Origin of the sequence: Acinetobacter sp. AS5, assembly GCF_048957595.1 — a bacterium.
In the GTDB taxonomy this organism is placed as follows: Bacteria; Pseudomonadota; Gammaproteobacteria; order Pseudomonadales; family Moraxellaceae; genus Acinetobacter.
Genome location: NZ_JARDAL010000003.1, coordinates 1 through 115,343, shown reverse-complemented (window position 1 = coordinate 115,343; position 115,343 = coordinate 1). Strand labels below are relative to the sequence as shown.

General features: G+C 43.9%; 90 protein-coding genes and 3 pseudogenes. 67 read left to right on the top strand and 26 right to left on the bottom strand.

Translation table 11 applies throughout. From position 1 onward, the window contains the following. Window positions 1-89: 89 nt before the first annotated feature. On the bottom strand, window positions 90-1,106 hold the full coding sequence (locus PV763_RS02405) for a CmpA/NrtA family ABC transporter substrate-binding protein (RefSeq protein ID WP_420937308.1): 1,017 nt from the start codon (window positions 1,104-1,106) through the stop codon (window positions 90-92). A gap of 10 nt (window positions 1,107-1,116) precedes the next feature. Next, window positions 1,117-1,695: an ANTAR domain-containing response regulator gene (locus PV763_RS02400; protein ID WP_004280362.1), complete on the bottom strand. Its 579-nt coding sequence runs from the start codon at window positions 1,693-1,695 to the stop codon at window positions 1,117-1,119. A 503-nt stretch (window positions 1,696-2,198) separates the two neighbouring features. Between PV763_RS02400 and nirB the strand changes: the two genes are divergently transcribed. From nirB to PV763_RS02335, 13 genes are all read left to right on the top strand, one after another. Continuing rightward, on the top strand, window positions 2,199-4,745 hold the full coding sequence (gene nirB, locus PV763_RS02395; protein ID WP_420937307.1) for a nitrite reductase large subunit NirB: 2,547 nt from the start codon (window positions 2,199-2,201) through the stop codon (window positions 4,743-4,745). Between the two features lie 24 nt (window positions 4,746-4,769). Further along, a complete protein-coding gene (gene nirD / locus PV763_RS02390; RefSeq protein WP_253145069.1) occupies window positions 4,770-6,380 on the top strand; it encodes a nitrite reductase small subunit NirD in 1,611 nt (536 codons plus the stop codon). A 182-nt stretch (window positions 6,381-6,562) separates the two neighbouring features. Further along, window positions 6,563-9,340 carry a nitrate reductase gene (locus tag PV763_RS02385; RefSeq protein WP_253145070.1) on the top strand — a complete coding sequence of 926 codons (2,778 nt, stop codon included), beginning with the start codon at window positions 6,563-6,565 and terminating at the stop codon, window positions 9,338-9,340. Then, complete coding sequence (gene mobA, locus PV763_RS02380) at window positions 9,337-9,963, top strand: molybdenum cofactor guanylyltransferase (protein WP_121979917.1); 627 nt, start codon at window positions 9,337-9,339, stop codon at window positions 9,961-9,963. The genes PV763_RS02385 and mobA overlap by 4 nt, the downstream gene beginning before the upstream one ends. A 230-nt stretch (window positions 9,964-10,193) precedes the next feature. Then, entirely contained in the window at window positions 10,194-11,219 is a 1,026-nt protein-coding gene (gene moaA, locus PV763_RS02375) for a GTP 3',8-cyclase MoaA (RefSeq protein ID WP_121979916.1), read from the top strand. Between the two features lie 2 nt (window positions 11,220-11,221). Further along, window positions 11,222-11,488, top strand: coding sequence for a MoaD/ThiS family protein (locus PV763_RS02370; RefSeq protein ID WP_121979915.1), 267 nt, complete (start codon window positions 11,222-11,224; stop codon window positions 11,486-11,488). A gap of 1 nt (window position 11,489) precedes the next feature. Further along, complete coding sequence (locus PV763_RS02365) at window positions 11,490-12,032, top strand: molybdenum cofactor biosynthesis protein MoaE (protein WP_121979914.1); 543 nt, start codon at window positions 11,490-11,492, stop codon at window positions 12,030-12,032. A gap of 68 nt (window positions 12,033-12,100) precedes the next feature. Beyond that, entirely contained in the window at window positions 12,101-13,024 is a 924-nt protein-coding gene (moaCB, locus tag PV763_RS02360) for a bifunctional molybdenum cofactor biosynthesis protein MoaC/MoaB (RefSeq protein WP_121979913.1), read from the top strand. Further along, window positions 13,021-14,262: a molybdopterin molybdotransferase MoeA gene (locus PV763_RS02355; protein WP_121979912.1), complete on the top strand. Its 1,242-nt coding sequence runs from the start codon at window positions 13,021-13,023 to the stop codon at window positions 14,260-14,262. The genes moaCB and PV763_RS02355 overlap by 4 nt, the downstream gene beginning before the upstream one ends. 47 nt (window positions 14,263-14,309) lie before the next feature. Then, window positions 14,310-15,074: a molybdate ABC transporter substrate-binding protein gene (gene modA, locus PV763_RS02350; protein ID WP_121979911.1), complete on the top strand. Its 765-nt coding sequence runs from the start codon at window positions 14,310-14,312 to the stop codon at window positions 15,072-15,074. A 6-nt stretch (window positions 15,075-15,080) separates the two neighbouring features. Next, a complete protein-coding gene (gene modB / locus PV763_RS02345) occupies window positions 15,081-15,764 on the top strand; it encodes a molybdate ABC transporter permease subunit (RefSeq protein WP_005100280.1) in 684 nt (227 codons plus the stop codon). A gap of 1 nt (window position 15,765) precedes the next feature. Beyond that, the gene (locus PV763_RS02340; RefSeq protein ID WP_121979910.1) at window positions 15,766-16,407 is read left to right on the top strand and encodes an ATP-binding cassette domain-containing protein; all 642 of its coding nucleotides are present in this window, start codon (window positions 15,766-15,768) and stop codon (window positions 16,405-16,407) included. A 330-nt stretch (window positions 16,408-16,737) separates the two neighbouring features. Beyond that, on the top strand, window positions 16,738-18,087 hold the full coding sequence (locus PV763_RS02335; RefSeq protein ID WP_121979909.1) for an MFS transporter: 1,350 nt from the start codon (window positions 16,738-16,740) through the stop codon (window positions 18,085-18,087). A 299-nt stretch (window positions 18,088-18,386) separates the two neighbouring features. Here PV763_RS02335 and cynS read toward each other — a convergent pair whose 3' ends face one another. Continuing rightward, window positions 18,387-18,836 carry a cyanase gene (gene cynS / locus PV763_RS02330; RefSeq protein WP_004280338.1) on the bottom strand — a complete coding sequence of 150 codons (450 nt, stop codon included), beginning with the start codon at window positions 18,834-18,836 and terminating at the stop codon, window positions 18,387-18,389. Window positions 18,837-19,122: 286 nt separating this feature from the next. On the opposite strand from cynS, the gene PV763_RS02325 reads away from it, so the two are divergent. The 3 genes from PV763_RS02325 to PV763_RS02315 all read left to right on the top strand — a co-directional run bounded on the left by PV763_RS02325 (window position 19,123) and on the right by PV763_RS02315 (window position 22,181). Continuing rightward, entirely contained in the window at window positions 19,123-19,932 is an 810-nt protein-coding gene (locus tag PV763_RS02325; RefSeq protein ID WP_004280337.1) for a formate/nitrite transporter family protein, read from the top strand. A gap of 66 nt (window positions 19,933-19,998) precedes the next feature. Beyond that, the gene (locus tag PV763_RS02320) at window positions 19,999-21,729 is read left to right on the top strand and encodes a protein kinase domain-containing protein (RefSeq protein ID WP_420937306.1); all 1,731 of its coding nucleotides are present in this window, start codon (window positions 19,999-20,001) and stop codon (window positions 21,727-21,729) included. A gap of 254 nt (window positions 21,730-21,983) precedes the next feature. Next, complete coding sequence (locus PV763_RS02315; RefSeq protein WP_005100292.1) at window positions 21,984-22,181, top strand: hypothetical protein; 198 nt, start codon at window positions 21,984-21,986, stop codon at window positions 22,179-22,181. Window positions 22,182-22,341: 160 nt separating this feature from the next. Here the strand turns inward: PV763_RS02315 and PV763_RS02310 are convergent, their stop codons facing one another. Beyond that, window positions 22,342-22,509 carry a hypothetical protein gene (locus PV763_RS02310; protein WP_005100295.1) on the bottom strand — a complete coding sequence of 56 codons (168 nt, stop codon included), beginning with the start codon at window positions 22,507-22,509 and terminating at the stop codon, window positions 22,342-22,344. A gap of 330 nt (window positions 22,510-22,839) precedes the next feature. On the opposite strand from PV763_RS02310, the gene PV763_RS02305 reads away from it, so the two are divergent. Both PV763_RS02305 and PV763_RS02300 read left to right on the top strand, forming a co-directional pair. Beyond that, window positions 22,840-23,757: a LysR family transcriptional regulator gene (locus PV763_RS02305; protein WP_420937305.1), complete on the top strand. Its 918-nt coding sequence runs from the start codon at window positions 22,840-22,842 to the stop codon at window positions 23,755-23,757. Window positions 23,758-24,257: 500 nt separating this feature from the next. Beyond that, on the top strand, window positions 24,258-26,423 hold the full coding sequence (locus PV763_RS02300) for a TonB-dependent receptor family protein (protein ID WP_420937304.1): 2,166 nt from the start codon (window positions 24,258-24,260) through the stop codon (window positions 26,421-26,423). 64 nt (window positions 26,424-26,487) lie between these two features. On the opposite strand, the gene PV763_RS02295 is transcribed toward PV763_RS02300, so the two are convergent. Together PV763_RS02295 and PV763_RS02290 are read right to left on the bottom strand one after the other, a co-directional pair. Further along, window positions 26,488-27,096 carry a MarC family protein gene (locus PV763_RS02295; RefSeq protein ID WP_004646981.1) on the bottom strand — a complete coding sequence of 203 codons (609 nt, stop codon included), beginning with the start codon at window positions 27,094-27,096 and terminating at the stop codon, window positions 26,488-26,490. Between the two features lie 28 nt (window positions 27,097-27,124). Then, window positions 27,125-29,161 (bottom strand): choline transporter, encoded by a 2,037-nt coding sequence (locus PV763_RS02290; RefSeq protein WP_262737487.1) that lies wholly within the window; start codon window positions 29,159-29,161, stop codon window positions 27,125-27,127. Between the two features lie 271 nt (window positions 29,162-29,432). Here PV763_RS02290 and betI point away from each other — a divergent pair, with 271 nt between their 5' ends. The 5 genes from betI to PV763_RS02265 all read left to right on the top strand — a co-directional run bounded on the left by betI (window position 29,433) and on the right by PV763_RS02265 (window position 36,611). After that, window positions 29,433-30,011, top strand: coding sequence for a transcriptional regulator BetI (gene betI / locus PV763_RS02285; RefSeq protein ID WP_005266375.1), 579 nt, complete (start codon window positions 29,433-29,435; stop codon window positions 30,009-30,011). A gap of 21 nt (window positions 30,012-30,032) precedes the next feature. Then, window positions 30,033-31,508, top strand: a complete 1,476-nt coding sequence (gene betB / locus PV763_RS02280; protein WP_420937303.1) for a betaine-aldehyde dehydrogenase — start codon at window positions 30,033-30,035, stop codon at window positions 31,506-31,508. An 11-nt stretch (window positions 31,509-31,519) separates the two neighbouring features. Beyond that, window positions 31,520-33,175, top strand: coding sequence for a choline dehydrogenase (gene betA / locus PV763_RS02275; RefSeq protein ID WP_420937302.1), 1,656 nt, complete (start codon window positions 31,520-31,522; stop codon window positions 33,173-33,175). A 129-nt stretch (window positions 33,176-33,304) separates the two neighbouring features. Next, a complete protein-coding gene (locus PV763_RS02270; RefSeq protein ID WP_004646976.1) occupies window positions 33,305-34,075 on the top strand; it encodes a hypothetical protein in 771 nt (256 codons plus the stop codon). Between the two features lie 334 nt (window positions 34,076-34,409). Further along, window positions 34,410-36,611 (top strand): OsmC domain/YcaO domain-containing protein, encoded by a 2,202-nt coding sequence (locus tag PV763_RS02265; protein WP_420937301.1) that lies wholly within the window; start codon window positions 34,410-34,412, stop codon window positions 36,609-36,611. Window positions 36,612-36,927: 316 nt separating this feature from the next. On the opposite strand, the gene PV763_RS02260 is transcribed toward PV763_RS02265, so the two are convergent. Together PV763_RS02260 and PV763_RS02255 are read right to left on the bottom strand one after the other, a co-directional pair. Next, window positions 36,928-38,640, bottom strand: a complete 1,713-nt coding sequence (locus tag PV763_RS02260; RefSeq protein ID WP_420937300.1) for a 4Fe-4S dicluster domain-containing protein — start codon at window positions 38,638-38,640, stop codon at window positions 36,928-36,930. A gap of 223 nt (window positions 38,641-38,863) precedes the next feature. Continuing rightward, window positions 38,864-39,700, bottom strand: a complete 837-nt coding sequence (locus PV763_RS02255; RefSeq protein WP_004280319.1) for an IclR family transcriptional regulator — start codon at window positions 39,698-39,700, stop codon at window positions 38,864-38,866. 503 nt (window positions 39,701-40,203) lie between these two features. On the opposite strand from PV763_RS02255, the gene PV763_RS02250 reads away from it, so the two are divergent. The 6 genes from PV763_RS02250 (at window position 40,204) to PV763_RS02225 (ending at window position 48,313) form a co-directional block, all read left to right on the top strand. Further along, on the top strand, window positions 40,204-41,358 hold the full coding sequence (locus PV763_RS02250) for an acyl-CoA dehydrogenase family protein (RefSeq protein ID WP_005100320.1): 1,155 nt from the start codon (window positions 40,204-40,206) through the stop codon (window positions 41,356-41,358). Window positions 41,359-41,389: 31 nt separating this feature from the next. After that, window positions 41,390-42,589 carry an acyl-CoA dehydrogenase gene (locus PV763_RS02245; protein ID WP_004646973.1) on the top strand — a complete coding sequence of 400 codons (1,200 nt, stop codon included), beginning with the start codon at window positions 41,390-41,392 and terminating at the stop codon, window positions 42,587-42,589. Between the two features lie 254 nt (window positions 42,590-42,843). Next, entirely contained in the window at window positions 42,844-44,124 is a 1,281-nt protein-coding gene (locus PV763_RS02240; protein ID WP_004646972.1) for an MFS transporter, read from the top strand. A 40-nt stretch (window positions 44,125-44,164) separates the two neighbouring features. After that, window positions 44,165-44,836, top strand: coding sequence for a 3-oxoacid CoA-transferase subunit A (locus PV763_RS02235; RefSeq protein WP_004730985.1), 672 nt, complete (start codon window positions 44,165-44,167; stop codon window positions 44,834-44,836). After that, on the top strand, window positions 44,836-45,495 hold the full coding sequence (locus tag PV763_RS02230; RefSeq protein ID WP_086044822.1) for a 3-oxoacid CoA-transferase subunit B: 660 nt from the start codon (window positions 44,836-44,838) through the stop codon (window positions 45,493-45,495). The genes PV763_RS02235 and PV763_RS02230 overlap by 1 nt, the downstream gene beginning before the upstream one ends. 238 nt (window positions 45,496-45,733) lie before the next feature. Next, window positions 45,734-48,313: an EAL domain-containing protein gene (locus tag PV763_RS02225; RefSeq protein WP_420937299.1), complete on the top strand. Its 2,580-nt coding sequence runs from the start codon at window positions 45,734-45,736 to the stop codon at window positions 48,311-48,313. Between the two features lie 175 nt (window positions 48,314-48,488). Here the strand turns inward: PV763_RS02225 and PV763_RS02220 are convergent, their stop codons facing one another. From PV763_RS02220 to PV763_RS02210, 3 genes are all read right to left on the bottom strand, one after another. Then, window positions 48,489-49,688 (bottom strand): MFS transporter, encoded by a 1,200-nt coding sequence (locus tag PV763_RS02220; RefSeq protein ID WP_224215830.1) that lies wholly within the window; start codon window positions 49,686-49,688, stop codon window positions 48,489-48,491. Between the two features lie 17 nt (window positions 49,689-49,705). Next, complete coding sequence (locus PV763_RS02215; protein ID WP_420937298.1) at window positions 49,706-50,971, bottom strand: DcaP family trimeric outer membrane transporter; 1,266 nt, start codon at window positions 50,969-50,971, stop codon at window positions 49,706-49,708. Between the two features lie 117 nt (window positions 50,972-51,088). Further along, entirely contained in the window at window positions 51,089-52,387 is a 1,299-nt protein-coding gene (locus PV763_RS02210) for an MFS transporter (protein WP_004280309.1), read from the bottom strand. Window positions 52,388-52,842: 455 nt separating this feature from the next. Between PV763_RS02210 and PV763_RS02205 the strand changes: the two genes are divergently transcribed. From PV763_RS02205 to PV763_RS02195, 3 genes are read left to right on the top strand one after another with little or no spacing between them, the layout of a single operon-like run. Beyond that, entirely contained in the window at window positions 52,843-53,616 is a 774-nt protein-coding gene (locus PV763_RS02205) for an enoyl-CoA hydratase (RefSeq protein WP_004280307.1), read from the top strand. 2 nt (window positions 53,617-53,618) lie between these two features. Beyond that, a complete protein-coding gene (locus tag PV763_RS02200) occupies window positions 53,619-55,139 on the top strand; it encodes a 3-hydroxyacyl-CoA dehydrogenase (RefSeq protein ID WP_005096904.1) in 1,521 nt (506 codons plus the stop codon). Between the two features lie 25 nt (window positions 55,140-55,164). Next, on the top strand, window positions 55,165-56,376 hold the full coding sequence (locus PV763_RS02195; protein ID WP_004646962.1) for a 3-oxoadipyl-CoA thiolase: 1,212 nt from the start codon (window positions 55,165-55,167) through the stop codon (window positions 56,374-56,376). 120 nt (window positions 56,377-56,496) lie between these two features. Here the strand turns inward: PV763_RS02195 and PV763_RS02190 are convergent, their stop codons facing one another. Next, a complete protein-coding gene (locus PV763_RS02190) occupies window positions 56,497-56,934 on the bottom strand; it encodes a PaaI family thioesterase (protein WP_103800035.1) in 438 nt (145 codons plus the stop codon). 110 nt (window positions 56,935-57,044) lie between these two features. Between PV763_RS02190 and PV763_RS02185 the strand changes: the two genes are divergently transcribed. The 8 genes from PV763_RS02185 to PV763_RS02150 all read left to right on the top strand — a co-directional run bounded on the left by PV763_RS02185 (window position 57,045) and on the right by PV763_RS02150 (window position 66,787). Continuing rightward, on the top strand, window positions 57,045-57,800 hold the full coding sequence (locus PV763_RS02185; protein ID WP_148334787.1) for a class II aldolase/adducin family protein: 756 nt from the start codon (window positions 57,045-57,047) through the stop codon (window positions 57,798-57,800). Beyond that, window positions 57,797-58,720 carry a 2-hydroxyacid dehydrogenase gene (locus tag PV763_RS02180; RefSeq protein WP_420937297.1) on the top strand — a complete coding sequence of 308 codons (924 nt, stop codon included), beginning with the start codon at window positions 57,797-57,799 and terminating at the stop codon, window positions 58,718-58,720. The genes PV763_RS02185 and PV763_RS02180 overlap by 4 nt, the downstream gene beginning before the upstream one ends. Before the next feature lie 37 nt (window positions 58,721-58,757). Further along, the gene (locus PV763_RS02175; protein ID WP_420937296.1) at window positions 58,758-59,546 is read left to right on the top strand and encodes an enoyl-CoA hydratase-related protein; all 789 of its coding nucleotides are present in this window, start codon (window positions 58,758-58,760) and stop codon (window positions 59,544-59,546) included. Between the two features lie 11 nt (window positions 59,547-59,557). Further along, window positions 59,558-60,538: an NAD(P)H-dependent flavin oxidoreductase gene (locus tag PV763_RS02170; protein ID WP_420937295.1), complete on the top strand. Its 981-nt coding sequence runs from the start codon at window positions 59,558-59,560 to the stop codon at window positions 60,536-60,538. Between the two features lie 210 nt (window positions 60,539-60,748). After that, complete coding sequence (locus PV763_RS02165) at window positions 60,749-62,551, top strand: acyl-CoA dehydrogenase C-terminal domain-containing protein (protein ID WP_420937294.1); 1,803 nt, start codon at window positions 60,749-60,751, stop codon at window positions 62,549-62,551. A gap of 128 nt (window positions 62,552-62,679) precedes the next feature. Next, window positions 62,680-63,519 (top strand): alpha/beta fold hydrolase, encoded by an 840-nt coding sequence (locus PV763_RS02160; RefSeq protein WP_420937293.1) that lies wholly within the window; start codon window positions 62,680-62,682, stop codon window positions 63,517-63,519. A gap of 12 nt (window positions 63,520-63,531) precedes the next feature. After that, window positions 63,532-65,028 carry a flavin-containing monooxygenase gene (locus tag PV763_RS02155; protein ID WP_420937292.1) on the top strand — a complete coding sequence of 499 codons (1,497 nt, stop codon included), beginning with the start codon at window positions 63,532-63,534 and terminating at the stop codon, window positions 65,026-65,028. A gap of 76 nt (window positions 65,029-65,104) precedes the next feature. Continuing rightward, window positions 65,105-66,787 (top strand): AMP-binding protein, encoded by a 1,683-nt coding sequence (locus tag PV763_RS02150; RefSeq protein ID WP_420937291.1) that lies wholly within the window; start codon window positions 65,105-65,107, stop codon window positions 66,785-66,787. Between the two features lie 70 nt (window positions 66,788-66,857). Here the strand turns inward: PV763_RS02150 and PV763_RS02145 are convergent, their stop codons facing one another. After that, window positions 66,858-68,081, bottom strand: coding sequence for a CaiB/BaiF CoA transferase family protein (locus tag PV763_RS02145; RefSeq protein WP_005251783.1), 1,224 nt, complete (start codon window positions 68,079-68,081; stop codon window positions 66,858-66,860). A 348-nt stretch (window positions 68,082-68,429) separates the two neighbouring features. On the opposite strand from PV763_RS02145, the gene PV763_RS02140 reads away from it, so the two are divergent. After that, window positions 68,430-69,719, top strand: coding sequence for an MFS transporter (locus tag PV763_RS02140; RefSeq protein ID WP_312158269.1), 1,290 nt, complete (start codon window positions 68,430-68,432; stop codon window positions 69,717-69,719). Window positions 69,720-69,806: 87 nt separating this feature from the next. On the opposite strand, the gene PV763_RS02135 is transcribed toward PV763_RS02140, so the two are convergent. Beyond that, window positions 69,807-70,295 carry a MarR family winged helix-turn-helix transcriptional regulator gene (locus PV763_RS02135; RefSeq protein WP_034706362.1) on the bottom strand — a complete coding sequence of 163 codons (489 nt, stop codon included), beginning with the start codon at window positions 70,293-70,295 and terminating at the stop codon, window positions 69,807-69,809. A gap of 503 nt (window positions 70,296-70,798) precedes the next feature. Here PV763_RS02135 and PV763_RS02130 point away from each other — a divergent pair. The 4 genes and pseudogenes from PV763_RS02130 to aliA all read left to right on the top strand — a co-directional run bounded on the left by PV763_RS02130 (window position 70,799) and on the right by aliA (window position 75,307). Beyond that, complete coding sequence (locus PV763_RS02130; protein WP_420937290.1) at window positions 70,799-71,563, top strand: glucose 1-dehydrogenase; 765 nt, start codon at window positions 70,799-70,801, stop codon at window positions 71,561-71,563. 75 nt (window positions 71,564-71,638) lie between these two features. Beyond that, the gene (gene badI, locus PV763_RS02125; RefSeq protein WP_101162355.1) at window positions 71,639-72,421 is read left to right on the top strand and encodes a 2-ketocyclohexanecarboxyl-CoA hydrolase; all 783 of its coding nucleotides are present in this window, start codon (window positions 71,639-71,641) and stop codon (window positions 72,419-72,421) included. A 12-nt stretch (window positions 72,422-72,433) separates the two neighbouring features. Continuing rightward, complete coding sequence (gene aliB / locus PV763_RS02120) at window positions 72,434-73,591, top strand: cyclohexanecarboxyl-CoA dehydrogenase (protein WP_420937289.1); 1,158 nt, start codon at window positions 72,434-72,436, stop codon at window positions 73,589-73,591. 48 nt (window positions 73,592-73,639) lie between these two features. Further along, window positions 73,640-75,307: pseudogene (gene aliA, locus PV763_RS02115) on the top strand (cyclohexanecarboxylate-CoA ligase). A 108-nt stretch (window positions 75,308-75,415) separates the two neighbouring features. Here aliA and PV763_RS02110 read toward each other — a convergent pair. Both PV763_RS02110 and PV763_RS02105 read right to left on the bottom strand, forming a co-directional pair. Then, window positions 75,416-76,093 (bottom strand): type 1 glutamine amidotransferase domain-containing protein, encoded by a 678-nt coding sequence (locus PV763_RS02110; protein WP_420937288.1) that lies wholly within the window; start codon window positions 76,091-76,093, stop codon window positions 75,416-75,418. Window positions 76,094-76,262: 169 nt separating this feature from the next. Then, the gene (locus tag PV763_RS02105; protein WP_420937287.1) at window positions 76,263-77,147 is read right to left on the bottom strand and encodes a LysR family transcriptional regulator; all 885 of its coding nucleotides are present in this window, start codon (window positions 77,145-77,147) and stop codon (window positions 76,263-76,265) included. A gap of 177 nt (window positions 77,148-77,324) precedes the next feature. Here PV763_RS02105 and PV763_RS02100 point away from each other — a divergent pair, with 177 nt between their 5' ends. The 6 genes from PV763_RS02100 to PV763_RS02075 all read left to right on the top strand — a co-directional run bounded on the left by PV763_RS02100 (window position 77,325) and on the right by PV763_RS02075 (window position 84,562). Further along, on the top strand, window positions 77,325-78,854 hold the full coding sequence (locus tag PV763_RS02100; protein ID WP_005106965.1) for a CoA-acylating methylmalonate-semialdehyde dehydrogenase: 1,530 nt from the start codon (window positions 77,325-77,327) through the stop codon (window positions 78,852-78,854). An 11-nt stretch (window positions 78,855-78,865) separates the two neighbouring features. Then, window positions 78,866-79,756: a 3-hydroxyisobutyrate dehydrogenase gene (mmsB, locus tag PV763_RS02095; RefSeq protein WP_086044838.1), complete on the top strand. Its 891-nt coding sequence runs from the start codon at window positions 78,866-78,868 to the stop codon at window positions 79,754-79,756. Window positions 79,757-79,842: 86 nt separating this feature from the next. Further along, entirely contained in the window at window positions 79,843-81,492 is a 1,650-nt protein-coding gene (locus PV763_RS02090; protein WP_420937286.1) for an AMP-binding protein, read from the top strand. A 59-nt stretch (window positions 81,493-81,551) separates the two neighbouring features. Continuing rightward, window positions 81,552-82,679, top strand: a complete 1,128-nt coding sequence (locus tag PV763_RS02085) for an acyl-CoA dehydrogenase family protein (protein ID WP_253145652.1) — start codon at window positions 81,552-81,554, stop codon at window positions 82,677-82,679. 22 nt (window positions 82,680-82,701) lie between these two features. Continuing rightward, window positions 82,702-83,475, top strand: a complete 774-nt coding sequence (locus PV763_RS02080; protein ID WP_004280280.1) for an enoyl-CoA hydratase — start codon at window positions 82,702-82,704, stop codon at window positions 83,473-83,475. 25 nt (window positions 83,476-83,500) lie between these two features. Then, complete coding sequence (locus tag PV763_RS02075; RefSeq protein WP_005262951.1) at window positions 83,501-84,562, top strand: enoyl-CoA hydratase/isomerase family protein; 1,062 nt, start codon at window positions 83,501-83,503, stop codon at window positions 84,560-84,562. Between the two features lie 82 nt (window positions 84,563-84,644). Here the strand turns inward: PV763_RS02075 and PV763_RS02070 are convergent, their stop codons facing one another. From PV763_RS02070 to PV763_RS02055, 4 genes are all read right to left on the bottom strand, one after another. Then, entirely contained in the window at window positions 84,645-84,815 is a 171-nt protein-coding gene (locus PV763_RS02070; protein ID WP_180077894.1) for a hypothetical protein, read from the bottom strand. Between the two features lie 172 nt (window positions 84,816-84,987). Beyond that, window positions 84,988-85,857 carry an SDR family oxidoreductase gene (locus tag PV763_RS02065; RefSeq protein ID WP_004280275.1) on the bottom strand — a complete coding sequence of 290 codons (870 nt, stop codon included), beginning with the start codon at window positions 85,855-85,857 and terminating at the stop codon, window positions 84,988-84,990. A gap of 371 nt (window positions 85,858-86,228) precedes the next feature. After that, window positions 86,229-87,683 (bottom strand): amino acid permease, encoded by a 1,455-nt coding sequence (locus tag PV763_RS02060; protein WP_253145647.1) that lies wholly within the window; start codon window positions 87,681-87,683, stop codon window positions 86,229-86,231. Window positions 87,684-88,100: 417 nt separating this feature from the next. Beyond that, window positions 88,101-89,603 carry a PLP-dependent aminotransferase family protein gene (locus PV763_RS02055; protein ID WP_114541714.1) on the bottom strand — a complete coding sequence of 501 codons (1,503 nt, stop codon included), beginning with the start codon at window positions 89,601-89,603 and terminating at the stop codon, window positions 88,101-88,103. Between the two features lie 328 nt (window positions 89,604-89,931). Between PV763_RS02055 and PV763_RS02050 the strand changes: the two are divergent. The 3 genes and pseudogenes from PV763_RS02050 to PV763_RS02040 all read left to right on the top strand — a co-directional run bounded on the left by PV763_RS02050 (window position 89,932) and on the right by PV763_RS02040 (window position 94,278). After that, window positions 89,932-91,203 (top strand): annotated as a pseudogene (locus tag PV763_RS02050) (Glu/Leu/Phe/Val family dehydrogenase). A gap of 347 nt (window positions 91,204-91,550) precedes the next feature. Next, entirely contained in the window at window positions 91,551-92,813 is a 1,263-nt protein-coding gene (gene gabT, locus PV763_RS02045; protein WP_420937285.1) for a 4-aminobutyrate--2-oxoglutarate transaminase, read from the top strand. Between the two features lie 16 nt (window positions 92,814-92,829). Beyond that, window positions 92,830-94,278 carry an NAD-dependent succinate-semialdehyde dehydrogenase gene (locus tag PV763_RS02040; RefSeq protein WP_180087051.1) on the top strand — a complete coding sequence of 483 codons (1,449 nt, stop codon included), beginning with the start codon at window positions 92,830-92,832 and terminating at the stop codon, window positions 94,276-94,278. Window positions 94,279-94,482: 204 nt separating this feature from the next. Here PV763_RS02040 and PV763_RS02035 read toward each other — a convergent pair whose 3' ends face one another. From PV763_RS02035 to PV763_RS02025, 3 genes are all read right to left on the bottom strand, one after another. Next, window positions 94,483-94,764, bottom strand: a complete 282-nt coding sequence (locus tag PV763_RS02035) for a helix-turn-helix domain-containing protein (protein WP_004280265.1) — start codon at window positions 94,762-94,764, stop codon at window positions 94,483-94,485. After that, a complete protein-coding gene (locus PV763_RS02030) occupies window positions 94,757-96,061 on the bottom strand; it encodes a type II toxin-antitoxin system HipA family toxin (RefSeq protein ID WP_005246381.1) in 1,305 nt (434 codons plus the stop codon). The genes PV763_RS02035 and PV763_RS02030 overlap by 8 nt, the downstream gene beginning before the upstream one ends. A 314-nt stretch (window positions 96,062-96,375) precedes the next feature. Further along, complete coding sequence (locus PV763_RS02025; protein WP_420937284.1) at window positions 96,376-97,425, bottom strand: Rieske 2Fe-2S domain-containing protein; 1,050 nt, start codon at window positions 97,423-97,425, stop codon at window positions 96,376-96,378. Window positions 97,426-97,735: 310 nt separating this feature from the next. Here PV763_RS02025 and puuE point away from each other — a divergent pair, with 310 nt between their 5' ends. The 5 genes from puuE (at window position 97,736) to PV763_RS02000 (ending at window position 101,892) form a co-directional block, all read left to right on the top strand. Then, entirely contained in the window at window positions 97,736-98,698 is a 963-nt protein-coding gene (gene puuE, locus PV763_RS02020; RefSeq protein WP_420937283.1) for an allantoinase PuuE, read from the top strand. Window positions 98,699-98,840: 142 nt separating this feature from the next. After that, complete coding sequence (uraD, locus tag PV763_RS02015) at window positions 98,841-99,344, top strand: 2-oxo-4-hydroxy-4-carboxy-5-ureidoimidazoline decarboxylase (protein ID WP_409654072.1); 504 nt, start codon at window positions 98,841-98,843, stop codon at window positions 99,342-99,344. After that, window positions 99,341-99,661: a hydroxyisourate hydrolase gene (gene uraH, locus PV763_RS02010; RefSeq protein ID WP_004646924.1), complete on the top strand. Its 321-nt coding sequence runs from the start codon at window positions 99,341-99,343 to the stop codon at window positions 99,659-99,661. Before uraD ends, uraH begins: the two co-directional genes overlap by 4 nt. Before the next feature lie 30 nt (window positions 99,662-99,691). Beyond that, on the top strand, window positions 99,692-101,050 hold the full coding sequence (locus PV763_RS02005; protein ID WP_420937282.1) for a nucleobase:cation symporter-2 family protein: 1,359 nt from the start codon (window positions 99,692-99,694) through the stop codon (window positions 101,048-101,050). Window positions 101,051-101,178: 128 nt separating this feature from the next. Continuing rightward, the gene (locus PV763_RS02000) at window positions 101,179-101,892 is read left to right on the top strand and encodes an outer membrane protein OmpK (protein WP_005262971.1); all 714 of its coding nucleotides are present in this window, start codon (window positions 101,179-101,181) and stop codon (window positions 101,890-101,892) included. Between the two features lie 57 nt (window positions 101,893-101,949). Here PV763_RS02000 and PV763_RS01995 read toward each other — a convergent pair whose 3' ends face one another. Further along, complete coding sequence (locus tag PV763_RS01995) at window positions 101,950-102,447, bottom strand: ureidoglycolate lyase (RefSeq protein WP_004646920.1); 498 nt, start codon at window positions 102,445-102,447, stop codon at window positions 101,950-101,952. A 12-nt stretch (window positions 102,448-102,459) separates the two neighbouring features. Further along, the gene (gene alc, locus PV763_RS01990; RefSeq protein WP_409666371.1) at window positions 102,460-103,464 is read right to left on the bottom strand and encodes an allantoicase; all 1,005 of its coding nucleotides are present in this window, start codon (window positions 103,462-103,464) and stop codon (window positions 102,460-102,462) included. Window positions 103,465-103,674: 210 nt separating this feature from the next. On the opposite strand from alc, the gene hpxO reads away from it, so the two are divergent. Beyond that, window positions 103,675-104,832: an FAD-dependent urate hydroxylase HpxO gene (gene hpxO, locus PV763_RS01985; RefSeq protein ID WP_004646918.1), complete on the top strand. Its 1,158-nt coding sequence runs from the start codon at window positions 103,675-103,677 to the stop codon at window positions 104,830-104,832. An 81-nt stretch (window positions 104,833-104,913) separates the two neighbouring features. On the opposite strand, the gene PV763_RS01980 is transcribed toward hpxO, so the two are convergent. After that, window positions 104,914-105,837, bottom strand: a complete 924-nt coding sequence (locus PV763_RS01980) for a LysR family transcriptional regulator (RefSeq protein ID WP_004646917.1) — start codon at window positions 105,835-105,837, stop codon at window positions 104,914-104,916. A gap of 279 nt (window positions 105,838-106,116) precedes the next feature. Here PV763_RS01980 and PV763_RS01975 point away from each other — a divergent pair, with 279 nt between their 5' ends. The 7 genes and pseudogenes from PV763_RS01975 to PV763_RS01945 form a co-directional block, all read left to right on the top strand. Further along, a complete protein-coding gene (locus tag PV763_RS01975) occupies window positions 106,117-107,172 on the top strand; it encodes a Rieske 2Fe-2S domain-containing protein (protein WP_420937281.1) in 1,056 nt (351 codons plus the stop codon). A 720-nt stretch (window positions 107,173-107,892) separates the two neighbouring features. Next, a complete protein-coding gene (locus PV763_RS01970) occupies window positions 107,893-108,993 on the top strand; it encodes a BMP family ABC transporter substrate-binding protein (RefSeq protein WP_253114744.1) in 1,101 nt (366 codons plus the stop codon). Window positions 108,994-109,112: 119 nt separating this feature from the next. Beyond that, window positions 109,113-110,714, top strand: a complete 1,602-nt coding sequence (locus PV763_RS01965; RefSeq protein ID WP_420937280.1) for an ABC transporter ATP-binding protein — start codon at window positions 109,113-109,115, stop codon at window positions 110,712-110,714. A 40-nt stretch (window positions 110,715-110,754) separates the two neighbouring features. Beyond that, complete coding sequence (locus PV763_RS01960; protein WP_420937279.1) at window positions 110,755-111,852, top strand: ABC transporter permease; 1,098 nt, start codon at window positions 110,755-110,757, stop codon at window positions 111,850-111,852. Between the two features lie 33 nt (window positions 111,853-111,885). Beyond that, window positions 111,886-112,806 (top strand): ABC transporter permease, encoded by a 921-nt coding sequence (locus tag PV763_RS01955; RefSeq protein WP_004280246.1) that lies wholly within the window; start codon window positions 111,886-111,888, stop codon window positions 112,804-112,806. Between the two features lie 43 nt (window positions 112,807-112,849). Next, window positions 112,850-114,223 (top strand): amidohydrolase family protein, encoded by a 1,374-nt coding sequence (locus PV763_RS01950; protein ID WP_420937278.1) that lies wholly within the window; start codon window positions 112,850-112,852, stop codon window positions 114,221-114,223. A gap of 449 nt (window positions 114,224-114,672) precedes the next feature. Then, window positions 114,673-115,278, top strand: a pseudogene (locus PV763_RS01945) (putative oxygenase MesX); the annotation flags it as partial. Window positions 115,279-115,343: the final 65 nt, after the last annotated feature.

The following is a 115,343-nucleotide window of genomic DNA, read 5'->3' as shown; positions in this document are numbered from 1 at the left end:
AGAATGCAGAGATTTTTTAATCATTTTCTGGAAAATAGACTCAATGAAAAAGACCTGAAAAATCAGGCCTCTTTTTTCAGTAACATCATTTAGCCAATAATGTCTGCATGCTGGCTTTGCAAACTATAGATGCACTGTTCTGCAATCTGTTTTTTCTCGGCTACGGTCATTTCAATATCTTCCCATTTCTGCATCTGCTGCAGAAGCCAGATAAAATCATCGACTTTCGGTTGGGCACTTTTCCCAACAAAATTCCGGATAATATTCTTGATCTTGTAAAAGTCATAGACATGCCGCTGGGCGGAACATTCAAACTGAATAATCTGATAATCGACTAACATATCCCAGACTTCGGAAAGATCAGGGCGCTGCTTTAAATCATCCTGCGCTTTTTGTACTGCCTTGACCACTGCCTCTACGGTAAATGGATGCTGTTCTGCCCATTCCTGGGTCATGGCCAAGACTTTATCGGCAACTTTTGGAATGACATTCTGGCTCGCCGCGACGATAAAACTATAGCCTTCAAGTTTGGCCTGAATATTCCAGGGTTCTCCCACGCAAAAGCCATCGAATACCTGTTCCGCGATTCCTTTTACCATGGAAGGCGGTGGAGAGGTCATCAGCTGGATATTCTTGGCCAGTTGTGGATCAGTCAGCGCCAGCCATTCTTTTAAACAGTAATGGTGAATCGAATATTTATACACATAGGCCAGATTGATGGAATGATTCTGTTGTAAAGCCTGTACCAGTTTCTTTGAGGTAATCTGTTCATCATCCTCAGGCTGGATACCGAGTTCATAACACAGATCTTGGCGCAGACTAATAAAAGCCTGATTCACACTCAGTACTAGAGGGGTTTGTAAAGCCACCTGTAACTGGTCTGTGCCCAGGGCAGCAGCGGGCAACATGGCAGACAAGGAATGTGCAGCATCCAGAAAGCCATAGGCCAGACGGTCACGCAAACTTGACCAGGAGGCTTCGCGGATTAAATTGATGGTTAATCCTTGCTCGGAAAAATACCCCTGTTTTTCGGCCCAGAGAATGGCGACACAATCAAGTAAAGGAATATAGCCAATATTGAGTTCAGTTTTTTCTAATGTGGACATATGCTTTTCCTTATTGGCCCAGTAACAGCTTCTGTGCATCCAGTAAGCGTCTGGCCATTTCACCAATGGTAATCCGGTGACTCATGGCATTTTTACGCAATAAAGCAAAGGCTTGTTCTTCCGTTAAGGCATGCAGCTGGATGAGCAGGGCTTTGGCTTTATCGATATCTTTACGGTCAATCAGCTTGTCCTGGGTTTCTTTTAAATCGTTCAGCAGCTTTTTATGTTTGCGGAATTGTTCAATTGAAATTTCCAGAATGCTTTCTAGTTTGGTGGGATCAATACCATCGACAATATAAGCCGTGATTCCGGCATCAATCGCACTTTTGATGGTGTCTTTATTGGAGTTCTGGGTAAACAGCACGGTCGGAAGTTCATATTGGCTGACACAGCTTTCAATAATATCCCGATGCGGATGATCCATATTCAGCAGGATCACATCTGCATGAATACCCTTAACATGTACCATATTCAGGTCATTCAGGATTAAACAGGCCACCACCTGAAAATCATGTGAAAGTAAGGATTCCTGGATGAATTGGGCGCGCTCCAGATCATCATCAATAAGAGCAATTCGTAATTTGGACATGGAATATTTTCAAGTAAGGCCTAAGGAATATTCAAGCAGGAGTAAAGCAAAAAACATGCCATTAAATTGGTGCATAAAATTCTATTTTTCTGTTCAATTTAGTGCATAGCTTTAGGGATTTCAGCTGATGGCTGATCAAAATGAAGCGTTTAGGTAGATCATCTGCCTGAAACAAGGCATTTTTCTATTAAAAAAGTTGGCACGGTTTCTGCATTTATTAAATCGTCAAAGATGACTTTCAATACTAACAACGGCCAACGATGTCCGTTCTGATCGTAATTGCATTTTCAAAAAATGTGATTGGTATTTCGTTCAGCACAGGATAAATGACATGGTCAGTTGTTCAGCAATACAAAACGCACAAGCGTTTCAACCCTTCCTCCAGCATTACAAAGTGCTGGGTTGCGGTATTTACAACATATTCAATCAGCAGACATATCAATGCCTAGACGTGATATGCGGCTTTTTATCATCTTTAAAAAAACAATAGTTGGAGTGCAGATATGAAAATTCTCATGATTGGGCATGGCATGGTGGGGCATAAATTCATCGAATCTGTACTGGAACAGGCCGGTGATGACATTGAGCTGACCATTTTGGCAGAAGAGCCACATTTAGCTTATGACCGGGTACATTTGACCGAATATTTCAGCGGCAAGTCGGTCAAGGATCTGAGTCTGTGTCGTAGTGATTTTGCCGATGCTTATGGCATTGATTTGCGACTTAATACTAAAGCGGTTGAAATTGATCAGCTCCATAAAACCGTCACCACCAGCCAGGGTGATGTGCTGAGTTTTGACAAGTTGATTCTCGCTACCGGTTCTTATGCCTTTGTGCCACCAATCCCGGGCAATGACCGTCAGAATTGCTTTGTTTATCGTACCATTGAAGATCTGGATGCCATTCGTGCAGCCAGTCTGAATGCCAAAACTGGCGTAGTGATTGGCGGCGGCTTGCTAGGGCTGGAAGCAGCGAAAGCCCTGCGAGATCTGAATCTGGAAACCCATGTCGTAGAATTTGCTCCGCGTCTGATGGCGGTGCAGATTGATGATCTGGGCGGCCGGGTACTGCGCTCTAAAATTGAAGACCTTGGTGTCAAGGTACATACTCAAAAGGCCACGTCAAGTATTGAAGATGGTGACAGCACTCAGCATGTAATGAAGTTCGGAGATGGTTCGGTGCTTGAAACCGATATCATCCTGTTCTCGGCCGGCATTCGTCCGCGTGATGAACTGGCGCGCCAAAGTGGTTTACTGATTGGTGAGCGTGGCGGCATTATCATTAATGATTATTGCCAGACCTCACATCCGGACATTTATGCCATTGGTGAATGTGCACTTTGGGACAATAAAATTTATGGTCTGGTTGCACCAGGCTATGACATGGCGCGGATCGCGGCAAAACATGTCCTAGGCCAAGAAAGTCATGCATTCGCTGGTGCGGACATGAGTACCAAGCTCAAACTGATGGGCGTGGATGTTGCTTCTATTGGTGATGCACATGCCATGTCCCCAGGTGCTTTGAGCTATTTCTATGCTGATGAAGCCGCGCAGGTTTATAAAAAAATCGTGGTGTCAGCAGATAAGACCAGGCTGCTGGGCGCGGTGCTGGTGGGCTGTGCCAAAGAATATAGTGATCTCCTGCAAATGATGCTGAATGGTCTGGCTGTACCGGAGCAACCGGAAAGCCTGATCATACCGGGCTTTGATCAGTCAACCTCCAAATCAGGTGGTAGTGGTGTCGATTTATTGCCTGACAGTGCGACCATCTGTTCATGTAATAACGTTTCTAAAGCTGATATCTGTTCAGCCATTGATGGCGGTGCAACTTCATTGGGTGCATTGAAAAAATGCACGCAGGCTGCAACAGCGTGCGGTGGCTGTGCGCCACTGGTAACGCAGGTTCTCAAATCTGAATTACAGCGTCAGGGTGTCACGGTGAACAATCACCTGTGTGAACACTTTGCCTATTCACGTCAGGAACTGTATCACCTGGTTCGTGTGCATGAAATCAAGACTTTCTCTGACCTGATCCAGCAACATGGTCATGGGATGGGCTGTGATATCTGCAAACCGACTGTAGCCAATATTCTGGCATCCTGCTGGAATGACTTTGTCCTAAAACCTAGCCATGCCGGTTTGCAGGATAGCAACGACTACTACCTCGGCAATATCCAGAAAGATGGTTCCTATTCGATTGTGCCACGTGTGGCAGGCGGCGAGATTACTCCGGATGGCCTGATTACCATCGGTCAGATCGCCAAAGATTATGGTCTATATACCAAAATCACGGGCGGACAACGAATTGACATGTTTGGCGCGCAGGTACATCAACTGCCTGAAATCTGGGAAAAACTGATCAATGCCGGTTTCGAGTCCGGACATGCCTACGGCAAATCCCTACGTACGGTGAAATCTTGCGTGGGCAGTACCTGGTGCCGTTTTGGAGTCGATGATTCTGTCGGCTTGGCGATTTTTCTGGAGAACCGTTATAAAGGCCTGCGTTCACCACATAAAACCAAAATGGCAGTATCCGGCTGTACCCGTGAATGTGCAGAAGCACAGAGCAAGGATGTCGGTGTCATTGCCACCGAAAAAGGCTGGAATCTATATGTATGCGGCAATGGCGGCATGAAACCGCGCCATGCTGAACTGCTCGCTTCGGATCTGGATACTTCCACACTGATCAAATATATCGACCGCTTCTTTATGTTCTATATCCAGACGGCGGACCGTCTGCAGCGCACCAGCGTATGGCGTGACAATATGGAAGGCGGTCTGGACTATCTGAAAGATGTCATTGTGCATGATTCACTAGGCATTGCTGCTGAACTGGAAAACCGTATGCAGCATGTGATTGGCACTTATCAGGATGAATGGCGCACCGCGATTGAAGATCCTGAAGTACGCAAACGCTTTAAGACTTTTATTAATGCCAAAGCAGCCGAGCAGAATGACCCGCATATTCAGTTTGCGCCTGTACGTGGCCAGATTCGTCCAAAGACAGAAGCTGAACGTGATTTAAACCGTATTCCAGTGGTTGAAGCCTAAATACCACAGTCAGGGAGAATGAAAATGACAATTTTAAAAGACATGAACGAACTGAACTGGTATGAAGTCTGCAATCTGGATGAGATCACTCCGAATACCGGTGTGGCAGCCCTGATTGAAGATCAGCAGATTGCAATTTTTCGCGTGGGTCAGGAACAGCGGGTTTATGCACTCAGCAATCAGGATCCGTTTAGTCTGGCCAATGTCATGGCACGTGGCATTCTGGGTGATCTGCAAGGTGAGCGTGTAGTCGCATCCCCAATTTACAAGCAGCATTTCAGTCTGGTGACCGGTCGTTGTCTGGAAGAACAAGAGCAGAAATTACTGGTATTTCCAACCCGAATTGAAAATGGCAAAGTTCTGGTGAGTCCAACCGCACAAAAGACTTATATTTCCAGTAATGGTCAAAACACAGAGCGCTTAAAACTGGTACTGGTCGGGAATGGACTGGCGGGTATGCGCTGTCTGGAAGACTTGCTGGATATGGCGCCAGATCGTTATGACATGACCGTAATTGGGGAGGAACCATGGGGCAATTACAACCGGATCATGTTGTCACCGGTATTGTCTGGTGAGAAAAGTTTTGCCGAAATTATGCTGCATTCAGCCGACTGGTATGCCGAAAAAGGCATTCGATTCATAGCTGGAGATGCTGCAATCTCTATCGACCGTTCACGTAAGCAGGTTCATACCGAAAAAGGCGAAGTCGTTGCTTATGACCGTCTGATCCTCGCGACCGGTTCCAAACCCTTTGTGCCGCCAATTCCAGGTGCTGAACTTGAAGGCGTGATTAGCTTCCGGGATATTCAGGATGTTAACCGCATGCTGGATTACTGCAAAACCAAGCAAAACGCCGTCGTGATTGGGGGCGGTCTGCTGGGACTGGAAGCAGCTTATGGACTGAAGCAGCAGGGAATGAATGTGACTGTGCTGCACCTGATGGACCGTATTATGGATCGTCAGCTGGATATGAAAGCCAGTCAAATGCTGAGGAAATCAATTGAAGACAAAGGTATCCGGATCATTACCGAAGCCAACACCGAAGAGCTGCTCGGTATTGATGGTCACGTGACTCAACTGCGTTTAAAAGACGGGACAGTGCTGGATGCCGATTTGGTGGTCTTTGCCGTCGGGATTCGACCAAATAAAACTCTGGCTGAACAGGCTGGCTTGCGCTGCAATCGTGGGGTGCTGGTGAATGACACCATGCAAACCTATGACCCGAGTATTTATGCAGTGGGTGAATGTATTGAGCATCGTGGTCAGACCTTTGGACTGGTTGAGCCATTATGGGGACAGGCCTTTATCTGTGCGACGCATCTGGCTGAACATGGCCGACTGACCTTTAAGGCACCGACTGTTCCGACCCAGCTCAAGGTTAGCGGATGTGATGTCTTCTCTGCCGGCAATTTTGAACCTCAGGATGATTTTGAAGATATCGTGCTGAATGATGAAAAACGTCAGATTTATAAACGGATCATCATCCAGCAGGACAAGGTCATTGGTGCGGTGCTATTTGGTGATACTGAAGATGGGGCTTGGTATGCAGAACTGATTGCAGACCAGACACCAATTGGTAATATCCGCAGCAAACTGCTTTTTGGTCGGGATTTTGCATTAAAAAAGGCAGGGTAATCGGATCAATCTCCCTCAACCCCTCTTTGGAAAAAAGGGGACCCTCACTCCTTTATTAAAGGAGGGTTGGGGAGGATTAAAGCTTTTGAGACATAGAAAAAATTTAAATCAAACCTGTAAAAGCTAGATATCAGAGATTTGGTGAAACAAGTGAATTTGGATGATTAAGGAGCGCAGCAGCAATGAATAGTATTCCGGTTATGGAACTACATAGCTCTACTGAATCCCAAATAAAAACCACTCAGACGACCTGTCCTTATTGTGGAGTAGGCTGTGGTGTCATCGCGCACGTAAGCCAAACCTCGATGGGTGAAAAGGTTCAGATTGAAGGCGATGTTCAGCATCCTGCGAACTTGGGCAAGTTGTGTATTAAAGGCAGTCATCTCGCCGATACACTTGGCTTAAAAACCCGACTTCTGCATCCGATGACTGGTCGAAAAGAACAGCGGCAAATAAGCACTTGGGATCATGCCATTTCAAGTATTGCCAATAAATTTCAGCAATGTATTGATCAGTATGGGCGCGACAGCATCGCCTTTTATGTCTCTGGCCAGCTTTTAACTGAAGACTATTATGTGGTGAACAAGTTTGTAAAAGGCTATCTCGGTACTGCCAATATTGATACCAATTCAAGACTGTGCATGTCATCTGCTGTGGCAGCGCATAAACGGGCTTTTGGCGAAGATCTGGTACCGGCCAGCTATACAGATTTTGAGCAGACAGAAATGGTGGTTCTGGTCGGATCCAATACCGCCTGGTGCCATCCGGTGCTTTATCAGCGCATTATGAAAGCCAAAGAAGAGCGGGATTTATTCGTGGTAGTGATTGATCCACGCTTTACCGCAACCTGTGAAGCGGCAGATTTACACTTACCCATTTTACCCGGTCAGGATGTCGCGCTGTTTAATGGCTTGTTGCAATATCTTCAGCAAAATGGTCATGCCGATCTGGATTTTGTTACACACCATACTCAAGGTCTGGAGCAGGCGCTTGCCAGTAGCTCGACAGAGTCATCGCTTGAAAGCGTGGCAAAACGTACCGGTATTGCTATTGAAAAATTAACCTTATTTTTTCAGAAATTTGCCCAGAACGAAAAAATCATGAGCCTGTTTTCCATGGGCGTAAACCAATCCTCTCAAGGAGTAGACAAAGCCAATAGCATTATCAACTGTCATTTATTGACAGGAAAAATAGGCAAACCCGGTTCGGCACCTTTTTCCATGACCGGACAACCGAATGCGATGGGCGGACGGGAAGTCGGGGGGCTGGCCAATATGCTGGCCAGCCATCTAGATTTGGAGAACCCGCAGCATCAGCAACTGGTGCAGGACTTCTGGCAAAGCCCGGTCATCGCGCGGCAGCCCGGATTAAAAGCAGTAGATTTATTTCAAGCGGTGGAAAGCGGAAAAATCAAGGCCATCTGGATTATGGCCACCAATCCGATCGTGAGTTTGCCCAATGCAGATCAGGTTAAACGCGCTCTGGAAAAGTGTGAATTTGTAGTGGTTTCCGATATTTGTCTCGACACTGATACCACGCAATATGCCGATGTACTGTTACCGGCACTGGGTTGGGGCGAAAAAGATGGCACAGTCACCAATTCGGAGCGCCGTATTTCACGGCAAAAGGCCTTTTTGCCGGCTCCGGGTGAAGCCAAAGCAGACTGGTGGGCCATTTCCCGGGTGGCTCAGGTCTTAGGTTTTCGCGGTTTTGACTTTAACAATAGCCATGACATTTTTCTGGAACATGCCCGTTTATCTGCCTATCAGAATGGTTCACTTTCGCAACGCGCAGATACGCCAAATTTCCGCTATTTCAACCTGCAAGGTTTAACTCATCTCAGTTTTGCAGAATATCATAATCTGGCACCGATCCAGTGGCCAGTCTGGGATAAGCAAGAAGTTCATCAGGTTGGTCAACTATTTAGTCAAGGCCAGTTTAGCCATGCAGATGGCAAAGCCAGATTGGTGCCAACAGTTGCAGCCGATCCGGTACATGCTATTTCTACTGAATATCCGCTGATCCTAAATACCGGACGCATTCGTGATCAATGGCACACCATGAGCCGTACCGGATTATCTGCCAGTTTATCCCAGCATCGTGCCGAGCCTTATTGTGAGCTGCATCCGCACGATGCGCTAAAATATGGCCTGAAAGATGCCGAGCTGGTCGAGGTGAAATCGGCTTGGGGAAGTTGTGTACTCCGTGTGCAATTTTCACAAAATATGCGACGTGGCCAGATTTTTGCACCGATTCACTGGAACGACCAGTTTGCGTCCGATGCGCGGATTGGCAAAGTGGTGAATCCGGTGGTTGACCCGATTTCCGGCGAGCCAGAGTTTAAGCATACTCCGGTGATGATCCAGCCATTTTATACTCAGTGGCAGGGCGTGCTGTATGTACGGGAAGGCTTTGAACAACAGATCCAGACCATGATTGAAAATATGGTGTGGTGGAGCAAAATTCAAACCACTCAGGCCATCCGTTATGAACTGGCAGACCGGCGCAGGTTTTCTGACATCACCGGGCAGATCAAGAGTCTCTTAGACTTTAATGATGAAAGCTTTGAATGGCTGAATCTCGAAGATCAAACGGCGCATATCAGTCATAGTGTGGTTCTTCAGGATGGCCAGTTAATTGCCAGTTTTTATATCGCACCGGCGGCATTATTGCCAGATCGTGACTGGGTGGCTGGCCTGTTTAGACGTGAACGTCTGAGTGCATTACATCGTAAAGCATTGCTGGCAGGTCAGGCCATGTCGATGGGAAATAGTGAAGGAGCATTGGTCTGTAGCTGTTTTAAGGTCGGCAAGAACCGAATTATTCAAACCATTAAAGATAAAAATATCACGCATGAAAAACAGGTGACTGCATGTCTAAAAGCCGGAGGAAATTGCGGTTCGTGTTTGCCAGAAATTAGAGGCCTGATTAAGGCCTGCCAGACGGAGTGCATAGAATGAAAAGAAGAGTGATGAAGACGGTGTCTTATCCGGAAACCGACGTGGTGATTCTGGCCGGAGGTTTAGCGCGGCGCATGAATGGCATCAATAAATTGCTGCACAAATTTGATGATGAAATCCAGCTGATTAAAATCCATCAGCAACTGAAGTCCCGGGCAAGCAAAGTCTGGGTCAATAGCCATCGGGATCACTCTATTTATAAACGGATGATTCCTTCGATTGATTTTTATCAGGACGATGAACCCGGCTTTCAGGGACCATTGATGGGCATGAAGAGTGCCTGGTCACATGTGGAATCTGATTATGTGCTGTTCGTGCCTTGTGATGTGACCTATATCCCCAAAAAGGTCATTTCACGTTTACATCAGGCCCTGCAACGACATCCTTTATCTGAAGTGGCGGTAGTTGAAATCAATGAAAAGGCATTGTTTCCATTCTGTCTGATGAAACGCAGCAGCTTACCCACTCTTATACAACATCTTGAAAATGATCAGCACAGTTTAAAACTCTGTTTTGCTGACATGCACATGCAGCGGGCAAGCTTTAAAAATCGTGCCCTGTTTTTTCACAGTATTAATTCATTTGACGAGCTACAGCAGCATCAACAGCTTAACTTTCTCTAGCGTTTAAAATGCTAAAAGTCGAATTATCATATTCTGGTTCACCAAAATATTGCTTTTTTTATTTTTCGAGCAAACTTTCGGACTAAAAAAGAACAAATGTTATCCATTAATATTATTTAAAAATAAATTTGTGCAAAGTTGGAACACTTATTGCTCATTCATTGTGAAGAAATAGGGCAGTAAATCAAGACTGTTAAATAACCGTGCAGATCTCATCATGGACCGCAGCAATGAACAGCATGACAGCTTTAGCACCTCGCAGTATCTTTCAGGATCAGTTTGGACGGCAGAAACGTAAGTTGCGGATCTCGGTGACTGACCGTTGTAATTTCAAATGCAGCTATTGCATGCCTGAACATCCGCAATGGATGAATAAAAAAGATTTGCTCAGTTTTGAAGCCCTGTATGCTTTTTGCGAGTTTATGGTGCGACACGGGATTGAGCAGATCCGGGTGACGGGTGGCGAACCGTTGATGCGTCAAGGCATCGTTCATTTTATTGCCCGCTTACAGACATTGAAAGCCTTTGGCCTGAAACGTATTTCCATGACCAGTAATGGCCATTATTTAGCAGATTATGCTCAATTGCTTAAACAGGCAGGACTGGACGATCTAAATATCAGTCTAGACAGTCTTGATCCAAAGCAGTTTCAGCAACTGACCCAAAAACAGTTACAGCCTGTACTTCAAGGTATTTCTGCCGCACAGCAGGCAGGTTTGACCGTCAAGATCAATAGTGTGCTGATCAAAGGCATCAATGACAATCAGATTATTCCTTTGGTGAAATGGGCACAGCATCAGGCTATAGAACTGCGTTTTATTGAGTTTATGCCCCTCGATGGCGATCAGAAATGGAATCCGTCTGATGTCATCAGTGAGCAGGATATCCTGGATCAACTGAAAACTGAATTTGATGTCCAGGTATCTCAAGGACAAGGCGCCAATCCAGCCCGCGGCTATTTGGTCAATGGGCAGCCTTTAGGGATTATTTCCACCATTACCCATTCATTTTGCGGTGATTGTGATCGCCTACGCCTCAATGCCCAAGGTGAATTTTATAACTGTTTATTTGCCAGACAAGGCCTGAACCTTAAGGCAGATATTGAACAACTGGCGCTGGATCATTTCGCCACACAGACATTTCAGCACAAGCTCCACACTTATATCTGGCATAAAGAGGCCGGCTTCCATGCGATCCAGCAATCACCAATACAAAAGCCGATTCGAAAAATCAGCATGCACAGCATTGGAGGATAAATATGTCACTCACTCAGCAAAAATTAATTCATATCAAAATAGAAGCCTTCGGTGCGATTGAACGACAACTTCCAGCAGATTTAAATTTGCAATGTGAGTCTGAAATTCAGGTTTCTGAAGTCCTGAACCAGTTGTTATCCCTCTATCCCGATATACAGCCCATGCTGGAACGCTGCGCCTGTGCAATCGGTGAAGACATTATTTCCAGACAGAACGTTTTAAATCGGGACAGTACGCTGGTGCTGTTATCGCCGGTAGCAGGAGGCTGAGATGCAACTCAAACCATTAAAACAATTTGCTCGAATCCAGCAGACTGCTTTTAGTCTGGAGGATTTTGATGGTATCCAGCATTTTCCGGAATGTGGTGGAATCGGCATCTTTGTCGGAACAGTACGTAACCATCATCAGGGGAAAGCTGTGCATGCCCTGAAATATACCGCCTATGCGCCTGTGGCTGAAAAAATGATTCGTGAAATTGAACAGCAGATCCAGATCAAATACCAGGTGTCTTATGTGCGGGTAGTGCACCGTATTGGTGAGCTGGAGGTTGGGGAAACAGCCATTATTGCTATGGCTTATGCGGCCCATCGTCGTGAGGCCTTCGCTGCCTGTGAGGAAGCTGTGGAACGGGTGAAGCATGAAGTTCCGGTCTGGAAAGAAGAATTTTATACGGATGGTAGCAGTCAATATGTCGAAGGCTGTTGTATCCGAAAAGATCATGGACCTGAAACGGATCACTCTCATCCTGCAGAAGATCTGCATTGTCAGCATCACCATGTAGCACCACACGCTTGCCAATCACCATCTAATTAAATGTGTCTAATGAGGATGCATAAGGTGAATCACTTTAAACAGATTTTAAAATTAGCTCGGGATGAATCATGAAAAATGTAGGGATGAAAGCAGAAAGTTACCGTACAGCAATTGCCACTGGAATCCTGCATGCACCGCCACATTGCATTGAGTTGCTGCGTAATGGCAATACTGAAAAAGGGGATGCCCTGAAAACAGCACGCATTGCCGGCATTCTGGGTGCCAAACGGACCGATGAGCTGATTCCACTGTGCCATCCATTGCCGATTTATCGTGCCGATGTCGAATATAAACTGTTTGATGCACATGTCGAAATTATTGCTACCGTTGAAACCATTGGACCCACCGGTGTGGAAATGGAAGCTTTGACAGCGGTCAGTCTGGCGGGTCTGACCTTGTATGACATGCTGAAGCCACATTGTGAACCGGAAGATTTGTCGCTGGATCAATGCAGGTTGCAGCAGAAAAAAGGTGGAAAATCACATTTTACCCGCGTACTTAAAGAGAGTCTGTCCGCTTCAGTTATTGTACTGTCCGATACGGTTGCAGCAGGCAAAAAGCCGGACACTGCCGGACAAAACGTACTGGAAATTTTAAAAGAAGCCAATTTTGATTCTATTAGTTATCAGGTCATTCCAGATCGCCCTGAACAGCTATTGACCCTGATTGAACAGCAGAAAAATCAGTATCCGCTGATTCTAACTGTGGGCGGTACTGGCTTAGGTCCTAAAGACCTGACCGTCGAAACCCTACAACCTTTGCTGCAACGGGAAATTCCCGGTTTAATGGAAGCTTCACGTAGTTTTGGGCAAAAACGTACCCCTTATGCAGCATTAAGTCGTGGCGTGGCTGGCTATATTGAGAACAGTCTGGTGATGACCCTACCGGGAAGTCGGCAGGGTGCGAAAGAATCCCTGATCGCGGTACTTCCGGCTTTGGTGCACTTGTTTGATGTGCAAAAAAATATCCCACATGCGGGAGGTTATCAATGAATCAGGCACTATCACATTCAGCCTGCGGTGCTGAGCCGGGACTGATTTCTGTTGATCAGGCGCTGCAGATGATACTTGAGCAGACGCATATCCTAGCAACTGAAAGCCTGCCGCTTGCTCGGGCTCTGAATCGCTATCTGGCAGAGGCGATTGATTCGGCCATACCATTGCCGCTGTTTTCACAAAGTGCTGTAGATGGCTATGCGCTTTGCAGTCCAGAAAATGTTAGTGCTCACAGCACTTTTGAACTCATTGGAGAGATTCGGGCAGGGCAAAGTACTGAAATTGAACTGCGGCCAGGTCAGGCGGTCCGGATTTTTACCGGTGCCAGGATTCCAGCAGGAACTACAACGGTCGCCCGTCAGGAAATTGTCAAATGCCATGCCAATCAAATCATTATTACAACAGACCTAAAGCCTCATACGGATATACGTGATGCAGGCGAGGAAATCGCACAAGGGCAGCGTCTGGCAGATGCAGGTCAAAAACTGCATGTAGGTGCAATTGCAGCTTTGAGCATGGCAGGCGTAAAGCAGGTTTCAGTCTATCGTTATCCTAAAATTGCTGTCGTGATTACTGGAGATGAAGTGGCTTCCAGCATTGAAGACCTGAATTCCGGAAAAGTCTTTGACGCCAATGCTCCACTGATTCAGGCTTGGTTTCAGTCACAGGGTCAAAACGTAGATATTCTGCATGTGCCCGATTGTGAGTCCGAACTGCAATTATTACTGAACCGACTCAAACACCAATACGATGTCATCTTGACCACAGGCGGGGTTTCGGTGGGTGATTATGATTTCATTCGCCCTGTTGCCCTGGAGCAGGGTTTTGAGCAGATTTTCTGGAAAGTGAAGCAGAAGCCCGGAAAACCGATGTTATTTGCCAAGTATCGTCGAGATGATCAAGGTTACTGTTATCTCTTGGGTTTGCCGGGAAATCCGGCTGCTGTGTATGTCGGGATGCAAATCTATACGGCAACTTTACTGAATGCCTTACAAGGGCAAAAGCAGTCACCTGCATGGCTTAGTGCGGTAATGACACATGATTTGAAAGCGGATGCACGTGAACGTTGTTTAAGAATGGCTGCAGAATTTGATCAGGGTACTTTAAAGCTCAAAAGCCTGGCGAAACAGCAGTCGCATATGTTGAGTAATCTGATGCAGGCCAATTGTCTGGTACGTATTCCGGCAGCAACAGAAATCCAAGCCGGGCATGTGGTACAAGGTTTACTGATTTGAAATGCCTGTCGCAATTCTCAATATTCGAATCACATAGAATGAGAAAGATGGATTTATTCAAAGTTCTACTCACTGGCGTGCTGTTGACTAGCCCCATGCTGTATGCCGAAACAGTTAAAATATATGCCGCAGCCAGCCTGACCAATGCGATTACTGATATTTCCAGACTATATGAGCAACAGCATCAGGACATCCAGATCGTTCCGGTTTTTGCTGCGTCTTCGGTATTGGCGAAACAAATTGCAGCGGGAGCTGAGAGTGATATCTTTTTTTCTGCAGATCTTGAATGGATGCATAATTTACTTAAAAAACAAAAAATTTCGATCGGTCAGATTCGACCTTTGCTCTTGAATGAACTTGTATTGATTAGTCCTATTCAGCAAAAAAATCATTTTAAAATGTCAGCCGACTTTAATTTTGCTAAAGCCTTTCAGGGTTATTTATGTACAGGACAAATGGAATCGGTGCCTGCCGGGAAATATGCCCAGCAAAGCTTAACCCGGTTGGGCTGGTTGAATCCGCTTCGGGGCAGAATTGTCGGTACAGATAGCGTCCGTTCAACTCTCGCATTTGTAGAACGTGGCGAATGTCAGGTCGGCATTGTGTATAGAACTGATGCCTTGATGAGTAAAAAAGTTAAAATTTCAGGAGTATTTCCAGCCAGTACACATCGTCCGATTGTGTATCCAATCGCTTTAACCCGGCAGGGCCAGAAAAATCAGGCAGCAGTCCAATTTTCTGAATTTATCCAGACGAGTCCAAGGGCCAGGCAGATTTTCCAGAAATATGGTTTTAAGCTTAAGGTAGGCTAACTGCTCATGCTTACACCAGAAGAACTGAGTGCCTTAGCGCTTTCAGCCAAAGTAGCGGGCTTTGCCACAGCGGTGTGTCTGCCATTTGCTATCGCCGTAGCATGGTTACTGGCGCGTTATGAATTCAGGGCCAAATTTCTCGTAGAGGCAATATTGCAGATGCCTATGGTGCTACCGCCGGTAGTACTGGGCTATCTTCTGCTCCTGCTATTTGGTCATCAGGGTATGCTGGGGCAATATCTACATAAATGGGGAATTCAGCTGATATTTAACTGGAAAGGTGCGGTACTGGCAGCAATGATTGTGGCATTTCCTTTAATGGTTCAACCAATTCGCTTGTCTTTTCAAATGATCAACCGGCAGTTAGAACAGGTGGCAGGATCTTTGGGCGCCACACCATGGCGGGTATTCTGTAGCATTAGCCTGCCTCTGGCTTTGCCTGGAATTTTAATCGGCAGCATTTTATGTTTCAGCCGCAGTCTGGGAGAATTTGGTGCCACGATTACCTTTGTTGGCAATATTCCAGAAGAAACCCGTACCATTCCCATCGCCATTTATAGCCTGTTACAACAGCCTGATGGAGAAAGTATGGCTATGCGTTTGGTCATTTTATCTCTGATTCTGGCTTTTTCAGCCTTGATTGCAAATTACTGGATCATGCAGAAGTATCAACGTAAATTGGAGGCTTAAGATGCTGAAGTGTGATTTTCAGTTTAATTACGCAAATTTCCAGCTACAGGCCAGTCTGGATATGCAGACACAATTGATTGGTATTGTGGGAGCCTCAGGAAGTGGGAAAAGCACCTTTTTAAAAAATATTGCAGGACTATTAAAACCATCACAAGGCTTTATTCATTTTCAGCAAAAAATATTATTTGATCATCAGCAGAAACTGAATATTCCTGTTCATCAAAGAAAAATTGCCCTGATTTTTCAGCAAGCCCTACTGTTTCCGCATCTGAATGTCGTGCAGAATTTGAAATATGCAGAACAGCTAAATATAAAAAATAAAGGTCTGCAGAAATTTACGTTTGAAGACATTGTGGAGTTACTCGAATTAAAGCCACTACTTCGGCATCGGGCGCATCAGCTTTCTGGTGGACAGGCACAGCGCGTTTCTATCGGTCGTGCACTTTTATCTTCTCCCGACCTATTACTTTTGGATGAGCCTTTAAATGGACTGGATCAAAAGCTGAAAAACCAGATTTTACCTTTTCTGAAAATTGTGATTCATCAAACAGATTTACCCATGATTTATGTGACTCATCATGTAGATGAAGTGGCGTATTTACAGGCACAACTGCTGCATTTTGAAAAGGGAAAAATTATTTGATCCAGCCCTGCACCGATTTAAACCAGCAATGACTCCGGGCAGGTCATCCTATCGCTGTTTTGCTCATAATTTCTCAGAAGATATCTATTTTTCTCTCTATTTTTAAGAAAGAAAAGTCTAAATTTGAAAGTGAAATAAAAATTATTTTATATAAAAGAATAGTTTATTTTATGTTAAAAATAATCTGGCATGACCTATGCATATATCTAATTAAAGTCAAAGAAGACTCTACATTTGTATGACGGCCAATGACGTCCGTTCTGATCGTTACTGATATGCCTTGTGCATCACAGTGACTTAAATACGTTCAGTTCTGGTAAGGAAATGGCTATGTCTTCAAATACAAGTCTCAATAAAGCAACAAAAATAAGTCTATTTAACTTTAGTACTTCAGCGATGCGGGCCTTCCATATGAGTTGGCTCGCTTTTTTTGTCTGTTTCTTTGCGTGGTTTGCCTGTGCACCGTTAATGCCAGTGATTGCCGGTGAATTCAGCCTGACCAAAGAGCAGATCGCCAATATCAATATTGCCGCAGTCGCCATTACAATTCTGGTGCGTCTGATCGTGGGGCCGTTGTGTGATAAATACGGTCCGCGTAAAACCTATACCGCCTTACTGATTATTGGCAGTATTCCGGTGTTTGGTGTGGCGTCGGCCAACAGTTATGAATCTTTCTTGTTTTTCCGTTTATTGATTGGCGCCATCGGTGCCAGCTTCGTGATTACTCAATATCATACCAGTATCATGTTTGCGCCAAATGTGGTGGGAACGGCAAATGCAACTACAGCAGGTTGGGGGAATGCCGGTGGCGGTGCGACTCAAGCCCTGATGCCTTTAATGCTGGCTGCTTTGGTGATGTTCGGTGTAGAACAGGCAATGGGATGGAGAATTGCACTTCTGGTTCCGGGTATTCTGATGATCATTGTCGGTGTACTGTACTGGAAATTCACCCAAGACTGTCCACAAGGCAATTTTAAAGAACTCCGTGCTGAAGGTATTTCTGTTGGTAGCGATAAAAAAGGCGGCCTTGCAATCTTGATGCATGCCGCACGTAACTACCGTGTGTGGATTTTGTTTGGAGCTTATGCAGCCTGTTTTGGTATTGAAATTTTCATCCATAACATTATTGCCTTGTACTTTGTCGACAACTTCCAGTTTGGCCTAAAAGAAGCAGGCATGGCTGCCGGGATTTTTGGTTTACTGGCATTGTTTGCCCGTGCCTTGGGTGGCATTGTTTCAGACAAAGTTGCGATTCAAAAAGGTCTGGATGGTCGAACCAAAGTCCTGTTTGCCTTGATCATGCTGGAAGGTCTGTTTCTTATTCTGTTTTCGCAAATGAATAGTGCAACCTTGGCGATCATGGCAATGACCATCTTTGCCTTGTTTACTCATATGGCATGTGGCGCTACCTATGCACTGGTACCTTTTATCGACCGTGATGCCTTGGGTGGTGTGGCCGGTATTATTGGAGCAGGTGGCAATGTCGGCGCGGTAGCTGCAGGTTTCCTGTTAAAAGGCATGCTGGATATTCAAACCACTTTGATGGTACTGGGTAGCTTGGTGGTGATTGCTGCAAGTTGTGTGTTGATGATCCGCTTCTCTGTCGAACATAAAGAAAAAGAACAGCTGTTATATGAACAGGCAGTAAATGAACGTCATCTGGCGGAAGCACAGCAATAACACTACATTCCTGATTTAAAATGAATGAACAAAAAGGATAGCAATATCCTTTTTGTTGTTTTTGCTAACTCACTAATAAAATGATGAACCCAATATTCAGGATGGGAAAGTATTATTTAAACAGGACAGGAGGATTGAATTCATCGAATAAAAATAAAATTATTTATAGGTTGTAAGTTTAATTTGAGATGAAAAAATTATATATATTTTAATAACGATTTTAAAAAATAAATGAATTTAATGAGTGCAGATAAAATAAAAGCCATTTTCAAAATGGCTTTTATTTTTAGAATGATAAATTAATAGGTTTTGTAAGGTAAAAACTTTCCGGATAATACGACGTTCACCCGATCTCCGTTTGGATTATTCTCACGTTGAATATCCATATTGAAATCAATTGCACTCATAATTCCATCACCAAATTCTTCATGGATCAGTTCTTTAATAGTCATACCATAGACGCTGACAACCTCATACCAGCGATAAATCAGCGGATCTGTCGGCACACTGGTTGGCAGAGAACCTTTATAGGGTACGATTTGCAGCCAGGCGATGGCTTCATCAGTCAATCCAAATATTTCACCAATTTTTTCTGCCTGTTCTTTATTAAAAGCCATCTGACCCAAACATGCGGCTGTCACCCATTCTTTAGAAAGGCCTATTGTTTCAGCGACATCTGCCCATTTGATAGACTTTAAAACTTTCGCTGAAATAATCATGTCTGTCACTTGTTGACGATGGCTAATCATAATCTTCTCCAATAGCTATATTTAAAAAATGACCGCTATAGATAATGCAGAGATTGTGCCAATATAATTATAAGGATGAAATTTTAAAATAATTCATCTGATTTTTATTAGCCATTTAAAATAAATGGCATGCTATTTGCTTTTATCTATATTAAATATGGCAACGGCGCCATGACACAATTGATCTGTTTGAATAATGCAAGGCAAAGACGCCTAGGGTTGAAATAGACCTTAGGCGTTTTTTATTTGCAAACAGGCAAGTAATTTATATAAAGGGGATAAAAATATGGCTTATCTTGCTCCTGCAGAGTTTGCAAAAAAAGTGGTCGATGCTGGTGAGGCAAAACTTCATATGGCCACGCGTGATGTTTTAATTCGTGCGTTTATGGCAGGCGCAATTCTGGCGTTGGCGGCAGTATTTGCCGTGACGATTGCGGTACAAACAGGGGTGCCACTGATCGGGGCGCTGCTATTTCCAGTCGGTTTCTGTATGTTGTATCTATTGGGCTATGACCTGCTGACCGGGGTATTTGTATTGACTCCATTAGCCTGGTTAGACAAACGTCCTGGGGTAACGTGGGCCCGTATTTTAAAAAACTGGGGACTGGTTTTTTTAGGTAACTTTGCCGGATGTTTAACCGTGGCCGTGTTGATGGCCGCGGTCTATACCATGGGTTTCGCCGCTGAACCGAATGCGGTTGGGGTGAAAATTGCCCATATTGGGGAAGACCGGACTTTGGGCTATGCCGAATATGGTTTTGCTGGCTGGATGACAATTTTTATCCGCGGCATGCTATGTAACTGGATGGTATCACTTGGTGTAATTGGCGCCATGATGTCAACCACAGTCAGCGGCAAATTCATCGCGATGTGGATGCCAATCATGCTGTTTTTCGCCATGGGCTTTGAACATTCAGTGGTGAATATGTTCCTGTTCCCATTTGCCATGATGATGGGCGGTGATTTCTCGATTACAGACTATTTCTTGTGGAATGAATTACCGGTGGCACTGGGGAATTTGGTGGGTGGTTTGGCACTGACCGGTCTGGCACTCTATACCACGCATGTACGTACTGGTGATAAAAAAGAATTCTAATCTGAGCGTGATGATTTATGTCTTGAGATTAAAGGGATCGATTCGATCCCTTTTTGAGTATTTAAAATGAATAAAAAATTAAAGATCAGCATTGGGCAATATTCTTCCGCTGGAATCAAAGCCCAGAATCAGGATTTTCATGGGGTCTATATTCCTGAAGGCCACGCGCTTAGCAGTAAGGGAATTGCCTGTGCAATTGCAGACGGGATCAGTAGCAGCAATATCAGTCATATTGCAGCAGAAACTGCAGTCAGCAGTTTTTTATCGGATTATTACTCGACTTCGGATGCATGGAGCACCCAAACTTCAGCGGCACGGGTCATTCGTGCGACCAATTCCTGGCTCTATGCACAAACCCAGCAAAGCCGCGGGCGTTTTGATAAAGACCAGGGTTATGTCTGCACCTTTAGTGCACTGATTTTGAAACAAAATAGGGCACATATCTTTCATGCTGGCGACAGCCGGATTTATCGCATTCAGGCACAAGTCATTGAACAGTTGACGGCTGATCACCGTGTTTGCCTGTCATCAACAGAACATTATTTAAGTCGTGCACTGGGTGCCGACCATCGTATCGATGTCGATTATCAGCAGCTTGAATTATGTGAAGATGATTTCTTTATCTTGATGACAGATGGTGTCTATGAGTTTATTGATATGCAGCTCATATCAGATCTGCTTCAACAGCAACAACATCTGGATATCATTGCCAAGTCTATAGTCGAACTAGCCTTAAAGCGGGGTAGTGATGACAATCTCACCATTCAAATCATCAAAGTGGAACAGTTGCCTGATGAGGAATCCTTTCATATCAAGAGCCATGTTTTATTTCCACACCAGTTGAGTCATGGTGATCTGTTTGAAGGTTATCGAATTGATAAAATTCTGCACCAAAATCATCGCAGCAGCCTCTATTTGGCGCATGATGAAGCGACACAAAATCAGCTGGTCATTAAAACCTTGTCTGTCGATGTGCAGGATGACCTGCAAGCGATGGAACAATTTCAGCTGGAAGACTGGGTATCGAAACGCTTAAAACATGAAAATCTGCTGCAATGCTATCCACATAAGGGCAGCAAGAAGTTTTTATTTCAAAGTTATGAATATTTACAAGGGGAAAGCCTAAACCGATGGCTGCACCGTCATAAAACTGCTTTAACTTTACAGCAGTTGCTTCCGATCATTGAGCAGGTGGCCAAGGCACTGAATGCCATGCACCGTCTTGAAATGCTGCACCAGGATGTACGACCAGAAAATGTCATGCTGCTCGAACCAGCCGATACCTTGAAAGTGAAACTGATTGATTATGGATCGACTGCGGTCAGAGGTCTGGTTGAACTGAATCCCAAACATGCAGATGTTCCTTTGGGAACCTTGGCCTTTATGGCACCTGAATATTTTATTGGATGCTCCCCATCAGTAAAATCAGATCAGTTCTCGCTGGCGGTGATGAGTTATTATTTATTGACCCGACAATTACCTTATGGGACAGACCTTGCGCGCTGTAAGACCGAAAAGGACTTAAAACAGGTTCGATATCATCCACTCTATGAGTATCGACCGGATCTGCCGCATGGCTTGGACGCCATCTTTAAAAAAGCGCTTTCCATTCGCCCGGAGCAGCGCTATGAAGCACTTTCAGCCTTTATATATGATCTGAAACACCCAGATCTCAAATTTAAAAAATCAGTTTCACGTCCTATGCTTGAAAAGCATCCAGTCACTTTCTGGAAATCCTGCACAGCGATTCTGTTTTTGTTATTGCTCTGGGTATTTGCACTATATTTTAGCCAATGAAAATAATCCAAATAAGCTGTTGAACGATTTTTTTGATTTAAATAAAAAATCAATAGTGATTTAAGCTGAGATGTAGTCAAAATATCTATTTATTCTTATTGCAGATTTTTATATTTTTACGATGATTGACTTTGTATTTTCGAAGATTATCCCTATAAAATAGAAAGTGCAGTCAAAAAACTAAATAAGCATAAAAACATTGGAATAATAATTGCTTATTTTTAATACCATTAGAATAAAAAGGCAGATGAGACATGAAAAATCAATTTTTTAAGCTGATTTTAATCTTGGGCAGCAGCATGGTGATGAGCCAAACAAGTCTCGCCGGAGATGGTGGCTTGCGTTTTGCTGAGAAAAATCAGGAAATAGCGGCACAAATTCAGGCCAAGAAAAAAACGGCAGAAACACAGGCGCAGCCCCTACAAGCAAAAGCCTCTACAGAAGCGAAATAGTAAAACAGCACTCATCCAAGAAGGTGAGCTGTTCAGGTTAGATCAGATGTATAAGATGTTGTGATGCGAAAACTAGTCCCTAACTTTTTAATACTGAAAAAAAACTCCCCATCCATTTTTAAGAACGGGGAGTTTTTGTATTTTTGAATCCTTGAAAAATTTATTGATTCTGTTCTTCGTCCTGTCTTTCCTGACGCAGTTGATCACGTTGTCGCTGTGGATCATGAAGACCTAATTGACCTCGCTGGATCTCGCGATCCTGTTTTTCTTGCGGATCAAGTTGCTCTTCAGTGAGTTCATCATCATTTCGGTCGGTTGGATTGGACATAGTCTTTCATCCTCTAAAATATTTTCTACTTTTTATTGTATGAATTGAGCAAAATTATTCTGTGACTTTTATACCGAAGTTAGTTTTCTATCTTGTTGCTGCTGTAAATTTAAGCGCTATTTTATAGACAAATTTAATAAAATTAATTTAATCAATAAAATTAAATTAATAAAAATTAAGGGAATAGCAATTCAAACCTACAAACCCAATAGGTGAATATATCTCATTATTATGATTTAAAAATGAGAAAAACTAAATAAAATAAGAGAAATGGGTTATGCTTAAGACAAATTAAGTGTCATCCGTCTTTTGAAATTTCCGGTATTTTCCATGATAGAACTCCGCCATTTAAGAACTTTAACTGCTCTGCGGGAGCATGGTTCTCTGGTTGCAGCAGCAAGTGATTTATGTTTAACCCCATCAGCCTTGTCACATCAGCTACGTGAACTCGACCAATGGTTCGGGGTTGAAGTAGTGAATCGGCGTAGTCGTCCCGTAAGTTTTTCAAATGTTGGGGAGCGGTTGTTAAAACTGTCAGATGAAATATTACCGCAAGTTCAAATTGCACAGAGCGATATCAGCCGTATTGTGCATGGCCAGACCGGACGAATAGTTTTCTCCTCTGAATGTCATAGCTGTTTTGACTGGTTGATGCCACTACTCAATCAATACCGGATGCAATATCCGGATGTAGACCTGGACTTTGCTTCAGGTTTTGAATCGAATCCGCATGAATTATTACAAACCGGAGAGTTTGATCTACTGATTACGGCTGATCCAATTGCGCTTAAAGGCATTGAATATTTCCCGATTTTCGAATACGAATCACGCTTGGTTTTATCCAATACCCATCCACTGGTACGTGCGAAAGAGATTACTGTTCAGGAGCTTGCTGAAGAAACGCTGGTAACTTATCCGGTGGATAAACACCGTTTGGACATTATGTCGCGTCTGTTTATTCCCGCTAATATTCTACCAAAAGACATTCGCACCACAGATTTGACCCAAATGCTGATTCAGCTGGTGGCAAGTGGTCGCGGGATTGGTGCATTACCTGATTGGGTGGTAAATGAATATGAGCAGAAAGGCTGGGTCACTTCACGCCGCCTCTACTGTGTGGCACCTGAAGGATTACGTCGAACTTTATACGCCGGCTATCGCACAGAAGAAAAGCAGAAAGATTATTTTGAAGGCTTCTTGAAACAGCTGGATCGGTTTTCCAAGAAAAGACAGGTCTATTACAGCTAATTTGCGAATAGTTAAATATATTTAGTCCGTTATTTTTAAAAATCCTGCATCGTCAGGATTTTTAAGAATAGACTTTTTTCTCTCAAGAATTTCAATTTTTCTATAAGATGATGAGGTTACTTTTGTCTACTTCGAGTCAGAAAATATACAACTTCTGTCAACTTTAGAAATTAAAGAACTGGTTTGGTCGATTATAAATTTTTCTAATTATCACATTTTGCCAAGTAGAAATACATCTGTGTAGAATTAAATTGCATATTATTAAATATCAAATACTTAAAAATTAAGTTCTTGGAACTTGTGAGGATGTGGTTCTGATCTTGCAAGTTGATTTTTAATAAAAAGATTAAATAAAATGAAAGAACATACGCTGATCAGTCAATTTTTTGGCACAAAATAACTCCTGAAAATAACAATGTTGATCTATGCTACAGCATAAATTTTAAACTGATTTCCTCTCATAAAACGGAATCACTTATACAGGACTGTATAAAATCGCCATGCACATGACAAAAATTCCTCTCAAGAAAAGCCCGCTGAGCCTCATGATTCTGTCGATTGTCTCAGGTCATCTTTATGCTGAAACTGCCGTAGAACCGGGCAACGTTCAACAGCTGAATACCATTGTGATCAGCGCTGAGCAAAATGCCAATCCGCAGCAGCAATATCAGAAAGAGCTGGCTCAGGTTTCAGGAGGAACGAATTTTATTGGCGAGCAGCAGTTAGAACAGCAACGACTTGCGACCACAGCCGATGTGTTCCGTTTACAGCCAGGAATTTATGCCCAGTCTGCAGGAAATGAAGGTGCAAAAGTCTCAATCCGTGGTTCAGGAATCAACCGGACTTCAGGTGCACACGCATCCGGTACGCACGTCCTGATTGACGATATTCCATTTACCGGACCGGGCGGCACAGCGTATGAACTGCTAGAACCCTGGTGGATTGATCATGTCGGGGTTTATCGCGGAGCCAATGGCTTTAAGCAAGGCGGACTGGCCTTAGGTGGAACAATCAACTATAGAACCAAGGCCGGCGCAGATCAGGATGGCTCTGAACTCAAATATGAAATGGGCAGCCATGGTTATCAGAAATATCAGTTTAGTACCGGCCGAAAGCTGGATCAGATGGATTATTATTTGGCGCTGACGGGTACCCAGTTCGATGGGATTCAGGATCATGCTGAAGGCGATGGCAAAGGTCTGGCTTTTAATTTGGGCTATCAAATTAGTCCGGATATCGAAACCCGTTTTTATGCCCGTTACCGTGAGAGCAAGCATTTAACTCCAGGTCGTATTACGCAAGAACAGCTCAAAAATGATCCTGAAGCAGCGAATAGCTTTAATTTAGCGGTAGATGCCAAACGGATTCAGCCAGGCAGTACCTGGTTGGCCAATACTACGACCTGGAATTTACAGGATGATGCTAAACTGACCGGCAGTCTGGCTTATCATCATTATCCGCTGGATTTACGTGAAAGCAGTTATCGTACCAATGTCGATTATGAAGATATTACAGCGCGCTTCCAGTATGAAAAACCTTACCAGTTTCTAGGTCTGGAGCATCAGGGGCGTATTGCCTTGCGCAGCACGACTCATCGTCCGGACAGTGGTGTAACGGAAACCATCCGACGTGATACGACTATTGATGGAACTTTGTATCCGGCAGATACCGTTACCCGCCGTTATACCTATCGCGGTTCAGACAACGTCCTGCAATTTGATCAGGAAACCACATTAAATGATCAGTTCAAATTAGATTTGGGACTGGCAGCGGTGTATACCCATCGGGAAAGTGAAGTAACTTATCCTGTGGCGAGTCCTGAAGTCAGCCGTTATGAATGGAATTTTGCACCACGACTTGGTTTGACCTATCAGCCGAATGAGTCTGTGCAATGGTTTGCCAATTTAAGCCGCAGCATTGAGCCAGCACATCCTTGGGCGATGGCTTGGTCTTCACCGTATTATTTTGACAGTGGTGTCGCTTCAGGCCGGGTGCGCGCGCCCATCTATTTGGACACGCAAACCGCCAATAGCTTTGAACTGGGTGGACGTGGACAATCAGTCTTTGGAGACTGGGCACTGAGCTACTATTATTCCAAAGTGAAAAATGAACTGTTAACCTCTGAAATGATTAAAACCTATGAAGATGGATCGAATCGACCTTCAGAGCCCATTGCTGTTGAATCAAATGCCACGCCAACGATTCATCAAGGGGTGGAGCTAAGTCTGGATACGCCATTGCATGAATCCGAATATGGCGAACTGCGTCTGCAACAGGCTTATACCCTTAGCGATTTTCAGTACAAAAATGATCCATTGTTTGGCAAAAACCAGTTACCGGGAATCCCTAAACATCTTTATCAGGCTCAACTGAGTTATGCCTTGAATAATGGCCTCTATATTGGTCTGAATACTGAATATGTATCCAAAATGGCGCATGATTATGCCAATAGCCGATTTAGTGACGACTATCAGATCTGGGGCATTGACCTGGGTTATGCGCCAGAGCATCAATCATGGAAAACCTGGATCAACTTTAAAAATATCACCGATGAAAAATATGCTGCGGTCGTGATTCCTGGTTTAAATGATCAAGGTGCTGATGTAACGCGATCTTCGCCAGGTGAAGGTTTTTCTACTTATGCCGGTGTGTCATTTAAATTTTAATTATTTAAAATCAAAAAAAGAGCGGTAAAAACCGCTCTTTTTATTTATTGATAGAAAGGATTTATCAGGTTTCCAAAATTCCGGTAACGCCTGTCACAATCATATCAATGGCAATCGTACCAATCAGAAGCGCTGCAACACGACCGACAATATCGACATACAGGTCAATGTAGTTGGAATATTTATGCTGTAAATGATCATGCAGGTATTTCATCAGAATTAGCAAGCTACAGGTCAGAAACAGGGTAAAGAAGATCACCAGAATGGTTTGCATTAAACTGAGCTGAATCCCGGTAATCACGGAAGCCGAAATGGTGCCGGGACCGATCATAAACGGCATGGCAATCGTACCCGCCAGATGACTGGGCGCTCCACGCATCACACCAATCGTATCAGCACCTTCAAAGACATAACGATAGCCGATCACCAAAAAGATAATACCGCCAAAAATCTGGAAGGACTCAAACCGTACATGCAAGACTTCATTAAAGAAGGCTTCACCGGTTTTTGCAAAAATGATGAACACAATAAAGCTGATCAGACTGCCCTGAATCAATGCCATGTTGAATACTTTTGCGTCGGAATTACGGATAATTCCGAGCATATAAATACTCATCAGAAAAGGGTTGAGCAGGGAGAAAAACAGGGCAAATGCATTCAAACTTTCTGACATCATTCAGTCCTTCCGTAGTTGAGATATCCTAGATTTCACGGTCCGGGAACAGCGGACGTTTACCTGGGCTGATCCGGTTAATATGCAGATACATCATATGGCGTTCATATTTATCCAGGATGTCATTGATCACCTGTTCCTTACTGTAACCGACCAGATCGTTTCCCTGAGAGCCTTCAAACAGATAACTTTCCAGACGATAGTAATAACGTTTGGTTCGTTTACCACGTGAACTGAAATTTGGCGTGTCATAGCGTACCGGCCATATTTCGTAGACAAAGTTTTCTTCTTCATCGAGCTGAATGGTCAGATCCAGATGATACAGTTCAGGTTCTTCCTCCAGCGATTTTTCCTGAATATTGACTTGAATACCTTTGTCAATTAACTCGGTTGCAACGGCCTCAATGGCTGGTTTGCAAACATTGTCCAGCATGGTCCGCGTCTGGGACAGGCTTGGATGCAGCATGACCCGGCTCAGACGCTTCTTCCAGTTCAAAATATCCACATTACCGACCACAGGTGCCGCATTCAGGCTGGTGCTTGCCTGACGAAAATCCTCCAGACGCAAGGACTTATAGAGTCCCGCCATCACAAAGAAAATGACAAAACTAAAAGGCAGACCCATAATAATTGTGGTGTTCTGTAATGCTGTCACGCCATTCGCCATGAGCATTGCCAAAGTCAGCAAACCGATGGCAATGGCCCAGAACACACTGAGCCAGCGCGGTGAATCATGCTCAATATTAGTGAATTTGGTCGTGAAATTTCCCAATACCAATGCCCCTGAATCCGCTGAGGTCACATAGAACAGCAAGCCGGTAATAGTGGCGACACCTGCGAGAAATGTGAAACCTGGATACTGTGCCAGCAGATCATAAAAACCATGGGCTGGATTTTCTAAAACAGTTGTCGCAAGCTGAGTATTACCATCAAAAATCACACTGTATAAAGCACTGTTACCGAAAATAGACAACCAAGTGAGGGTAAATAACAGAGGAATAACCAAAGTCCCGGTGACAAATTCACGAATAGTACGACCACGGGAAATACGTGCCAGGAACAGACCGACAAAAGGTGACCAGGCAATCCACCATGCCCAGAAGAACAGGGTCCAGCTATTCATCCATTCTTTAGGCTGCTCAAAAGGAAAACTGCTTAAAGAGAGTTTCGGGAACTGGCTGAGATAATCACCAAAATTCTGAATTAGAGCCGCTAATAAAAACTCTGTATTTCCCATAAAGAGAATAAAGAGCAGCAACCCGATTGATACATAGATATTAATTTCAGACAGAACCCGAATACCTTTATTGACACCCGCAGTCACGGAAATAATAGTAATAATTACTGCAACACCAATTAATGCAGTTTGAATCCAGATATTTTCCGGCAAGCCAAACAGGACATGCAGACCGTAATTTAGCTGAACCACACCGATACCGCAGGTGGTGGCAATACCAAAAATCGTACCCAGTACTGCAGCGGTATCTACCGTATGGCCAATCGGGCCATTAATTCTTTTTCCAAAAATAGGATAAAGCGCAGAGCGAATTGTCAGTGGTAAATTATAGCGATAACTGAAATATCCCAACGCAACCCCAATCAGCGCGTACATGCTCCAGCCGGTCAGACCATAGTGAAACAGGGTCCAGACCATAGACTGACGCGCGGCTTCAAAGGTTTCAGCTTCACCGACTGGAGGACTCATATAATGAGACAAGGGTTCAGCGACCGAGAAGAACATCAAGTCAATCCCGATCCCGGCTGAGAACAACATGGCCGACCAGCTCAGCAGGCTGAATTCGGGTTTAGAATGTTTGGGACCAAGCTTGATTTCGCCATAACGTGAGCAGGCGATAAAGACAATAAAAACCAGATACAGCGTTGCCGCCAGTAGGTAATACCAGCTAAAGGTACGACTGACCCAGTTTAAAATATTAATAATGACTAGATTGGCTTGTTCATTAAATAAAATCGTGATGATAGAAAACAGCAGAATAAGCGTCGCCGAACAATAAAAGACTACCTTATTCAGACTATCTTGCACCTCTTCGTTTTTCTTTTGCATAAATCTCTGACCATCGTTTTTGTTGCCGGATGATCTACAGTGCAGTGTGATTTAAAAGCAAAAGCCTGCGGTAAAGCTTCCTTGTTTTCGTGAATTACAAACTTTTGCAAATCCAAAACAAACTGCGCTGTACATCAAGGGTGAGCTGGCACTATAATTTTTATTAATTGAACGTTCAATTAAAAAAGCGTTTATGAATTGTTACATCATTCAGCTATTTGCTTTAGCAGAGTGATTTTTTATTGTTACATCCGTTATTCAGGTTAGTCCTATGCCCAAAGTTGGTATGCAACCGATCCGTCGTCAGCAACTGATCGATGCCACCTTAGCTGCAGTGAATGAGCTAGGTTTTGCAGAAGCTTCAATTAGTCAGATTGCCCAGAGAGCAGGTGTCTCAACCGGCATCATAAGTCATTACTTTCGAGGTAAAAATGGCTTGATTGAAGCCACAATGCGTTACTTATTGCAGCAATTGGGTAAATCTGTTGCACAGATAAAGATACAGGTTGATGACTTACCGGAGCAGCGCTTACTGGCGATCGTACGTGGTAATTTTGCTGCTCCACAAACCGACAAGGCGGCCATGAAAGTCTGGTTGGCGTTCTGGGCTAGCAGTTTGCATCAACCTGAGTTACATCGGTTACAGCAGATCAATCATTACCGCTTACATTCCAACCTTAAATATGAATTCATGAAAAAGTTGAATAAAGACCAGGCAGAGAAAGCCGCTCAAGGTTTGGCAGCATTGATTGATGGATTCTGGTTAAGAGGTGCTTTGGTAAATGGCGAAATTGACCCAGAACTGCCGATTGAACTGTGTAGTGAATATATCCGGCAACAACTCAAATAACCCACCTGCGAGGAAATTCCATTGACAACATTCAAACTGCAACGTCCTTATATTCATGGACAATATGTCGATGCAACGTCCAATAGCACGTTTCAAACGATTAATCCTGCAACAGGCGAAATTCTGGCAGACGTGCAGGTATGTACGCGAAAAGATATCGATCGCGCTGTTGAATCGGCACAACAAGGACAAAAAGTCTGGGCAGAAATGACGGCGATTCAACGTTCCCGTATTTTGAACAAGGCTGTTGCCATCCTCCGTGAACGTAATGACGAGCTGGCGCGTTTAGAAAGTCTCGACAGTGGTAAAGCCTTTAGTGAAACATCCACCGTCGATATTGCGACAGGTGCAGATGTACTCGAATACTATGCAGGTATTTTACCAGCATTAGAAGGCCAGCAAATCCCGCTCAGAAGCAGTTCGTTTGTCTATACCCGCCGTGAACCTTTAGGTGTGGTTGCCGGGATTGGTGCATGGAATTACCCGATTCAAATCGCCTTATGGAAATCGGCACCTGCACTGGCTGCAGGCAATGCCATGATCTTTAAAGCCAGTGAAGTGACGCCATTAACTGCGCTAAAACTGGCAGAAATTTATACAGAAGCAGGTGTGCCGCATGGTGTATTTAATGTGGTGACCGGTAGTGGTGAAATTGGTGGTTATCTGACTTCACATCCGGACATAGCCAAAGTTTCATTTACCGGTGGTGTCGCGACCGGCAAAAAAGTCATGGCCCAAGCTGCGAATTCCAGTCTGAAAGAAGTCACCATGGAGCTGGGTGGAAAATCCCCGCTGATTATCTGTGAAGATGCCGATCTGGATCTGGCGGCAGATATTGCCATGATGGCTAACTTCTATAGTTCCGGTCAGGTCTGTACCAATGGTACCCGTGTATTTGTACCTTTAGCCTTGAAAGCCGAATTCGAAGAAAAGATTCTGCAGCGTATTCCTTATATCCGTATGGGAGATCCACTTGATCCTGAGACCAATTTTGGTCCAGTGTCCAGCTTCTCTCATATGGAAAAAGTGCTGGATTATATCGAACAGGGCAAAAAAGAAGGCGCTCGTTTACTTTGTGGTGGTGGCCGTGCCGAAGATGAGCAATTTGCCCAAGGCGCTTATGTGCTACCAACGGTATTTACCGATTGCCGTGACGACATGACGATTGTCCGTGACGAAATATTTGGTCCGGTCATGAGTATTCTAAGTTATGACTCAGAAGAAGAGGCGATTCGTCGAGCCAATGACACCGAGTATGGTCTGGCAGCTGGTGTCGTGACACCGAATCTGGCACGTGCGCATCGTATTATTCATCAAATCGAAGCCGGCATTTGCTGGATTAATACTTGGGGCGAATCACCGGCAGAAATGCCAGTTGGTGGCTATAAACATTCAGGTGTTGGTCGCGAAAATGGTATTGTCACGCTACAGCAATATACCCAGACCAAGTCAGTGCAAGTTGAACTTAGCCCTTTCCAATCTGTATTTAGCGCATAAGGGAGGATTGGATGAATTACGACTATATTATTATCGGTGCAGGTTCGGCAGGAAATGTACTCGCAGCGCGTTTAACTGAAGATCCGGATGTAAAGGTCCTGTTGCTGGAAGCGGGTGGACCAGATTATCGTCTAGATTTCAGAACACAAATGCCGGCTGCATTAGCTTATCCATTACAGGGACGACGCTATAACTGGGCCTATCTGACCGATCCTGAACCACATATGAATAACCGTCGTATGGAGTGCGGGCGCGGCAAGGGTCTGGGCGGTTCTTCATTAATTAACGGCATGTGTTACATTCGTGGTAATGCTATGGATCTGGAACAGTGGGCCAGCCTGAAGGGGCTAGAACACTGGAGCTATGCTGAATGTCTGCCGTATTATAAAAAAGCTGAAACGCGCGATATTGGCGGCAATGATTATCATGGTGATTCTGGACCGGTTTCGGTCGCAACACCTAAAAATGGCAATAGTGAACTGTTCCATGCCATGGTCGAGGCAGGTGTACAGGCCGGTTATCCACGTACTGATGACCTGAATGGCTATCAGCAGGAAGGTTTTGGACCGATGGACCGTACCGTAACGCCGCAAGGCCGTCGTTCCAGTACGGCACGTGGTTATCTGGATATGGCCAAAGACCGGGATAATCTCACGATTATTACCCACGCTATGACCAACCGGATTCTGTTTAATCGTAATCAGGCAATTGGCGTAGAATATTTTGAAGGTCAAAATACCTTACAGCCGATTCAGGTCTTTGCGGATCGTGAAGTTCTACTATGTGCAGGTGCAATTGCATCTCCACAAATCCTGCAACGCTCTGGTGTAGGTCCGGCTGAATTGTTAAAAAGTCTGGATATTCCGGTGGTTCAGGACCTGCCGGGTGTGGGTGAAAACCTGCAAGACCATCTGGAAATGTACTTACAATATAAGTGCAAAAAACCGGTCAGCTTATACCCAGCATTAAAATGGTATAACCAGCCCATGATTGGCGCAGAATGGTTATTTTTAGGAAAAGGTATTGGAGCCAGCAACCAGTTTGAAGCCGGTGGTTTTATCCGCTCTTCAGACGAATTTGACTGGCCCAATATCCAGTATCATTTCCTGCCTGTGGCGATTAATTATAATGGCACCAATGCCATTCATGAACATGGTTTTCAGGCTCATGTGGGCTCTATGCGTTCGCCGTCACGAGGTCGTATCCGTCTGAAATCCAAAGATCCGTTTGAGCATCCAAGTATTCTGTTTAATTATATGAGTACCGAACAGGACTGGCGTGAATTCCGCGATGCCATCCGGATTACCCGGGAAATTATGCATCAGCCGGCATTGGATCCCTATCGTGGTGAAGAAATCAGTCCGGGAAAACATCTACAAACAGATGCTGAAATTGATGAATTTGTTCGTAATCATGCAGAAACCGCGTATCATCCATCGTGTAGCTGTAAAATGGGTGAGGATGACATGGCGGTTGTCGATGGTTATGGACGCGTACATGAAATGCAGGGTCTGCGTGTGATTGATGCCTCGATAATGCCTTTGATCATTACCGGTAACCTCAATGCAACTACGATTATGATCGCTGAAAAACTGGCAGACCATATTCGTGGCAAACCTGCTCTTGCGCCTTCATCGGCACCTTTTTACAAGGCGCCTCGCGCTTAAATCATGGTTTTATTCCTGTCATCTGGCAAAGCAGGAGTAAAACGAATTTCAATTTTTTCCCCAAAACGGAGATAAAACCTCGACTGCTGTCGTTTTATCTCCGGCTTTGCTTAATACAATTTATATTTTATGAAAATATTCAATCAAACAGTGCTGTTTGGCTGTGCTGCTGTTTCAAGTTTTTACTGTTATGCCGATGATGCGGAAGTAAAACAAATAGAAGCAAGCGGAAACTTGAGTGTGGTCTCCAAATACGTCTCCCGCGGTTTGACCAATGCACCTGAAAATGATGACGTTGCTGTACAGGCTGCATTGAATCTGGCTTATGGCAATTTTTATGTCGGATATTGGGGATCTACGCTTGGATACTCTTATGCAGAAGTGCAGGGGCGTCAGGGACATCGTTCAGATAAATTCGAGCATGATTTTCTGGTGGGTTATACCTATAGCAGCGAAAATTATGATTGGGATTTATGGAATGCGACCTATTATTATCCGGGCGGTGAGAACACCACTGGAAATGAGCTAGGTTTAAATGTAAGCCGTGCATTGAATGATCAGACCAGTATCGGCGCCAGCGTATCGACTTATCTGTATGATGTGGCTTATGCCAATCAGGGCGATACTTTTTACACGCTTAACCTGAGCCACCAGTTAAATGATCGCCTCAATGCCAGCGTTACGGCAGCGGGGAGCTATTTTAACGATGAAGGCAAATACGAAGGCGGTGAACTGGGCGATACTGAAAAGCAGTTTGCCTTTCGTTATGCTTCTGCCGGACTCAGTTATGCGCTTTTACCGCAGTTGAGTGTGTCAGGTGAATATATCTTTGGCGGTTATGACCGCTATGATGACAAGCAGCGTAATCTTGCAGTATTTGCACTGAGTTATGATTTCTAAAGTTATCTCAGACTAGGCAGGTGAAAATCTGCCTTATCTGCAACTTTGATTAATAGTATAAGCCATGACTTGAAGTTGATTCATGCTCCGGCAGCTCAGGAAAGACTGAGGATCTGGTTTAATCTGCCAGAATTTCAGACAAATATTATCAATTTCATAAAATAATTCTATAATAGCGCCCATTCTCGGCAGCGTTATCCAGACACTTCGTCAAATGGTATAACCTGACCATTTTCTATTTTTCATTCAAGTTCTCCTCCGTGAACCGGCTTGTATATTCAGATTCAGCATCTTATCTGTCCGTGACGGCACATAAGAATATTTAGGTATCCACATGGAAATTAAGGTCAATTATCTCGATAATCTTCGCCAGGAAGCCAAGTTCGATGACTTCACGGTGATTGCCGATCAGCCGATCCGCTATAAAGGCGATGGTTCGGCACCCGGCCCATTCGATTATTTTCTGGCGTCATCAGCACTTTGTGCGGCTTATTTTGTCAAAGTCTATTGCGCAGCACGTGACATTCCGACTGATAATATCCGCCTTTCGCAAAACAATATTGTTGATCCTGAAAACCGCTATAAACAGATTTTTAAAATTCAGGTGGAACTGCCGGCTGATATTTCTGAAAAAGACCGCCAAGGGATTTTACGTTCGATTGATCGTTGTACTGTCAAGAAAGTAATTCAAACCGGTCCTGAATTTGTCATTGAAGAAGTGGAAAGCATTGATGCGGATGCTCAAGCTTTATTGATGCCAAGTCTGGCTTCTGATCATACAACTTTCATTCCAGGTAAAGACCTGCCGCTGGAAGAAACCATTGCCAATATGTCTGCCATTCTGGCAGGCCTCGGCATGAAGATTGAAATTGCGTCTTGGCGTAATATCGTGCCGAATGTCTGGTCATTGCATATTCGTGATGCGCAGTCGCCAATGTGCTTTACCAACGGTAAAGGTTCGACCAAAGAAAGTGCGCTGGCATCTGCTTTGGGTGAATTTATTGAGCGTCTGAACTGTAACTTCTTCTATAACGACCAGTTCTGGGGTGAGGATATTGCCAATGCCGAATTTGTGCATTATCCAGATGAAAAATGGTTCCAGCCAGGTCTGAATGGCGAACTACCTGCAGAAGTTTTAGATGAACATACCCGTGAAATTTATGATCCTGAAGATGAATTATTGGGTATCCATCTTTATGATACCAACTCTGGTAATAAAGCACGTGGCATCTGCTCACTGCCATTTGTACGTCAATCTGATGGTGAAACCGTTTATTTCCCATCAAATCTAATCGAAAACCTTTACTTAAGTAACGGGATGAGCGCCGGCAATACCTTGGCTGAAGCGCAAGTACAATGTCTGTCTGAAATTTTCGAGCGTGCTGTTAAACGCGAAATTCTGGAAGGTGAACTGGCACTACCGGATGTGCCTGAACATGTTCTGGCAAAATATCCAAAAATTGTTGAAGGCATTAAAGGCCTAGAAGAACAGGGCTTCCCGGTTCTGGTCAAAGATGCATCTTTAGGCGGTCAGTTCCCGGTCATGTGTGTCACCCTGATGAACCCGCGTACTGGCGGTGTATTTGCCTCATTCGGTGCCCATCCTAACTTTGAAGTGGCATTAGAACGCAGTCTGACTGAGTTATTGCAAGGCCGTAGTTTTGAAGGTCTGAATGATCTGCCAAAACCAACCTTTAGCAGTAATGCCGTGACTGAACCAAATAACTTCGTCGAGCATTTCATCGACTCGAGCGGTGTAGTGTCTTGGCGTTTCTTCAGCGCGAAATCAGATTATGATTTTGTCGAGTGGGATTTCACTAATAACGGTCAAAATTCGAATGCGGACGAAGCTCAGGAATTATTCACGATTCTGGAAGACATGGGCCATGAAGTTTATATGGCGGTGTATCAGCATCTAGGTGCAACAGCTTGCCGTATTCTGGTACCGGGCTATTCGGAAATTTATCTGGTAGAAGATCTGGTTTGGGACAATACCAACAAGGCTTTGTTATATCGTGAAGATATCCTGAATCTGCACCGTCTGGATGATGAACAATTGGAAGCATTGGTTGAGCGTCTGGAAGAAGCAGATGAGGATGACTATACCGAAATCAAAACCTTGATCGGTATCGAGTTCGATGAAAATACTGAATGGGGCCAACTCACTATTCTTGAACTGAAACTACTGATTTATGTGGCTTTGCAGCAATTTGAAGAAGCCAAAGATCTGGTTGAGCAGTTCCTGCAGTTCAATACCAATACCGTTGAACGTGGCCTGTTCTACCAGTGCATGAATGTCGTTCTGGAAGTCATTCTGGATGATGAAATGGAACTGGATGATTATGAGCACAACTTCCGCCGTATGTTTGGTGATGCCCGTATGGATGCCGTTCTAGGTTCAATCGAAGGCACAGTTCGTTTCTATGGTTTGACCGAAACCAATATGCAGCTTGAAGGACTGGACCGTCATTTACGTTTAATTGACAGCTATAAGAAATTGCATGCAGCGCGTGCCGAGTTTGTGGCTCAGCAATAATCCATAGAAGAATGACTAAAATTTTTCGTCATTTGTTTTAAATCTTAAAAAATGGCTTACTCGGTTTCGAGTAGGCCATTTTTATCTCTGACCCTATATGCAATCTTTTCTATTTTTCTATTTTTCTATTTTTCTATTTTTCTATTTTTCTATTTTTCTATTTTTCTATTTTTCTATTTGAAAATTTATTAATCCCAGCTCCCGAGGGAACTGGAATTACCTAAAAAATTAAAGTGAAGTGTTAATACTAACTGCTTCAAGATTGGGTATGTGAATGTAAGAAATAGATGTATTTTTCTCATTCACAGGAACTACCTTACATATTCGGGTAATTCGGACCACCACCACCTTCCGGTGTCACCCAGGTGATGTTCTGGGAAGGGTCCTTAATGTCACAGGTCTTGCAGTGCACACAGTTGGCTGCATTGATCTGGAAGCGTTTCGAACCGTCATTATTTTCCATGATTTCATAAACACCTGCCGGGCAGTAACGCTGTGCAGGCTCATCCCATTTCGGCAGGTTCACTTCCACCGGAATTGAAGCATCGGTGAGTTTCAGATGCGCTGGCTGGTTTTCTTCATGCACGGTATTCGATACAAACACTGAAGACAGACGGTCAAAGGTCAGCTTGCCATCCGGTTTTGGATAGTTTGGCTTGAAGCTTTCAGCCGCCTGGGTTTTCAACGCAGCATGATCCTGAACCAGATCGTGCAGGGTAAATGGCACTTTAAACACGTTCTGGTCGATAAAGTTAAAGGCACCACCGATCCATTGACCGAATTTGTGCATTGCCGGGCCAAAGTTACGCGAGTTGTATAACTCTTCTTTTAACCAGCTGTTGTTGAACTTGTCGGTATATGCGGTGAGTTCTTTCACAAAGAAATCTTCGCCCTCTATAACACGCGCCACCGCCAGATCACCGCCTTTTTCTACACCAGCAGCAATCGCTTCAAACACCGCTTCACCGCAGAGCATGCCGGATTTCATCGCCGTATGAGAACCCTTGATCTTGGCAAAGTTCAGGAAGCCGGCATCATCCCCAATTAACGAGCCACCCGGGAAAGTGAATTTTGGTAATGAGTTAAAGCCACCTTTGGTCACAGCACGCGCACCATAAGAAATACGCTTACCACCTTCCAGATATTGCTTAATTAATGGATGGGTTTTCCAGCGCTGCATTTCCATAAATGGATACATATGCGGGTTGGTATAAGACAGATCCACAATCATGCCCAGGGTCACCTGGTTGTTCTCGGCATGGTACAGCCACCAGCCGCCTGAAGAACCGGTTTCAGAAAGCGGCCAGCCGGCACCGTGCATCACCAGACCCGGTTTGTGCTTGGCAGGATCGATTTCCCAAAGCTCTTTAATGCCGATGCCGTAATGTTGTGGATCCGCATCCTTGTCCAGGTTGAATTTCTGGATCAGGCGCTTACCAAGATGACCACGGCAGCCTTCAGCGAAAATTGTGTATTTGGCATGCAGTTCATAACCCGGGGTAAAGTTATGCGTTGGTTCGCCATCTTTACCGATACCCATGTCACCGGTCTGGATGCCTTTTACCGTGCCATCGGCATGATACAGAATCTCGGATGCGGCAAAGCCCGGGAAGATTGACACTTCCAGTTCTTCGGCTTTCTGGCCTAACCAGCGCACCAAGTTGCCGAGCGAGATGACATAGTTGCCATCATTGTGCATGGTTTTAGGCACCATCCAGTGTGGTGCTTCCTGTGATTTTTCATCTGAAAGCAGGAAGAAGGTTTTATCTTCAGTCACCGGGACATTCAGCGGGGCACCCTGTTCTTTCCAGTCCGGGAACAGTTCATTCATGGCACGCGGTTCAAGCACAGCACCAGACAGAATATGTGCACCGACTTCGGAGCCTTTTTCTACGACACAAACGGACAAATCGTTTAAGTTGTTTTCAATTGCAAGTTGACGGATTTTGATCGCAGCAGAAAGACCCGCAGGGCCTGCGCCTACGATGACGACGTCAAACTCCATCGATTCTCTTGTTATATCTTCCATAATATAAAATCCAATTTCGCTATACGATATTTATAGCATTATCTAAATCGGTTATGAAGCTTATTTTTGATCTTTTTATTTGGAATAGGAATCTATCTTTTTTAAATCTTATCTATTTCGCAGCATTAAAAAGGTTTGCTGAGAATTCTGGATAAAGGAAGAAGATGTGTAGATTGGGTATTCAATAAAAGAGCGACTTAATGTCGCTCTGATAATTAATTTTTTATATGTTATTGAGATTCATTGCAATATTATTCACCATGTGAATCAGACGCGGTCCAATTTCATTTTCCAGTTTTTCCTGATTTAACAGATAACTTGGGGCACCACAGTTAAACGTTAATATCCCATGTTTGGGGTGAACCAACGGAACTGCCACGGAATTCACATCCTTAGCCCAGTCACCTAAAGACAGACAGTAGCCATAATCCTGATAATCACGGATTGCACGTTCCAGATTACGCTTGATGGTTGGCCACTGATCTTCGTTTCTTTTCTTGATGGCATCAAATAAATATTCGCGTTCCTTTACATCCATCGCTGCCAGACAGGCACGTCCCATGGCACTACTATGAATCGGTAAAGTCGAACCGACAGGGCGGCGCATGGTCAGCGTCGATTCTGTATGTACCACTTCCAGATAAATCATGCTCAAACGGTCACGGGTAGCCATTGCCACAGGGGCTTGGGAATAGCGTGACATTTCTTCCATAAACGGATAAGCCTGAGTACGTGCAGAAATATTACTTAAAGCTGCATAGCCTAAAGCCAATACGCCAACATCCAGCAGATATTTCGTGGTATTCGGCAGTTGTTTTAAATAACCTAAAGAAACCAGGGTGCTGGTAATACGAGCTACAGTTGGCTTAGGCAAATTGGTTAATTGTGCAATTTCCTGATTACCAAGCAATTGATTGGTCGCTGAAAAGCAACGCAAGATTTCCAATCCACGCGCAATAGATGCAATAAATTGAGGATTGTTTTCTCTATGAATATGTGAAATCGGATCTAAACGGATTTCGTCGAAATTGGGAATTTCACCAGTTTTATTTTTTGTCATGTTCAAGGCAATTAAGGTTAAATTAGTAAATATGATAACAATATAATTTCACGATACAAAATAAAACACTTCTATAAAAGATAAAATATAGGAAATAGTACCGAAATTATTTGTGGTCGGAAAGAATCCTGTTACCCAAGTTTAAAGACAATATGAAATCATCTAGTTTTTTAGGTTTAATACGTAGCCCACACATTTAAGAAGTTTCGATTTCTCCGAAAGAGTCAGGGATCGATAAGTATTACAGCAAGAAAAAAGGTTTAATTATCTATTCAAAAAAACTGATAAATAAAACAATCATTCATTAAAATATTTCGTATCGTGAAATTAAATCTTAAACACAAATCAACTGGAATACCAGAGAAATTTCATTTTTTGTTTAAAAAATAAAATTTTTAATAATTTTACTTGCTCAAAATGATTTTATATGATTATTTATTTCGTAATACGAAACAAAAATAAGGGTAAAGGAATTTACCTAAATTATATCCATGGAGATTCATATGATTCGTGATCCGGAAATGCTAGACCAACTTCTGTCAACGATTCGCGATTTTGTAAAAAATGAACTGGTGCCTCTTGAGCATGAAGTAGAAGAGAACAATGCCATTCCTGAACATATTGTGGAACAGATGAAAGAGCTGGGCTTGTTTGGCCTGACGATTCCAGAAGAATATGGCGGTTTAGGCATTACCATGGAAGAAGAAATTCTGGTCGCGATGGAGTTGGGTCAGACATCGGCTGCCTTCCGCTCTTTAATTGGTACTAACAACGGCATTGGCTCAAGTGGCATCATTATCGACGGTACAGAAGAACAAAAACAGAAATATTTACCGCGTTATGCAACGGGCGAAATTATTGGTTCATTCTGTTTGACTGAACCAGATTCCGGCTCAGACGCTGCTGCTTTAAAAACCAGCGCTGTCAAAGACGGCGATTATTATATTTTAAATGGAACTAAACGCTTTATCACCAATGCACCACGTGCCACGACATTTACCGTGATGGCACGTACCAATCAAGAGATTAAAGGTGCGAGCGGTATTTCAGCATTTCTAGTTGAAGCAGGTACACCTGGTTTAAGCCTAGGTAAAATTGACAAGAAAATGGGCCAACATGGTTCCTATACCTGTGATGTAATTTTTGATAACTGTAAAGTGCATAAAGATCAGCTGATTGGCGGTGTAGAAGGGATCGGCTTTAAAACAGCAATGCGCGTTCTGGATAAGGGCCGTCTGCACATTGCTGGTTATAGCGTCGGCATGGCTGAGCGTATGCTGGAAGACGCACTTAACTATGCAGTGGAACGCAAACAGTTTGGTCAGCCCATTGCGAATTTCCAGCTGATCCAGGGTATGTTGGCAGACTCCAAAGCCGAGATTTATGCAGCCAAATGTATGGTTCTGGATGCTGCGCGTCTACGTGATGCTGGCCAAAATGTTACGACTGAAGCCTCTTGTGCCAAAATGTTTGCAACTGAAATGTGTGGTCGAGTTGCTGATCGCTGTTTGCAGATTCATGGTGGAGCGGGTTATATCAGTGAATATTCAATTGAACGTTTCTACCGTGATGTGCGTCTGTTCCGTTTATATGAAGGAACCACACAAATCCAGCAAATTATTATTGCGCGTGAAATGATTAAACAAGCAACCGCCTAATCTCATAATTTTAAAATAAGGAAATATTAAAATGACGACAAAAATTAGATTTGATTGGCAAGACCCGTTTTTAATAGAACAGCAACTGACATCAGAAGAGCGCATGATTCGCGATGCAGCGGCAGCGTACTGTCAAGACAAACTGATGCCGCGTGTACTGGAACAGTTCCGTCATGAAAAAACCGATCCGGCTATTTTCCGTGAAATGGGAGAACTGGGTTTACTCGGTCCAACCATTCCGGAACAGTACGGCGGTGCAGGTTTAAATTATGTCAGTTATGGTCTGATTGCTCGTGAAGTTGAACGTGTCGATTCAGGTTACCGTTCAATGGCCAGCGTACAAAGCTCTCTGGTGATGGTACCCATTAATGAATTTGGTTCTGAAGAGCAAAAGCAGAAGTATTTACCAAAATTAGCAACCGGTGAATATATTGGTTGCTTCGGCTTGACCGAGCCGGATCATGGTTCGGATCCGGGCAGCATGATTAGCCGTGCTAAAAAAGTCGAGGGTGGTTACCGTTTAACTGGCGCAAAAATGTGGATTACCAATAGTCCGATTGCCGATGTATTTGTAGTTTGGGCCAAAGAAGTTTCTGCCGAAGGTAATATCGGTGACATTCGTGGCTTTATTTTAGAAAAAGGCTGGGAAGGGCTTTCTGCTCCAACGATTCACGGCAAGGTGGGTCTACGTGCCTCAATCACCGGTGAAATTGTAATGGATAACGTCTTTGTTCCAGAAGAAAATGCATTTCCGGAAGTTCGCGGTTTAAAAGGGCCTTTTACCTGCTTGAATAGTGCACGTTACGGGATTGCCTGGGGTGCCATGGGAGCTGCAGAGTTCTGCTGGCATACCGCACATCAATACACCATGGACCGTAAACAGTTTGGTCGACCACTCGCTGCGAATCAGCTGATCCAGAAGAAACTGGCAGATATGCAAACTGAAATTGCACTCGGTTTGCAGGTGGCTTTACGTTTTGGCCGCATGAAGGATGAAGGCATTGCTTCAGTTGAAGGTACATCACTGATCAAGCGCAACAACTGCGGCAAGGCACTGGATATTGCCCGTTTGGCCCGTGACATGATGGGTGGAAATGGCATTAGCGATGAATTCGGTGTAGCCCGTCATCTGGTTAATCTGGAAGTGGTAAATACCTATGAAGGTACCCATGATGTACATGCCCTGATTTTAGGTCGTGCACAAACCGGAATTGCAGCCTTTTGCAACTAAACCTGACATCAACTTCTAGCCAGCATTGCTGGCTAGATTGTTTTACGGGTTTAAGAATTGTGCTTAATCACATCATTCAATGTATTGCTACGTGATTTCTGCAGAGAAAATTTATCAAGAACTTTGAAAATCATTTTATACCACCTTGCTAAAGCGTGGTAATGATCAGCGAATATTCTATATTTCACCTAAATAATTAAGTGAAATATGCGTTTTAAAAAGGCACAGGAGTGCCGAAAAGTAGAAAGAGCATTATGGATACGATCAGTTCACAACAACACCCAGTGGAAGGTGGAAACGAACCCAAGCAAAGAGTCTGGATTCTGGCCTTTATTTTCTCATTTTTAGCATTATTGGTTGATGGTGCTGATATTGCGTTATTAGCCTACAGTCTGACCAGTCTGAAACAAGAGTTTTCATTAAGTAATATGCAGGCCGGTGCCTTAGGGAGCTGGACGCTTGCAGGCATGGCTATCGGCGGTTTTTTTGGTGGCTGGGCTTGTGACCGTTTTGGCCGGGTTCGTGTGATCGTCATTGCCATTGCATTATTTTCTTCATTAACCTTCTGGTTAGGATTCGTAGAAAGTTATGATCAGTTCAAATGGCTGCGCTTTACGTCTGCGATTGGACTAGGTGCTCTATATATTGCCTGTAACACACTCATGGCAGAGTATGTACCCACCAAATATCGCTCTACAGTATTGGCAACGCTTATGACTGGCTGGACTTTAGGCTCGGTGGTCGCAACTGTTCTGGCTGGATGGCTATTGCCTGAATTTGGCTGGCGATACCTCTATTATATTGCCATTATTCCAATTGTACTGGCCTTCGCGATGTACTTCTTGGTGCCTGAGCCGAAAGCCTGGTTAGATGCGCGTAAAGCACGCCTGGATGCAAAAGCCAGTGGTATTCTGCAGGAAAAACCAAAAAATACTTTTAAAATGATTTTTGAAGATGCACTTAGCCGTCGCATGTTTATCCTCTGGTCCTTCAGTACCGCATTTTTACAGTTTGGCTATTATGGAGTCAGCAACTGGCTACCGGCGTATTTAGAGACTGATCTGGGAATCAAGTTTAAAGAAATGACCATGTATATGATCGGGACTTTCCTGATCATGATGTGTACCAAAGTTATTGCTGGTTTTATCGCTGACCGGATTGGCCGTCGTGCGGTATTTGCTTTCGGCACTATGGGTACTGCAATTTTTATCCCTGTGATTGTCTTTGGTAATACGCCGGATAATATCCTCTGGCTGATGTTATTTTTCGGTTTTCTCTATGGTATTCCATACGGTATTAATGCGACTTACATGACAGAAAGCTTCTCCACCAAAGTGCGTGGAACAGCAGTGGGTGGGGCATATAACGTAGGCCGACTGGGTGCGGTGTTTGCACCTCTTACCATTGGCTATTTTGCTCAAGGAGGCTCAATTGGTACCGGCTTACTGATTATGGGCATTGCCTATTTTCTTTGCGGCCTGATACCCGCTTTCTTTATTAAAGACCGCTTATTTGATCCACAAAAGGCAGATTAATCTGCACTCGTAATATAGATAGAACATGCTAGGAAGCAATATGATGAATAAAATCACGCAGGATATCGAGACGGTACTTAAGCAAATTCCTGATGGTGCACACATTATGACCAGTGGTTTTGGCCTGGCAGGTCAGCCGGTAGAATTAATCGAAGCATTAATTGACTTTGGTCCTAGAGACTTAACCATTATTAACAACAATGCAGCTTCTGGAGATCGTGGTCTAACCAATCTGCTGTTGTCTGGACTGGTTAAAAAAATGATCTGTTCATTTCCACGAGCCAATAACTCAACCGTCTTTGAAGATCTGTATAAAGCCGGAAAAGTTGAGCTGGAACTGGTGCCACAAGGCAATCTGGCCTGCCGTATTCAGGCAGCCGGTGCAGGCTTAGGAGCTGTTTTTACTCCAACCGGTTTTGGTACCAAAATAGCTGAGGGTAAAGAAACCCGTAATATCAATGGAAAAGATTATGTGCTGGAATATCCGATACATGCTGATTATGCCTTGGTTTATGCCAATCAGGCAGATCAGTGGGGCAACTTGACCTACCGTAAGGCAGCACGGAATTTTGGTCCGATCATGGCCAAAGCAGCAAAAACCACCATTGCACAAGTCCATCAAGTTGTGGAACTGGGAGAACTTGATCCAGAGATCATTGTAACGCCAGGAATTTTTGTACAGCATGTGGTCAAGGTTGGAGATATTAAATAATGAATATTCAAAAACGTAGTCGTGAACAGATTGTAGCTAAAGTTGCACAAGACATTCCAACCGGCTCTTTTGTAAATTTGGGTATTGGTTTACCGACACGCGTAGCAGGTTATTTAAAACCTGAACAAGGAGTAATTCTACACTCGGAAAATGGCGTTTTAGGTTTTGCTGCATTGAGTGATCCTGAACAGGCAGATGATGATCTGATTAACGCCGGCAAAGAACTCGTAAGCATGTTGCAAGGTGGCAGTTTTATGAATTCTGCCGACTCTTTCGATATCATGCGAGGCGGGCATCTGGATATCTGTATCATGGGGGCTTTTCAGGTCGCTATTAATGGTGATCTGGCGAACTGGCATACCGGTAATGCTGATGCTGTACCTGCTGTAGGCGGTGCGATGGATCTGGCAGTGGGTGCTCGCTGTGTCTATGTTTGCATGGAACATGTGACCAAAAACGGTGAGGCAAAAATTGTTGAAGAACTGACTTATCCTCTAACAGGTAAACATTGTGTCAACCGTATTTATACTGATTTGTGTGTGATTGAATTAAAAGACCGACAAGCTCAGGTTATTGAAATAGTGGATGGCTTAAGCTTTGAAGAATTACAACAGCAGACAGGCTGTAAATTAGTGGACAGTCGTCAACAAGCAGCCTAAAAATAAGTCCGCAATATTCTGATTAAGTAAAAGTATAGTTTTAGATCACAGCTTCGGCTGTGATTTTTAAATTTTAGAATTATTATCAAATACACGTAATATTGACCGTATTTCCGTATTTCCGTATTTCCGTATTTCCGTATTTCCGTATTTTAAAGATATAAATACAAACTTTTGCTAATGATTATTTTAATAATAAGTCTAAAATGTTAACAAGCTAAGGAAGGTGATAGTCTGAATGAATAATAATTGTGATGATCAAGAAATTTTTCATATTTTTAATCTGATTGGTCGCCATACTGAACTTAAGCCTATCCTCGATGTCATTAGCCAGTGGCTTGAATCGCGCATTCCAGATGCGCTTGTCACCATTATGCTCTATCAGGATGACACCCAAACTTTAAATGTTATAAGTGGCAAACAGCACTTTTCAAAAGAGTACTGTAATGCTATTCAAGATTTGAAAATTGGGCCAAATCAAGGATCGTGTGGCGTAGCTGCTTTCTTACGTCAGTTGGTCATTAGTCCGAATTTAATGAAAGACCCAAACTGGCAGTCTTACCGTGCTTTGGTAAATGCAGAAAAATTGTCTAGCTGCTGGTCTATGCCGATTATTAATGCTTCAGATATTCTATACGGAACGTTTGCCACCTATTATCGAACACCCAAAATACCGACTGAACCTCATATTCAGCTTTTACAGCAAGCGGCAAAATTAGTTGCCCTCGCAATCGAGCTTGATCAGGAACGTCAAAAAAGACATGAGCTTAATGAAAAATACAGCTCATTTTATACCTATCATCCAGATATTATTTTTGAACTTGACCTGCAGGGACATGTGCTTAATACCAATATTGCTTGCGAAGAAATTACAGGTTTTTCTAAAGCGCAAATTCATGGTCAGCACTATTGTGCCTTCATACCGCCCGAATTCCATGAACTTGCGAATGTTTCATTTTCAGAAGCAGCGCAAGGTAAATCTCAACATTATGAACTTCCAATTTATAATGTTGCAGGCGATATCTTATGGCTGGATCTGACCAATTTACCGATTATTCAAAATCAGAAAGTCACCGTTATTATTGGCATTGCCCGAGATATTACTGTATCGCGTGAAAACAAGGAGTCTCTACGATTATTAAAACGTGGGGTAGAGGCTAGTCCGAATAGTCTTTTTATTACCGATGTCTCTGAAGAAAGGCTAATGGTGTATGTGAATCCAGCTTTTCTAAAGCTCACCGGTTATACGGCAGCAGAAGTACTAGGGCAAAGCTGCTTTTTCTTACAGGGTCCAGATACTGATCCGGATCAGATTGCATTACTCAAGCAAGCAGTTAAAGAACAAAAAGAAATTCAGGTAACTATAAAAAGTTACTGTAAAGATGGCAGCTGGTTCTGGAATCGTTTAACCCTAGGTCCTATTTTTGACCAGACAGGAACCTGCACCCATTTTTTGGGGATTCAGGAAGATATTACTCAGCAACGTATTCACGAAGAATATATTCAGCATCAGCATACTCATGATCATTTAACCGGTTTACCGAACCAGCATGCATTCAAACAGATTCTGGAAAATATTTTTGAAGCACAGCACGAGAGCTCACAACCTTTAGTCTTGCTGTATATAGATCTGGATGATTTTAAAAATATAAATGACAGCTTAGGTCATCTGGTGGGTGACCAGATTCTCAAAAGTGTGGGCGAGCGGCTGCAAAAATTTGTTCAAGGCAATAATGTGCTATGCCGCTTCGCTGAAGATGAATTCATTTTGCTGCTCTCAGGGACAGATGAGCACACTGAAGTCGAGGTGATTGCTGGAGAAATTCTTGATCTTCTTTCCATGCTGTTTATCGTCGATCAGTACAAAATACATTTAAGTGCCAGCATTGGTATTGTGGCAGATGACAGTTCGATTCATCATTCTTCTGAATTGATTTATCAGTCTGTTTTGGCGATGCAGGAAGCCAAAAGACAAGGTCGTAATATGTGGCAGTGGTATGAAAAAACCAGAATGCAGCCTGTCGCAGAAATAGACTATACTAATCTGCGTCTGGAACTCATGGAAGCGATCAATCAGGAAAATTTTGACCTGTTCTATCAGCCGTTGATTCATCCTGAAACTGGACTGGTAACAGGTGTAGAAGCTTTAATCCGTTGGTGCCATCCACAGCAGGGTTATATTTCCCCAGCGATTTTTATTCCACTTGCAGAAAGAACCGGGCAAATTATTAGCGTAGGTCAATGGGTATTGGAAAAGGCCTGTCTAGATATTGCGGAGTGGAACAAGACGCACAATAGCCAGATCACAGTATCGGTGAATATTTCTCCTTTGCAATTCCGTAGAGCAGGCTTTTTGCAGGTACTTGAACATGCGCTTGAACTCAGTCAATTACCGCCGGAATTACTTAAAATTGAAATTACGGAAGGTGTCATCATTAATGGTGCAGATCGAACGATAGAAATTTTGAAAGCAGTACGTGCTTTAGGTGTACAGGTTGCCATTGATGATTTTGGTACAGGTTATTCGAGTCTCAGTTATCTGCGTCGCTTGCCGATTAATCAAATCAAGTTAGACCGTAGTTTTATTGAAGAACTGACCCTCGATGGTCAGGATGCTGCAATTGTGCAATCGATTATTCACTTGGCACATCAGCTGGATTTGGAAGTTGTCGCGGAAGGGGTCGAAACTTTAAGTCAGGCCAGTTTGCTCTATCAACAGGGTTGTGATCTGCTACAAGGCTTCTTTTATGCAAAACCTGCGCCTTTAACTGAATTGAAGCCTGTTTATCTCGCAATGGAAAATAGTAAATTGAATTAACTCTAAAAAGTTAAGATATCAATATTTTCAACCGCTTTTCAGATAGAAAGACAATGATAAACAGGTCTAAAGAATTTTCCTATTTTATGAGCGTATCATCTTTAGAATTTGCACTTGGTACAGAAAGCGGGATAAAAAAATAAGCTTTTTAACCCCCAAAGGTTTTTAACAGTATCTAAGGCTCAGGCTGAATATTGGCTAAATTTCTTTCTTGGTTTAAATCATAATAGTTAATCACAAAGATCAACACGGCAAAAATAAAACCTAAAATGACACAGGCAGACCAGCCATAGCTTTTCCATAAATGCAGCGATAAAAATGCTCCCAGACCAGCACCTGAAAAATAACAGGTCATATAGATGGCATTAATCCGCGAGCGAGCCTGCATTGAAATTCGATAGACTAGATTCTGGTTCAGGACATGCAAACAGGAAATTCCGAAATAAGCCAGAATCAAGCCCAGGATATAAATCCATAAATAATTTTGGGCAAAGAATAAGGGAATCCAGGCCAGAATCAGTCCACATGTGGCTAGGTGCGCAATCCATTTTTCCCGATGCCTGCCAATCATTTTACCGGTCCACTGAGAGGACCAGATGCCGACCACTCCCACAATGCCCATGAGGCCAATCTGGAAATCGTTAAAATGATAAGGTGCTTCAGCCAGAATAAAAGTCATGGTAGTAAAGATAATACTCAGCATGCCAAAGCCCAAGCCGCCGATCATACTACGCCTGATCAACATGGGTTCTGTTCGGGCAAAGGTAAATAGTGAGCGATAAATTTGCAATATATTCATCTGTAACTGGCTCTTGGCACTCGGCAACTGGAACCACATGGCCAGACTTAGCAGAAGAATTGCACAACCACTAAATAGGTATACCGCATGCCAGGACCATAAAGTAGAAATCAGTCCGGCCACGGTACGGGCAAACAGAATACCAACCAGAACACCACTCATGAGCAGGCCAACGACTTCGGCACTTTTATCACGTTGCGACAGGCTGGCGGCAAAAGGAATCAGAATCTGGGTGGTAATCGAACAAAAAGAGGCGAGCAGGGTAAAGCCATACAACATATGCAGATTGGTACTGGCTGAAAGCCCAATAAGCGCCAGTCCGGTACACAACATCAAACTACAGATATACAGCCGTTTTTCAAACAAATCACCCAGAGGGACAAACAAAAATAATCCGGTGGCATAGCCAATCTGGGTCAGTACTACAGTCCAGCCAGACTGAGCCACACTGATTTGCAGATCCTCTGCAATAGAATAAATCAGGGGCTGGTTAAAATAGTTACAACCTGCGCAGAGTGCGCAGGTCATTGCCATCATGAACATGAAACGGCGTGAAATTTGCCCTTGGGCTGACATCCTTGTCTCCTGAGGCTTTAAAAACTATAGTTGGCAGAGAAGTTGATACGTGAAATATCTGCTTCCTTATTGTCAAAGGTTTCACGTTTGCCATGATGATATTCTGCACCTAGATTAATCTTTGGAACAGGAGAATAGATCACGTTAGCCACATAGTCGGTTAAGCGCTTATTGGTTTCAGGATTCGCGCGTGCATAGTCGCTGGAATCATCAAAATCAACAACGCTGGCATTAATACTACTCCGTAGTTTCGGCGTAAATTTATGCGTGAAGCCAATATTTATACTATTGAACTCATTCAGTAAAAGTTCATTATTGGCTGCATCAACCGAATAATCTCCACCCAAGGCAGCGCCATCAGTTATTGATCCTTGAGTCAAGAAAGCGGCAATACGCTGATCACCGACCATATGGAAATAGTTCCCCTGAATTGAGTTTTGATCATCTAAACGGTAACGTCCACCAACGCCCACACCCCAGCCAACTTTTTCAATATCACCTGTATCTGTTTGCGCTTGCTTTTGATTGACAAAGCCTTGAGCTAATAAATGAAGAGGGCCTGATTGATGAACATATTTAGTGCTTAAGGCAGGTAAGGCAGAAGAACGATCGCCACCGGCCATGTACTCCAGACCGACATTCCAGGTATTTTCCGGATCAAGTTTGAAAGCATAGCTCACCTGAGGTGTACGTAAGACTGATCCACCCAGGAACAAGCTGTAGTCGACAGCTTCAGTGCTAATCTCTGGTGTTGACATCAATGACCAGGCCTGACCAAACGTCCAGTTATAGTATTTTAAGTGTGCATGACGGATACGTAATCCACCATCGCCTTTACCATTGTTGGTCCAGAAGTCGGCTTCTAAACGAGCAGAAACATTCGGATTGCCTCCTAGATCTTTGGCCAGGAAACCAATCCGGCTGGCAGCCGCAGTAAAATCGGAACGGACTGAATCCGGTTCAGTAAAAGGTACTTTATTAATCTGGTTAATGGTACGTCCACGTTCTTTAGGAGTACTTTTGAAATCGACTGCACCATCAAAGCGGATCAAACCATAAACATCGACATTATCTACCATTGAACTCAGCGTTTTAGAGTCTTGCGCTTTGGCTTGTTCCTGCTGGTTCTTTAATGCAAGTTGCGCGGCTTTTTGTTGTTCTAGTTCTGCCTGGATTTGCTTTAACTGTGACTCAAGAAATTGCATACGGTCTTCAGAAGCTTCTGCTGAAAATGCCTGTGCTGAAGCAATACCACATAATGTCGCTAAAACTAATTTTTTCATTTCTTAATCCCTAAAGAAATTTTTAATCCTGAATGAAAGGAGACCTTTCTATACTGACGTGTTGTAAATATTTGAAGTGAGGAAGGCAGCGATTTGACCTGCCTTCCGAAGTAGGGTTTATTCTGCTTTTTGCGGATCGTATAAACGGTCTTTAATAAACAGGGCAGGAATCAAACCGCATAGGAAATATGCTGCACCCATTACCAACAGACCTGTACCGATCGAACCATGCATCGCCAGATAACCAATCGTAATTGGCGCAAAGATTGCACCGATACGACCAATATTGAATGCACCGCCCACCGCTGTACCACGAACACCAGTCGGGAAACTTTCGGTTAGATAGGTTGCATTGATGGCATATGGAATACCGTACAGGAAGCCGAAGATTAGCATCAGTACGCCAATGTTATCGGCATTATGCATATACACCACGACAGGGATAAATAGCGCTGTTCCCATGGTGCCGAAAGCAAACACAATACGGCGACCAATTTTATCAGCAACATAACCTGCAATGATTTTGGCAAAAATCATGGTGATGAATGTACCCACCATATACAGTGCCATTTCTTTAAACTTAATGCCTAATTCAGCTTCAAGATAACTTGGCAACCAGTTACTTACACCGAAGTAACCAAATAACAGGAAACCGGAGCTGAAAGACCACAAGATGAACATCTTGCCATGAGTTTTATCTTTAAGAATGGTGATGTATGGATTACCTTTTTTGGTATCGTTATCCACAATCTGACCAGTTCTTTTCATTTCACGGACACGTTTCCATGATTCTGGCTCTGGCACCATAAAGTGCATCAGGATACCCAAAGCTAATGGAGCAATGGTGATCCAGTACAGCATACGCCAGCCGAACTCAGGAATAATCCAGCCTGAAATCATGGTAATCACCAATGAACCTAAAGTGAAACCAGTCATCAATGTTGCCAGTACAGTAGTACGGTATTTGGTCGGTACGTATTCTGACATCAGAGTATTACAGGCAATATATAAACAGCCTAAACCCAAGCAAGAAAGAGTACGTAAAATTGCAAATTCAGTATAAGACTGAGCAAAACCTGAGTAGGCTGACAAGATCGAGAAGGCGATGGTGGCCAGTACAATGACGCGGACACGTCCAAATTTGTCGCATGCCCATCCACCAATAAAGCCTCCGATCCCCATACCTAAAAGAGAATAACTTCCCAAGGCACCCGCCTGTACAGAAGTCAGGCCCCATTCAGCTTTCAGACTGGTCAGACTAAAAGCCAGAATCCCGATATCTGCACCGTCACAGAGCAAAATCAGAAAAGCAAAGATAAAAGCCGTCATCCAAAGACGTTTTGGTGCCTGTTTAATGGTATCCGTGGAGGAGACATCGGTTTTATTGTCTCCTGTTACGATGGTATCGCTTGTCATTCTTATATCCTCTATATATTCAAAGTAGCATTTCCTCTGCTACCGCTAAATCCATTTTTCTTCCTCACGGAAACATAGTTTTCCTGATTTAACAGACTCGCTCTGCACACAACAGCCGCTGCATTTATTATCAGGCTACATTCGATTTTTCATGCTTTACGCTAAATCAAAATCATCTCATTGCTGGAAAATTTGATTTCGTAAATTAACTTTAAGTTCAGCCTTATGGCGATTATTCATTTAAATGAATAATCAGATTGAGTTTAAAATACTTAATTCCGTATTGCGAAATCAATTAATCATAAAATAACCAGATGAACAAGAGTTTTTACTCTATTTTTAGTAAAAAATAACTTTTTTGCATTCTGGAGTTAAAAATCCTTGATTTATAGCTTGAGAAACCTTAGTTTTATATAAAATAAAATTTCGCTATACAAAATAAATGGAGTTTTTTAATGGAACAGGTCGTTCAAATAGAACAAATTTCAACTCATGTAGCGATGGTTAAAATTCATCGACCAGAAGCGAAAAATGCCCTGAATACAGAAGTGCGTCAGAAACTTGCGGCGGCTTTTTTGCAACTGAATGACGATGAAAATGTACGTGCCATTATTCTTACCGGTGGTGAAACAGATTTCGCAGCAGGTGCCGATCTTAAAGAACTGGCCAATGCAGAAACCATTCAAATGATGCAGCGCCGGACTGAACGTTACTGGCAGGCGATTGCACAGTGTTCAAAACCGGTGATTGCAGCTGTAAACGGTTATGCACTTGGTGGTGGCTGTGAACTGGCGATGCATGCAGATATTATTATTGCCGGGAAAAGCGCCCAGTTTGGTCAGCCTGAAGTGAAAGTGGGTGTCATGCCGGGTGCCGGTGGTACCCAGCGATTATTCCGTGCCGTGGGTAAATTCCATGCGATGCGTATCATCATGACGGGTTGTCTGATACCAGCGCCGGAAGCTTATCAGATTGGCCTAGTGTCTCAAGTAACGGAAGACAGCGAAACCCTTGCAACAGCAATCAAGATGGCTGAAGGTCTGGCAAAAATGCCGCCAATTGCGCTTGAACAAATCAAGGAAGTGGCTTTACTGGCTGAAGATGTGCCGCTTAATGCCGGACTTACCCTGGAACGTAAGTCTTTCCAGATGCTGTTCTCATCCGAAGATCAAAAAGAAGGCATGCAGGCCTTTATTGAAAAACGTAAACCGAATTATCAGGGACGATAAGCATGAGTATTCAGATTCAGAAAATCGGCATTATTGGTGTAGGCACGATGGGTGCAGGTATTGCCCAGATCGCGATTCAGTCTGGTCATGATGTGGTACTGTTTGATGCCAAAGAAGGGGCAGCCGAACAGGCACAGGATAAACTGGCCAAAACATTAAATACCTTAGCAGATAAAGGTAAATTCAGCCATGAAAAAGCCGCTGAAGATATTGCTCATCTGTCGACTGCGCAGCAGCTAGAAGACCTGAAAGATTGTGACTTGATTGTTGAAGCGATTATTGAAAATCTGGAAATCAAGCAAAAACTGATGCAGCAACTGGAAGGAATGATAAAACCAGAAGCGATTCTGGCATCCAATACCTCTTCATTGTCGATCAGTGCAATCGCTGCCAACTGTAAGCAGCCAGAACGTGTGGCCGGTTATCATTTCTTTAATCCGGTACCACTGATGAAAGTGGTCGAAGTGATTGAAGGCTTCAATACCCGCGCTGATATTATTGAAGCATTAACCCAGCTCTCTACAAAAATGGGTCATCGTCCGGTCAAAGCTAAAGATACTCCAGGATTTATCATTAACCATGCCGGCCGTGCCTTTGGTAGCGAAGCCTATGCAATTTTGAATGAAAATGTCACACCATTTTATGATATTGACAGGATCTACCGTGACGGAATCGGTTTCAAAATGGGGCCGTTTGAATTAGGTGATCTGACCGGTATGGATGTCTCGCACCCGGTGAGTGAATCGATTTATCATCAGTATTATGAAGAAGCACGTTACCGTCCAAGCGTGATTACCCGTCAGCGTTTTATTGCCAAGCAGTTAGGTCGTAAAACCGGTAAAGGTTTCTATGATTACACTTCGGGTAGCAAAGAAGGTGATGTTGCTCCAGCATTGGTTGAAAAGTTAAGTCAATATCCATCAGTCTGGCTAGGCACCGAATATGACGAAGACCGTCAGGCACTTGAGCAATATCTGCAGCAGTTCAATATCCAGATTGAGCAAACTGAGACACCTTCAGCAGAGGCTTTAATCCTGATTGCCACTTATGGTGAAGATGCAACTTCAGCCGCTGTCCGTTATCAGCTGGCACCTCAGCAAGTGGTGTGTATCGATCTGCTATATGGTCTGAACAAACACCGTACCTTGATGCCAACTTTTGTCACCCAACCTGAGCTGGTAAAAGCAGCCCAATCGATTTTCAATCTGGATGGTGTGACCGCCAGTGTAATTCAGGAAAGCGTCGGCTTTGTGGCTCAACGTGCTTTGGCAATGATTGTGAATCTCGGCTGTGATATTGCCCAGCAAGGCGTTGCAACGGTGGAAGATATCAACATCGCGGTGAAATTAGGCCTTGGCTATCCATATGGTCCAATTGAATGGGGGGATGTGCTGGGAGCTGAAAAAATTCTAAAAATTCTGGATCGTATGACTGCGATTACCCGTGACCAGCGTTACCGTCCAAGTCCTTGGTTGCGTCGCCGCGTTCAGCTTGGTCTACCACTTGTTCATACAACACATTAATTAGAAAGTTAAAGGAATAACACTCATGTTAAATGCATATATTTATGATGGTTTACGTTCGCCAATCGGTCGCCATGCAGGCAGTCTGGCAAGCGTACGTCCAGATGATCTGGCAGCAACAGTCATTAAAAACCTGCTGGAAAAAACCGGTATCCCGGCAGCAGATGTAGAAGATGTAATCTTTGGTAGCACCAACCAGGCCGGTGAAGACAGCCGTAATGTGGCACGTTTTGCAGCATTGTTAGCAGGTATGCCGGTAACAGTTCCAGGTCAGACGGTAAACCGCTTATGTGCATCAGGTCTCGGTGCTGTGATTGATTCGGCACGTGCCATTACTGCAGGTGAAGGCGAGTTGTACATTGCCGGTGGCGTAGAAAGTATGACCCGCGCGCCTTTTGTGATGGGCAAAGCAGAAAGTGCTTATTCACGTGATGCCAAAATTTATGACACCACGATTGGTACCCGTTTCCCGAACCGTAAATTTACGGATCAGTTTGGCGCGCACAGTATGCCTGAAACAGGTGATAACGTGGCTGAAGAATTTGGTATTAGCCGTGAACAGGCTGATACCTTTGCTGCTGCATCACAGGCAAAATATCAGGCAGCGAAAGAAGCAGGTTTCTTTGAAGGTGAAATTACCCCGATTGAAGTTTCTCAAGGACGCAAATTGCCGCCTAAACAAATTACTGAGGATGAGCATCCACGTGCTTCTTCAACATTTGAAGCTTTATCCAAGTTAAAACCGCTATTTGAAGGTGGTGTAGTAACAGCAGGTAATGCATCAGGAATCAATGACGGCGCTGCAGCACTGATTATCGGCAGTGAAAAAGTGCAGGAACAGTATGGCTTAAAACCTTTAGCTCGTATTCTGTCTTCTGCAGCCGCTGGCATTGAGCCACGCATCATGGGAGCAGGCCCAATTGAAGCGATTAAAAAGGCAGTACAGCGTGCGGGTTTGACGCTAGACGATATGGATATCATCGAGATTAATGAAGCCTTTGCCAGTCAGGTATTATCTTGCCTGAAAGGTCTGGATGTCGCTTTGGATGATCCGCGTGTCAATCCAAATGGTGGTGCGATTGCCATTGGTCATCCACTGGGCTGTTCGGGTGCGCGTTTGGCTTTAACCGTTGCACGTCAGTTACAGCGTACCGGTAAAAAATATGCCGTGATTAGTCTGTGTATCGGTCTGGGTCAAGGCTTGGCGATGGTGATTGAAAACCCTGAAGCTGCATAACAGTTTAGTCATAGTCTTAATGCCATGTATCTATGATATGCATGGCATTCTTTATTGGGATTCTTCTTTCAAAATAAAAATCCCTGCACATGCAGGGATTGATTACATCACTGTAATGATTTACTTACGGGCAGTGACTAATAAAGTCGCTGAACCAAAAGCATAAACTTTACCTTCTTTATCGATAATTCGGCCTTCTGAGGTCAGTACATTACGCCCGATCCGGATGACTTCACCAATAGCTGTATAGGTTTCGCCGCTTTTCATCGCTTTCAGCATTTTTACATTCAGGTCAATAGTCGAGAAACTGACACCTGCATCTACTGTCGTATGCACGGCAGCGCCAGTGGCACTATCTAGAACCGTTGCACAAAAGCCGCCATGAATACCACCCTGTAAATTATAATGGCGCTGATCAGGACGCACCTCATATTCCACATAGTTTTCGCGCACCAAGATCAGACGCATGGGAATAATTTCACTCATGGCTGAACTGGAAATTTCCCCATTCTTAATTGCGGTTAGATATTCGAGTCCGTTTAATTGTGATGTGGGCATATCAACTCCTTGTAATGATTTATTTCGCTTTATGAAATAATATTCTGTTTTTCTAAAATTATGATATAACAGATAGTGATCGAAATGCTATATTTTTCCAGGATGGAACGATGACAATAAAAAATCTCGTCACAGATGCTGAATGGCAGGCACGTTGTGAACTCGCAGCGCTTTATCGCATTATTGCGCATTACCGGATGACTGATTTAATTGATACCCATATCAGTTTAAGAGTCCCTGATCAGCCTGACTGTTTTCTGATTAATCAGTATGGTGTCGCTTTTGAAAAAATGTGTGCCTCAACGCTGGTCAAGATTAATCATGAAGGGCAGGTCGTAGAAAGCTATGAACAGGACAAGCCAGTGAATATGGCTGGCTTCGTCATCCACTCCGCAATTCATGAAGCACATGCTCATCTGAACTGTGTCATTCATACGCATACCGCAGACGGCATAGCAGTGTCTGCACAGAAACACGGACTTCTTCCCATTTCCCAGCATGCGCTGAAATTTTATCAGCAGGTGGCCTATCACGAATATGAAGGCGTGGCACTCTCAACAGATGAGCAGGAACGCCTGATTCAGGACCTAGGCGGCCATCGCGCCATGATTTTACGCAATCACGGACTTTTAACAGCTGGCGAAACCATTGCACGGGCCTTTCATGAAATCTATTTCCTTGAGCGTGCCTGTCAGGCACAGGTGAAAGCCTTAAGTGGCGGTGCCGAACTGCATTATCCAGCAGAAGAAGTCCGAATTAAAACCGCCAAGCAGTTCGCCAGTCCTTTGGTTGAACCGATTTTACAGCGTGCCTGGCAGGCTGCTTTATCCCTGATTGAGCATCAATATACGGAGTATGCATCATGATTGTAATATCCAGTACTGTGCCGAATATTGAAGTCATTCTGGTGAAGTCTTTTCAGAAATATGCGCCTGAGGGCAGTTTTTGTACAGTGGACAGTCCAGAAGCTGATCAGGCAACGACAGTTGCTGCCTGGTTTCCAGATCTGGAAAAACTCCAAAAACTTCCAGAACTTGGCCTGATTCATTCGATTGCTGCCGGGGTCGAGCATTTAAACTTGAATGATATACGACCGGAACAAGCCGTATGCCGGGTACTCGATCCACATCATCAAAAGGGCATGTTTGATTATCTGCTTTGGGGCGTGCTGTATTTCCAGCGTTATTTTGACCGCATGATCCAGCAGCAAAAGCAGCAGCTATGGAAACAGTATCGTCAAAGTTATAGCCATCATATCCAGATTGGGATTATGGGCCTTGGCCATATGGGTGGTTATGTGGCAAAACGTTTTGCCGACATGGGTTATCAAGTGTCTGGGTGGTCCAATTCCCCAAAAGAGATTGCTCAGGTCAAAAGCTATGTGGGATCAGAACAACTTTCCGAGTTTTTGGCCCACAGCCAGATCCTGATTAATCTGCTACCACTTACTGAAGAGAATACCGGCATTCTTTCTGCTGAATTATTTCAGCGGTTGCCTGAGCAGGCGGCATTAATTCATGTCGGGAGGGGTCAGCATATAATTGAGCAAGATTTATTAAATGCATTAGATTCCAGCCAGTTACGTGGTGCAATTGTCGATGTATTTGAACAGGAGCCATTAGCTGCTGAACATCCATTCTGGCAGCATGAAAAGATCGTAGTTACGCCTCACGTTGCCTCACATGCACCAATGTCTGTGGTGGTGGAACAGATTCTGGAAAATGACCGACGCTTAAATCTCGGGCTGGATTTGTGTCATCAGGTAGATGTCAATAAGGGCTATTAATTGTAGGGATACAGGCAAAAAAATAAGGAAATTGATGATGTGGGAAACGATTCAAACTCAGGTTCAGCAAGGCGTCGCAACCTTAAGCTTTAACCGTCCGGATTCACTCAACAGTTTTAACCGGCAAATGCATGAGGAAGTGCAGCAGGTGCTGAAAAACTGGAATACAGATCCGGATATTCGAGTGATTGTGATTCGCGGCAAAGGCCGGGCGTTTTCAGCGGGACAGGATTTAAAAGAACGTGCTGGACAGCTCGGCAATGTGCCTTTGCCACCGCAAGGCTCGCTGGCCAAATACTATAATCCCTTGATTAATCTGATCCGCCAGAGTCCCAAACCGGTAATCGCAGCAGTGAATGGTGTGGCTGCTGGTGCAGGTGCCAATATCGCGCTGGCCTGTGATCTGGTCATTGCCAAGGAAAGTGCCCGATTTATTCAGGCCTTTTCTAAAATTGGCTTGATTCCTGATGCCGGTGGCACCTGGATGTTGCCACGTTTAATCGGTTATGCACGTGCCATGGCACTTACTTTTCTGGGGGAACCGGTGCATGCCAAAGAGGCCGCTGAAATGGGCATGATCTGGAAAATGCTTCCAGATACAGAATTTGATGCTTATATCGACAACATTGCACAGCGATTAGCTCAACAGCCGACCTATGCACTGGCTTTAACCAAACAGGCCTTGCAACGCAGTGCTGAAAATAACATGGACCAGCAACTGGAGCTGGAACAAAACCTGCAATATCTGGCTCTGAGCAGTCAGGACTATAAAGAAGGTGTCCAGGCTTTTGTCGAAAAACGCCCTGCACAATTTACCGGATGCTAAGGAGAGCATTTATGAAAATTCAGACCCGTATTACCGAGCTTTTAGGCATTCGCTATCCAATTATTCAGGGCGGCATGATGTGGGTCGGTACCGCAGAAATGGCCAGTGCCGTATCTAATGCAGGTGGCTTGGGAACATTAACGGCATTGACTCAACCGACGCCTGAAGCCTTGGTCAAGGAAATTGCACGCTGCCGAGAAATGACCGATCAGCCTTTTGCGGTCAATCTGACTTTATTGCCCGCTGTGAATCCGCCGCCATATGCAGAATACCGACAGGCGATCATTGAAAGCGGTATCAAAATCGTAGAAACAGCAGGCAACAAGCCACATGAACATATTGAGGCGTTTAAGCAACACGGCATTATTGTCATTCATAAATGTACTTCCGTCCGTCATGCGCTTTCAGCACAAAGAATCGGTGCGGATATCATCTCGATTGATGGTTTTGAATGTGCGGGCCATCCGGGTGAAGATGATATTCCTGGCCTGATTTTAATTCCTGCCGCTGCTGATCAGCTCACTGTGCCGATTGTGGCCAGTGGCGGTTTTGCTGATGGCCGTGGTCTGGTCGCAGCTTTGGCTTTAGGTGCTGAAGGCATCAATATGGGTACACGCTTTTGTGCCACTCAGGAAGCGCCGATCCATCCAAACATCAAACAGTTCTATGTCGATAATGATGAAAGGGCGACGCATCTGCTATATCGACAGTTCAGGAATACTGCCCGTGTTGCCAAAAATGCGGTATCTGATCTAGTGGTTAAAATGAGTGAAGATCCAAATCTGGAGTTTGAACAGATTCGGCCTTATGTCAGCGGTTTAAAAGGCAAGCTCGCTTTAGAAAATGGCGATATTGATGCTGGTGTACTGACTGCAGGTCAAGTGATGGGATTGATTCATGACATTCCGACTTGTCAGGCGCTGATCGAAAATATCATGCAGGAGGCAGAGCAGATCGTTCATCAGCGTTTAGCTCAATTTTTTCCACGTTAATCAACTTTAGTGAAGTCGCTGAATAGAAAAGCCATTCCACCATGAATGGCTTTTTTCATCCTGTATATTTTTTATTTTTAAATGGGAAATTTCATCGAATGACTAGATTTTATTCTTTAAATTATATTATAGTGGATTTAAAACATAATTTCGTATTATGAAATTAATTGTCATAAATATATAAATTAGAACTCATACAAGGGAATTACGATGAGAAATTATATTGCGCCATTAAAAGACATGAAGTTTGTCCTGAAAGACCTGTTAAACGTTGAACAGAAATATCAGGGCTATGCAAAATTCGCAGACAAGGTTTCTATGGATATTATGGAGCAATATCTGGAAGTCGCTGCGGACTTTTGCCAAAACGAACTTCTACCGATTAATGCGACAGGCGACCAGCAGGGTTGCCGTTTGCAGGATGGCGTCGTAACCACCCCGGATGGGTTTAAAGCAGCTTATGACAAATATGTAGAACTCGGCTTTACCTCATTAACTGGTGACGAAGCATATGGCGGTCAGGGCTTCCCGACCTTATACCGTATTGCCATTTCTGAAATTATTACCGCAACGAACTGGTCTTGGGGCATGTACCCAGGCCTGTCCCATGGTGCCATGCGTACTTTAGAGCACCACGGTAGCGATGAACAGAAACAGAAGTTTCTGGTACCTTTAATTGCAGGCCGCTGGACTGGAACCATGTGCTTGACTGAATCTCATGCCGGTTCTGACCTAGGTTTAATCCGTACCAAAGCAGTGCCAAATGAAGACGGCAGCTATAGCATCAGTGGCGAGAAAATCTTTATCTCAGCCGGTGAACATGATCTGGCTGAAAATATCGTGCATATCGTATTGGCACGTTTGCCAGATGCACCTGCGGGAACCAAAGGTATTTCGCTGTTTATTGTGCCGAAATACAATCTGGATGAAGCTGGTAATGTGGCTTCCCGTAATGGCGTGGTATGTAGCGCTCTTGAACACAAGATGGGCATTCACGGTAACGCGACCTGTGTGCTGAATTTTGATAATGCCAAAGGTTTCCTGATTGGGCCTGAAAATCGCGGCCTAAACTGCATGTTTACCTTTATGAACTCGGCACGTATCGGTACAGCCATTCAAGGCTTGGCAGCAGCAGAGTCTTCTTACCAGGGGGCATTGGCTTATGCCCAAGACCGTCTGGCGATGCGTTCACTTGAAGGTGCGAAAGCGCCAGGCCAACCTGCAGATCCGATTATCGTGCATCCGGCAGTACGTAACATGCTGCTGACTCAAAAGGTGTTTGCAGAAGGTTCACGTGCACTTGCATATTATCTGGCGACCTATGCCGATATCGCTGAAGCCACTGACAGCCCGGAAGAAAAGAAAGCAGCTGAAGACCGTCTAGCATTATTAACCCCTATTGCCAAAGCATTAATGACCGAAACCGGCATAGAAGCGGCTAAACATGGTATGCAGATTTTCGGTGGTCACGGTTATATTGCTGAACATGGCATGGAACAGATTGCCCGTGATGCACGTATTGCCAGCCTCTATGAAGGAACTACTGAAATTCAGTCCATTGACTTGCTGGCGCGTAAAGTGCTGGGCTCAAAATTGGGTTTGCTGACCGCATTAACCGATGAAATTCAGGGCTTTGTAAAAGAGCATCAGCAACATGTCCAGTTCAGCCAGCAAGTTGCACAAGTCAGCCAGTTGACTGAACAATGGCTGAAATTAACCAGAACCATTCAGGAGCAGGCTCAACAGTCTGCCAATGAAATTGGGGCAGCATCAGTTGACTACCTATATTTCTCTGGTTATGTCGTGTCCGCTTATTTGTGGCTGAAAATGGCAATTACTGCGCAGCAGAAAATTGAAGAAGGCAATACTGATCCGTTCTATGCAGCCAAGATCAAAACTGCACAATTCTTCTTTGCGCGTATTTTGCCAAGAACTTCAACCCACTTTGCCAATATTCAGGCGAGCGGTGAAAGCCTGTTTTTACTTGAACCTGAAGAGTTCAAATTCGATTAAACCTTTTGACCCACGATACTCGTGTCGTGGGTCTTTTTTAATAATTTTTGCATCCTCACCCAATTCAAATATTGAGATTTATTCTCGGATATTGAATAAACCATAAAATAACAAGATCAGGAGTCTATATGGATTTAGACATGATTACTCAACAGTGTCCTTATGCTGATCTGCAGCTTACTTTTCATGAAGTCGGACAGCGTTCTGCATTTCCCACCATTATTCTGATTCATGGCACCGGTGGAAATACCGACAAGCATTTCAGTTATATTTTTCCGATGCTGGGTATTCATCAACGGGTTTTATCCATTGATTTACATACCCCAGATAAAGCCGATCTGGCGGTGACCGATTTTAGCCAACAAGTTGAAGCACTGATTCAGCATGTGGTTGCAGAAGATGAAACCATTACAGTGGTCGGCTATTCACTCGGTGCAGTGATTGCTGCACAAGTAGCAGCCAGTTTAAAACAGCGCGTAGCGCGTTTGATCCTGTTAGCCGGTTGGGCCAAAACCAGCTCGGTGCAACAACTGCGTACCGTTATCAGGCAGCAATTATTTACTGAACAATCTGCGGCCTTGCCTCATTTTGTCAATTATTGCCTGTATAGCGATGATTATCTGTCTGCACGAAGCGAACAGCAGGTGTTGGATCTGGCACGCTTTGTCAAACCTTCCCAAGATGCAGCCAAACAGCGTGAACTGAATTATCGCATTGATATTACATCGATCTTGCCTGAGATTCGTGCAGAGACGTTGATTGTGGCTTGCCGTGAAGACCGCATGGTGCCTGTAGCGCAAGCTAAACTGCTGTTTGCTTCAATTTCGAACAGTCGCTATATCGAAATTTCTTCAGGACATGCGCTCTATGTCGAAGCGCCAGCCGAAGTGGTGCAACTGGTAAACCAGTTTAGCCAGCATCCAGAACAATATCCGGTGAATCAAAAAATCCAGCCTTATATGCCTTAAAGGAGATAAATAATGCAAGCTAAAGGACAGCGCAGCAAGATTCTAATTGTAGGCAGCGGTTTTGGTGGTTTGGGAATGGCAATCCGCCTTAAACAGCAGGGCATCCACGATTTTAAAATCATTGAACGTGCAGCAGAAGTGGGCGGTACTTGGCGTGACAATACCTATCCCGGAGTCGCCTGTGATGTACCTTCCCATTTATATTCTTTCTCGTTTATTAAAAATCCCAACTGGTCGCGTGTCTTTCCACAAGGGGTAGAAATTCAGCGCTATTTAATTCAATGCTGTGATCAGGAAAATATCCGGCCCCATATTAATTTTCATACCCAACTGGAAAAGGCCAGCTGGAATGCACGAGAACGCATCTGGGAAATTCACACCTCTATAGGTCTGTATCAGGCTGAGATTTTAATTACCGCAACCGGGCATCTGGCAGATGAGCATCTCCCGAAAATTCCGGGGCTGGAAGAATTTGAAGGCCAAGTGATGCATTCCGCGCGCTGGAACCACGAGCTGAATCTGGAAAATCAACATGTCGTTGTGGTGGGTTCTGGTGCTTCTGCCATCCAGCTTGTGCCGGAAATTTCCAAAACAGCCAAAAGCCTGACCGTCTTGCAACGTAGTGCGCCATATATTTTGCCCCGACCAGACCGAGCTTATTCTGAGTCAGAAAAACAGCTTTTCCGCAAAGATCCGGACAGTATGTCGGCCCTCAGACATTCCTTGTTCTGGGGCAATGAATACAATTTTGCCCAGAGCCGTAATCTGAAAAGCCAGATTGAGCGGGTCAAGAAAAACTGCCTGCAATTCTTAAAACATCAGATTTCAGATCCTAAATTACAGCGCAAACTTACGCCGAATTATGAACCTGGTTGTAAGCGCTTATTGCTTTCTAATGATTATTATCCGACTTTTCTAAAACCAAATGTCACACTTGAAGACTCAGCATTGGCAGAAGTTATGAAAGACGGTGTATTAAGCCAGGCTGGAAATAAATTTTCTGCAGATATCATCGTATTTGCGACAGGATTTGAAGCGGCACGTCCACCCTATGCCGCAAAGGTGGTGGGTAAACAGGGTTTAAGCCTGGAACAGCAATGGTCCAGCGGTATGCAGGGTTATCAGTCAACGACCGTACACAACTTTCCAAACCTGTTCATCCTGAATGGGCCAAATACAGGCAGTGGACATAATTCAGCACTTTATTTTCTGGAAACCCAGTTTGATCTGGTGCTGGATGCCTTGCAGTTTTTTGAGCAGGAACAGATTCAGGTCTTTGAAGCAGATCAAGAAGCTGAAAATAGCTATATGCAGGAGCTACAGCAGCTTTCGCAAGGTAGTGTCTGGTTATCGGAAAGCTGTAAAAGCTGGTATCTGGACCCGGTCAGTCGCAAGCTGACTTTGGTCTGGCCGGATTATGCTCATTCATTTAGGGATAAAAATCAGCATTTTATTCGTAGCGGTTATCACTACCAGTATGTTGAATCGAGACAGCAGAAAGTGGTGTAAAAATATTTAATTAAAATCAAAATCTTATGGTTTAAATAATACAAAATAATTGTAAATCCAGGACAGGAGTATAGTCATGAGCAGTCAGCCATGGATGGAAGAATATAAAAAGTGGAATATCAATCCGGAGTTTACCCGGCCAGATCCTGAGAAAACCCTGAGCACGATAATTGCTGAGAATTTGGTAAAATTTCAGGATAAAACCGCATTTATCTATCTAGATCGCAAATTCAGCTATCACGATATCGATGTGTATAGCCAGAAACTGGCTAGCTATTTACAGAGTCTTGGGCTGACTGCTGGCAGCCGTATTGCGGTGATGTTACCGAATATTATTCAATATCCAATCGCGACCTTTGCCATTATTCGGGCCGGTTATGTGCTGGTCAATGTCAACCCCATGTACACCCAGCGCGAGCTCTATCATCAGCTACAGGATTCAGGTGCAGAAGCCTTGATTATCCTTGGACAGACTTTGGAGCAATTAACAGCATTAGAGGAATGTCCTAAACTCAAATATGTTATTTCGACGCATTCGCCGGATTTTATTCAAGAGCAGCAAAGTGCTATTTATAGTCAGGCAACACAATATCCGGATAAACAGTTCTTTGACTTTAGGCAGGCAATAAATCAGGTAGAAATTATTGATTTCAAAACACCTGTACAGCATCAGGAAGATACGGTCATTCTGCAATACACGGGAGGTACCACAGGTGTTTCTAAAGGTGCAGAACTGAGCCATCGCAATATTTTATTTAATATCGCCCAGAACAGTACCGTATTTATCAGCCATTTTGGTGACCGCTATGCCACTGAAAATGAATATGTATTCTGTGCCTTGCCGCTGTATCACATTTATGGATTTACCATCTGCCTGTTCAGTTATGGTTTAAGCCGTGGTTTCGCCAATGTTCTGATTCCAAATCCGAGAGATCTGGATGCTTTGGTAGATCAATACCAGAAACATCCACCGACCGTTTTCCCTGGGGTGAATACCATGTTTAATGCCTTGGCGCATCATTCACGTTTCCGTGAGCTGGATCATTCACGCCTGAAAACCACAACCGGCGGAGGAGCATCTATTCTGAAAAATACGGCAGAGTTATGGCATGAGGTTACAGGCTGCCAGATTTATGAAGGCTACGGACTTTCTGAAACCTCACCAACTGCAACTTTTAACCCTCCTTTAAGCCGGCGATTTAGTGGCACGATTGGCTTGCCATTGGCAGGGACTGAAATTCTGATTCTGAATGATGAAGGAAAACCTGTAGAACTTAATCAGGCTGGAGAAATCGCCATACGTGGTCCACAGGTGATGAAAGGATACTGGCAGCAACCGGAAGCAACAGCACAGGTATTTACCAAAGATGGATTCTTCCTGACAGGTGATATCGGTTGTATGGACGAACAGGGCTATATCACCATTCTGGACCGCAAAAAAGACATGATTCTGGTCTCCGGATTTAATGTTTATCCCAATGAGCTGGAAGGCGTGCTGTCCAAACATCCTAAAATAATGGAATGTGCAGTGATTGGTATTGATGATGAAAAGTCTGGACAGGTACCCAAGGCATTTATTGTGAAACAGGATGAAACTCTGACCCAAGATGAAGTCATGACTTATCTGAAGCAGCAACTGACCAGTTATAAATTGCCCAAATACATTGAGTTTGTGGCTGGATTACCAAAGTCTGCAGTAGGAAAAATTCTGCGTCGCGAGCTGCCTCGTACTGTTCAGCCGAGCGCCAAAGCCTGTTAAGGAATGATCTAGTCCATTAGATTTAAAATAAAAAAGGAATCGAAAGATTCCTTTTTTATTGCTTGCAGGCTTATCGCTGCTGGATGACTTTTTTGCTTTTCAGTTCTTCTATTTCAGCAGAACTTAAATATTGACTCAAAATGGCATCGGTATCTTCACCCAGACAAGGGGGTGCCTTTTTATATTCTACCGGTGTCTTGGAGAGTTTGATCGGTGAACCGATTGAGGTGTAATCTTCACGTAAGGTATGCGGCATCTGAATCACCATATCGCGTGCCAATACCTGTTCTTCTTGCAAAGTCTGTTTCAGGTCATTGATCATTCCTACCGGCACTTTAACCGCATGGATTAAATCCACCCAGGTTTTTGCCGGTCTAGTATAGAAATGAGCCTGTAGAACTGTGGTCAATTCTTCACGATGTGTAACACGTCCAGAATTTTTTAAGAAGCGAGGATCTTCTGCCACCTTAGCCAGACCAACGGCCTGACACAAAGCTTGAAATTGCAGATCATTACCACAGGCAATAATAAATTCACCTTCCTGGGCTTTGAACACCTGATAGGGCACAATATTGGCATGCGCGTTTCCGAAGCGACCGGGTACTTTGCCTGAGGTGAGATAATTCATGGCCAGAACAGAGAGGGAAGCAACCTGGGTATCTAACAGCGCCATATCAATATACTGACCTTCACCGGTTTTCTCACGGGACAACAAAGCCGCCTGAATGGCAATTGCGGCATATAAGCCGGTGGTCAGATCGGCAAAGGCCAGACCTGCTTTTTGCGGGCCACCTCCTGGAAGGTCATCACGTTCCCCCGTAACACTCATCATGCCGCCCATACCCTGAACAATGAAGTCATAACCTGGCTCTTGCGCACGCGGACCATTTTGACCAAAGCCAGTAATGGAACAGTACACCAGACGCGGATTTATCTGGCTCAGACTTTCATAGTCCAGACCATATCTTTTCAACGAACCCGCTTTATAGTTCTCAATCACTACATCACTCTGTTCTGCGAGTTTCTTGATAATGCTTTGACCTTCCGGGGTAGATAAATCTACGGCAACCGAATACTTACCACGATTGGCTGAAAGATAGTAAGCCGATTCATGGGTATCTTCCTGCTGATTATTTTTAAGCCAAGGTGGTCCCCAGATGCGTGTGTCATCTCCATGATCAGGCTTTTCAATTTTAATCACTTCTGCACCCAGGTCAGCCAAAATCTGGCTACACCAAGGACCAGCCAAAATCCGGCTTAAATCCAGTACACGAAAGCCTGTTAAAGCACCCATCGTTACGCTCCTTGTTCGATGTTATTTAGATTGCATGTCGTTTTAATAGTCGCTTTAAAGCTATAGGAAAATGGAAAAACAATCAACTTTATGATACTTAATTTCGCCTAACAAAATAAAACATCTAAAATGATTGAAAAATCATCCTAACTTCTTTAGCCTGATGACGAGAATAAATACGATTCAAAAATAACAGGAGAGGGAAAAGTCTCGGGAATGAGACTACAAGAACAGGAGTAAGTACTGTGCTTTGAAAAACGGATCGCGCCTAAAGCGCATGCATACAGAAGTGTGCATACACAAGATCAGAATGAAAAAAAACCTAAGGATAGGAATAGAGATTTAAATATGACGGAATTAGTAAGAGAACAAGTTTTAGAAAGAGAACTCGCAAAGATAAAACCGACTACCAAACGAACCCAGCAGATTGCCTTTGTATTTGCCTTTTTGGCACTCTTGGTCGATGGCGCGGACATGCTACTGCTATCCTTCAGCTTAAACAGCCTGAAAGCAGAATTTGGTTTAAGCAATCTACAAGCCGGTACCTTGGGTAGTTTTACACTGGCGGGTATGGCGATTGGAGGTTTTATTGGTGGCTGGGCCTGCGACCGTTTAGGTCGGGTACGTACAGTCGTTATTTCAATTCTGATCTTTTCAGTATTAACTGCAGCCTTGGGCTTTACCCAAAATTATGAACAGTTCGCCGTACTACGTTTTCTGTCTGCATTTGGGATCGGGTCTTTATATATTGCAGCTAGTACCCTGATGGCTGAATATGTACCAACCAAATACCGGACTACAATTTTAGGTACCTTACAGGCAGGTTGGACGGTCGGCTATATCGTAGCTACTGTATTGGCAGGTTGGATTATTCCTGAATATGGCTGGCGTACACTGTTTTTTGTCGCGATTATCCCATCCGTCATGGCGATTTTTATCCAGAAACTGGTTCCTGAACCAGAATCGTGGCAGCGTGCAAGATTACTGCGTTTATATGCACCCGCTGAAAAAACCATCAAACAGCCTGTTAAGAAAAGTACCGTCAAAGAAATCTTTGCAGATCCTGCGAATCGCAAGATGTTTATTTTATGGATTTTTACGGCTGGGTTCCTGCAGTTTGGCTATTACGGTGTAAATAACTGGATGCCTGCTTATCTAGAATCTGAATTACACATGAACTTTAAATCAATGGCGGGTTATATGATCGGGACTTATGTCGCCATGATTTTTGGTAAAGTTCTGGCCGGCTTTGCTGCAGACCGTTTAGGTCGACGCGCCGTTTTCTCGTTTGGCGCGATTGGTACGGCAATTTTCCTACCGGTAATTGTGCTGTTCAACACCCCGGATAATATTGCCTATCTGCTGATTTTCTTCGGCTTCCTATATGGCATTCCATATGCGATTAATGCCACATATATGACTGAAAGCTTTGCGACATCGATCCGTGGTACAGCAGTCGGTGGTGCTTATAATGCAGGTCGTATTGGGGCCATGTTTGCACCTGCGATTATTGGCGCAGCAGCGAGTGGTGGTTCAATTGGATTAGGCTTCCTGATTATGGGCGGTGCCTATTTCTTGTGTGGTGCAGTGTCCGGGATCTTTATCAAAGATCGTCAATACGACCCACAAAAAGCATAATGATATTTTAAACAATGATGTTAAAAATGAGCCTCATAAGGGCTCATTTTTTTTATCTATTTATTTTAAAAATAAGTTTTCTATTTTTTATTGGTCCGACTCTTTTTGCAGATGAATACTTTTTAGTCCATCATTTACTTTATTTAGTAAATGAATCAGGGTAATCACATCATCAAAAGCCAGTTTATTTAAGGCCTGTCCATAAAACTCAAAAAAATCATCCTGCAGACTATCCCAGGTCTGAAAACCTTCAGTGGTGAGTGCAACAATTTTGGCACGTCGATCCTGCTCATTGATCACTCGCTCTACCAGTCCATCACGTTCCAGTCTTTTTAATACGGCATCCAGATTTTGTCGGCTTACCCCCAGATATTCGGTCAGATCTGAAAAAGACATTCCTGATTTAACTTTTGGACGGGACAGGGCACCCAGCACTGCCCAATGTACTGGAGATATTTTTAGCTCATTGAGGCACTTGCGGTCCAGGCTGTTGCCCACCTGAAACAGCCGGAAAAAAAGCCGGTTATGAGCAGAATATAAGGATTGATCATATTTTTTTGACAACGTATCACTCACAATATTGGACATCCTCAAAACTGAAATAGCCGAGCCGCGCAGAGTATAACCTATCGCTTTTTCGCACAAACCAGTTTCTATTATAATTTGATTTAAAAATCATAGTGTTTTTGCAGAAATTTTCCTATTTAAATTCTGAGTCAATCAGTTTTATGGTTTGGAAATCTCTCTTTTTCTCCTCACTTCCATTGCGCTCACTCGTCAAATATCTAAGGTTTTCTTCCTAATTTTAAAGGAATAAATTATCTGTCATGCAAAAGACATAATTTGGCCCTAGAGTGAAGTCGGATTCAAATTAATCTAAAGCCAAAAAACAATATAGGTCAATACATTGAATAATTAAAAATATTAAGTTAATGATAAATATATAAATAATAATTTATAATTATTATTTTATGTAAATGCATTGACATAAATTCAATCTCTTTCTATTTTAGATAAAACACACCGAATTAAAACAACAGCCAATTAAATTCGACAACAAAATAGCGTAGGGATGAGCAATGAAAGGACTAAAAGACAAGGTTGTGATTGTGACAGGCGGAGCAGGCGGAATTGGTTCAGCCACCTGCCGACGTCTGGCAGAGCAAGGCGCTAAAGTTGCCATTTTTGATATGAATCTGGAAGCGGCTGAAAAGCTGGCAAATGAAATCAATCAATATGGTCAGGCACTGGCAATTCAGTGTGATATTACCCAAATGGACGTGGTTGAGCAGGCGGTTCAAAAAACCAAAACTGAACTCGGTCCAATTGATGGACTGGTCAACAATGCCGGCTGGGATATTTTTAAACCTTTTGTTAAAACCAATCCGCAGGAATGGGAAAAACTGATCCAGATTAATCTGGTCGGTATGCTGAATATGCATTTTGTAGTGCTGAAAGGCATGGTTGAACGCAATTCCGGCAGTATTGTCAATATTGCTTCTGACGCAGCTCGGGTCGGTTCTTCAGGTGAAGCAGTCTATGCGGCCTGTAAAGGCGGCTTGTTATCTTTCTCTAAAACGCTGGCACGTGAACACTCACGTCACAACATCAAAATAAAAGTGATTTGCCCGGGACCCACCGATACGGCTTTGCTTGCAGGCGTGACTGAAGGTGCATCAAATCCGGAAAAATTACGTGAAGCCTTTATTCGTGCCATTCCGCTGGGTCGCTTGGGTCAGCCGGATGATTTAGCTTCTGCCATTGCCTTTTTCTTGAGTGATGACGCCAGCTTTATTACCGGGCAGGTACTCAGTGTTTCTGGCGGTTTAACCATGAACGGTTAAACGGACATCATCATTAAATCTCATAATAAACACAGTTCAATCAGATAGATAAAAACAGTACAGGATATAAAGAAAATGAATTTTGAAGATATCTTATATGAAGTTAAAAACGGTGTTGCCTGGATCACAATTAACCGTCCGGAAAAAATGAATGCCTTCCGTGGCACCACCTGTGACGAACTGATCAAGGCATTGAATAAAGCAGGTTATGACCGTAACGTGGGTGCAATTGTATTGGCAGGCGCGGGGGAGAAAGCTTTCTGTACCGGTGGTGACCAGTCTGCACACGATGGCAATTATGATGGCCGTGGAACGATCGGCTTGCCGATGGAAGAGTTGCATACCGCCATCCGCGATGTACCTAAACCGGTAATTGCACGCGTACAGGGCTATGCTATTGGCGGTGGCAATGTGTTGGCAACCATTTGTGACCTGACCATCTGTTCAGACAAAGCCATTTTTGGCCAGGTTGGTCCGAAAATGGGATCGGTTGATCCCGGCTATGGCACGGCATTTTTAGCGCGTGTGGTAGGTGAGAAGAAGGCCCGTGAAATCTGGTATATGTGCCGCCGTTATTCTGGTCAGGAAGCTGTGGAAATGGGTCTGGCGAATAAATGCGTACCGGCCGATCAACTGGATGCCGAAGTGCAGGCCTGGGCTGAAGAAATCTGTCAGCGTAGTCCGACTGCCATTGCAATTGCCAAACGCAGTTTCAATATGGATACCGCACATCAGGCGGGTATTGCTGGCATGGGGATGTATGCGCTGAAACTTTATTATGATACTGAAGAGTCTCGTGAGGGAGTCAATGCACTGAAAGAAAAACGTCAGCCTGAATTCCGTAAATATGCCAAATAAGGAGACTGATCCATGAAAAAGAATCCTTATATCACTGAAGAACTCGAGTTTTTGGCAGAAACAGCAGAAAAATTTGCCCAGAAATATATCGCCCCAGGCTTTTTGGAACGAGACCAAAGCCGAATCTTTGACCGTGATCTGGTCAAAAAGATGGGTGAAATGGGCTTTATTGCACCTGAACTGCCGGAACAATACGGTGGTCAGGGCATGGGCAGACTGGCGGCTGGAATTATCCATGAAGCGATTGCCAAAGCGGATTTAAGTTTCTCCTATATCAACCTGCTTGCTTCCCTAAATGGGCAGATTCTGGCCGAACATGGTCAGCCTGAAGTAGTTGAACCTTGGCTGAAAAAACTGACCGCGGGCGAAGCAATTTTTTCGATTGCACTGACCGAGCCGCGAGGCGGTTCTGATGCAGCGAATTTACGTTTAAAGATTGAACGTGATGGCGATGAATATATCATTAACGGCGAAAAAACTTCGATTTCTGCAGCCGATCAGGCAGATGCTTCGGTGGTTTTTGGTCGCACTGGCGCCAATGAAGATGGTGCGCATGGCGTGACAGCGCTCTTGGTTCCGATGACTTTACCGGGCATCAGTACCACACGATTTGACTGTCATGGTCAGCGTGCGATCGGTCGCGGTTCAATCTTTTTTGACAATGTTCGCGTACCTGTAAATCACCGTCTAGGGGATGAAAACAAAGGTTTTGTGCAGGTGATGCAGGGCTTTGATTTTTCTCGTGCTCTGATCGGTTTACAGGTTTTGGCCGTTGCCCGGGTGAGTCTGGATGAAGCTTGGGAATATGCCGCGCAACGCGAAGCTTTTGGTCAGCCATTGACTGCATTTCAAGGAGTTTCACATCCTCTGGCGGAATACGAAACTCAGGTTGAGGCTGCACGCTTACTTTGCCTGCAAACCTTATGGCTCAAGGAAAATCATCTGCCCCATACCTCTGAAGCGGGCATGTGTAAATGGTGGGGGCCAAAACTGGCGTATGATGTGATTCATCAATGTCTGTTGACTTTTGGCCATGCTGGTTATGACCGTGGTGTGATGGAACAGCGTATGCGGGATGTACTCGGTTTCCAGATCGGTGATGGAACAGCACAAATCATGAAAACGATTATTGCGCGGCATAAGGCAGGACGTAAGGCTGTACCAGCTTAAGGAAAATAAGCACAGGCCTGAACTAAAATTATAATGAGGAGTAAGCGAATGGATTTCGATGCGGTTCTGATCCCGGCCAGAAAAGAGGCCATGCTCAAACAGGGATAGTGGTTAAATCAAACGATTCTCGATTTTTTACGCAGTGCCGTAGAAAAAAATCCGGACAAAACAGCTTTGGTAAGCGTTAAGGTTGAGAATCAAACTGAACAGACTTTCAGCTATCAGCAGCTTTGGGACATGACCAATAAAATTGCACTGGGCTTGAGACAACTCGGTGTTGAAAAAAATGATGTGGTGTCTTACCAGTTACTGAACTGGTGGGAGTTTACCTTGTTATATCTGGCTTGTAGCCGTATCGGTGCAGTACTCAATCCGCTTATGCCGATCTTCCGTGAACGTGAACTGGAATTCATGCTCAAACATGGTGAATCTAAAATTTTTGTCGTACCACAAACATTCCGCAATTTTAATCATGAACAACTGGCCAATCAGCTGCAAAACAAGCTGGACACCCTGAAACACGTAGTTGTAGTGAATGGAGAAGGTGAGAATAATTTTGATCGCCTGTTACTCAACCATGGTCTGGAACAGAGTGCTGCAGCTGTTGCTGCACTAAATGGACTGGAATCTGGCCCGGATGACATTACCCAGCTGATCTTTACCTCGGGCACCACAGGTGAACCGAAAGGCGTGATTCATACCGCTAATACCTTGTTTTCCAATATTGTGCCTTATGCCGAACGACTGTATTTAACTGAAAATGATGTGGTGTTAATGGCCTCGCCGATGGCACACCAGACCGGTTTTATGTATGGCCTGATGATGCCAATTCAGCTGAATACCAAAGTGGTGTTGCAGGATGTTTGGGATGTGTCCAAAGCCGTAGATCTGATTCATCAGCATCAGGTGAATTTCACCATGGCCTCGACCCCATTCCTGAATGACCTATCCAATACCGTGGCAGAACAGCATGACAAGGTTGATTCACTGAAAATTTTCCTGTGTGCAGGTGCGCCCATTCCAGGTCCATTGGTGCAAAAAGCCCGGGATATTTTAGGAGTAAAAGTGATTTCAGCCTGGGGCATAACTGAATGTGGTGCGGTGACGCTAACCCGACCTGAAGATGAGGATGAGCGGTCTTTCAATACGGATGGCATCGCTTTACCAGGTGTTGAAATCAAGATCGTGAATAAAAAAGGTCAGACCAAAGCCGTGAATGAATCCGGGCGTTTGATGATCCGCACCTGTTCAAATTTTGGCGGTTATTTAAAACGTCCACATTTGAATGATACGGATGCCGAAGGCTGGTTTGATACTGGCGATATTGCCTATCAGGACGAGCATGGCTATATTCGGATTTGCGGACGTAAGAAGGATGTGATTATTCGTGGTGGAGAAAATATTCCGGTCGCGGAAATTGAATCACTACTTTATAAGCATCCGAATATCGCCACAGTAGCTTTAGTGGCTTATGCAGATGAGCGAATGGGCGAGCGTTCCTGTGCAATCATCAAGCTGAAAGATCAGACAAAGCCGTTAAGTTTTAATGAGCTGGTAGATTTCCTGAAAACTCATAATCTGGCTATGCAGTATCTTCCGGAACGCCTGGAAATCTGGGAGGATATTCCGATGACCCCATCGGGAAAAATCCAGAAGTTTAAACTCAGAGAATTACTGGCTCAGCATATTGCCTCAACGGCAGTTGAAGCGAACTAAATCTTTGAATATACAAAAATTAAACCCTGAATAATCTTGCATCATTCAGGGTTTTTCTTATTCAAAAAGAAGCGATCTAAAAGATTAATACGAATTTTAGATTAACTTCTATTTTAATAATTTTAATAAAGCTTCTGCGGTTGCAGCAGAAGAGGCCGGATTTTGCCCGGTAATCAGTAAACCATCTTGCTGTACATGCACCTGCCAATCCTCAGCTTTGGAATATTTCCCACCTTTTTCTTTCAGCATGTCTTCAACTAAAAACGGAACGATGTCTGTCAAACCCACGCCGTCTTCTTCAGTGTTACTGAAACCGGTGACTGTTTTGCCTTCTACAATAGAACGGCCTTCGGAATCTTTCACATCACGCAGGACACCCGGAGCATGACAGACCAGCGCAACAGGTTTATCTGCCTGCAAGGTTTGCTCAATTAAAGAAATGGAATTCTGGTCTTTGGCCAGATCCCATAGCGGTCCATGACCACCCGGATAGAACACGGCATCAAAATCCTGATTTAAGACTTCACTCAACTTATGTGTATTGGCAAGAGCCTGCATGGCCACTTCATCTGCTTCAAAGCGTTTGGTGGTTTCGGTTTGCGCATCCGGCTCATTACTTTTTGGATCTAGTGGTGGCTGACCACCTGCGGGAGAAGCCAAAACTACCTCTACGCCTGCATCGACAAAGGTGTAATAGGGTGCAGCCAGTTCTTCCAGCCAGAAGCCGGTTTTTTTGCCAGTATCACCTAGCTGGTCATGTGAAGTCAGTACCATCAAGATTTTCATATTATTTTCCTGTATCTGGTTAAACATCGTGAATAATCGACTGTTAATTTAACAAGTCGCAGAGGTCAGGAGTGTTGTGATACGTTCATTTGCTGTATCGATACGTTGTTAATTCGGTTGATTTAACTTAAAGAGGTGACTCTAGATACAGCACAGTTGTATTTGATATTCATCTGCCCATTAACAGGTCTTGCTGAAGATCAGCCTGCTTGCGCAGGAAATCCCAGACCAGTTTTATTTTTGGTTCATGTTGCAGATCGACCAGTGTTAGCATCCAGAAAGTATGGGTAAAACTGACCTGATCGCCCAAAACCTCTTTGAGTTCGCTTTTATCATTGACCAGAAATTTCGGCAAAATGGCCAGTCCGGCTCCTGCACGAACCGCAATCTCCTGCGCCAGAATACTGTTACTGCGAAAACAGGCACTAACCTGCAAGGGAAGACGCTCTAGCGAATAGAGTGCAGTGCTATAGACCAGATCATCAATATAGTCAACAAAACGGTGCTGCTGGAGGTCTTCCAGTTTTTTAATTTCCGGATTTTGCTGTAAATAATGCTGGCTGCCATATAGCTTTAAACAGTAATTAGACAAACGAGTAATGATATAGGGGCCAGATTTGGGCCGGTCAATCGCGATCACAATATCGGCTTCTCGATGTGAAAGTTTGATCGCTTTCGGTACCGGAATCAGGTCAATTGTCAGCAAAGGATAATGCTGGGAAAATTCTGCCAAAAGACGGGCTAAAAATGCCGTACCAAAACCTTCTGGCGCACCAATCCGGACCCGACCTTGCAAAGGGTCGTGGCGCTTGTCAATCTGGATAAAGGACTGCTCCATCTGTTCCACACGCGGTACCAGTGCCAGACCTTCCGAGGTCAGTTCATAACCGGTGGCTTCGCGCTTAAACAGTTGAGTACCGAGGGTATTTTCCAGGGCCTGAATCCGCCGTGCCACGGTACTGTGTTCAACCCCAATCAAGCGTGCTGCATTGGTAAGCGTTTTAGCACGTGCCAAAACTAAAAAGAAACGTAAATGATCCCAATCCACTTTCATCTTCTATTTAACATCCTGTTAAATCCCTGTGCAAATTTGCACAATCATCGTGCATCATTTTCTATTGGTGGTCAAAGTGTTCTTTGTTAGTCTGCTGAAACAGCGTAAAAATTATACGTTAAATAAAAGCCAGTAAAGGCAGATACAACGACAATAACAAACCAGCACGGAGCGACCATGAACGCCATTTCTCATCCACAGCAAAGTACCGGATTCACCACCGCAAAACTTCTCATTAATGGTGAATTTGTCGAATCAAAAACCAGCCATTGGCAAGATATTGTTAATCCTGCCACTCAGGAAGTCTTGGGGCAGGTGCCATTTGCTACTACAGAAGAAGTCAATGCTGCGATTGCGGCTGCGCAAAATGCCTTTACCAGCTGGCGCCAAACCCCGATCCAGGCACGCATGCGCATCATGCTGAAGCTGCAGGATCTGATTCGTACGAATTTAAAAAGTATTGCCCAGGTCTTAACAGCAGAACAGGGGAAAACTCTGGCCGATGCCGAAGGTGATATTCAGCGCGGTCTGGAAGTGGTGGAGCATGCCTGTTCGATCGGTTCACTACAAATGGGTGAGTATATTGAAGGTGTGGCACGCGGTGTCGATACCTATACCTTGCAGCAACCATTGGGTGTCTGTGCAGGAATTACCCCGTTTAACTTTCCGGCGATGATTCCACTGTGGATGTTCCCGATGGCGATTGTCTGCGGCAATACCTTTGTATTAAAACCCTCAGAACAGGATCCGCTATCGACCATGATGCTGGTTGAGTTAGCGATTCAAGCCGGTGTACCGGCTGGCGTACTGAATGTAGTACATGGCGGCAAAGAAGTGGTCGATTTACTGTGTACCCATCGCGACATTAAAGCGATTTCTTTTGTTGGTTCAACCGCGGTCGGTACGCATGTCTATAACCTGGCAGGCCAGCACGGCAAGCGTGTGCAGTCTATGATGGGCGCTAAAAACCATGTCGTGGTAATGCCAGATGCGAATAAAGAACAGACCTTAAATGCGTTGGTCGGTGCAGCTTTTGGTGCAGCAGGTCAGCGTTGTATGGCACTTTCGGTGGCGGTGATGGTCGGTGAGACCAAGCACTGGGTCGATGAACTGGTCAATAAAACCAAAACCTTAAAGGTGAATGCCGGACATGAACCGAATACCGATGTGGGACCGGTGATTTCAACCCGTGCCAAAGCACGTGTGATCGATTTAATTAACAGTGGCGTTGAACAAGGCGCTGAACTGCTGCTGGATGGTCGTGATGTACAGGTTCCAGGCTATGAAAAAGGCAATTTTGTCGGGCCAACGATTTTTAATCAGGTTACGACCGATATGCGCATTTATAAAGAAGAAGTGTTTGGCCCGGTACTGGCGATCATGCATGTCGATACTTTAGAGCAGGCCATTGAGCTGATTAATGCCAATCCCTTTGGTAATGGCGTGGGACTGTTCACCCAGAATGGCAATACGGCACGTACCTTCCAGAACCAGATTGATATCGGTCAGGTGGGCATCAACATTCCAATTCCTGTCCCTGTGCCTTTCTTCAGTTTTACCGGTTCACGCGGTTCAAAACTGGGTGATCTAGGTCCTTATGGCAAACAGGCGGTGCAGTTCTATACCCAGACCAAAACCATTACCAGCCGCTGGTTTGAAGATGACCAGGAAACCACAGGTGTTAATACCACGATCAGTCTGCGTTAAGGAGCATCAGCATGAAGATTGCATTTATTGGTTTAGGCAATATGGGCGGCTCCATGGCGCAAAACTTGCTCAAGTCCGGTCATCAGGTTTTTGGTTATGATTTAAGTGCAGTGGCTTTACAGCATTTTGCAGAAGGGGGCGGTATCGTCTGCGACAGTCCACAAGCTGTCGCGAAGCAGGCGGAGATCGTGGTCAGCATGTTGCCCGCCGCCAAGCATGTGCGTGAAGTCTATTTAGGTGAACACGGTATTCTGGAGGTGCTTCAAGCGGGCAGCTTATGTATCGACAGCAGCACCATTGACCCGCAAACCATTCAGGAGGTTGCCGCAGCAGCGCAGGCCAAGCAGATTCGCGTCTGTGATGCACCGGTATCCGGCGGTACTTTAGGTGCCAAAGATGGCACTTTAACCTTTATGGTCGGTGCAGATGATGCCACCTTTGAGGCGGTCAAACCAGTTCTCGGCTGTATGGGTAAAAATCTGGTGCATTGTGGTGCGGTGGGAACAGGACAGGTAGCAAAAATCTGTAATAACCTGATTCTGGGCATTTCCATGACTGCGGTAGCAGAAGGGATGGCACTCGGAGCCAAACTGGGTATTGATCCGCAGGCGCTGGCTGGGGTAATCAACAGCTCCACTGGACGTTGCTGGAGTTCTGAAATTTATAATCCATGGCCCGATATTTGTGCCAATGCACCGTCATCGCGGGGTTATACCGACGGTTTTGCCGCACAATTGATGCTCAAAGATTTAGGTTTGGCGGTCGATGCAGCGCAACAGGTGGATCAGCCGGTTGTACTCGGCAGCATGGTACAAAAACTCTATCAACAGCTCTGTCAGGAAGGAGATGCCCATCTGGACTTCTCCAGCATCATGCATCAATACACCACGCCAAATGCTTAAAACTTAAAAGATTCAGATGGAGCAAGGATTCGCTTCAATAATTACACCTTGTCAGTAATAACGATAAATTCAGGCTGAGGTTTAACATGTTAGATTATCAAACAACGGTTCAAGACTTTGATTTAAATACGGTTGCAAGCCAGTATCTCTCCGGTTCCATGCAGGCAGTAAATGCCTGTTATGAATGCTGTGACCGTCATGCCGATTCCGATGCCATTGCCTTATACTGGCATGGTAAAGATGGCAGAAAAGAACAATATAGTTTTGCCGAACTCAAAAAATATTCCAGCCAGTTTGCCAACTTTTTAAAGTCTCAAGGCATTGGTAAAGGCGACCGCGTTTCCGGATTATTACCACGTACTCCCGAGTTGATCATTACTATTTTGGCAACCTGGCGGATTGGTGCTGTCTATCAACCCTTATTTACGGCCTTTGGTCCCAAAGCCATCGAGCATCGTATTCAGCTGGCGCAAAGCAAGCTGGTGGTGACTGATCTGGCGAATCGGGACAAATTATCCGAGATCAGCAACTGTCCACCGATTGTGACGGTACATGCCGAAACTGAGGCAGAGCGCTATCCGCACGACCTCAGCTTCTGGACGGTATTAAACCGTCAGGCTGAAGCTTGTGAGCTGGAAATCCTGAATGTCGATGATCCATTTTTATTGATGTTTACCTCCGGTACTACTGGACCAGCGAAACCTCTTAAAGTCCCTTTAAAAGCGCTGATTGCTTTTGCAAGCTATATGCAAAATGCGATTGGTCTAACTCCTGAAGATGCTTTCTGGAATATTGCGGATCCCGGCTGGGCCTACGGTTTGTACTACGGTATTACCGGTCCCTTAATGCTTGGACACTCGACCCTGTTTTATGAAGGCACTTTCAGTGCGGAAAGTGTCTGCGAAATTGTCAAGGAATATGGCATTACCAATCTGGCTGGTGCACCGACTGCTTATCGCATGATGATGGCGGCCGATCCTGCTCAAATGGCAAAACTACGCGGTAAGTTACGTGTTGTCAGCAGTGCGGGAGAACCGTTAAATCCGGAAGTGATCCGCTGGTTTAAAGAGGTGCTAGATGTGCCGATTTATGACCATTATGGCCAGACCGAAGTCGGGATGGTGGTGTGTAATCATCATGCTTTGGAACATCCGGTCCGTTCAGGTTCGGCAGGCTTTGCCAGCCCGGGTTACCGAATTGCCGTTGTCGATGAACAGGGGCATGAATTAGCAGCTGACGTCCCGGGAATCTTAGCGGTTGATATCAGCCAATCTCCGATGATGTGGTTCTCTGGCTATGAAGAAAGCCGTAAATCTCCCTTTGTCGACCACTACTATTTAACCGGAGATACCGCGGAAATTCATGCCGATGGCAGTATGAGTTTTGTGGGACGTAGTGATGATGTCATTACTACCTCGGGCTATCGGGTGGGGCCGTTTGATGTGGAAAGTGCCTTGCTGGAACACGATGCCGTGATTGAAGCGGCGGTGATTGGCGTACCGGATCCCGAGCGGACCGAAATCATTAAAGCCTTTGTGATTCTGGCTGGTCATTCTCCTGCAACTGCCGAGCTGCAGGAAGAGCTGGGTCAATTTGTGAAAAAGCGTTTATCTGCGCATGCCTATCCGCGTCTGATTGAATTTGTGACCGAATTGCCGAAAACCCCAAGCGGTAAAATTCAACGCTTTTTACTGCGCAATCAGGAAATCAACAAGCAGCAATCCAAAACTGCATAAGCTCATAAAGCCAACAGATTGAATAAGAAGATTAAATAAAGAGATTGAAGGAAGCATCGATGCAATTAACGGAAGAACAACACCTGATTCAGGATATGGCCAAAAGCTTCGCCCAGGAACAGATTAAACCCTTTGCCAGCGAGTGGGATCAAAAAGGCATCTTTCCCAAAGATGCCTTGGCCCAAATGGGAGAGCTGGGTTTTTTAGGCATGCTGATTCCGGAAGAATGGGGCGGCTCGGGCACAGGTACGCTGGCTTATGTTCTGGCCTTGGAAGAAGTCGCTGCGGCCGATGGTGCAACATCCGCGATTATGAGCGTACATAACTCGGTGGGTTGTGTGCCGATTTTCAAGTTCGGCACGGAACAGCAAAAGCAGCAATTTCTAAAGCCTTTGGCCCAAGGTGAAATGATTGGTGCCTTTGCCTTAACCGAACCACATACCGGATCGGATGCTGCCGCGATTAAAACCCGGGCGGTCAAGGATGGCGATCATTACATTCTGAATGGCGCCAAACAGTTTATTACCTCAGGGCACAATGCCGGGATGATTATTGTGTTTGCAGTGACTGATCCAGGCGCGGGCAAAAAAGGCATGAGTGCATTTTTAGTGCCGCGCGACACACCTGGCTATGAAGTGATTCGGGTGGAAGAAAAACTCGGCCTGCATGCTTCGGATACCTGTCAGATTGCCTTAACCGATGTCCGCATTCATGAAAGTTTAAGACTCGGTGCCGAAGGCGAAGGTTTAAAAATTGCCTTGGCCAATCTGGAAGGCGGGCGGATCGGTATTGCAGCACAAGCCGTTGGTTTGGCGCGTGCCGCTTTAGAAGAAGCAACGGCCTATGCGCATGATCGCGTGGCTTTTGGCAAACCGATTTTTGAACAGCAGGCGATTTCGTTCAGGCTGGCCAGTATGGCGACTGAAATTGAAGCAGCACGCCAACTGGTTCATTTTGCTGCACGTAAAAAGGAAGCTGGCGAAAGCTGTTTGACTGAAGCCTCCATGGCCAAACTATTTGCTTCGGAAATGGCCGAACGCGTGTGTTCCAAGGCGCTACAAATTTTTGGTGGCTATGGCTATCTGAAAGATTTTCCGATTGAACGCATCTATCGGGATGCGCGGATTTGTCAGATCTATGAAGGCACCAGCGATATTCAGCGTCTGGTGATTGCACGCAGTTTATAAGGAATTAAAAAGGATTTTTATCATGCAATGGCAAACCATTTTACTCGAACAACGTAACGGTGTTGGACTGATTACCTTAAACCGTCCTCAGGCGTTAAATGCACTGAATAACCAGCTGATTGTCGAGGTCAATCAGGCTCTTGATCAGCTGGAAAAAGACCCCGAAATTGGTTGTATCGTGATTACCGGTTCGGAAAAAGCTTTTGCTGCTGGTGCCGATATTAAAGAAATGGCAGATCTGAATTTTCCGCAAATTTATCTGGACGATTTTTTTAGTCTGGCCGACCGGATTGCGCAGCGCCGTAAACCTTTAATTGCCGCAGTGAGCGGCTATGCCTTGGGTGGTGGTTGCGAGCTGGCATTGATGTGCGACTTTATTTACTGCGCTGATAATGCAAAATTTGGTTTGCCTGAAGTTACCTTAGGCGTGTTGCCCGGCATTGGCGGGACCCAGCGTTTAACCTTGGCGATTGGTAAGGCCAAAGCCATGGAAATGTGCCTGACTGCACGGCAGATGGGGGCGCAGGAAGCGGAACAAAGTGGTTTGGTCGCTCGGGTTTTTGCCAAGGAAGAATTGCTGGAACAAACCCTGCAAGCTGCCGAGAAAATTGCTGAAAAGTCGCTTACTGCCGTGATGATGATTAAAGAATCAATTAATCGGGCCTTTGAAGTGAGCCTGGCTGAAGGCCTGCGCTTTGAACGCCGGGTATTCCATTCCATTTTTGCAGGTTCCGATCAAAAGGAAGGCATGCAGGCCTTTGTGGAAAAACGCCCAGCCAAATTTACCCATCAATAAGAAATTCATAATAGGAACAAAAAGAATGAGTGATGAAAATAATTTAGCGATTCGGGTCGCAGGGGGGCTGGGCATTATCAGCCTGGACCGCACCAGCCATTTAAATGCCTTAACCCTGGCGATGATTCAGGGCATTCAGGCGCAACTCGATCAGTGGCTGCATGAACCACAGGTACAAGCGGTTCTGATCAATTCCAACAGTCCCAAGGCGTTCTGTGCCGGAGGAGATATCCGCTATCTGTATGACAGCTATCAGGCCGGCAATACCCAATATCAGGATTTTTTTGCCACTGAATATAAGATGCTGAGCACCTTGCGTAATTTTCCAAAGGCCGTGATCGTGATGATGGATGGCTATGTACTGGGCGGAGGCTTTGGATTGGCTCAAGCCTGTCATATCAAAGTTACGAGTGAAAAATCACGTTTTGCCATGCCAGAAACTGCGATTGGTTTTTTCCCCGATGTCGGTGCTACCCATTTTCTGTCCCGACTGGATGAAGTCGGTGTCTATATGGCATTGACTGGTGAGCAAATCAGTAGCAGTGATGCGCTGTATCTGGATCTGGTGGATTATCATGTGCCGAGTGAGCGTTTTGCTGAATTAGAAGCAGCATTGATTGCAGCACCGGTATTAAACCCGATTGAGATTCAAAAGATCATTAGTTCCTATATTACGCATCCGGTAGAAAGCGAGCTGCAAAAACGTGCAGATCTGATTAATCAGCATTTTGGCTATCAACACCTGGAGGAGATTGAACAGAGCCTTGCTCATGCAAGTAGTGCAACTAATCAGGAATGGGCCAATAAAATGCTGACCATTTTGCAGCAGCGTCCGGTGATGGCAAAACAGACCAGCCTGAAGTTACAGCAAGCCGGACAGAATTTGTCGCTGGAAAAATGTATGCAGCTAGAACGGGACTTGCAGGATGTCTGGTTAGAGCAGGGCGATTTTATTGAAGGGGTTCGTGCGCTGATTATTGATAAGGACAAAAATCCACAATGGCGAACCGAAAATGCAAAATTTGAACAAACACTGGAAAAGCTCTGGCCAGCATGGACTCAGCAGCGTATCGAAAATATTACTTAAAGCTGATGGTAAAAGACCCTCTATAATTTAATTATAGAGGGTCTTTGTATCTGTCCCATACTTTCATCGACATGAATTCTATTTAGGGGGACGTTTTCTTTTTCTTGCCGCCACCGTCTTGTTTATTGACCGTCGACCAAGCGATACGTTCGGCTTCTTCTTCAGAATGCCCACGCGCTTTTTCGCTTTCTTCAATATGTTTGGCCTGCCGTTTCTGCTTATCGGTATAAGCTGATTTGTCACCTCTAGGCATCTTAATATCCTCATCAGGTTTGGCTGAAATTACTATAACAAGAGCTTATTTTTACAAGGGTAAGTATTTGTTGGAATCATTTTATAAAAACCTAATTTTTTAAAATATGAAAATCTAAAGATTAAATAGATGAAGATAACGGTCAGCTAGAACCGCTATCTTCTGTGCCAGATTAGCCGTTAATAATACTGCCGCCATTCACATGAATCACCTGACCTGAAATATAGCTGGCTTCTTCACTGGCCAGGAATAAATACGCCGGTGCTACTTCACTCGGCTGGCCCATACGACCCATTGGGGTGCTTTTACCAAAATCTTTGAGCTGTTCTTCATCAAAGCTGCTCGGAATCAATGGTGTCCAGATGGGACCTGGCGCGACCCCATTGACACGAATGCCGGTTTTATTTTTCAATAAATTGGTGGAAAGGCTTCGGGTAAATGTGGTGATGGCACCTTTCGTACTCGCATAGTCAATCAGCTGGTCATGACCATGATAACTGGTAATACTCGTCGTATTGATAATGCTATCACCTTCTTGCATATGCGGAATCACCGCCTGAGTCAGGTGGAACATCGATAGAATATTCACATTAAATGTTTTAAGTAATTGCTCGGGCGAGATATCGGTAATACTTTCTTGCGGGTATTGAACCCCGGCATTATTGACCAGAATATTAATCGTTTTAAATTCCTGAAGGGTCTTTTCCACCATTTTCTTGATTTCATCTTGATCTTGTAAATCACATTGAATCAGCAGACAACGGCGGCCTTCATCTTCCACCATTTTTTTGGTGTCCCGTGCATCCTGATCTTCATCCAAATAGCAAATGGCAATATCGGCACCTTCGCGAGCAAATAAGACCGATACAGAACGGCCAATTCCGCTATCACCACCAGTAATCAAGGCAACTTTGCCTTTTAATTTTTCACTGCCTTTATAATGCGGTTTAATAATTTCCGGTGCAGGGTCCATTTTGGTTTGCACACCCGGTTGATGGTCTTGTGTTTCAGTTGAAGCTGGGGTTTCAGGATAATGATTCATATCTTTTCCAATTCCAATGATTGTGGCCATATAAGAAAAAATATATTAGAAGCTTTTAGGCAAAATGAGGCTGGACTCAACATTTCATAACAGAATGTATTCGAGATTTATCAATTATTCGTTGAAACGGATCAGGTTGAGCAACCAGAACAGAAAAAGCTGATGAAACAGCTTCTGGCTACACTTTGATAGCTGAGGTGGTCTTGAAAGGTGAAATTTGATTAGGAAAGGTGAGGTATCAACGGAGATTTAAAATCTAGACATACATAGGCCTTTTTTACTGGGCTTGTATATAAAATAAATGGAGAGTTTTTTAACTCTCCATTTATTTATTCATTCTGATGTGTTTAAAAAATTTCTATAGAAATAAATTAAAGATTATCACTTAAATTAATTCTGGCCTGTGCTGCCTTTTCCTTTTTGGCTGAGGCTTTACCCCAGTTAAACTTTTGTGCACAGATGCCTAAGCCCACAATAAATAATGCAAGCACACTGGTATAAACCACTTCTTTAAAATAGGTTCCTTCAATAATCATGGTAATTAAAGCGCCGACAATAAAGATAATGACCAGATAAGTGAGCCATGGGAATAACCACATCTTGAATGGAATATTTTGTCCTTCAGCTTCCAGTTTTTTACGTAACTTAAGCTGAGAAATGGCAATAGCAAGATAGACATATAAAGATACGGTACCAGTCGCTAACATCAAGACATCATAAATATTCATACTTTCGGTGGCAGTCAGATAAATCGCCACGAAAGAAAACAGGCTTGAAAAGATGACACCTACCCATGGGCTGTTATTGCGGTTGGTTAAACCGAAACTCTTTGGTGCATCTCCACGTTTCGAGAGGGAATAGACCATGCGTGAACAGGTATAAAGTGCGGAGTTAAAGCAGCTACATACCGAGGTGAGCACGACAAAATTAACAATATGGCGTGCTTCTGGAATACCGAGTGCAGTAAGCGCTACGCTATACGTACCCCAGGTCGGATCTTTCAATAAAGGATTATTGTGTGGAATCAGGCAAACCGTAATCAACATTGAACCGACATAGAATAAAATGATACGCCATACAATTGAATTAGCGGCCTTACGAATTTCCTTGGCTGGATCTTTGGTTTCAGCTGCTGCTACGGTGACAATCTCTGCTCCCATATAAGCAAACATTACACCCAGTAAGGCAGTGATCACCGATGAAAAGCCATTGGGCATAAAGCCTTGAGCGGTTAGATGAGTTGTACCACCGAGCATAGAGGCATCGCCCCAAGGCCACAGGTGCATCACAGCCAAGCTGCCAAATACCAGGAACAGTACAATGGCAATGACTTTGATCAGGGCAAACCAGAACTCGAATTCACCAAAATTTTTTACGTCACGGAGGTTAATCCAGACCAGTGCTACAGTGACCAGAAGCATATAGCCCCAGATCGGGATAAATGGAAACCAGCTATTTAGGATTTTCCCGGCGACAAAGGCTTCCCAGCCCATGAGCAACGTCCAGAAAGACCAGTATAACCAGCCGATAGAAAATCCGGCCCAGCGCCCGATTCCACGATCCGCATAGGTTGAAAATGAACCACTGTCGGGATTCAGTACCGCCATTTCTCCCAGCATACGCATGATGAGTAAAACTAATAGTCCACCTAGAGTATAGGCAATGAGTGCAGCCGGTCCTGCAGAATAGATGACATTACCGGAGCCGACAAAGAGTGCTCCACCAATGACACCCGCAATTGAAATCATGGTGAGATGGCGTGATTTAAGTCCGTTTTTTAAGCCGTTTGATGATTCGGAATTGGAGAAATGTTGATGTTCTGCCATATAATTTCCCTTAATATCAATAGCGTAGCGGCAATAAAATTCCTTATTTGGCTTACGCTAGCTTATCCTTTGAAACTGTAACCGAATTCATCAGTGCTTGACCAATATTAAGTTAATCTTAATAAAATGAATCCTTGTAGCCCTATAGACAGGATCACACTTTGATTAAAGTACGGTTACATGCTGTTCATGTATGCGGTTAATTTCTCTTTTTTGTTGTAAAGTGACGAGAGCCATTTTTGAGCAATTCAAAGGAGCCAATTGGCTTAAGAGATAAAAAATATAAGCAGGCAATATTTACAGAAAAATAAAGCCTACCTAAAATATCAGGCTAAAAGCAGGTTTACGTTCCCTTTAAAAATAAATTAAAAGCTTTTTGATTTTAAAAATATAATTGTATTGATCCCTGAGTTTTTACTAAGTTAAAGTGCGGATCCCATGCTCGCGCAAGCACTTTAACAATATCCCGAAAGCCACCAGAATTTCCTGTTCACTCACACAGGCAAAGCCCAGTAATAATCCTTTCTGCCGGGTGGAATAATGTTTGGTATAGTATTGCGATAAGGCTCTGACCTTGATTCCTAGTTCAAGCGCTTTGGATGCAATCAAGACATCATCACTGCTGCTGGGCAATTTTAAAATCAGATGCAAACCGGCGGCGGTATTGTATTCATGCAGAAAATCTTCACCTAAATGTCGGCGAATCAGGTCAATTAAAAAAGCGTGGCGTTTGCCATACAATAAACGCATCCGTCGGATATGCGCTTCATAATGTCCTTCACGGATAAATTCAGCCAGTGTTTGCTGATCGATTAAGTGACCACCACGATAAAGTTCCGAAGCTACAATTCGCAATGAAGAAAAGAGCTGTTTTGGTACCACTAAATAGCCAATACGCAGGGCCGGATAAATCGTCTTACTGAACGTCCCCATATAAATCACTGGAGAATCCGGCTCCAAACCTTGTAAAGAAGGATAAGGCTGGCCCGAGAACCTGAACTCGCTGTCATAGTCATCTTCAACAATCCAGCTATTATGCTGGCGTGCGAGTGCAATTAACTGTTTGCGCCGTTCTAAACTTAAGTGTGAACCTAAAGGATATTGATGCGACGGCGTCACAAAAATCAGCTTAGGCGGTTTTTTGGGATGTAGATCGGGGATAATCCCTTCCTGATCGACCGGTAAGGAACGTAGATTGACGCCATTAATTCGTAAAATATTACGCGCGCCCCAATAGGCCGGATCTTCGATCCAGACCTCATCGCCTATGTCGCTTAAAGTACGCGAGACCAAATCAATCGCCTGATGGGTGCCTTCGGTAATAATGATCTGATCAGCATCGCACTGCACTGAACGGGCAATTTTCAGATATTCTGCCAGCTCCTGACGCAGTTCCAGAGAGCCACCGGCATTGCTGTAAATCAGGTTATTAACTTGAGGTTCACGGCTCAAACGCGTCTGGATTTTGCTGAAAATATGATGCGGAAATTCGGTCACATCGGGTGCGCCCGGTACAAAGGCTCCCCATTGATAAGGCGAGGCTGCGGAATAGCCGAGCAAGTAGGAACCGCGTTGCGACAGATTGTAATTTTGCTGCGCTTTTTTTTCCGAAACCGCAGCAGAGCTTTGTTCTGCCTTCACCAAAAAGGATTCGGGTAATTTCTCTACCACCCAGGTACCTTGGCCGGTACGGGCATCAACATAGCCCTGTGCCTGTAACTGTTCATAGGCATTTAAAACCGTATTACGTGATACCTGAATTTCTTTGGCCAGATCACGCGATGCAGGCAAGCGGGTTTTGGGAGCCAATACGCTATCAATAATCGCGTTACGCAAGCAGCGGAACAGGCGCATCTGTAATGTTCCTGTGACATCTTGCTGCAATCGCTGCAGTAAATAATCTCCAAGCAAGCTACGCAATTGGCTCTCTCCTACAAATTTGAAATGGCTCTCGTGAGAGCGGTATTGCTAGGTGCAAAATAGTCTGATCAGGCAGTCATTGTAAAGTGTCTTGTATGCGTTTTGATCATGTACCTGCGGCTTGAATGCGAGCATACAGGCGGGCAGGCAATATACACAGATACCGATTAAAACTAAAGCGGAAAATCTAGACACTGATTTTGTTTGGAGCTCGCTGAACTAAGACCTGAATCAAGCAATGATTGCCATAACAGCCGAATAGAGATGTGTTGCAGCCGCCAGGACATACGACTGCATATAACAAAAGGATCATAGAATGAACATGATGATGAAAGGATTGACCTACACCGAGCAAGGTACAACGGCCTGGAACAATTATCTTAAGCAACTGGATAAAGTAGCGCCTTATCTGGGTGAACTGAGTGAAAGACTGGATATGCTGCGACGCCCAAAGCGCAGTTTGATTGTCGATGTCCCGGTCATTATGGATGATGGTACGGTTCAGCATTTTGAAGGCTATCGTGTTCAGCACAATTTAACCCGCGGTCCGGGCAAAGGCGGTGTGCGTTTTCATCCAGATGTCAATTTGGATGAGGTGATGGCTCTGTCAGCCTGGATGACAATCAAATGTGCTGCTCTAAATTTACCTTTTGGTGGAGCCAAAGGCGGTGTGCGAGTCGATCCGAGCCAGCTTTCCAAACGCGAACTGGAACGCTTGACCCGACGTTATACGGCAGAAATCAATTTAATTATTGGACCGTAAAAAGATATTCCTGCACCAGATGTTGGAACCAATCCGCAAATCATGGCCTGGATGATGGACACCTTTTCCATGAATGCAGGTTCTACGATTACTGGTGTAGTGACCGGAAAGCCGGTTCATTTAGGGGGATCTTTGGGCCGCAGTAAAGCCACAGGCCGTGGTGTGTTTATTAGCGGTCGTGAAGTTGCTCAGCAAATTGGTCTAGATTTAAAAAATGCCCGGGTCTGTGTACAGGGCTTTGGTAATGTCGGTAGTGAAGCTGCGCTGCTTTTCCAGGAAAATGGCAGCAAAGTGATCTGTGTTCAGGACCATTCTGCCACCCTGTATCAGGAACAGGGGATTGATATTAAAAAACTGCTTGAATACTCAAATACCCATCATAAAATTCAGGGATTTTCTGCCAGCGATGAAATTTCTGCATCAGCTTTCTGGACCATTCCTGCCGAAGTCTTTATTCCGGCAGCGTTGGAAGGTGTGATTAATACTCAGGTCGCGCAAAATATTCAGACCAAAATGATTCTGGAAGGTGCCAATGGTCCCACTTTGACTGAAGCGGATGAAATTCTGAGTGAGCGTCATATTACCGTGGTGCCAGACGTGATCTGTAATGCAGGTGGCGTGACGGTCAGCTATTTTGAATGGGTTCAGGATTTGGCCAGTTATTTCTGGACCGAGGAAGAGATTAATCAGCGTATGGATGCCAGCATGAAAAATGCGGTACAGGATGTATGGCAAAAATCAGTCCAGGCCGGATGTTCTTTGCGTACAGCCGCTTATATTCTGGCCTGTGAGCGGATTTTAATGGCGCGTCAGGAACGCGGCATCTATCCGGGTTAAGCGAAGTTTTTGCAACATGGATTAATTGATTAAACCGACTGGATTTAATCCATGATGACCTATCCTAAATTTTTGCAATGGATTTTTAAATTGGCTTCTTTATTTAAAAAGGAGCCAATTTTTATTAAAAATATAAATAACTGTTTATAAATAAAATAATTTTATATTTTGACTATTTTACTCGTTTTAAATAGACCAATTGGCTCCTTCCATCTGCTGCAAAGTGGCTCTCGTCTCATACGTATAAAAGCGCAAAATGAACCATATCAGCCAGTCTTTGGCAAATTTCTATCCCAAGATCCGGATAGCAAAATTTACAACGTATGAATCAAGAATGAGGATACAAAATGGACAGTAAACACTCAGCACTGAATGCACGTAAACAGCAGGCAACACCACGTGGTGTTGGGGTCATGTGTCAATGGTACGCGGAAAAAGCAGAAAACTCGACCATTTGGGATGCAGAAGGCAATCAATATATCGACTTTGCAGGCGGGATCGCCGTACTGAATACTGGCCATCGTCACCCTAAAATTATTGCTGCGGTCACTGAACAATTAACCAAATTTACCCATACGGCTTATCAGGTTGTACCATACGAGAGCTACGTTGCTCTGGCAGAACGTATCAATGCACGCGCTCCCATCCAAGGTGCTGCAAAAACCTCATTCTTTTCGACTGGTGCTGAAGCTGTCGAAAATGCAGTTAAAATTGCCCGTGCCCATACTGGCCGTCATGGCATTGTGACTTTTGGTAATGGTTTTCATGGCCGTTCATTCATGACGATGGCCATGACCGGTAAAACTGCACCTTATAAACGCGACTTTGGGGTGATGCCTGGTGGTGTTTTCCATGCCCGTTATCCGGTGGAATCCAAAGGCATTAGTGTTGATGATGCAATGCAAAGCATCGAAGATATTTTCGCAGAAGATATTGCTGCGCATGACGTAGCAGCAATTGTGCTTGAGCCTGTACAAGGTGAAGGCGGTTTTAATGTGGTGCCAGCAGAATTCCTGAAACGCTTGCGTGTGCTATGCGATCAAAACGGCATTTTACTGATTGCTGATGAAGTACAGTCTGGTTTTGCGCGTACAGGTAAACTGTTTGCGATGGATTATTATGAGACCAAGCCAGATCTGATTACGATGGCAAAGAGTCTGGGCGGCGGTTTCCCGATTTCAGGCGTTGTGGGTCGTGCTGAAGTGATGGATGCACCAAATCCGGGTGGATTGGGCGGTACTTATGCCGGTAACCCGGTTGCTGTTGCGGCTGCCCATGCGGTACTGGATATCATTGAAGAAGAAGGTCTTTGTGAAAGAGCGAATGGTCTAGGCGCAGAACTGGTTGATGTTTTACATGAACTGAAAATGTCTTCTAGCATGGTCAAAGATATTCGTGCACTGGGCTCAATGGTGGCGGTTGAGCTGGAAACTGCGGAACAGGCAAAAGCTGTACAAAACCATGCCATGCAAAATGGTCTGTTAATCCTGACCTGCGGTCGTTATGGTAATGTAATCCGTTTCCTATACCCGCTCACGATTCCGGCAGAACAGTTCCGTGCGGGATTGGCTATCTTGAAACAAGGGTTTGCAATGTCTGTTGCAGCCTAATGAAAGAGTAATGATCATGCTTCAAGCGCAATATAGAGATTTATTACAGCATCCTGATATCAGCTTCGATCAGCCTGCCACGGATGAATATATTGAAGTCAAAGATGCAGCAACCCAAGCCACTTTGGCCTGGGTGAAATCCCATGACCGGACATCTGTAGAACAGCTGATTGCTCGTTCTCAGCAAGCACAGAAAACATGGAAAGCCAAGACAGCACTTGAACGTGCGGATGTGCTTTGGGCCTGGTTCAATCTGATGCAGGAACATAAAGAGTCCCTGGCTCAGATCCTGACTGCTGAACAGGGCAAGCCACTGGCTGAGGCACGGGGTGAAATCGGTTATGCTGCTTCCTTTATCCGCTGGTTTGCTGAGCAGGCACGCCGTATTGATGGTGACGTGTTGACTCCAACGCTTGCCCATCAACGGTTATTGGTCATTAAGCAGGCGATTGGGGTGACAGCGGCCATTACACCGTGGAATTTTCCGGCGGCGATGATTACCCGTAAAGCCGCGCCAGCTCTGGCTGCTGGCTGTTCTATGCTGGTTAAACCGGCTGAACAAACGCCTTTAACCGCCTATGCGCTTGAAGTTTTGGCCTTGCGCGCAGGTTTGCCACAAGATGTATTGCTGCATGTCAGTGGTGATGCGGTTGCAGTGGGTCAGGTCTTATGTGAAAGCGAAACCGTGAAAAAGTTAAGCTTTACCGGCTCAACTCAAGTCGGTCGTATCCTGATGCAGCAATGTGCGCCGACCATCAAAAAACTGTCCTTAGAACTTGGTGGCAATGCGCCAGTTCTGGTCTTTGATGATGCCAATCTCGAACAGGCGGTACAGGGCATCATGGCCAGTAAATTCCGTAATAGTGGACAGACTTGTGTTTGCGCGAACCGGATTTATGTACAAGATGGCATTTATGATGCGCTGGTAGAAAAACTGGTGGCTGCCGTTGCCAAACTAAAAGTCGGTGATGGCCGTGATGAAGCTTCTACCCAAGGTCCATTAATTGATGAGGCTGCGATCGAAAAAGTGCAGTCACATATTGCCGACGCAGTGAGCAAAGGTGCACAGGTGAAAACCGGTGGACAGCGCTCAAATCTGGGCGGTACATTCTTCGAGCCAACGCTTCTGACTGAAGTTACTCAGCAGATGCGTGTGGCAAAAGAAGAAACTTTTGGACCGTTGGCGCCGTTATTCCGTTTCAAGACTGAAGAAGAAGCAATTCAGATGGCGAACGATACAGAATTCGGTCTGGCTACCTATGTATTTACCCAAAGTACAGCACGTCAGTGGCGTGTAGGTGAAGCCTTAGAATACGGTATGGTGGGAATCAATACCGGAGCTATCTCTAATGAGGTTGCGCCATTTGGTGGAGTCAAGCAATCAGGGTTAGGCCGTGAAGGGTCTAAATTCGGTATGGATGAATACCTTGAAATGAAATATCTCTGTGTTGATATTTCTTCATAATGATGTTTAAAAAGTAAACTTATTCATTAAAAAACTGATGAGAAAATATCAGCCTCCAGTGAATCCCGTGTTTAATTTAAACCGGGATTCCTGCGATGGAGCAAGGACTCAATAAACAGATTGGAGGAGGGCATATTTTCAGTTGTTAAGTCATTCTTCTTCTCTAAAATTCCCCTAAATATCAATTAAAGCATCAGATTATCATCAGGATTTAACCCTGATTTCTAACTTTAAACCAAAAGCATCCAGTAATTTCTGCATAGACTTGAGTGTTGGATTGCCTTCAGGTTGTTCCATTTTCTGTAGAGTCTGGGGAGCAATCTTGGTAATTTTAGCCATATCGTTGAGTGTGAGGTGCAACTCGGTACGAATGAAGCGAGCAACCTGATGAAAAGGCCAGTCAGGATTGTTACTGACGGTTTCAAGTACAGACAATCTCTTTTGCATCTGTTGAATCGGAGTCAGTGGCTTGAAGCGTTTATCCATAATTCAGCTCCTCCAATTGTTGGCAAATATTATCAATTCGATACTGGCTATTTTCCAGAATTTCAGGTGCCAATTGCAGATACTGCATGTGCTCGAGTAATCCCTGATAAAGTGGTAATTGTTCGATTAAAACCGCTTTGATTTCTTTTGGATCAATCATCGTGCTTTCGGCGATCTGTTCAATGACTGAATGCCAAATTGGCATACCACCATGATCATCTCGCTCCCAACGCGTAGTTCGGGCAATACCATCTGGATGTAGCCACATCGGCGCAAAATCAAATAATGGGGTTAGTCGAATGATTCCATTATTGAAACGTTGAATCGCTGTATTACGGGTATGATTGTCCTTATTGCCTAAAGCGACATTGGCAAGATCACGCTTCAAATATTCAAAGATTTCCTGTTTTGGTTCAGTACAGCATTGCATCAACAGGCTACAGATCTGGTTATGGGTCATTCTTACCCCAAAACCGGCTTTTCCTCCCAGAGAAGCAATACTTTCCTGGGCAATTCTTTCAACCTTCCCATCGCTGACTTTACGGTCAAATCGGGGAATAAATAAAGTCTTACCATGCAGCTCCAGTTCCTGATGAACACGAAGTCCCAGGTATTGGGCAATTTTCATATATAAGGCTTCGTGCATCAAAATTTTATCTAGATTCTGATCACTGCCACGACTGAATTTCACCAGCCAATGCTGTTTGACCTGATCATCTGTCAGCGTGTGATCCAGATAGAACAGGTCATCGTGACCTTGGGTCAGCAGTAATTTTGGCCACTCGCCCTGAATACCAGAAGAACCGGCAATAAAAAGTCCATAAGAGGCCAAGGATTCAATAAATTTTTCTTGACGTTCTACGACTTGGTCCAGACTAAAGCCATGATTCTGCTGAACAGGGAACTGCCCCTGTAGCCATTCATAAGCCTCTTTAATCCGTAAATTACCAATCGGATTGCCTGCACCCGCTTTTAAAAGCGCCCAGTCTGCTTGTTCCTGAGTATTTTCAGAAAAATTAAGCTGACGGAGTAATTCTTTACGACCATAACCTTGAGGTAACAAATCCATCAGGAAGGCCGGCCAGGTAGATTGCAAGGTATTTTGCACATTTACTGGTAAATGATAGGCTAGCGCATGCCCATCGCTTAGGTTCATATAAGAAATAGCATATTCAAATAGATATGATGTGCGCGTGGCTGCTTGCCATCCAGTTTGTTGTTGACCGACAATCTCAACAATAGCGCAATCCAGCCATTCATCTTCCTGATAAATCTGCAGTGTGCAATATTGATCCATAATTTTATTAAAATAGTAAAGTAAAGTGATTTTATTTATTATATATCTATTTTAATAAAAAACTAATTTTATCTTCTTAAAGTTCTTTATCGTTCTAAAAGGCCTTATCTTCACCAGAATACAAGGCTTATGAGGCTATATAACAAGATGTATCCTCATAGAAATCAATATATAACCCAATTCATCCAAAAATAAGTTTGGCTAAAGACCTACATCGACATATAGCTTATAAATTTAATAATCCTGTAATTTTTTAAATATCTGGGGATATCTAGCCCTTACTACCTATAACTGCTTTTCTTTTGAATAAAATTTTAAGCAGCAAATAAAGGACTAAATCCCCGTTTGCGTAGTAATTTTCGGTACATGCTTGAACTCCGATCTGCCGGAAAATGCGCTTCTAAAGATAAATCCAGAGGTAAATATTCAGGTTTCTGATTTTCTACAATCACACGATCTTCCTCGAAAATTTTCATATTGAATGCATAGGCATCTTCAACCGGTAAATCTTTATCATAATTGCGGCAAATAGGCGCAAAAAGTCGTGTTGAACGTGCAGTCATCGGTGAAGCCGCATTCATGATGACCTGCTTGGCATCATTCGGAAAATGAATCGTAAGGGTTGCAGTAAAGGGTAGGCTCACTTCAAAATGACGTAACCATTTAAAATCTTCCTGGCCACGCTGCTCTGTTCCGATCGGATAACGTCCCACACTACTGATATAATCTGCATTAAAACCAACATCCGTTTCTGTCGTACTGTAATCAGGAACTTCTACATCCTCCGGATCACCAAAAGTATCGGGATGCACCCAGGCAAAATGTGCCACATCAATAAAACCTTCGAGCTGTCTTCCTGCAAAACATTGAATGTCTATCTGAGGGCAGACCAGTTGCTGATACTCAGCATCATCCCAAAAAGGCATATTAGGAATATGAGGTTCTGCATCTTTTGTAGCGCTTAATGAACACCAGATCAGACCATACTTTTCTACCGCAGCATAAGTTTTCAAATGGAAACGTTCCGATATTTTATGCTGAGGATGTGCAGGAATACGGTTGCATTTACCTTCATTGCCAAAGCGTAAACCGTGATAACGACACACCACGCCTTGGCCGTCATTTTTTCCCAAGCTTAAAGGTACACCGCGATGCGGACATGCATCTTTCGCCACCACCAGTTCATCGTTCATTTTATAAATCACCAGCGGCATATCAAGCAGTATGCTACTTGTTGGCTGATCTGTAATATCACGCGCAAGTGCAATCGGATACCAGTACTGAGCCAAAAGATGCCAGTCATGTTCCTCGAATGTCATATGGACTGGTAAGTCGGGACTAAAAGCGGCGATATTTGTATTCATAATGGGTTCTGTGTCATGACCTTTAGCTGGACTATAAAACAGCAATGTGTTCTATGAAATTTCAATTAACAGGACATAGGATTGCGTAAATCAGAACACTGACCAGCGATTAAAAACAAAATAAGCATCTTTCCAGGTTTTTTATGTTCAACCACGCAAATATTGAGATGGGATATTTCTAAGCTTAAATCTCGCTGAAAATATTTTTTAAAAAGCGTGCTCTCAATTTCAATGCTCTACTTTGGCGCATAAATTGCTTATCACGCGTATAGACCATTGATCATTTACTCAGAATCCACAAGGAATTGATGTGACGACTAGCTACTTACGCGGACAAGAACTTATCGAGAGCATTCGCAGTGCACCTTATTCGCGTGACCTGATTGGTTATCATGGCGAACTACCAAAAGTGCAATGGCCAAACGGCGCGCGTGTCGCGGTACAGTTTGTGCTGAATTATGAAGAAGGTGGTGAAAACCACATTGAACATGGTGATACAGGATCAGAACAGTTTTTATCTGAAATTATTGGTGCTGCCAGCTTTCCAGACAAACATATGTCGATGGATTCGATGTACGAATATGGTTCACGTGCTGGCTTCTGGCGGATTCATCAGGAGTTCCAGAAACGTGGTTTGCCGATGACTATCTTTGGGGTCGGCATGGCATTGGTACGTAATCCTTATGTGGTAGAGGCGATTAAAGCAGCCGATTATGATGTCGTTTCACATGGTCAGCGCTGGCTACATTATCAGGACATGCCGATTGAAATGGAACGCCAATATATGGATCAGGCGGTCAGCGTTCTGGAAAGCCTGTTTGGTGAAGCACCGATCGGCTGGTATACCGGTCGGGACAGTCCGAATACCCGTCAACTTCTGGCTGATTTTCCTCAAATCAAATATGACGCTGATTACTATGGGGATGACTTGCCATTTTGGAGCACCTTGACCAATCAGGTGGGGGAAACACGTCCACATTTGATTATTCCTTATAGCCTGGATAGCAATGACATGAAATTCAGTTCACCTGGCGGTTTTAATAGTGGGGAACAGTTTTATCAATATCTCAAAGATGCTTTTGATGTGCTCTATGCCGAAGGTGAAACTGCGCCAAAAATGCTGTCGATTGGCATGCACTGCCGTATTTTAGGACGGCCGGGACGTTTTAAAGCCCTGCAAAAGTTTCTGGACTACATTCAAAATCATGACAAAGTGTGGATTTGCCGCCGTGGGGATATTGCCGAGCACTGGTATCAACATCATGCGCCATAATCATAAAATATATTGGAAAAGATCAGTTTAATGCTCTTTTTTGAGTCATGTACTTTATAAAAATAACAAACACATCAGCTTTGGCACTGTTATTGCAAAACCAGTTTTAAATAACCAAGCAATATAAACAGGCGATTGAATAGTGCAACTTGTTGAATTTAATCAAGCATCAGCAGAAGATGCGATGATCTTTTTAAAGCACTGTGTGCAAATACCCAGCTGGTCTAGCGAGCTTGCCGCAAAGCGTCCTTATGGATCGCTTGAGGAGGTTTTGAATGCAGCGAAACAACAAGCAGCGACCTGGAACTGGGATGAGATTAAAGCTGCGCTGGATAATCATCCCCGTATAGGTGAAAAACAGGCACAGGCTGAATTGAGTGAAATAGAAAAAGACTTTTCCCATCGTGAGCAATCCGGCATTACAGCAGATGACGATACCCAGCTCGCTCTACTTAAAGGCAATCTAGCCTATGAGAAAAAATATGGGTTTATCTTTCTGATCAAAGCCGCTGGATTGAGCAGTGAAGACGTCCTTCAAGCCCTGAACTATCGTTTGCTGAATGATCCAGAGATTGAGAAACGTATTGTCCATCATCAACTGGCAGAAATTGCCTTGTCACGACTGGCTCAGGAGCTTCATGCATGATTAGCACGCATATTTTAGATACACATCTGGGAAAACCTGCGACAGACGTGGTCATTCGACTTTTTGCTGAAGACGGTCGCCTGATTAGGGAAGCAAAAACCAATGCAGACGGCCGCGTCAGTGATTTCGGCATGACCGAGTTTAAAGCGGGTGCCTATAGTCTTGAGTTCTTTACATCTGCCTATTTTGAAAATTCGGGTTTAGAAACTTTTTTTCCTAAAGCAGTTATTCATTTTTATGTGAAAGATGCGTCCCAGCATTTTCATATTCCTTTACTGATCAGCCCATTCGCGTACTCCACATATCGCGGAAGCTGATTTTATATTTAGACTTTGAGGGTGAGAAAAATGACAGAACAAAGTAAAACAATATCACCTGAACATGAATATTTAGGTGCGGGGAAAAGTGCAGCTTATGGTTTGCAACACGTACTGACCATGTATGGTGGAATTATTGCACCACCTTTAATCGTGGGAACAGCAGCCGGCCTAGAAGCTTATCAAATTGGATTATTGATTGCGGCGGCGCTATTTGTCGGTGGTTTAGCCACAATTTTGCAAACCGTTGGGGTGAAATATATCGGTGCAAAACTACCTTTGGTGCAAGGGGTTTCTTTTGCCGGTGTCGCAACGATGGTGGCGATTGTGACTACAGGCGGTGGTTTGCAAGCCGTCTACGGTGCAGTCATTGTCGCATCATTGATCGGTTTTTTCCTCGCACCTTATTTTTCCAAAATTATCCGTTTCTTTCCACCTGTGGTAACCGGTTGCGTCATTACTATCATTGGTTTGTCCTTATTACCGGTGGCAGTCCGCTGGATGATGGGCGGCAATCCCAAGGCACCAGAATGGGGAAGTGTCGAAAATATTGGTCTGGCACTGATGACATTGGCTTTAGTCGTCTGCCTGAATTTGAGCCAACATGCTGCTATTCGTCGCTTGTCTATTTTACTGGCAATTGTTTTAGGTTCAGTACTGGCTTATTTATTCGGTTTTGGTGATTTCTTTAAAGTTGCGACTGGTAGCTGGATCCAGGTACCTAGCTTCTTCGCCTTTGGACTACCGACTTTTGAGTTAACCGCCATTATTTCCATGCTCATTGTTACGCTAGTCATTATGACTGAAACCACAGCAGATATCATTGCAGTGGGTGAGATTGTAGGTACCAAAGTGGATGCGGATCGTATCTCGAATGGCTTGCGTGCCGATATGTTATCGAGTGCGATGGCGCCTGTTTTTGGGTCATTCATGCAAAGTGCTTTTGCGCAAAATGTCGGCTTGGTGGCGATTACCGGAATTAAAAGCCGCTTTGTGGTCGCAGCTGGGGGCATGATTTTAGTCGTGTTGGGTTTACTGCCAATTATGGGACGTTTGATTGCTGCCATTCCTGTACCGGTATTAGGTGGTGCAGGTCTGGTACTTTTTGGAACAGTCGCTGCAAGCGGGATTCGTACCTTGGCTAAAATTGATTATAACGAGCAAAAAAATCTTATCATTGTTGCGACGGCTATTGCAGCCGGCATGATTCCCATTATTGATCATTCCTTTTATGCCAACTTTCCAAAATGGGTGCAAACCTTGTTTCATTCGGGGATTAGCTCAACCTGCTTAATGGCCATTTTACTCAACCTGTTGTTCAATCATCTGAACTTATTTAAAAATAAAAGTACAGCAACTACAGAAATTGTGGCAAAGCTTCCACATTAGAAAATTTAAACCAGAATGAAAACAGTCCAGGAAAATGGGCTGTTTTTTTTATCAAAAATTAAAAATGTTGGCTTTGTTTTTGCTTAATTCAGAATGTGATTTTTTCATTCCACTGGGGACCCTTATTTATGAAATTCACTCAACTTACTGCTGCAACATTACTTGTATTGGGTGCGGCATCCGCACAGGCAAAACCGATCTGGCAAGACTTCAGTGTCACCGGACTTTATGGAGAAAACTATGAGGTGGTCGATGAGAAACAGGCGACTGCGACCTTTGAATATACGGCAAAAATAAAATATGCAGATGTCTTCTTCTTCATTGACCGTATGCGCGGCGCAGATGACTTTAAATCCAGTTATTTTGAATTTTCACCACGTTTAAGCTTGGGAGAAGTATCAGGCCAGAAACTTGCCTTTGGCCCGGTTAAAGATGTACTGGTCTCAACGACCTGGGAAGGTGGAGAAGGTTTTGATAACTTCCTCTACGGCGTAGGTTTCGATCTGGAAATTCCCTATTTCCGCTATGCTAGCATTAATCTTTATCGCGTGAATAATGAGAATATTGATGATGATTACCAGTTGACACTGACCTACGGCGTGCCAATTAAACTGGGAACTGAAGAATTTCTGGTGGATGGCTTCTTGGACTGGTCTACAGAAGAAGATACTCATGACAGCGAGATGAACTGGACCACCCAATGGAAATGGAATGTCGGTAAACACATTTCTCCAGACACCAATTTATATCTGGGGATTGAACATTCTATCTGGAACAACAAATTCGGTATCCCAAATGCCGATGAAAATAATGTCAGTGCTTTAGTGAAATATCACTTCTAGGCAAAGTGATGAAGAAATAAGTTAAAAGCCCTGATAAAAGGGCTTTTTTTAATGCGTTTAAAATACGATCTGGATGTTTTCAGGAAAAGGATGAACATCACAATTTGATCCGCTACCTATACGATCCACTACGACAAACTCGCTGGGTGCTTCAAGGGTCAATAATGGATGATGCCAGGTTCCGGCACGATAATTTATCCCTTGAGAACCATCACTGATAAATACCTGAATCTGACTAATATCGGGCTGTGTATAATCAAGTTCAGGCGCTACAACGATTAAAAATTGCTGGCCGTGCATCGGAATAAAAGCCTGTGATCCTAGAGGATGCCTTTCCAGCATTGAGATTTGAAAAGGAATTGCCGTAGCTTGCATATTTCTAAAAATACTCAGTCCGACCTTGGTGTCACTTTCTACTTCAGCCAGGGCATGATAACGCTCAGTCTGCTGCTCATTGATATGAAAATAATGATTACCCTGACAGGCAATGACTTCTCCAAAAGGCAGAAAACTTTCAGTGCTTAAAGGCTGTATTTTTATACTTTGCATAGACATATCATTGATCACTCAAGCCAATTTTCCCCAGAGACGAATCCGGCTGATGCCACCGTCCGGAATCATGTTGACACGAATATGGGAAATTTTTTCGTGTTGTAAAATTTCATTGATGTAATGATGAATATGATCCATTTGCATAGGTTGGGCTGCTAACAAAAAAGGCCAGAACATGCTTTGTGGAATGAGTTGCTCATCGGTTGCATCCTCAACATAGATGGCTTGAATAGAAACCTCTGCAGGGAAATTTCCCTTAAAATGGGCGGTATCAATTTCAATTTTCTCGATTCGGGCACTGGCGCCTAAAGCCAAAATGCACCAGTCAAATCCTGGAGCACGACGCCGTTTGGTTTCCCAGCCATCGCCCATGTTAATGCCACGTCCCGGATTAATCAGATTGCGTGGATGTCCAAAATGCGCATCGCTATAGGCAACGACACGGCCACCATGTTCTAGTGCCAAAACATCTAGCATTTGATCACTATCTTGCAGATTGATTTTTACCTGACCATAGACCTTAAAACGTGCAATCCCACCGTCAGGATAAATATTCAAACGGACATGGGTAAATATCTGCTTTGCTGAAATCTGAACAATATGATGCTGGCTGGGGCCCAAGACATTATTTTCTATAATGCTGATCCATTCTGCCTGATCAAGATTTCCATCTGGCGCATAACATGCTTGCACAGCAGCAGAGGCCGGATAATTACCGCTAAAAAAAGTCGTATCAATATCCAGTGCCTGTATTTGACCTGCAACAGCAAGTTTAATGATGGCCCAATCATAGCCCGTGTGGCGCTTGCGACGGGTTTCCCAGCCATCCATCCATTTGCCATGCTCATCAAACTTGTCTTCGATAAAGACCGGTGCCTCAAATTGCAACATGCGTTTTGCTTCAGCAAAAAACTCATCTGAACATTCAAGAATTTCTGCGCCAATTCGGGCATCTGCAAGGTTAATTAACTGCTGTACTGGAGCAGGCAGATCAAAAATTGGAGCTAATAAGGTCGCCATCTTAAATTTCCATCATTGGTATACGTCACATGAATATGCACTTTTATAAATACAAATTTAGGTCTTCTGCCTTTATAAAAATAGGACATTGAAGGAATTTAAAAGCACAGCGTGTGCCAACTCTTGCTATTTTTTTAGTGCATTTTTTTCAGGATGGCACGTTTTTAGCATTTTAGCTGGCAATGAAGATGAAATAGCCAGGAGGAATAGATGGAGATTGCAATTATTGGGGCAGGCATGGGCGGATTAACCACAGGAATTGCACTAAAAAAGTTCGGACATCGGGTCACCATCTATGAGCAGGCAGAACAGATTTTACCTGTCGGTGCTGCAATTTCCTTGTGGTCAAACGGGGTGAAGTGTTTGAACTATCTGGGCTTAACTGAACAGGTAGCAAAGTTAGGTGGCCAGATGAATGACTTAGCCTATATCGATGGTTTGAATGGCGAGGTCATGACGCAGTTTAGTTTGGCGCCGTTAATTGAAGAAGTCGGTCAACGTCCATATCCGGTATCGCGTGCTGAATTACAAAATATGTTAATGGATGCGTTTGGCCGGCAGGATATTCAGCTCGGTAAAAAAATGGTGTCTATTGAGGATAAGGGGCAACACGTCGAAATCGGTTTTCAGGATGGCAGCACTGCCTCTGCAGCATTATTGATTGGCGCAGATGGTACCCATTCCATGACGCGTCAGTATGTATTGGGCAAACAGGTTGAACGCCGTTATGCCGGTTATGTGAACTGGAACGGACTGGTTGAGATCTCTGAAGATTTAGCGCCTGCACAGCAGTGGACCACGTTTGTCGGTGAAGGCAAACGTGCTTCACTGATGCCTGTGGCAGAGCATCGCTTTTATTTCTTCTTTGATGTGCCATTGCCCGCAGGTCTGGAAAATCAGCGTTCGGAATATAAGACCCTGTTAAAACAGTATTTTTCTGGCTGGTGCCCACAGGTTCAGCGCTTAATTGACAGCATTGATGAGCAGAAAACCAATCGTGTCGAAATCCATGATATTGAGCCTTTTACCCAGTTCTATAAGGGCCGTGTGGTAATTTTAGGGGATGCGGCACATAGCACCACACCGGATATCGGACAGGGAGGTTGCCAGGCAATGGAAGATGCGGTCTATCTCGCACGTGCCTTACAAATTAATACGCTAGGTCTGGAAGATGCCCTGAAACGCTATCAGAATAAACGTAATGAACGCGCCAATGAATTGCTGCTACGTGCACGTAAGCGTTGTGATGTCACGCATATGAAAGATGAGCAAATTACCCAAGACTGGTATGCAGACCTACGTAAAGAGCAAGGCGCGCATATTATGAAAGGCATTATTAGCAATATTGTCGGTAATCCATTGGATTAAAAACAGTTAATTTCAGCATTAATATTGAATAAAAGCCGCGATTTTGGCCATCGCGGTTTTTGTTATTTAAATATGAAAATACTACAGTTGCTGCACCTTGCTTTTTAAGGCTTCCATTTGTTCAATCATATGTTTAATCATCAACTGGGAAACGCGTGAAATCTGGCGTCTAGGCGCTACACAGAGAGCAATGGTCAGCGGATGCAGCCCTTTTTCAGAGATAGGTTTAAAGACCACTTCATCCCGCTCTACATACGGTAAAACATCGAGATAACTAAAAATCCCAATCCCGGTATTCGCCTTAATGAGAGTATTCATCAGGCGGATATCATTCGATTCCGTTTTACGTGCAGGTATAAATTGATGATGTTTATACAGTGCTTGTACATAGTCATGAATAATCAGGGGGTCGGCCGGAATAAAATGGTTGTCGTTCAAGGTATCTGAAAAATAAATCTTTTCTGCTTGAGCAAGAGGATGTGATTTACCCATCACAAAACCTAAAGGCAGTTCCAGAAAATGGAGGACTTCAAGGTGTTGATGAGATTTTGGATTCAGGATCAGGCCAAAATCCAGATCTGCCTCAATCACTTTTTTGGCTACGATTTCACTGTCTGCGACCCGGATATTAAAATTAATCCAGGGATAATGTTCATACATATATTGCATGGACTGCATGACAAAACCATCATTTAAGGCAGAAATTAAACCGAATTCGATGGTCCCACGCGTAAACCCCTGAATTTCATCAAAGCGAATCCGGGTTTGCTGGAATTCTTTTTGCCATTTTAAAACATCGGCATAGAGTAATTCACCCGCCAGTGTCAGTTTTAAACCATGGGGCAAACGCTCAAATAACACAATTCCCAGTTCTTCTTCAGCCAAAGCAATTTGCCGATGTACTGCAGACACGGAAATGAATAATTGATCTGCGGCCTTGCGTAAACTTCCCGTTTTCGCCACCGCGATAAAATATTCTGAAAATCGGGAAAAAGGCGTATTCATTAATTTAGTCAAGCGAAGAACCACCGTTTATTCATATCAATATTTGAGATAAACGTGTTTATGCGAGTTTTATGCCAAAGAAGGCAGCTTTAATCGGCAAATACATTTGTACATGGTTGATGTGTTCTAATTTTAAGAATGAATAGTACGAATCATTCTAATAGACAGAATAACAATAAATTCAGTAATTTCAATTAGAAGCAAAGCCAAAATTGCACAGTTCTGCACTGTTCAAGGCCTGTAAAAAGAGACCATCCACAGTAAAAATATAGGTTTGATATGAACGCAATTCCAGTCATCAATTTATTCAACAAACCCTGCTATAGCCAGTTTGATGATCAGGACTGGGACATTCTGGCTCGTCACTGGTATCCGGTGGCACGGATTCAGGACGTTTCTACCCAACCGCAACAAGTAACCCTGCTTGATGTCAAACTGGCATTGTACAAAACAGAAAGTGGCGATATTCATCTGGTCCGTGATATTTGTCCACATCGGGGTGTACCCTTAACCAAGGGCTGGGTTTCGGGTGAAAATCTGGTCTGTCCTTACCATGGTCTACACTACAATGGCCAGGGTAAATGTATCAAAATTCCTGCACAAGCCGAGCTGACCAGTATTTCTGAGCGCTTTTCTCTGACTAAATTTCCAGTAGTGCGAAAATATGGCTTGATCTGGACCAGTATTTTTGGCCGTGACGAATCCAAAGCCAATTTCCCTGTTTTAGATACTTGGGAGATGTCAGATCATCAGGCAATTTTACCGCCGTTTGTGGATATTGCCGGTTCAAGTGGCCGTCAACTGGAAGGCTTTATTGATGTTGCACATTTTGCCTGGGTTCATCAGGGGTCTTTCGCAGATTCTGAAAATCAGGTTGTACCCAAATACACGACAGCACGTACAGATTACGGCCTGCATACCGAATATGTTAGCAGTGTCAGCAACTATCCACATGGTATGCAAGATCTGGCACCGGAAGGTTTTTTGTGGAAACGTGTATTTGATGTCTATCCACCGTTTTCTGCGGTGCTAACCGTACATTTCCCAGAACAGGGACAATTAAAAATTCTCAATGCCTGTTGTCCGGTCTCACACAATAAAACCCGTTTATTTGTACCACTGACACGCAACTTCGATACGACAGGAGATTTACAGGCGGTATATGACTTCAATGCACAAATCTTTGCCGAAGATCAGGACATGGTAGAAAGCCAGAAACCTGAAGAATTACCGCTCGATATTTCCATGGAAGCGCATTTTGAAGCAGATCGCTCTTCAACGACCTATCGTCGAATCTTAGCCGAGTGGGGATTAAGTAAACGTTATGTTGTCTAATATATTTTAAAATTTAAAAATATGGATTAAATTTTAAACAGAAACCCTATATTTTAATATAGTGGTTTTTATTTATATTATTTTTGAATGATCAAAATATTATTTATATCTCCTTATTTCTTAATTAAAATTGATTAATATTTTCAAAATTCGAAAATTAAAATAAATCAATCTAGGCAAGCTTCGATTAGTGAGTTCCAATCTCCTTCAATGAGGAGAGAAAAGAAAAATATCTGTAAGACATTAATCTTTCGGTGCATTACAGGCTAAATCCAATTATTAAAAAATACTATTAATCTATTTTAATATTAATAGCTTATATCAAAATAATCCTATTCCCTCAATAAACCTTAATACATGGTTCTATCATCTACATCTATCTTTGCTCATGAAAAATATGAAGCTTCGATTAAAAAAAGAGTGCACAAATTTAAAGCGTTTTATTTTATCGCACTACTAATAAGCAATAATAAAAATAAATCATTTTATTAAATTAAATTTTATATCAACTACAAGCTTAGTATTTATTACTTTAATCCCATTACTTTTTAATTAAATCATAAAAACAAAAACATTTTATTTTAAAAGCCTGTTTTTATTATTTTTGATAAAAACTGGAATACTTATTGCTAATTATATCTTGAACAGACTGAGCGCATTTGAGTGAAGTCATTTTAAAGCATGTGTTGCATGACACAGAACAACCAAGAGCAGAATAGAATGAAAGAAAAAAATAGCTTGAAAACCGGATTGAAAAAATTGGTAGGGGTATTAATGGCAAGTGGTGTAATGGGCATGGCCGCTGTCGCCAATGTTCAGGCCCAAGATAAAGCCGCATTTGTTTATATTGGCCCAACCAGCGACCATGGCTGGACCTATTCTCACGATCAGGGCCGGATTAAGGCTGAAAAAACCCTCGCAGGAAAATATAAAACCTCTTATATCGAAAATGTCCCTGAAACAGCAGATGCCGAACGTGTGATCCGTAACCTGGCACAACAAGGCAATAAAGTCATTTTTGCAACCTCGTTCGGTTATATGAATGCGATGGAAAAAGTATCCAAGCAATTTCCAAATACAGTATTTATGCATGCAACCGGTTATAAGCAGGGCAAAAATTTAGGGGTCTACGATGTCCGTACCTATGAAGGCGCTTATATGCTGGGTGTGGTCGCAGGGCAAAAAACCAAAAATAATGTATTGGGCGTAGTCGCGTCTTTTCCGATTCCTGAAGTTATCCGTAATATCAATGCCTATACCCTCGGTGCACAAAGTGTAAATCCAAAAATTAAAACCAAAGTCATTTGGGTGAATTCATGGTTTAACCCGGGCAAAGAACGTGATGCAGCCTTGGCTTTGATTGCTCAAGGCGCAGATGTGCTGATGCAAAATACCGATTCTCCAGCAGTGGTACAGGCGGCTGAACAAAAAGGTGTCTTTGCTTTTGGCTGGGATTCTGACATGAGCAAATTTGGCCCTAAAGCGCATCTTGCTGCATCGGTTTTACATTGGGAAAAAATTTATACTCCGGTAATGACGCAAGTCAGCAAGAAAACCTGGAAACCAAGTGCAATGTGGTATGGCGTAAAACAAAAAGCCGTCGATATCGAAAGCTTTGGTCCTTCAGTGTCGGCAGCCTCTAAAGCAAAAGCGCTCAGCGTACGTGATGGCATTTTAAAAGGCACACTGCATCCATTTACCGGCCCGATTCATAAACAGGATGGTACATTGGTCTTGGCAAAAGGCAAGCGCCTAGATGATGCGGCACTAAGTAAAATGAATTACTACGTGAAGGGCGTAGAGGGTTCATTACCGAAATAAAGCTTTGCCATTTTGCAATTAAAAATCTTTAAACACTTTGATGTACTTTTCTGCATCCATTTGCATGCCTGACAACCATCGATGGATGCTGAATTGCTACGGCATGGAATAGGGCACTGATGATGACCTCTCAACACGATAGATCTGCTCATGCGCAAGAGTTGAATGCACGTTCTTCTTCAGGTGTACCGCGTTTACAGCTCATCAATATCTGTAAAAGTTACAATTCATTGAAAGCGAATGACCAGATACATTTAACCGTTCAACCTGGGCAGATTCATGCCATTTTGGGTGAAAATGGTGCTGGCAAAAGTACGCTGATGAAAATCATTTATGGAGCAACCAAGGCCAATCAGGGACAAATCCTCTGGAACGGTAAAGAAGTTCATATTGATAACCCGTCGATGGCAAGAAAGCTCGGGATTGGCATGGTCTATCAGCATTTTTCTTTGTTTGAGACTTTGACTGTAGTCGAAAATATTTCGCTGGGACTGGATGAAAAGATTCCTTTAAAAGCTCTAAGTCAAAAAATTATTGCAGTTTCAGAACAATATGGTTTACCCATTGATCCACGCCGCGAAGTACATTCTTTATCGGTAGGTGAGCGGCAACGTGTCGAAATTATTCGCTGCCTTTTGCAAAATCCCGCTTTAATCATTTTAGATGAACCGACTTCAGTATTGACACCACAAGCGGTACGGCAACTGTTTAAAACTTTACGGTTATTGGCCTCCCAAGGTGTTTCGATTTTATATATCAGTCATAAATTACACGAGATCAAAGAACTTTGTGATGAAGCAACCATCTTGCGCAATGGCCATGTTACCGGAAATGTTGATCCCAAACACAACAGCACCAGTGATTTAGCGCGCTTAATGATTGGTCGTGATTTACCGACCTATGTACGCCCAGAATATACAGGTGCAAAACAGGTGCTATTCCAGATCGAGAATCTGGATTACCAGTCTGATGACACATTTGGTGTATCGCTGAAAAATATCAATTTAAATATTTGTGCCGGTGAAATTGTAGGAATCGCCGGGATTTCTGGCAACGGGCAAGCAGAATTACTATCTTTATTGTCGGGCGAAAACAGCCTGAAATATGGCCGGATGGTTCTGAATCAAATCGATATTTCCCAATTCAGTCCTGGACAACGGCGTGACTTGGGTCTGGGCTTTGTACCTGAAGAACGTCTGGGTCGAGGAGCAGTCCCGAACATGACGCTGTCCCAGAATGCCTTGCTGACTGCATTTCGGCAGAATCTGACGCAATGGGGATTAATCAAGTTTTCACAATGTAAGCTTTTTGCCCAGCACTGTATTGAAAAATTCGGAGTGAAAGCCAGTGGCCCAGAGGCAGAAGCACGTTCCTTGTCCGGTGGAAATTTACAAAAATTTATTGTCGGCCGGGAAATTCTGCAAAACCCGAAATTCCTGATTGTGGCTCAACCGACCTGGGGCGTAGATGTCGGCGCGTCCATGTTTATCCGGCAAACCCTGATCGATCTCTCTCGACAAGGTGTTGCCATTTTGGTGATTTCAGAAGAATTAGAAGAGCTGTTTGAAATCAGTGATCGTCTCTGTGTCTTGGCCAATGGTGAACTATCTCCAGCCATACATATCCATGAAACCAATACTGAAAATGTTGGGGTCTTGATGTCAGGTATTTCAAGTCATGACACTGCGATCATAGTAGAGGAGCAGCAAGCTCATGCTTAATACAGTCAATAATAAATCTATAAATTGAGAGGAAAGCGACATGCATTTACTGGAACCGCGTGAACATCCATCTCAAATCATGAAGTGGCTTTCACCACTCATTGCGCTGCTGGCCATGCTGATTGTCGGTAGTATTCTGTTTTTAATGTTGGGGATTAATCCCGCGCAAGCCATGTACATCTTCTTTATTGAACCGCTGACATCGTCTTATGGTTGGAGTGAACTGGCAGTCAAAGCCGGACCTCTGATTCTGATTGCCTTGGGGCTGACGGTCGGATTTCGAGCCAAATTATTCAATATCGGTGCTGAAGGTCAGCTCACCATGGGCGCGATTTTTGGCGGTGGTATTGCGATTTTATTTCATGATCATATCGGCTGGTGGATTCTCCCGTTAATGATCGTTATGGGCGCACTTGGTGGGGCACTCTGGGGTGCAATTCCTGCCTTACTGAAAACCCATTTTAATGCTGAAGAAACCCTGACCACCCTGATGATGAATTATGTTGCAGTATGTGTGTTGCTATACCTGGTCAATGGTCCCTGGCGTGATCCGGATGGGATGAACTTCCCTCAATCGGTGGTTTTTAGTGAGAGTGCGACGCTGCCATTCATTGTAGAAGGCACACGCATTAATGCCTCTATTTTTATCACTTTTTTTGCAGTCCTTCTGTTCTGGGTTTTTATGCGTAAAAGTCTGACGGCCTATAAACTGCAAGTCAGCGGTCAGGCACCTTTAGCTGCCAAATACGCAGGTTTTTCTTCCTCCAAAGCGATCTGGATGAGTCTGGTGATTTCCGGAATGATGGCAGGTATTGCCGGAATCTGTGAAGTGGCTGGGCCTATTGGTCAGCTGAATCCGAACCTGTCCCCAGGTTATGGCTATGCAGCGATTATCGTGGCCTATCTAGGTCGTCTCAATCCAATCGGTATTGTGCTGTCAGGCTGTTTTATGGCGCTGATTTATCTGGGCGGCGAAATGGCACAAATGCAGCTCCAGCTTCCGGTCGCAATTACCGGTATTTTCCAGGGGCTGCTGTTGTTTTTCCTGTTGGCTTCCGATGCATTGATTGAAAATCGTTACCGTTTTAGCAAAAAAATGGCGCCACCGGTCCCTCAGCCCACAGCAACTACCCTTTAACCCAATGTTGTCTACAGCAAAAGGAAGCATGATATGGCTTTAGAAATAACTGCAATTCTTGCAGGTACTGTTGCCGCAGCAACACCACTGATTTTCGCAGGTCTGGGGGAATTGGTCACACAGCGGACCGGTGTGATTAATCTTGGAGTAGAAGGGATGATGCTGGTGGGTGCAATTGCAGGTTTTGCTTTTGCTGCGCAATATGATGCCAGTGTATTAAGTGCCTTATTGATGGGTGGTCTGGCAGGCATGCTGATGGCCCTGATTTTTGCCTTTTTTACCTTGTCTTTAAGTACCAATCAATCCGCGTGCGGTTTGGCTTTAACCATTTTTGGACTCGGTATCTCTGCATTTTTGGGACAGAACTACGTCAGTATGGCTTTACCGGGTCTGGCTAATTTTAATATTCCACTATTAGCGGATATTCCAGTATTGGGTCCGATTTTGTTCCAGCAAAACTATGTGGTGTATTTGTCGATTTTGGCATTTTTTGCCGTTTGGCTGGTGCTGGCCAAAACCCGTTTGGGCTTATTGCTTAAAGCAGTTGGAGAATCACCGGAAAGTGCGCACGCCATGGGTTATCACGTGTTGGCGATTCGTTATGGCGCAGTACTATTTGGCGGTTTGATGGCAGGAGTTGGCGGAGCATTTCTATCAACCGTCTATACCCCGATGTGGATTGAAAATATGGTCGCAGGCCGCGGCTGGATTGCCATTGCACTGGTAGTATTTGCGGTGTGGAAACCAACACGTTTAATGCTCGGCGCTTACCTGTTTGGGGGCGTAACCATTTTGCAATTTCACGCCCAGGCGCTTGGAATCAAGGTTCCGAACGAGCTGCTTGCCGCATTGCCCTATATAGCCACCATTGTGGTACTGGTCATGATTTCACGGAATAAAAAAGTACTCAAAATGAATTTGCCATCTTCTTTAGGCAAAACCTTCGTGCCATAACCGCAGCCATTCATCATAAATAGAATAGATTTGAGTATAAATCATGAAAATTTTAACAGCTTCCTATGTCCTTACCATGAATGCGCAGAATGAATGTATTAAAAATGGCGCGATACTGATTGAGGGCGACCAAATAAAAGCAGTGGGTACATTGGCACAGTTAACTCAATGCTATCCAGAGGTGCTCATTGAAGATTACCCACAAAAGATCCTGATGCCGGGCTTGATCAATACCCATTGTCATTCCGGTTTATTGCGTGGTACGGCTGAAGGATTACCGGTTTGGGATTGGTTACAGCAGTATATTGACCCGATGCACCGGGTGTTGACACCAGAGGATGCGAAAATCGCCTCCTATTTATGTTATGCCGAGGCACTATTGTCGGGAACGACCACCATCGTTGATATGTGGCGTTATATGGACGGAAGTGCTGAAGCTGCGCAAGCATTGGGAATTCGTGCCGTTCTAGTACCTTATGTCGCGGAAGATCCGGATCACAATTATTTTGAAACCTTAAAAAGTAATGAGGCTTTAATCAACCGTTGGCATCAGCAGGCGAATGGACGTATTCAGGTTTGGGTGGGTTTAGAGCACCTGTTTTATGCTGAAGCTTCAGCATTAAGCCTCATTGAGAAACTTTGTCAGGATTATCAAACCGGTTTTCATACCCACAGCAATGAAAGCCAATTTGATGTACAGGAAAACCTGCGCCGTTCAGGTATTCGCCCAATTGAGAGTCTGCAAAAACTGGGCTTGCTAGATCTGCCTAAAACTTTGTTGGCACATTGCGTCTGGACAGATGCAAATGAAATTCAGATTTTAAGGCGACATGCGGTAGGGGTTGCGCACAATCCTATTTCCAACATGAAGTTGGCTTCTGGTGCAGCGCCTGTCGTTGAAATGCTACGTCAAGGCGTTGCGGTGGGTTTGGGTACTGACGGAGAAAAAGAAAACAATAACCTGGATCTATTTGAAGAAATGAAAACGGCATCATTGCTGGCCAAATTTTCTTCGCTGGATGCGGCCGCCCTGGATGCCTGGTCAGTCTGTCAAATGTCTACGATTACAGGAGCTAAAGCCTTGGGTATGCAAGATGAAATTGGTTCATTGGAAGTCGGCAAACAGGCCGACCTGATTGCTGTGAAACTGGATACACCGCGGATGACGCCGTTGATTGATCATAGAAAATTATTTAATTTGCATACCAATTTAGTCCATGCAGTTCAAGGCCAAGATGTCGTGATGACGATGGTGGCGGGACAGACTGTGGTTAAAAATGGCCGTTTGATCAATGCCGATTTACAGGCTCTAATTGATCAAGTGAATAAGGCGGCGCCACGCTTGTTTAAACGTCGTGATCAGTGGTTTGCAAAGCAGGGGCAAACGGTGAATGAATTACAGCGGGAAGAATTTTAAGATTTACGTGGGGGTTGAGGTTATTCATTGATAGTGGGGTGACCTCAGACGCCTTTCTAACGAATGATTTAAATGAAATTAAACAGAGTGAATAGACTGATATTTTCTAATCTTTAGATGAGTTTTATTCATTCACTTCTAAATTGCATCTAATAAGCTATAAAACCATTCTTTGAATTTACCCCTCAATTTCATCCACTTAATATTCGATAGAATTTATCTTAAGTTATTAATATTCATTATTTTATCATCTATTAAACCCTAAAATTTCATAGAAAAAATCTTTCATATTTTTCTTCATTAAGTGATCTTGATATCTTATAGAACAACCAATCATGAGTAATATTCACTTTTCATTGAGTTTAAATCATTTTTATTCATCTTAAGGTTCACGTATAAGTAGGCTCATTCAGAAATTTGATTATTAGAACTTAGGGCAGTGGATCACAATGAGTAAAAAGTTTGCATGTTCAATTAAGCGCATTCGTTTTGACGAAAACTATCAACCTGCAGATAGTACACGTCTGACGACGAACTTTGCCAATTTGGCGCGTGGCGAAAGTCGCGAACAGAATTTGCGTAACACTCTGCGAATGATCAATAACCGTTTTAATGCATTGGCACATTGGGATAACCCAAAAGCAGATCGTTATTCAGTTGAAATCGACATTATTTCAGTTGACCTGGATCTTGAAGGAAATGGTAAAACATTCCCTGCAATTGAAACTTTAAAAACTACGATTGTCGATCATCAGACCAATCAGCGTATTGATGGCATGATTGGCAACAGTTTCTCGTCTTATGTCCGCGATTATGATTTTAGCGTGGTACTTCCTGAACATATCAAGAAAAATCCAACATCGACCAAGCCAGAAAATTTTGGTGATTTACATGGCAAGCTTTATCAATATCTCGTCAATTCTGAAGTATTTAAAGCAGAATTTAAAAAACAGCCGGTGATTTGTTTGAGCGTTTCAACCTCGAAAACCTATTACCGTACCGCGAATGTGCATCCTGTATTGGGTGTGGAATATAAAAATGATCTCTGTACACGACAAATTTCACAGAACCCTTATCCTATCAGGCTTCTGTCTTCTTAAAATTGCCAGAATTTCCTTAA

Coding starts and splice junctions, on each gene's coding strand:
- PV763_RS01970 (WP_253114744.1), top strand. CDS start 107,893: ATGAAAGAAAAAAATAGCTTGAAAACCGGATTGAAAAAATTGGTAGGG.
- badI (WP_101162355.1), top strand. CDS start 71,639: ATGAATTTTGAAGATATCTTATATGAAGTTAAAAACGGTGTTGCCTGG.
- PV763_RS02245 (WP_004646973.1), top strand. CDS start 41,390: ATGACGACAAAAATTAGATTTGATTGGCAAGACCCGTTTTTAATAGAA.
- PV763_RS02195 (WP_004646962.1), top strand. CDS start 55,165: ATGTTAAATGCATATATTTATGATGGTTTACGTTCGCCAATCGGTCGC.
- PV763_RS01965 (WP_420937280.1), top strand. CDS start 109,113: ATGATGACCTCTCAACACGATAGATCTGCTCATGCGCAAGAGTTGAAT.
- PV763_RS02185 (WP_148334787.1), top strand. CDS start 57,045: ATGACAATAAAAAATCTCGTCACAGATGCTGAATGGCAGGCACGTTGT.
- PV763_RS02070 (WP_180077894.1), bottom strand. CDS start 84,815: ATGCCTAGAGGTGACAAATCAGCTTATACCGATAAGCAGAAACGGCAG.
- PV763_RS02405 (WP_420937308.1), bottom strand. CDS start 1,106: ATGTCCACATTAGAAAAAACTGAACTCAATATTGGCTATATTCCTTTA.
- PV763_RS02005 (WP_420937282.1), top strand. CDS start 99,692: ATGACAGAACAAAGTAAAACAATATCACCTGAACATGAATATTTAGGT.
- PV763_RS02320 (WP_420937306.1), top strand. CDS start 19,999: ATGAATAAAAAATTAAAGATCAGCATTGGGCAATATTCTTCCGCTGGA.
- PV763_RS01975 (WP_420937281.1), top strand. CDS start 106,117: ATGAACGCAATTCCAGTCATCAATTTATTCAACAAACCCTGCTATAGC.
- PV763_RS02300 (WP_420937304.1), top strand. CDS start 24,258: ATGCACATGACAAAAATTCCTCTCAAGAAAAGCCCGCTGAGCCTCATG.
- PV763_RS02235 (WP_004730985.1), top strand. CDS start 44,165: ATGATGAATAAAATCACGCAGGATATCGAGACGGTACTTAAGCAAATT.
- PV763_RS02340 (WP_121979910.1), top strand. CDS start 15,766: ATGCTGAAGTGTGATTTTCAGTTTAATTACGCAAATTTCCAGCTACAG.
- PV763_RS02085 (WP_253145652.1), top strand. CDS start 81,552: ATGCAATTAACGGAAGAACAACACCTGATTCAGGATATGGCCAAAAGC.
- PV763_RS02325 (WP_004280337.1), top strand. CDS start 19,123: ATGGCTTATCTTGCTCCTGCAGAGTTTGCAAAAAAAGTGGTCGATGCT.
- uraH (WP_004646924.1), top strand. CDS start 99,341: ATGATTAGCACGCATATTTTAGATACACATCTGGGAAAACCTGCGACA.
- PV763_RS02220 (WP_224215830.1), bottom strand. CDS start 49,688: ATGTCAGCCCAAGGGCAAATTTCACGCCGTTTCATGTTCATGATGGCA.
- PV763_RS02335 (WP_121979909.1), top strand. CDS start 16,738: ATGTCTTCAAATACAAGTCTCAATAAAGCAACAAAAATAAGTCTATTT.
- PV763_RS02080 (WP_004280280.1), top strand. CDS start 82,702: ATGCAATGGCAAACCATTTTACTCGAACAACGTAACGGTGTTGGACTG.
- PV763_RS02130 (WP_420937290.1), top strand. CDS start 70,799: ATGAAAGGACTAAAAGACAAGGTTGTGATTGTGACAGGCGGAGCAGGC.
- PV763_RS02035 (WP_004280265.1), bottom strand. CDS start 94,764: ATGGATAAACGCTTCAAGCCACTGACTCCGATTCAACAGATGCAAAAG.
- PV763_RS02240 (WP_004646972.1), top strand. CDS start 42,844: ATGGATACGATCAGTTCACAACAACACCCAGTGGAAGGTGGAAACGAA.
- PV763_RS02215 (WP_420937298.1), bottom strand. CDS start 50,971: ATGAAAAAATTAGTTTTAGCGACATTATGTGGTATTGCTTCAGCACAG.
- PV763_RS02305 (WP_420937305.1), top strand. CDS start 22,840: ATGATAGAACTCCGCCATTTAAGAACTTTAACTGCTCTGCGGGAGCAT.
- PV763_RS02160 (WP_420937293.1), top strand. CDS start 62,680: ATGGATTTAGACATGATTACTCAACAGTGTCCTTATGCTGATCTGCAG.
- PV763_RS02000 (WP_005262971.1), top strand. CDS start 101,179: ATGAAATTCACTCAACTTACTGCTGCAACATTACTTGTATTGGGTGCG.
- PV763_RS02355 (WP_121979912.1), top strand. CDS start 13,021: ATGAATCAGGCACTATCACATTCAGCCTGCGGTGCTGAGCCGGGACTG.
- PV763_RS02075 (WP_005262951.1), top strand. CDS start 83,501: ATGAGTGATGAAAATAATTTAGCGATTCGGGTCGCAGGGGGGCTGGGC.
- PV763_RS02040 (WP_180087051.1), top strand. CDS start 92,830: ATGCTTCAAGCGCAATATAGAGATTTATTACAGCATCCTGATATCAGC.
- PV763_RS02230 (WP_086044822.1), top strand. CDS start 44,836: ATGAATATTCAAAAACGTAGTCGTGAACAGATTGTAGCTAAAGTTGCA.
- cynS (WP_004280338.1), bottom strand. CDS start 18,836: ATGATTAGCCATCGTCAACAAGTGACAGACATGATTATTTCAGCGAAA.
- PV763_RS02210 (WP_004280309.1), bottom strand. CDS start 52,387: ATGACAAGCGATACCATCGTAACAGGAGACAATAAAACCGATGTCTCC.
- modB (WP_005100280.1), top strand. CDS start 15,081: ATGCTTACACCAGAAGAACTGAGTGCCTTAGCGCTTTCAGCCAAAGTA.
- PV763_RS02090 (WP_420937286.1), top strand. CDS start 79,843: ATGTTAGATTATCAAACAACGGTTCAAGACTTTGATTTAAATACGGTT.
- PV763_RS02365 (WP_121979914.1), top strand. CDS start 11,490: ATGCAACTCAAACCATTAAAACAATTTGCTCGAATCCAGCAGACTGCT.
- PV763_RS01980 (WP_004646917.1), bottom strand. CDS start 105,837: ATGAATACGCCTTTTTCCCGATTTTCAGAATATTTTATCGCGGTGGCG.
- PV763_RS02175 (WP_420937296.1), top strand. CDS start 58,758: ATGTGGGAAACGATTCAAACTCAGGTTCAGCAAGGCGTCGCAACCTTA.
- nirB (WP_420937307.1), top strand. CDS start 2,199: ATGAAAATTCTCATGATTGGGCATGGCATGGTGGGGCATAAATTCATC.
- PV763_RS02205 (WP_004280307.1), top strand. CDS start 52,843: ATGGAACAGGTCGTTCAAATAGAACAAATTTCAACTCATGTAGCGATG.
- mobA (WP_121979917.1), top strand. CDS start 9,337: ATGAAAAGAAGAGTGATGAAGACGGTGTCTTATCCGGAAACCGACGTG.
- PV763_RS01960 (WP_420937279.1), top strand. CDS start 110,755: ATGCATTTACTGGAACCGCGTGAACATCCATCTCAAATCATGAAGTGG.
- moaA (WP_121979916.1), top strand. CDS start 10,194: ATGAACAGCATGACAGCTTTAGCACCTCGCAGTATCTTTCAGGATCAG.
- PV763_RS02110 (WP_420937288.1), bottom strand. CDS start 76,093: ATGAAAATCTTGATGGTACTGACTTCACATGACCAGCTAGGTGATACT.
- PV763_RS02155 (WP_420937292.1), top strand. CDS start 63,532: ATGCAAGCTAAAGGACAGCGCAGCAAGATTCTAATTGTAGGCAGCGGT.
- PV763_RS02265 (WP_420937301.1), top strand. CDS start 34,410: ATGGAAATTAAGGTCAATTATCTCGATAATCTTCGCCAGGAAGCCAAG.
- PV763_RS02190 (WP_103800035.1), bottom strand. CDS start 56,934: ATGCCCACATCACAATTAAACGGACTCGAATATCTAACCGCAATTAAG.
- modA (WP_121979911.1), top strand. CDS start 14,310: ATGGATTTATTCAAAGTTCTACTCACTGGCGTGCTGTTGACTAGCCCC.
- PV763_RS02170 (WP_420937295.1), top strand. CDS start 59,558: ATGAAAATTCAGACCCGTATTACCGAGCTTTTAGGCATTCGCTATCCA.
- gabT (WP_420937285.1), top strand. CDS start 91,551: ATGGACAGTAAACACTCAGCACTGAATGCACGTAAACAGCAGGCAACA.
- PV763_RS02290 (WP_262737487.1), bottom strand. CDS start 29,161: ATGCAAAAGAAAAACGAAGAGGTGCAAGATAGTCTGAATAAGGTAGTC.
- betI (WP_005266375.1), top strand. CDS start 29,433: ATGCCCAAAGTTGGTATGCAACCGATCCGTCGTCAGCAACTGATCGAT.
- PV763_RS02385 (WP_253145070.1), top strand. CDS start 6,563: ATGAATAGTATTCCGGTTATGGAACTACATAGCTCTACTGAATCCCAA.
- PV763_RS02180 (WP_420937297.1), top strand. CDS start 57,797: ATGATTGTAATATCCAGTACTGTGCCGAATATTGAAGTCATTCTGGTG.
- PV763_RS02370 (WP_121979915.1), top strand. CDS start 11,222: ATGTCACTCACTCAGCAAAAATTAATTCATATCAAAATAGAAGCCTTC.
- PV763_RS02200 (WP_005096904.1), top strand. CDS start 53,619: ATGAGTATTCAGATTCAGAAAATCGGCATTATTGGTGTAGGCACGATG.
- PV763_RS02030 (WP_005246381.1), bottom strand. CDS start 96,061: ATGGATCAATATTGCACACTGCAGATTTATCAGGAAGATGAATGGCTG.
- PV763_RS02165 (WP_420937294.1), top strand. CDS start 60,749: ATGAGAAATTATATTGCGCCATTAAAAGACATGAAGTTTGTCCTGAAA.
- PV763_RS02260 (WP_420937300.1), bottom strand. CDS start 38,640: ATGGAAGATATAACAAGAGAATCGATGGAGTTTGACGTCGTCATCGTA.
- PV763_RS02150 (WP_420937291.1), top strand. CDS start 65,105: ATGAGCAGTCAGCCATGGATGGAAGAATATAAAAAGTGGAATATCAAT.
- PV763_RS02315 (WP_005100292.1), top strand. CDS start 21,984: ATGAAAAATCAATTTTTTAAGCTGATTTTAATCTTGGGCAGCAGCATG.
- PV763_RS02025 (WP_420937284.1), bottom strand. CDS start 97,425: ATGAATACAAATATCGCCGCTTTTAGTCCCGACTTACCAGTCCATATG.
- PV763_RS02400 (WP_004280362.1), bottom strand. CDS start 1,695: ATGTCCAAATTACGAATTGCTCTTATTGATGATGATCTGGAGCGCGCC.
- PV763_RS02295 (WP_004646981.1), bottom strand. CDS start 27,096: ATGTCAGAAAGTTTGAATGCATTTGCCCTGTTTTTCTCCCTGCTCAAC.
- PV763_RS01995 (WP_004646920.1), bottom strand. CDS start 102,447: ATGTCTATGCAAAGTATAAAAATACAGCCTTTAAGCACTGAAAGTTTT.
- moaCB (WP_121979913.1), top strand. CDS start 12,101: ATGAAAAATGTAGGGATGAAAGCAGAAAGTTACCGTACAGCAATTGCC.
- aliB (WP_420937289.1), top strand. CDS start 72,434: ATGAAAAAGAATCCTTATATCACTGAAGAACTCGAGTTTTTGGCAGAA.
- PV763_RS02310 (WP_005100295.1), bottom strand. CDS start 22,509: ATGTCCAATCCAACCGACCGAAATGATGATGAACTCACTGAAGAGCAA.
- PV763_RS02250 (WP_005100320.1), top strand. CDS start 40,204: ATGATTCGTGATCCGGAAATGCTAGACCAACTTCTGTCAACGATTCGC.
- hpxO (WP_004646918.1), top strand. CDS start 103,675: ATGGAGATTGCAATTATTGGGGCAGGCATGGGCGGATTAACCACAGGA.
- PV763_RS02270 (WP_004646976.1), top strand. CDS start 33,305: ATGAAAATATTCAATCAAACAGTGCTGTTTGGCTGTGCTGCTGTTTCA.
- PV763_RS02065 (WP_004280275.1), bottom strand. CDS start 85,857: ATGAATCATTATCCTGAAACCCCAGCTTCAACTGAAACACAAGACCAT.
- PV763_RS02255 (WP_004280319.1), bottom strand. CDS start 39,700: ATGACAAAAAATAAAACTGGTGAAATTCCCAATTTCGACGAAATCCGT.
- PV763_RS02140 (WP_312158269.1), top strand. CDS start 68,430: ATGACGGAATTAGTAAGAGAACAAGTTTTAGAAAGAGAACTCGCAAAG.
- PV763_RS02145 (WP_005251783.1), bottom strand. CDS start 68,081: ATGGGTGCTTTAACAGGCTTTCGTGTACTGGATTTAAGCCGGATTTTG.
- PV763_RS02060 (WP_253145647.1), bottom strand. CDS start 87,683: ATGGCAGAACATCAACATTTCTCCAATTCCGAATCATCAAACGGCTTA.
- PV763_RS02225 (WP_420937299.1), top strand. CDS start 45,734: ATGAATAATAATTGTGATGATCAAGAAATTTTTCATATTTTTAATCTG.
- PV763_RS02100 (WP_005106965.1), top strand. CDS start 77,325: ATGAACGCCATTTCTCATCCACAGCAAAGTACCGGATTCACCACCGCA.
- mmsB (WP_086044838.1), top strand. CDS start 78,866: ATGAAGATTGCATTTATTGGTTTAGGCAATATGGGCGGCTCCATGGCG.
- nirD (WP_253145069.1), top strand. CDS start 4,770: ATGACAATTTTAAAAGACATGAACGAACTGAACTGGTATGAAGTCTGC.
- PV763_RS02105 (WP_420937287.1), bottom strand. CDS start 77,147: ATGAAAGTGGATTGGGATCATTTACGTTTCTTTTTAGTTTTGGCACGT.
- betA (WP_420937302.1), top strand. CDS start 31,520: ATGAATTACGACTATATTATTATCGGTGCAGGTTCGGCAGGAAATGTA.
- PV763_RS01950 (WP_420937278.1), top strand. CDS start 112,850: ATGAAAATTTTAACAGCTTCCTATGTCCTTACCATGAATGCGCAGAAT.
- PV763_RS01955 (WP_004280246.1), top strand. CDS start 111,886: ATGGCTTTAGAAATAACTGCAATTCTTGCAGGTACTGTTGCCGCAGCA.
- alc (WP_409666371.1), bottom strand. CDS start 103,464: ATGGCGACCTTATTAGCTCCAATTTTTGATCTGCCTGCTCCAGTACAG.